The sequence below is a fragment of the Streptomyces sp. NPDC041068 genome, assembly GCF_040647455.1.
In the GTDB taxonomy this organism is placed as follows: Bacteria; Actinomycetota; Actinomycetes; order Streptomycetales; family Streptomycetaceae; genus Streptomyces.
The window spans coordinates 227,552-340,781 of record NZ_JBEZCG010000003.1 but is presented as its reverse complement, the minus strand read 5'-3'; the positions used below and the strand labels follow the sequence as shown (position 1 = coordinate 340,781).

The 113,230-nt window shown below is 71.0% G+C and carries 103 protein-coding genes and 1 pseudogene (2 of these 104 cut by a window edge); 42 read left to right on the top strand and 62 right to left on the bottom strand.

Annotation, left to right across the window (positions count from 1 at the left end; all coding sequences use genetic code 11):
- The 9 genes from AB0B50_RS08570 to infC all read right to left on the bottom strand — a co-directional run.
- Positions 1-954, bottom strand: partial view of a transcriptional regulator gene (locus tag AB0B50_RS08570; protein ID WP_362327667.1) — the 5' portion only. 396 nt of this gene lie to the left of the window's left edge; 954 of the gene's 1,350 nt are visible here — the first part of the coding sequence; the start codon lies at positions 952-954; its stop codon lies beyond the left edge, outside the window.
- A 294-nt stretch (positions 955-1,248) separates the two neighbouring features.
- Positions 1,249-2,238, bottom strand: coding sequence for a PP2C family protein-serine/threonine phosphatase (locus AB0B50_RS08565; protein WP_362328232.1), 990 nt, complete (start codon positions 2,236-2,238; stop codon positions 1,249-1,251).
- 387 nt (positions 2,239-2,625) lie between these two features.
- Positions 2,626-5,136, bottom strand: a complete 2,511-nt coding sequence (gene pheT / locus AB0B50_RS08560) for a phenylalanine--tRNA ligase subunit beta (RefSeq protein ID WP_362327664.1) — start codon at positions 5,134-5,136, stop codon at positions 2,626-2,628.
- Positions 5,136-6,266, bottom strand: coding sequence for a phenylalanine--tRNA ligase subunit alpha (pheS, locus tag AB0B50_RS08555; protein ID WP_362327661.1), 1,131 nt, complete (start codon positions 6,264-6,266; stop codon positions 5,136-5,138). Before pheS ends, pheT begins: the two co-directional genes overlap by 1 nt.
- Before the next feature lie 149 nt (positions 6,267-6,415).
- Positions 6,416-7,558, bottom strand: a complete 1,143-nt coding sequence (locus AB0B50_RS08550) for an ATP-binding protein (protein WP_362327658.1) — start codon at positions 7,556-7,558, stop codon at positions 6,416-6,418.
- A gap of 95 nt (positions 7,559-7,653) precedes the next feature.
- Entirely contained in the window at positions 7,654-8,499 is an 846-nt protein-coding gene (locus AB0B50_RS08545) for an RNA methyltransferase (protein WP_362327655.1), read from the bottom strand.
- Between the two features lie 173 nt (positions 8,500-8,672).
- Positions 8,673-9,059, bottom strand: coding sequence for a 50S ribosomal protein L20 (gene rplT / locus AB0B50_RS08540; protein WP_055699044.1), 387 nt, complete (start codon positions 9,057-9,059; stop codon positions 8,673-8,675).
- Positions 9,060-9,156: 97 nt separating this feature from the next.
- Positions 9,157-9,351, bottom strand: a complete 195-nt coding sequence (gene rpmI / locus AB0B50_RS08535) for a 50S ribosomal protein L35 (RefSeq protein WP_007829094.1) — start codon at positions 9,349-9,351, stop codon at positions 9,157-9,159.
- Between the two features lie 107 nt (positions 9,352-9,458).
- Positions 9,459-10,118 carry a translation initiation factor IF-3 gene (infC, locus tag AB0B50_RS08530; protein WP_362328230.1) on the bottom strand — a complete coding sequence of 220 codons (660 nt, stop codon included), beginning with the start codon at positions 10,116-10,118 and terminating at the stop codon, positions 9,459-9,461.
- A 393-nt stretch (positions 10,119-10,511) separates the two neighbouring features.
- On the opposite strand from infC, the gene AB0B50_RS08525 reads away from it, so the two are divergent.
- The gene (locus tag AB0B50_RS08525) at positions 10,512-10,889 is read left to right on the top strand and encodes a DUF1844 domain-containing protein (protein ID WP_362327651.1); all 378 of its coding nucleotides are present in this window, start codon (positions 10,512-10,514) and stop codon (positions 10,887-10,889) included.
- A 4-nt stretch (positions 10,890-10,893) separates the two neighbouring features.
- Here AB0B50_RS08525 and AB0B50_RS08520 read toward each other — a convergent pair whose 3' ends face one another.
- The 3 genes from AB0B50_RS08520 to AB0B50_RS08510 all read right to left on the bottom strand — a co-directional run bounded on the left by AB0B50_RS08520 (position 10,894) and on the right by AB0B50_RS08510 (position 14,726).
- Positions 10,894-11,628, bottom strand: a complete 735-nt coding sequence (locus tag AB0B50_RS08520) for an SseB family protein (RefSeq protein ID WP_362327648.1) — start codon at positions 11,626-11,628, stop codon at positions 10,894-10,896.
- 54 nt (positions 11,629-11,682) lie between these two features.
- The gene (gene mycP, locus AB0B50_RS08515; protein WP_362327645.1) at positions 11,683-12,861 is read right to left on the bottom strand and encodes a type VII secretion-associated serine protease mycosin; all 1,179 of its coding nucleotides are present in this window, start codon (positions 12,859-12,861) and stop codon (positions 11,683-11,685) included.
- 74 nt (positions 12,862-12,935) lie between these two features.
- Positions 12,936-14,726 (bottom strand): hypothetical protein, encoded by a 1,791-nt coding sequence (locus AB0B50_RS08510; RefSeq protein WP_362327642.1) that lies wholly within the window; start codon positions 14,724-14,726, stop codon positions 12,936-12,938.
- A gap of 195 nt (positions 14,727-14,921) precedes the next feature.
- Here AB0B50_RS08510 and AB0B50_RS08505 point away from each other — a divergent pair, with 195 nt between their 5' ends.
- Entirely contained in the window at positions 14,922-16,124 is a 1,203-nt protein-coding gene (locus tag AB0B50_RS08505; protein WP_362327639.1) for an amino acid deaminase/aldolase, read from the top strand.
- 13 nt (positions 16,125-16,137) lie between these two features.
- On the opposite strand, the gene AB0B50_RS08500 is transcribed toward AB0B50_RS08505, so the two are convergent.
- From AB0B50_RS08500 to AB0B50_RS08475, 6 genes are all read right to left on the bottom strand, one after another.
- Positions 16,138-17,094 (bottom strand): DUF2510 domain-containing protein, encoded by a 957-nt coding sequence (locus AB0B50_RS08500; protein ID WP_362327636.1) that lies wholly within the window; start codon positions 17,092-17,094, stop codon positions 16,138-16,140.
- A 47-nt stretch (positions 17,095-17,141) separates the two neighbouring features.
- The gene (locus AB0B50_RS08495; protein WP_362327633.1) at positions 17,142-18,443 is read right to left on the bottom strand and encodes a haloacid dehalogenase-like hydrolase; all 1,302 of its coding nucleotides are present in this window, start codon (positions 18,441-18,443) and stop codon (positions 17,142-17,144) included.
- A gap of 22 nt (positions 18,444-18,465) precedes the next feature.
- Positions 18,466-19,248, bottom strand: a complete 783-nt coding sequence (locus AB0B50_RS08490; protein ID WP_362327630.1) for a haloacid dehalogenase-like hydrolase — start codon at positions 19,246-19,248, stop codon at positions 18,466-18,468.
- Between the two features lie 636 nt (positions 19,249-19,884).
- Positions 19,885-20,667, bottom strand: coding sequence for a 3-oxoacyl-ACP reductase (locus AB0B50_RS08485; protein ID WP_362327627.1), 783 nt, complete (start codon positions 20,665-20,667; stop codon positions 19,885-19,887).
- A gap of 6 nt (positions 20,668-20,673) precedes the next feature.
- Positions 20,674-22,044, bottom strand: a complete 1,371-nt coding sequence (locus AB0B50_RS08480) for an aldehyde dehydrogenase family protein (protein ID WP_362327625.1) — start codon at positions 22,042-22,044, stop codon at positions 20,674-20,676.
- An 8-nt stretch (positions 22,045-22,052) separates the two neighbouring features.
- A complete protein-coding gene (locus tag AB0B50_RS08475; RefSeq protein WP_362327623.1) occupies positions 22,053-23,423 on the bottom strand; it encodes a glutamine synthetase family protein in 1,371 nt (456 codons plus the stop codon).
- 75 nt (positions 23,424-23,498) lie between these two features.
- Here AB0B50_RS08475 and AB0B50_RS08470 point away from each other — a divergent pair, with 75 nt between their 5' ends.
- From AB0B50_RS08470 to AB0B50_RS08460, 3 genes are all read left to right on the top strand, one after another.
- Entirely contained in the window at positions 23,499-24,248 is a 750-nt protein-coding gene (locus AB0B50_RS08470; protein ID WP_362327620.1) for an FCD domain-containing protein, read from the top strand.
- Positions 24,249-24,396: 148 nt separating this feature from the next.
- The gene (eat, locus tag AB0B50_RS08465; RefSeq protein WP_362327617.1) at positions 24,397-25,842 is read left to right on the top strand and encodes an ethanolamine permease; all 1,446 of its coding nucleotides are present in this window, start codon (positions 24,397-24,399) and stop codon (positions 25,840-25,842) included.
- Between the two features lie 23 nt (positions 25,843-25,865).
- On the top strand, positions 25,866-26,549 hold the full coding sequence (locus AB0B50_RS08460; protein ID WP_362327614.1) for a gamma-glutamyl-gamma-aminobutyrate hydrolase family protein: 684 nt from the start codon (positions 25,866-25,868) through the stop codon (positions 26,547-26,549).
- Here the strand turns inward: AB0B50_RS08460 and AB0B50_RS08455 are convergent.
- The 3 genes from AB0B50_RS08455 to AB0B50_RS08445 form a co-directional block, all read right to left on the bottom strand.
- Positions 26,518-27,483 (bottom strand): aminoglycoside phosphotransferase family protein, encoded by a 966-nt coding sequence (locus AB0B50_RS08455; RefSeq protein WP_362327611.1) that lies wholly within the window; start codon positions 27,481-27,483, stop codon positions 26,518-26,520. The two genes, AB0B50_RS08460 and AB0B50_RS08455, sit on opposite strands and share 32 nt — an antisense overlap.
- Positions 27,484-27,525: 42 nt before the next feature.
- On the bottom strand, positions 27,526-27,969 hold the full coding sequence (locus AB0B50_RS08450) for a DNA-binding protein (protein WP_362327608.1): 444 nt from the start codon (positions 27,967-27,969) through the stop codon (positions 27,526-27,528).
- Between the two features lie 98 nt (positions 27,970-28,067).
- Positions 28,068-29,030 (bottom strand): LysR family transcriptional regulator, encoded by a 963-nt coding sequence (locus tag AB0B50_RS08445; RefSeq protein WP_362328228.1) that lies wholly within the window; start codon positions 29,028-29,030, stop codon positions 28,068-28,070.
- Positions 29,031-29,106: 76 nt separating this feature from the next.
- On the opposite strand from AB0B50_RS08445, the gene AB0B50_RS08440 reads away from it, so the two are divergent.
- Positions 29,107-30,234, top strand: coding sequence for a TDT family transporter (locus AB0B50_RS08440; protein WP_362327605.1), 1,128 nt, complete (start codon positions 29,107-29,109; stop codon positions 30,232-30,234).
- On the opposite strand, the gene AB0B50_RS08435 is transcribed toward AB0B50_RS08440, so the two are convergent.
- The 5 genes from AB0B50_RS08435 to AB0B50_RS08415 all read right to left on the bottom strand — a co-directional run bounded on the left by AB0B50_RS08435 (position 30,203) and on the right by AB0B50_RS08415 (position 36,516).
- Positions 30,203-30,922 (bottom strand): helical backbone metal receptor, encoded by a 720-nt coding sequence (locus tag AB0B50_RS08435; RefSeq protein ID WP_362328226.1) that lies wholly within the window; start codon positions 30,920-30,922, stop codon positions 30,203-30,205. The genes AB0B50_RS08440 and AB0B50_RS08435 overlap by 32 nt on opposite strands.
- Positions 30,923-30,944: 22 nt before the next feature.
- Complete coding sequence (locus tag AB0B50_RS08430; RefSeq protein WP_362327602.1) at positions 30,945-31,520, bottom strand: cupin domain-containing protein; 576 nt, start codon at positions 31,518-31,520, stop codon at positions 30,945-30,947.
- A 105-nt stretch (positions 31,521-31,625) separates the two neighbouring features.
- Entirely contained in the window at positions 31,626-32,615 is a 990-nt protein-coding gene (locus AB0B50_RS08425) for a hypothetical protein (protein WP_362327599.1), read from the bottom strand.
- Between the two features lie 177 nt (positions 32,616-32,792).
- Positions 32,793-35,402, bottom strand: a complete 2,610-nt coding sequence (locus AB0B50_RS08420) for an ABC transporter permease/substrate binding protein (RefSeq protein WP_362327596.1) — start codon at positions 35,400-35,402, stop codon at positions 32,793-32,795.
- Entirely contained in the window at positions 35,395-36,516 is a 1,122-nt protein-coding gene (locus AB0B50_RS08415) for a glycine betaine/L-proline ABC transporter ATP-binding protein (protein WP_362327593.1), read from the bottom strand. Before AB0B50_RS08415 ends, AB0B50_RS08420 begins: the two co-directional genes overlap by 8 nt.
- A 276-nt stretch (positions 36,517-36,792) precedes the next feature.
- Here AB0B50_RS08415 and AB0B50_RS08410 point away from each other — a divergent pair, with 276 nt between their 5' ends.
- Positions 36,793-37,698: a 5'-3' exonuclease gene (locus AB0B50_RS08410; RefSeq protein WP_362327590.1), complete on the top strand. Its 906-nt coding sequence runs from the start codon at positions 36,793-36,795 to the stop codon at positions 37,696-37,698.
- A gap of 52 nt (positions 37,699-37,750) precedes the next feature.
- Positions 37,751-38,587 carry a siderophore-interacting protein gene (locus tag AB0B50_RS08405; RefSeq protein ID WP_362327587.1) on the top strand — a complete coding sequence of 279 codons (837 nt, stop codon included), beginning with the start codon at positions 37,751-37,753 and terminating at the stop codon, positions 38,585-38,587.
- Positions 38,588-38,724: 137 nt separating this feature from the next.
- Here the strand turns inward: AB0B50_RS08405 and AB0B50_RS08400 are convergent, their stop codons facing one another.
- Together AB0B50_RS08400 and AB0B50_RS08395 are read right to left on the bottom strand one after the other, a co-directional pair.
- Positions 38,725-39,192 (bottom strand): hypothetical protein, encoded by a 468-nt coding sequence (locus tag AB0B50_RS08400; RefSeq protein WP_362327584.1) that lies wholly within the window; start codon positions 39,190-39,192, stop codon positions 38,725-38,727.
- A 144-nt stretch (positions 39,193-39,336) separates the two neighbouring features.
- A complete protein-coding gene (locus AB0B50_RS08395) occupies positions 39,337-39,936 on the bottom strand; it encodes a GNAT family N-acetyltransferase (RefSeq protein ID WP_362327581.1) in 600 nt (199 codons plus the stop codon).
- A gap of 89 nt (positions 39,937-40,025) precedes the next feature.
- On the opposite strand from AB0B50_RS08395, the gene AB0B50_RS08390 reads away from it, so the two are divergent.
- Positions 40,026-40,970, top strand: a complete 945-nt coding sequence (locus AB0B50_RS08390) for an RluA family pseudouridine synthase (protein ID WP_362327578.1) — start codon at positions 40,026-40,028, stop codon at positions 40,968-40,970.
- 14 nt (positions 40,971-40,984) lie between these two features.
- Here the strand turns inward: AB0B50_RS08390 and AB0B50_RS08385 are convergent, their stop codons facing one another.
- The 5 genes from AB0B50_RS08385 to AB0B50_RS08365 form a co-directional block, all read right to left on the bottom strand.
- A complete protein-coding gene (locus AB0B50_RS08385) occupies positions 40,985-42,472 on the bottom strand; it encodes a cytochrome P450 (protein ID WP_362327576.1) in 1,488 nt (495 codons plus the stop codon).
- 123 nt (positions 42,473-42,595) lie between these two features.
- Positions 42,596-43,219 carry an ATP/GTP-binding protein gene (locus AB0B50_RS08380; protein WP_362327573.1) on the bottom strand — a complete coding sequence of 208 codons (624 nt, stop codon included), beginning with the start codon at positions 43,217-43,219 and terminating at the stop codon, positions 42,596-42,598.
- On the bottom strand, positions 43,200-43,613 hold the full coding sequence (locus AB0B50_RS08375; RefSeq protein WP_362327570.1) for a DUF742 domain-containing protein: 414 nt from the start codon (positions 43,611-43,613) through the stop codon (positions 43,200-43,202). Before AB0B50_RS08375 ends, AB0B50_RS08380 begins: the two co-directional genes overlap by 20 nt.
- Positions 43,610-44,017: a roadblock/LC7 domain-containing protein gene (locus AB0B50_RS08370; protein WP_362327567.1), complete on the bottom strand. Its 408-nt coding sequence runs from the start codon at positions 44,015-44,017 to the stop codon at positions 43,610-43,612. The genes AB0B50_RS08375 and AB0B50_RS08370 overlap by 4 nt, the downstream gene beginning before the upstream one ends.
- Positions 44,014-45,678, bottom strand: a complete 1,665-nt coding sequence (locus AB0B50_RS08365; RefSeq protein ID WP_362327564.1) for an ATP-binding protein — start codon at positions 45,676-45,678, stop codon at positions 44,014-44,016. Before AB0B50_RS08365 ends, AB0B50_RS08370 begins: the two co-directional genes overlap by 4 nt.
- A 546-nt stretch (positions 45,679-46,224) precedes the next feature.
- Here AB0B50_RS08365 and AB0B50_RS08360 point away from each other — a divergent pair.
- Positions 46,225-47,328 (top strand): LLM class flavin-dependent oxidoreductase, encoded by a 1,104-nt coding sequence (locus AB0B50_RS08360; RefSeq protein ID WP_362327562.1) that lies wholly within the window; start codon positions 46,225-46,227, stop codon positions 47,326-47,328.
- Positions 47,329-47,330: 2 nt separating this feature from the next.
- On the opposite strand, the gene AB0B50_RS08355 is transcribed toward AB0B50_RS08360, so the two are convergent.
- The 13 genes from AB0B50_RS08355 to AB0B50_RS08295 form a co-directional block, all read right to left on the bottom strand.
- Positions 47,331-48,398, bottom strand: coding sequence for an alpha/beta hydrolase (locus tag AB0B50_RS08355; protein ID WP_362327559.1), 1,068 nt, complete (start codon positions 48,396-48,398; stop codon positions 47,331-47,333).
- 113 nt (positions 48,399-48,511) lie between these two features.
- Positions 48,512-51,322 (bottom strand): DEAD/DEAH box helicase, encoded by a 2,811-nt coding sequence (locus tag AB0B50_RS08350; protein WP_362327556.1) that lies wholly within the window; start codon positions 51,320-51,322, stop codon positions 48,512-48,514.
- Between the two features lie 76 nt (positions 51,323-51,398).
- Positions 51,399-52,289, bottom strand: a complete 891-nt coding sequence (locus tag AB0B50_RS08345) for a diacylglycerol kinase (protein WP_362327553.1) — start codon at positions 52,287-52,289, stop codon at positions 51,399-51,401.
- A 17-nt stretch (positions 52,290-52,306) separates the two neighbouring features.
- Entirely contained in the window at positions 52,307-53,203 is an 897-nt protein-coding gene (gene tatC / locus AB0B50_RS08340; RefSeq protein ID WP_362328224.1) for a twin-arginine translocase subunit TatC, read from the bottom strand.
- 92 nt (positions 53,204-53,295) lie between these two features.
- The gene (tatA, locus tag AB0B50_RS08335) at positions 53,296-53,580 is read right to left on the bottom strand and encodes a Sec-independent protein translocase subunit TatA (RefSeq protein WP_362327550.1); all 285 of its coding nucleotides are present in this window, start codon (positions 53,578-53,580) and stop codon (positions 53,296-53,298) included.
- Between the two features lie 208 nt (positions 53,581-53,788).
- Complete coding sequence (locus AB0B50_RS08330) at positions 53,789-53,986, bottom strand: hypothetical protein (protein ID WP_362327547.1); 198 nt, start codon at positions 53,984-53,986, stop codon at positions 53,789-53,791.
- Positions 53,987-53,995: 9 nt separating this feature from the next.
- On the bottom strand, positions 53,996-54,256 hold the full coding sequence (locus AB0B50_RS08325) for a hypothetical protein (RefSeq protein ID WP_362328222.1): 261 nt from the start codon (positions 54,254-54,256) through the stop codon (positions 53,996-53,998).
- Between the two features lie 11 nt (positions 54,257-54,267).
- Positions 54,268-55,245, bottom strand: a complete 978-nt coding sequence (locus tag AB0B50_RS08320) for a WYL domain-containing protein (protein ID WP_362327544.1) — start codon at positions 55,243-55,245, stop codon at positions 54,268-54,270.
- A gap of 15 nt (positions 55,246-55,260) precedes the next feature.
- A complete protein-coding gene (locus AB0B50_RS08315) occupies positions 55,261-56,238 on the bottom strand; it encodes a WYL domain-containing protein (RefSeq protein ID WP_362327541.1) in 978 nt (325 codons plus the stop codon).
- Between the two features lie 142 nt (positions 56,239-56,380).
- Positions 56,381-56,755, bottom strand: a complete 375-nt coding sequence (locus AB0B50_RS08310) for an FKBP-type peptidyl-prolyl cis-trans isomerase (protein WP_362327538.1) — start codon at positions 56,753-56,755, stop codon at positions 56,381-56,383.
- A gap of 58 nt (positions 56,756-56,813) precedes the next feature.
- Positions 56,814-57,812 carry an FKBP-type peptidyl-prolyl cis-trans isomerase gene (locus AB0B50_RS08305; protein ID WP_362327535.1) on the bottom strand — a complete coding sequence of 333 codons (999 nt, stop codon included), beginning with the start codon at positions 57,810-57,812 and terminating at the stop codon, positions 56,814-56,816.
- Positions 57,813-57,961: 149 nt separating this feature from the next.
- Positions 57,962-59,323: a Pup--protein ligase gene (gene pafA, locus AB0B50_RS08300; RefSeq protein WP_150165878.1), complete on the bottom strand. Its 1,362-nt coding sequence runs from the start codon at positions 59,321-59,323 to the stop codon at positions 57,962-57,964.
- 9 nt (positions 59,324-59,332) lie between these two features.
- The gene (locus AB0B50_RS08295) at positions 59,333-60,592 is read right to left on the bottom strand and encodes an MFS transporter (RefSeq protein ID WP_362327532.1); all 1,260 of its coding nucleotides are present in this window, start codon (positions 60,590-60,592) and stop codon (positions 59,333-59,335) included.
- Between the two features lie 128 nt (positions 60,593-60,720).
- Between AB0B50_RS08295 and AB0B50_RS08290 the strand changes: the two genes are divergently transcribed.
- Positions 60,721-61,743 (top strand): LacI family DNA-binding transcriptional regulator, encoded by a 1,023-nt coding sequence (locus AB0B50_RS08290; protein ID WP_362327529.1) that lies wholly within the window; start codon positions 60,721-60,723, stop codon positions 61,741-61,743.
- Between the two features lie 74 nt (positions 61,744-61,817).
- Here AB0B50_RS08290 and prcA read toward each other — a convergent pair whose 3' ends face one another.
- From prcA to arc, 6 genes are all read right to left on the bottom strand, one after another.
- Positions 61,818-62,609: a proteasome subunit alpha gene (prcA, locus tag AB0B50_RS08285; RefSeq protein WP_362327526.1), complete on the bottom strand. Its 792-nt coding sequence runs from the start codon at positions 62,607-62,609 to the stop codon at positions 61,818-61,820.
- A 53-nt stretch (positions 62,610-62,662) separates the two neighbouring features.
- Entirely contained in the window at positions 62,663-63,508 is an 846-nt protein-coding gene (gene prcB, locus AB0B50_RS08280; protein ID WP_362327523.1) for a proteasome subunit beta, read from the bottom strand.
- Positions 63,460-64,041 (bottom strand): endonuclease VII domain-containing protein, encoded by a 582-nt coding sequence (locus tag AB0B50_RS08275; protein ID WP_362328220.1) that lies wholly within the window; start codon positions 64,039-64,041, stop codon positions 63,460-63,462. The genes prcB and AB0B50_RS08275 overlap by 49 nt, the downstream gene beginning before the upstream one ends.
- Positions 64,042-64,062: 21 nt before the next feature.
- A complete protein-coding gene (locus AB0B50_RS08270) occupies positions 64,063-64,281 on the bottom strand; it encodes a ubiquitin-like protein Pup (RefSeq protein ID WP_150165888.1) in 219 nt (72 codons plus the stop codon).
- A gap of 119 nt (positions 64,282-64,400) precedes the next feature.
- Positions 64,401-65,912 carry a depupylase/deamidase Dop gene (gene dop, locus AB0B50_RS08265; RefSeq protein ID WP_362327520.1) on the bottom strand — a complete coding sequence of 504 codons (1,512 nt, stop codon included), beginning with the start codon at positions 65,910-65,912 and terminating at the stop codon, positions 64,401-64,403.
- A gap of 213 nt (positions 65,913-66,125) precedes the next feature.
- On the bottom strand, positions 66,126-67,892 hold the full coding sequence (gene arc / locus AB0B50_RS08260) for a proteasome ATPase (protein WP_362327517.1): 1,767 nt from the start codon (positions 67,890-67,892) through the stop codon (positions 66,126-66,128).
- 255 nt (positions 67,893-68,147) lie between these two features.
- Between arc and AB0B50_RS08255 the strand changes: the two genes are divergently transcribed.
- Positions 68,148-68,462 (top strand): ferredoxin, encoded by a 315-nt coding sequence (locus tag AB0B50_RS08255; protein WP_362327514.1) that lies wholly within the window; start codon positions 68,148-68,150, stop codon positions 68,460-68,462.
- Positions 68,463-68,480: 18 nt separating this feature from the next.
- Here AB0B50_RS08255 and AB0B50_RS08250 read toward each other — a convergent pair whose 3' ends face one another.
- From AB0B50_RS08250 to AB0B50_RS08240, 3 genes are all read right to left on the bottom strand, one after another.
- The gene (locus AB0B50_RS08250) at positions 68,481-69,083 is read right to left on the bottom strand and encodes a hypothetical protein (protein WP_362327511.1); all 603 of its coding nucleotides are present in this window, start codon (positions 69,081-69,083) and stop codon (positions 68,481-68,483) included.
- Between the two features lie 216 nt (positions 69,084-69,299).
- Positions 69,300-70,202: a tRNA (adenine-N1)-methyltransferase gene (locus AB0B50_RS08245; RefSeq protein WP_362327508.1), complete on the bottom strand. Its 903-nt coding sequence runs from the start codon at positions 70,200-70,202 to the stop codon at positions 69,300-69,302.
- Positions 70,203-70,271: 69 nt separating this feature from the next.
- Positions 70,272-71,795, bottom strand: a complete 1,524-nt coding sequence (locus AB0B50_RS08240; RefSeq protein WP_362327505.1) for a site-2 protease family protein — start codon at positions 71,793-71,795, stop codon at positions 70,272-70,274.
- A gap of 129 nt (positions 71,796-71,924) precedes the next feature.
- On the opposite strand from AB0B50_RS08240, the gene AB0B50_RS08235 reads away from it, so the two are divergent.
- Together AB0B50_RS08235 and AB0B50_RS08230 are read left to right on the top strand one after the other, a co-directional pair.
- The gene (locus AB0B50_RS08235; RefSeq protein ID WP_362327502.1) at positions 71,925-72,806 is read left to right on the top strand and encodes a RecB family exonuclease; all 882 of its coding nucleotides are present in this window, start codon (positions 71,925-71,927) and stop codon (positions 72,804-72,806) included.
- 15 nt (positions 72,807-72,821) lie between these two features.
- Positions 72,822-73,493 (top strand): response regulator transcription factor, encoded by a 672-nt coding sequence (locus tag AB0B50_RS08230; RefSeq protein ID WP_030782872.1) that lies wholly within the window; start codon positions 72,822-72,824, stop codon positions 73,491-73,493.
- 79 nt (positions 73,494-73,572) lie between these two features.
- Here AB0B50_RS08230 and AB0B50_RS08225 read toward each other — a convergent pair whose 3' ends face one another.
- From AB0B50_RS08225 to metH, 4 genes are all read right to left on the bottom strand, one after another.
- Positions 73,573-75,156 carry an ABC transporter substrate-binding protein gene (locus AB0B50_RS08225; protein ID WP_362327499.1) on the bottom strand — a complete coding sequence of 528 codons (1,584 nt, stop codon included), beginning with the start codon at positions 75,154-75,156 and terminating at the stop codon, positions 73,573-73,575.
- A gap of 78 nt (positions 75,157-75,234) precedes the next feature.
- Complete coding sequence (locus AB0B50_RS08220) at positions 75,235-76,842, bottom strand: ABC transporter substrate-binding protein (protein WP_362327497.1); 1,608 nt, start codon at positions 76,840-76,842, stop codon at positions 75,235-75,237.
- A gap of 338 nt (positions 76,843-77,180) precedes the next feature.
- The gene (locus AB0B50_RS08215) at positions 77,181-77,876 is read right to left on the bottom strand and encodes an HAD family phosphatase (RefSeq protein WP_362327494.1); all 696 of its coding nucleotides are present in this window, start codon (positions 77,874-77,876) and stop codon (positions 77,181-77,183) included.
- 145 nt (positions 77,877-78,021) lie between these two features.
- A complete protein-coding gene (gene metH / locus AB0B50_RS08210) occupies positions 78,022-81,558 on the bottom strand; it encodes a methionine synthase (RefSeq protein WP_362327491.1) in 3,537 nt (1,178 codons plus the stop codon).
- A gap of 278 nt (positions 81,559-81,836) precedes the next feature.
- On the opposite strand from metH, the gene AB0B50_RS08205 reads away from it, so the two are divergent.
- From AB0B50_RS08205 to mtnB, 8 genes are all read left to right on the top strand, one after another.
- Positions 81,837-82,601: an IclR family transcriptional regulator gene (locus tag AB0B50_RS08205; protein ID WP_362327489.1), complete on the top strand. Its 765-nt coding sequence runs from the start codon at positions 81,837-81,839 to the stop codon at positions 82,599-82,601.
- A gap of 311 nt (positions 82,602-82,912) precedes the next feature.
- Complete coding sequence (locus tag AB0B50_RS08200; protein WP_362327486.1) at positions 82,913-83,704, top strand: MIP/aquaporin family protein; 792 nt, start codon at positions 82,913-82,915, stop codon at positions 83,702-83,704.
- Positions 83,705-83,773: 69 nt separating this feature from the next.
- Positions 83,774-85,318: a glycerol kinase GlpK gene (glpK, locus tag AB0B50_RS08195; RefSeq protein ID WP_362327483.1), complete on the top strand. Its 1,545-nt coding sequence runs from the start codon at positions 83,774-83,776 to the stop codon at positions 85,316-85,318.
- A 4-nt stretch (positions 85,319-85,322) separates the two neighbouring features.
- On the top strand, positions 85,323-86,933 hold the full coding sequence (locus tag AB0B50_RS08190) for a glycerol-3-phosphate dehydrogenase/oxidase (RefSeq protein WP_362327480.1): 1,611 nt from the start codon (positions 85,323-85,325) through the stop codon (positions 86,931-86,933).
- 150 nt (positions 86,934-87,083) lie between these two features.
- Positions 87,084-88,148 (top strand): LLM class flavin-dependent oxidoreductase, encoded by a 1,065-nt coding sequence (locus AB0B50_RS08185; protein WP_362327477.1) that lies wholly within the window; start codon positions 87,084-87,086, stop codon positions 88,146-88,148.
- Between the two features lie 58 nt (positions 88,149-88,206).
- Positions 88,207-88,800, top strand: coding sequence for a cupin (locus AB0B50_RS08180; protein ID WP_362327474.1), 594 nt, complete (start codon positions 88,207-88,209; stop codon positions 88,798-88,800).
- Entirely contained in the window at positions 88,797-89,531 is a 735-nt protein-coding gene (gene mtnC, locus AB0B50_RS08175) for an acireductone synthase (RefSeq protein ID WP_362327471.1), read from the top strand. The genes AB0B50_RS08180 and mtnC overlap by 4 nt, the downstream gene beginning before the upstream one ends.
- On the top strand, positions 89,528-90,181 hold the full coding sequence (gene mtnB / locus AB0B50_RS08170) for a methylthioribulose 1-phosphate dehydratase (RefSeq protein ID WP_362327468.1): 654 nt from the start codon (positions 89,528-89,530) through the stop codon (positions 90,179-90,181). Before mtnC ends, mtnB begins: the two co-directional genes overlap by 4 nt.
- A gap of 240 nt (positions 90,182-90,421) precedes the next feature.
- Here the strand turns inward: mtnB and mtnA are convergent, their stop codons facing one another.
- Positions 90,422-91,483, bottom strand: coding sequence for an S-methyl-5-thioribose-1-phosphate isomerase (gene mtnA / locus AB0B50_RS08165; protein ID WP_362327465.1), 1,062 nt, complete (start codon positions 91,481-91,483; stop codon positions 90,422-90,424).
- 349 nt (positions 91,484-91,832) lie between these two features.
- On the opposite strand from mtnA, the gene AB0B50_RS08160 reads away from it, so the two are divergent.
- The 8 genes and pseudogenes from AB0B50_RS08160 to AB0B50_RS08125 all read left to right on the top strand — a co-directional run bounded on the left by AB0B50_RS08160 (position 91,833) and on the right by AB0B50_RS08125 (position 100,435).
- Positions 91,833-92,891: a BMP family ABC transporter substrate-binding protein gene (locus AB0B50_RS08160; protein ID WP_362327462.1), complete on the top strand. Its 1,059-nt coding sequence runs from the start codon at positions 91,833-91,835 to the stop codon at positions 92,889-92,891.
- Positions 92,875-94,365 (top strand): annotated as a pseudogene (locus tag AB0B50_RS08155) (ABC transporter ATP-binding protein); the annotation flags it as partial. The gene AB0B50_RS08160 and the pseudogene AB0B50_RS08155, both read left to right, overlap by 17 nt.
- 463 nt (positions 94,366-94,828) lie before the next feature.
- Complete coding sequence (locus tag AB0B50_RS08150) at positions 94,829-95,902, top strand: ABC transporter permease (RefSeq protein ID WP_362327459.1); 1,074 nt, start codon at positions 94,829-94,831, stop codon at positions 95,900-95,902.
- Complete coding sequence (locus AB0B50_RS08145) at positions 95,902-96,840, top strand: ABC transporter permease (protein WP_362327456.1); 939 nt, start codon at positions 95,902-95,904, stop codon at positions 96,838-96,840. The genes AB0B50_RS08150 and AB0B50_RS08145 overlap by 1 nt, the downstream gene beginning before the upstream one ends.
- Positions 96,837-97,598, top strand: a complete 762-nt coding sequence (locus AB0B50_RS08140; RefSeq protein ID WP_362327453.1) for a nucleoside phosphorylase — start codon at positions 96,837-96,839, stop codon at positions 97,596-97,598. Before AB0B50_RS08145 ends, AB0B50_RS08140 begins: the two co-directional genes overlap by 4 nt.
- A gap of 80 nt (positions 97,599-97,678) precedes the next feature.
- Positions 97,679-99,034 (top strand): amidohydrolase, encoded by a 1,356-nt coding sequence (locus tag AB0B50_RS08135; protein ID WP_362327450.1) that lies wholly within the window; start codon positions 97,679-97,681, stop codon positions 99,032-99,034.
- Positions 99,031-99,660, top strand: coding sequence for a sulfite oxidase-like oxidoreductase (locus tag AB0B50_RS08130; RefSeq protein WP_362327447.1), 630 nt, complete (start codon positions 99,031-99,033; stop codon positions 99,658-99,660). The genes AB0B50_RS08135 and AB0B50_RS08130 overlap by 4 nt, the downstream gene beginning before the upstream one ends.
- Entirely contained in the window at positions 99,653-100,435 is a 783-nt protein-coding gene (locus tag AB0B50_RS08125; RefSeq protein WP_362327444.1) for a ferredoxin reductase, read from the top strand. The genes AB0B50_RS08130 and AB0B50_RS08125 overlap by 8 nt, the downstream gene beginning before the upstream one ends.
- A 32-nt stretch (positions 100,436-100,467) precedes the next feature.
- Here AB0B50_RS08125 and AB0B50_RS08120 read toward each other — a convergent pair whose 3' ends face one another.
- A complete protein-coding gene (locus AB0B50_RS08120; protein ID WP_362327441.1) occupies positions 100,468-101,877 on the bottom strand; it encodes an MFS transporter in 1,410 nt (469 codons plus the stop codon).
- Positions 101,878-102,135: 258 nt separating this feature from the next.
- Here AB0B50_RS08120 and AB0B50_RS08115 point away from each other — a divergent pair, with 258 nt between their 5' ends.
- The 11 genes from AB0B50_RS08115 (at position 102,136) to AB0B50_RS08065 (ending at position 112,314) form a co-directional block, all read left to right on the top strand.
- Complete coding sequence (locus AB0B50_RS08115; RefSeq protein ID WP_362327438.1) at positions 102,136-103,623, top strand: aldehyde dehydrogenase family protein; 1,488 nt, start codon at positions 102,136-102,138, stop codon at positions 103,621-103,623.
- Positions 103,624-103,667: 44 nt separating this feature from the next.
- Complete coding sequence (locus tag AB0B50_RS08110) at positions 103,668-104,573, top strand: VOC family protein (protein ID WP_362327435.1); 906 nt, start codon at positions 103,668-103,670, stop codon at positions 104,571-104,573.
- On the top strand, positions 104,570-105,367 hold the full coding sequence (locus AB0B50_RS08105) for an aspartate dehydrogenase domain-containing protein (protein WP_362327432.1): 798 nt from the start codon (positions 104,570-104,572) through the stop codon (positions 105,365-105,367). Before AB0B50_RS08110 ends, AB0B50_RS08105 begins: the two co-directional genes overlap by 4 nt.
- 101 nt (positions 105,368-105,468) lie before the next feature.
- On the top strand, positions 105,469-106,272 hold the full coding sequence (locus tag AB0B50_RS08100; RefSeq protein ID WP_362327430.1) for an alpha/beta fold hydrolase: 804 nt from the start codon (positions 105,469-105,471) through the stop codon (positions 106,270-106,272).
- Between the two features lie 46 nt (positions 106,273-106,318).
- Positions 106,319-106,840 (top strand): cupin domain-containing protein, encoded by a 522-nt coding sequence (locus tag AB0B50_RS08095; protein ID WP_362327429.1) that lies wholly within the window; start codon positions 106,319-106,321, stop codon positions 106,838-106,840.
- Entirely contained in the window at positions 106,833-107,582 is a 750-nt protein-coding gene (locus tag AB0B50_RS08090; protein ID WP_362327426.1) for an SDR family oxidoreductase, read from the top strand. Before AB0B50_RS08095 ends, AB0B50_RS08090 begins: the two co-directional genes overlap by 8 nt.
- Positions 107,583-107,626: 44 nt before the next feature.
- Positions 107,627-108,409, top strand: coding sequence for an SDR family oxidoreductase (locus AB0B50_RS08085; protein ID WP_362327423.1), 783 nt, complete (start codon positions 107,627-107,629; stop codon positions 108,407-108,409).
- A gap of 9 nt (positions 108,410-108,418) precedes the next feature.
- Positions 108,419-110,050 carry a thiamine pyrophosphate-binding protein gene (locus AB0B50_RS08080; protein WP_362327420.1) on the top strand — a complete coding sequence of 544 codons (1,632 nt, stop codon included), beginning with the start codon at positions 108,419-108,421 and terminating at the stop codon, positions 110,048-110,050.
- A gap of 13 nt (positions 110,051-110,063) precedes the next feature.
- Positions 110,064-111,053: a PDR/VanB family oxidoreductase gene (locus AB0B50_RS08075; protein WP_362327417.1), complete on the top strand. Its 990-nt coding sequence runs from the start codon at positions 110,064-110,066 to the stop codon at positions 111,051-111,053.
- Positions 111,054-111,074: 21 nt separating this feature from the next.
- Positions 111,075-111,299, top strand: coding sequence for a recombinase-like helix-turn-helix domain-containing protein (locus tag AB0B50_RS08070; protein ID WP_362327414.1), 225 nt, complete (start codon positions 111,075-111,077; stop codon positions 111,297-111,299).
- Position 111,300: 1 nt separating this feature from the next.
- Complete coding sequence (locus tag AB0B50_RS08065; protein WP_362327411.1) at positions 111,301-112,314, top strand: aromatic ring-hydroxylating dioxygenase subunit alpha; 1,014 nt, start codon at positions 111,301-111,303, stop codon at positions 112,312-112,314.
- Here the strand turns inward: AB0B50_RS08065 and AB0B50_RS08060 are convergent.
- Positions 112,296-112,835, bottom strand: a complete 540-nt coding sequence (locus AB0B50_RS08060; RefSeq protein ID WP_362327408.1) for a MarR family transcriptional regulator — start codon at positions 112,833-112,835, stop codon at positions 112,296-112,298. The two genes, AB0B50_RS08065 and AB0B50_RS08060, sit on opposite strands and share 19 nt — an antisense overlap.
- Positions 112,836-113,013: 178 nt before the next feature.
- Between AB0B50_RS08060 and AB0B50_RS08055 the strand changes: the two genes are divergently transcribed.
- Positions 113,014-113,230, top strand: the start of a protein-coding gene (locus AB0B50_RS08055; protein ID WP_362327405.1) for a FadR/GntR family transcriptional regulator. It continues 455 nt past the right edge of the window; 217 of the gene's 672 nt are visible here — the first part of the coding sequence; its start codon is at positions 113,014-113,016; its stop codon lies off the right edge, out of view.

The window sequence follows — 113,230 nt, the reverse complement described above, 5'->3', positions numbered from 1 at the left end:
CGCACGCCGGATGCAGGACAGTGCGCTCCTGCCGTCGCCCAGGTGTGCGTACGCCTTGGCCTGCATCGCGTACAGATCGGATGCGAGCGCGGGGGTGAGGTCACGGCCCGCGGCCCGCAGCGCCGCCTCGGCGAACGCCACCGCCTGGCGGTACTCCCGCATGAACAGCGACTGGTTGACCAGAAGCGCGATCACATACGCGCCGAGTCCCCTGTCCCCACTGGCCTTCGCCAGGCGCAGCGCCTGGTGGAAGTAGCGCTGGGCCAGGCCGTGCGCGTCGGAGTCATAGGCGCAGATCCCGGCGATGGCCACCAACCCGCCGGTGGAGCGGTGCAGTTGGCGGCCCATCTCGTCGGTGTAGCTGCCGCGCAGCAGGGGCGCGGCCTCGGCGTTGAGAAAGCCGACGATGCGGGTGCGGGTCGCGACGCCGCCGGTCTTGCGGTACATCTGCTCGTAGTGCGCGCGGGCCGCGCGCATCATCTCGATGTCGGCGGTGCTCACCGGGTGGCGTCCGCCGCGGGACACGTCGACGTCCTCGGGCGGATTCTCCCACTCCCAGACGGGCATCACGGCGGGCGTGCCGGTGACCGCGGGCGCGCCGAGGAGGTGCGGGCGCTGCTGTTCGTCCGAGCGCCACAGGGCGGTGGCCCGCTCCACGAAGCCGGAGAGCGTGGAGGCCGCCGAACCGACGCGGGCCGCGGGGACACCGGGCAGCCCGAGGCCGATGTCGTCGAGGGTGACGGGTCGCTGCAACCGGGCCGCGAGCACCTCGCAGATCAGATCGGGGACCTGCCCGCGCGGACGCTGGCCCTTCAACCAGCGGGATACGGCGGTGTGTTCGTAGCGCAGCGCGAGTCCTCTGGACCTTCCCGCCTGGTTCACGTGTGCGGCAAGTCCCGCGTGGGAGATGCCCGCTTCGTCGAGGATCGCGTCGAGCAGGGTGTTGGGCTGCATGGATGCCCTCCGGTGGCTCGGTGCTGCTCAGACTAGTGGAGGGCACTTCACACGGGGTGTGAACGGAGTGCTCGGATCCGGGGGGTGTGCGCTCTGCCGCGCACCGTGTGGGATCGCTTGACTGAGATGCCTCATCAGTTAAGGAGGCCGGCCGGGCCGCCGGCTCCCCCCTCGAACAGTGCGGCGGCCCTTTCTGGCGCCGTCCGTCCCGCCGTCTGCCCGACAACTCCATGGCGGGGCGGATGGCGCATGCCGCCTTCCCGATGACGCATTCCGCGGGCCCGGCCCCGGATCTCAGCTCATGGTGCGGGCGTGCCGCCCCGGTTCCGACTGCTGGACCGGGACCCTCTTGCGGTCGTTGCGCAGCGCTAGCAGCGCCGCGTCGTCCGACGGCAACCGGCCCGCGTGGCGCAGGAGTTGGGCGTAGAGCGCACGGATGAGCCCCTGCGGCGAGATCGGCTGCGAGCGCGCGGCCTCGGTGAGCGCCGCCTGCAGCGGGAAGAACGCCCCCGCGGCGTTCCGCGCGTCCTCCACCCCGTCCGTGTGCAACACCAGCGCCTGGCCAGGCAGCAGCTGCCCGCAGTGCAGCACGGACAGGTCGGCCGGGAGCGGGAAGGCACCGAGCGGCGGCAGCGGTTCGGCGTCGGTCAGGGGCCGGGCGCCCCCGCTCAGCAGATGGGGCCACGGGTGCCCGCAGTTGAGCGCGGAGATCTCGCCCTCCTGGCTGATCTCCAGGAGCAGGACGGTGACGAACTCCTCGGCGAGCGGACAGTCCGGCACCGCACCGCCGCCCGCGGGGTGCTCGGCGCGGGAGCGCTCCCGCAGATGTCGCCCGAGGGCCCGCTCCAACCTGCGCAGGACGTGCGGCAGTTCGGGCTCGTCGTGTGCGGCCTCGCGGAAGCTGCCGAGGACGGCGGCGACGGTCGCGATGGCTGCCAGGCCGTGCCCCCGGACGTCTCCCATGACGACACGGACGCCGTGGTCGGTGGCCGCCACCTCGTACAGATCGCCCCCGACGGAGGCACCACGCGAGGCGGAGAGCCGCCCCGCGGCGAGCGCGAGCCCTTCGACGCGGGGTGGCAGCGGCCTCAGCAGCACGTTCTGTGCGGCGCCCGCGACCTCGCGGATCTGCCGCAACTCCCGCAGCAGCGCCCGGCGTACATGCAATATGAGCCCGGTCCCCACGGCGAAGAAGACGGCGCTGCTGACGATCCGCGCCCCCATGCCGTCCTGCTGGGCGAGCGGGCAGGCCAGTTTGTACGTGATGGCGACGGCGCCCCACACGGTCGGCAGCCCCAGCGCCAGCGCGCGCCGGACCTTCTGGCGCTCCGCTCGGCGCTCGACGCGACGCCGCACACGGGGAAGGAGACGGGGAAAGACACGGGGCAGCCTCCGTGGAACTCGTCGTCGGGGACTCCTGCCGCGCACCCTTGCCCGGAGCATCGCCCGGCAGGGAGGCCCCGCCTTGATACGGATCATGCCGACGGCCCCCCTAAGGCCCTGTTCAGCGAGTGGCCGACCCCTACGGCCGGATTGATTCTGTCGACCGTGTGGCCCGACCGGGCCAGAGTGACGCCACTTGTCACTCAAACGAGTGAGGGGCTTATCCGGTGGTCCGGATAAGCCCCTCTTTGCGCCCCTTGTGCGCCTGTTCTCGACTACGGGCGGTGACTACGCTCCGCGCAGCACCGCGCCCGTGTGCTCGGCCGCCAGCGCGACGGCCGCGTCACGGGCCGCCGACGCCTCGTCGACGGTCAGCGTGCGGTCGGCCGCGCGGAAGCGCAGCGCGTACGCGAGGGACTTCTTGCCCTCACCGATCTGCTCGCCCTCGAAGACGTCGAACAGCCGGATGGACTCCAGGAGCTCACCCGCGCCACCGCGCAGGAAGTACTCGACCACCGCGGCGGGCACCTCGGAGTCGACCACGAGGGCGACGTCCTGGGTGGCCACCGGGAAGGTGGAGATCCGCGGCGCCTCGACCGCCCCGTCGCGCGCCGTCTCCAGGCGGTCCAGGTCCAGCTCCATCGCGCAGGTGCGCGCGGGCAGGCCCAGCGCCTTGACGACGCGCGGGTGCAGCTCGCCCGCGTGGCCGACGGTGACGATCTCGTCGCCGACGAGAACCTTCAGCTCGGCGCAGCGGCCGGGGTGCCACGGGCCGTACTGCCCCTGGTCGACGATCAGCTCGACGCCGACCTCGCGGGCGATGGTCCGCGCCGCCTCGACGGCGTCGGCCCAGTCGGCCGGGCGGCCCTTGCCCCACCAGCCGGCCTGCTCGCGGGCGCCCGTGAGGACGACGGCGGCGTGCCGGGGCTGGACGGGCAGCGCCTCGGTCAGGGAGGCGATCTCCTCGTCGGTGGGACGCCGGTCGACGGGCAGGCGCACCGCGACCTTCGACTCCTCACGCGGGTGGAACACGAGACCCGTCTCGAAGAGCGCCAGGTCGTGGCTGCCGCGGCCGTCGTTGCGACGGAGCGCGCCGAGCAGGCCCGGCAGCAGCGTCGTACGGAGCGCGGGCTCCTCGTCGGAGAGCGGGTTGACGAGCTTGACCACGCGGCGGTTGTCGTCGTCCTCGTCCAGACCCAGCTGGTCGAAGACGCCCTCCCCGATGAAGGGGTAGTTCGGCGCCTCGACGTAGCCGGCGCCGGCCAGGGCGCGCCCGATGCGGCGGTGGGTGCGCTGCCGCTCGGTCAGGCCGCGGCCCGCGGGGGGCTTGGGCAGCGTCGAGGGCAGGTTCTCGTACCCCTCGAGGCGGATGACCTCTTCGGCGAGGTCGTTCGGCTCGGCGAGGTCGGGGCGCCACGACGGGACGGTGACGGTCAGGTCGTCCTGACCGTAGACGTCGCAGCCGACCTGCTGGAGGCGGCGTACGACGGTCTCGCGGCCGTAGTCGACACCGGCGACCTTGTCCGGATGGTCGGCGGGCATCGTGATCGTGCGCGGCCCGGTCGGCGCGATGACCTCGGTGACGCCGGCCTCGGCGGTGCCGCCCGCGAGCAGGACGAGCAGGTCGACGGTGCGCTGCGCGGCGGCGGCCGCGGCCTGCGGGTCGACGCCGCGCTCGAAGCGCTTGGACGCCTCGGAGGGCAGCTTGTGGCGCCGGGCGGTGCGGGCGATGGAGATCGCGTCGAAGTGCGCGGCCTCGATGACGACGTCGGTGGTGCCGGCCCCGTCCTCGTGGTCCGCGATCTCGGTGTTGGCACCGCCCATGACGCCCGCGATGCCGATGGGGCCGCGGTCGTCGGTGATGACCAGGTCCTCGGCGTCCAGGACGCGCTTGGCACCGTCGAGGGTGGTGAACTTCTCGCCCTGCTCGGCCCGGCGCACGCCGATCGTGCCCTGGATGCGGGAGCGGTCGTAGGCGTGCAGGGGCTGGCCGAGCTCCATCATCACGTAGTTGGTGATGTCGACGGCGAGCGAGATCGGGCGCATGCCGACCTTCTGCAGACGGCGCTGCAGCCAGATCGGGGAGCGCGCCTCGGGCTGCAGGCCCGTGACGGTGCGCGCGGTGAAGCGGTCGCAGCCCAGCGGGTCGCTGATCTTGACCGGGTAGCCGAAGGAGTTCGGCGCGGGCACGTCGAGGAGCGCCGGGTCGCGCAGCGGCAGGCCGTACGCGATGGCGGTCTCGCGGGCGACGCCGCGCATCGAGAGGGCGTAGCCGCGGTCGGGCGTGACGGCGATGTCCAGGACCTCGTCGACGAGCTCCAGGAGCTCGATGGCGTCGGTGCCGGCCTCGTGCTCGGGCGGCAGGACGATGATGCCGCCGCTGCCGTCGTCGCCCATGCCGAGCTCGTCGCCGGAGCAGATCATGCCGTGCGAGGTCTTGCCGTACGTCTTGCGGGCGGCGATGGCGAAGTCACCGGGCAGGACGGCGCCGGGCAGGACCACGACGACCTTGTCGCCGACGGCGAAGTTCCGGGCGCCGCAGACGATCTCCTGCGGCTCGCCGGTGCCGTTGGCGGAGCCGACGTCGACGGTGCAGAAGCGGATGGGCTTCTTGAAGCCCTCCAGCTCCTCGATGGTGAGGACCTTGCCCACGACGAGCGGGCCCTTCAGGCCGGCGCCGAGCTGCTCGACGGTCTCGACCTCCAGGCCGACCTCGATCAGCTTGGCCTGCACGTCACGGCCGGTCTCGGTGGCGGGGAGGTCGACGTACTCCCGCAGCCAGGAAAGCGGGACCCGCATCAGATCTCCATCCCGAACGGCCGGGTGAACCGGATGTCACCCTCGACCATGTCTCGCATGTCTTCGACGTTGTGGCGGAACATCAGCATCCGTTCGATGCCGAACCCGAAGGCGAATCCGCTGTACTTCTGGGGGTCGACGCCGCAGGCGGTGAGCACCTTCGGGTTGACCATGCCGCAGCCGCCGAGCTCGATCCAGCCCTCGCTGCCGCAGGTGCGGCAGGGGCGGTCGGGGTTGCCCACGGACTCGCCGCGGCAGACGTAGCACACCATGTCCATCTCGGCGGACGGCTCGGTGAACGGGAAGTAATTGGGGCGCAGCCGGGTCTTCATGTCCGGGCCGAAGAGCGCCTGGACCATGTGGTCGAGCGTGCCCTTCAGATCGGCCATGGTCAGGCCCTCGTCGACGGCGAGCAGCTCGATCTGGTGGAAGACCGGGGTGTGCGTCGCGTCCAGCTCGTCCGTGCGGTACACGCGGCCGGGGCAGACGATGTAGACCGGCGGCTCACGGCGCTCGATGAGCGAGCGCGCCTGCACCGGGGAGGTGTGGGTGCGCAGCACGACACCGGACTCGTCGCCCTGCGCGCCCTCGGGGCCCTGGACGAAGAAGGTGTCCTGCATCTGCCGGGCCGGGTGGTCGGGCGTGAAGTTGAGGGCGTCGAAGTTGAACCACTCCGCCTCGACCTCGGGGCCCTCGGCGACCTCGTAGCCCATCGAGACGAACACGTCGGCGACGCGCTCCATCATCGTGGTCAGCGGGTGCCGGGCGCCGGCGGGCGTGCGGTCGTACGGCAGCGTGACGTCCACCGCCTCCTCGACCAGGACGCGGGCGTCACGCTCGGCCTCGAGCTCGGTCTGGCGGGCGGCCAGCGCCTTGCTCACGGCGCCGCGCGCCATGCCGACGCGCTTGCCCGCCTCGGCCTTGGCCTGCGGGGGCAGCGCGCCGATCTCGCGGTTGGCCAGCGCCAGCGGCGAGGTGCCGCCGGTGTGCGCGACCTTGGCCTCCTGGAGCTTGTCGAGGGAGTCTGCGGCCGCGAAGGCGGCGAGCGCCTCGTCCCGCATGCGCTCGATCTCTTCAGGTTTCAGTGCCTCGACCTCAACAGGGTCGTACGACTTGTTCGGTGCCGACATCTCTTCCCGTGCTTCCGATTGGCTGGCGGATGGGTCCCCGTCAACAACTCGGAGACAAGCTGTCCCAGGTGTGGGGACACAAAGTGCCAACGACCGAGTCTAACGGGGGTGCGGTGAACGAATGAGCCCGCGGGCTGCTCAGGGCGTGATCACTGGAGATACGCCGGAGCCCCCACGGGCAACGTAAATCGGAACTGGGCGCCGCCGCCGGGGGCCCGGCCGACGGTGATCGTCCCGCCGTGCGCCTCCACGATGCCCTTCACGATGTACAACCCCAGTCCCGTCCCGCCGCGTTTGCTGCCCCGCCAGAAGCGGGTGAAGACGCGGCCCATCGACTCCTCAGGAATACCGGGACCCTCGTCGCTCACGGTCACGGCGGTCTCGGCGCCGCCCCGCTCGCGCGGTGACGAGGAGGGGGCCACATCGATGGTGACGGTTCCCTCGCCGTGCCGCACGGCATTTTCCAGCAGATTGCTGAGTACCTGGTCGATCTTGTCGGGGTCCGCCCAGAGATCGGGCAGCGGCTGCTGGAGCCGTACGAGGAAGCGGTCCGCGTCCTGGCCCGCGGCGACGTGCGCCTGGATGTGCCGTCCGACGGCGGCGCCTATGTCGACGGGCTGTCGGCGCAGCTCCAGACGTCCGGAATCGATCCGGGAGATGTCGAGCAGCTCGGCGATCAGCCGTGTGACGCGGTTGGCGTCGGCGTCCACGGTCTCCAGCATCAGCTTCTTCTGGTCGTCCGTGAACCGCTCCCACTTGGCGAGCAGCGTCGCCGTGAAGCCCTTCACGGAGGTGAGGGGAGAGCGGAGCTCGTGGGCCACCGTGGCGATCAGCTCGGCGTGGCTGCGCTCGGTGCGGCGGCGGGCCTCGGTGTCGCGCAGCGAGACGACCACGCGGTGCACGGGACCGGTGCGGACGGTGCGTACGTAGCGTGCGGAGACGAGGACCTCGCGGCCGCCGGGCAGCAGCAGATTGCGTTCGGGCTGGCGCACGCGGGTGGCGAGGCCGCCGTAGGGATCGGTGAGCTGCCACCAGCGGCGGCCTTCGAGGTCCTCTAAGGGGAGCGCACGCTCCAGGGAGGCGCCGAGTGCCTCGGCCGCGGGGACCGCGGTGATCCGCACCGCCGCCGCGTTGAAGCAGATGACCCGGCCCGTCTCGTCCGCGACGACGAGCCCGTCCGGCAGTTCGTCCGGGTCGAGTCCGAGGTCGCCGAGTTCACCGGGACCGCAGCGGTCCGCGCGAGTACGGACGAAGTCCTGTACTCCCGGTGCTCTGCTCGTGCCGACGCTCATTCCCCGAACTCCACCCTCTCGGACCGGCGGTGGGGTACCTCCCTGCTCGAGCGAAGCCGAGAGCTTGGGGGAGGGCCCCCGAGCCCGTCACACTACTAGCTCGATGTGACGGAGCGGCACCCTCCGGCGGCACGCTGTGCACGGGCGGACGCATAGAGGCATACTGCCGCGGCCGTCGCGAGGTTGAGGCTCTCGGCTCTGCCGTGGATCGGAACGCGCACCACCGCGTCCGCGAGTGCGCGGGTCTCCTCCGGCAGTCCCCAGGCCTCGTTGCCGAAGATCCAGGCGCTGGGGGTGCCCATGGTGCCCTTGTCGAGCTCCGTGTCGAGGTCGTCCTCGCCCGCGCCGTCGGCGGCGAGGATGCGTACGCCCGCGCCCTTCAGCCCTCGCACGGCCTGCTCGACGGGGACGCCGACCGCGACCGGCAGATGGAAGTGCGAACCGACCGACGCCCGCACCGACTTGGGGTTGTAGAGGTCCACGGAGGCGTCCGTGAGGATCACCGCGTCGGCGCCCGCGGCGTCCGCGCAGCGCAGCACGGTCCCGGCGTTCCCGGGGTCACGGACGTGCGCGAGGACGGCGACGAGTTTCGGCCTCGCGGCGAGGATCTCCTCGAAGGGCACGTCCAGGAACCGGCAGACCCCGACGAGCCCCTGCGGGGTCACGGTCGTCGAGATGTCGGCGATGACGTCCTCGTCGGCGAGGTGCACCCGGGCACCCGCGGCACGGGCCTCCCCCACGATGTCGGCGTAGCGCTCGGCGGCGTCGACGGTGGCGAACAGTTCGACGAGCGTCTGCCCGTGCGCGGCGGCCTCCCGCACCGCCTGCGGCCCCTCGGCGAGAAACAGCCGCTCCTTCCCCCGAAAATTCCGCTTGGCAAGCCGCCGGGCGGCACTGACGCGGGGCGACTTCGGGGAGATCAACTCAGGGGCGGCAACCATAAAACTCACCTTAGGCAAAGCACCCCTGAAGGGGGCGCGGGGAACTGCGCGACAAGCCACGAGGGACCCGCGGACGGCAGCGAACAGAAGACGGCAGACGAGCCCCCGAACACACTCGGACCCGCAAGCCAGCCGGCCTGCGGGTCCGAAGTCACGCTCAGCTCAGCGCAGCGTTACGCGGCAGCCTTCGGGGCGTTGACATCCGACGGCAGCGCCTTCTGCGCGACCTCGACGAGCGCGGCGAACGCGTTCTCGTCGTTGACGGCCAGCTCCGCGAGGATCTTGCGGTCCACCTCGATGTTGGCGGCCTTCAGACCCTGGATGAAGCGGTTGTACGTGATGCCGTTGGCGCGGGCAGCGGCGTTGATGCGCTGGATCCACAGCTGACGGAAGTCGCCCTTGCGCTTCTTGCGGTCGTTGTAGTTGTAGACCAGGGAGTGGGTGACCTGCTCCTTGGCCTTGCGGTACAGGCGCGACCGCTGGCCGCGGTAGCCGCTGGCCTGCTCGAGGATCGCCCGACGCTTCTTGTGGGCGTTGACTGCCCGCTTGACGCGTGCCACTTTTTAACTCCTTGTAGCGGGGCCGTGGTTGGACTCACACGACCCGGTATCGATTGGGTCCCGGTCAGAGGTCAGGTGCCGTGTCCGGCACCCGAACTCACTTGCCGAGAAGCTTCTTGATCTTCTTGGCGTCGCCCGGGGCCATCTCGGCGTTGCCGGTGAGGCGACGCGTCAGACGGGACGACTTGTGCTCGAGCAGGTGGCGCTTGCCGGCGCGCTCACGGAGCACCTTGCCGGAGCCGGTGACCTTGAAGCGCTTGCTGGCACCGCTGTGCGACTTGTTCTTCGGCATAGCGCCGTTCTCTCCTCGTCAGTGGCGCTCCGATGCCCGGTCGTGAAACCGGGCATCCGGGAGCGTCATGGTGTGTCAGTTGGCATCCCTGGACTTGCGTCCGGGGATCAGGCCTCGGCGGGAGCCTCGGCCGGGGCCTCGGCGGGAGCCTCGGAAGGCTCCTCCTCGGAGGCGTTCTGCGAGCGGCCCGGGTTGGCCTTCGCGTCCGCCTTGCGAGCCGCCTGGGCCTCACGGGCCTCGGCCATCGCCTCGGTCTTCTTCTTGTGCGGACCGAGGACCATGATCATGTTTCGGCCGTCCTGCTTCGGGTTCGACTCGATGAACCCGAGGTCCTCGACGTCCGAAGCGAGACGCTGCAGCAGTCGGAAGCCCAGCTCGGGGCGGGACTGCTCGCGACCACGGAACATGATCGTGATCTTGACCTTGTCGCCCTGCTTGAGGAACCGGACGACGTGACCCTTCTTGGTGTCATAGTCGTGCGGGTCGATCTTCGGCCGGAGCTTCATCTCCTTGATGACCGTGTGCGCCTGGTTCTTGCGCGCCTCACGGGCCTTCATGGCCGACTCGTACTTGAACTTCCCGTAGTCCATGAGCTTGCACACGGGCGGACGGGCGTTCGCCGCGACCTCGACCAGGTCAAGGTCGTACTCCTGCGCAAGCTCCAGGGCCTTGGCAAGCGGAACAATCCCGACCTGCTCGCCGCTGGGACCGACAAGTCGCACCTCGGGAACGCGAATCCGGTCGTTGATGCGGGGCTCGGCGCTGATGGATCCTCCTCGGTAGCACCACGCGACCGTCTGGCGGACAGCCGCGTTACGTCTGTTTTCTGGACCAACCGCGCCGGAGCACAAAAAATGCCCCGACCGATCACAGGAAGGGGCTCCACGTACTACCGGAGCACCTCCGCGGTGATCGCGGGGCGCACATCATGCGGCCCGAAGCCTCGGGGGCTTCGGTCGCCTGACCGGTGACCCGCCGCTCCGGGGAGCGGCCAGGTGGGAGATCGGAGCCTCCACTTGTGGGCCGGATCCTTGCGTTGGCACGCGGGTCTCCAGCCGGTCGTTACACAAGGTTAGCAGCTCCCCGGGGGTGGAGCGAACCAGTGTGCACACCCGCTCCCGCGGCTCGGACCGTCCGGGGCGCGGCTTATCGTGTGGGACATGAGCGAGACGACCTCCACCCCCGAGTCCCCCGCCGGCGACTCCCCCGACTTCGACACCCTGACCCGTGACATCGCGGACGTCCCCGCGGTCGAGGTGATCACCACGGTGGCGGTCCACCTGATGAGCGCCGCCGCCGTGAACCTCGGCCTCGCCGAGGGAGGCGAGGGCCACAAGGACCTGGACGAGGCCCGCAAGCTGATCCACTCGCTGGCGGGACTGCTCGACGCGAGCGCCACCGAGGTCAGCTCCTTCCACGCGGCGCCGCTGCGTGACGGCCTGAAGTCGCTGCAGCTGGCGTTCCGCGAGGCGTCGCTGGTGGCGGACGAGCCGGGTCAGGGTCCGGGCGAGAAGTACACGGGCCCGGTCTTCGGCTGAGCCCTCACACCGTACGTACGTAGAGGGGCTCGCCCGGTGGCGTCGCCTCGGCCGGCAGGAGTGCCAGGTCGAGACCGCGCACCAGGCGGGCCCTCAGTGCTTCGTCGGCCGCGATCCGCCGCGCCACCCGCTGGGCGGCGTCGGCAGGGTCCGCGGCCGGGTCGAGGACCAGGGCGAGGGTGCCGTCCGAGCGGCCGGGGCCGAGGTGGGCGCGGACCACTGCGGGCTCGGCGGCGACGGCCGCGCGCACGGCGTCGGTGACCGCGGGGTCGGCGAGCGGGTCGGCGCTCACGCGGCCCTCGGCGAGGGCGAGCAGGGCGGATCGGCCCAGTTCATAGGGGACGGGGCCCGCGAGGTCGAGGACGATCGTGTCGGCCTGCTCGTGGGCGGCGGCCTGGAGCGCCTGGTGCAGCGGGACGGCGACGGGGCGGGCCGCCGGGTCCCACAGGGCGAGGGCCTCGATGGAGGTGAAGGCGGGCAGCGCCTTGCGGTCGCCTGCCTTCAGGGTGGGGACCGCCATGTCGCTGGTCTTCTCGCGGCGCAGTCCGTTCTCGTCCTCCTCGACCTCGCCGAGCACGGCGACGACGGGGACGAGGAGCCGGGCTCCGGCCAGGGCCGCCAGGACGGGACCGTGGGCCGTGCGGTCCTCCGACCAGGCCGCGAGCGCCGCGGCAAGGCGCGGGTCGGCGGTGCCGTCGTCGTCGGAGAAGCCCGGGTCGGGAATGTTCTTGTTCGCCATGTTCGCCACGGTGCGACCCTACAGAGGCGTACTCCCGTAAGGACGGGCCGGGCCCTACAGGGGCAGGTCGGGGCGTCTGCGGACCGGTCGGCCGCGCCACAGGTACACCGCGGCGGCGAGCATGGCGACACCGAGGCCGCCCGCGACGGGGCCGACCCAGCCCACGAAGCCACTGTCGGCTTGCTCCGGGTCCGGGCCCCGGCCGAAGTACTCCGCGCCGTACGCCGTCGTGCGCAGCTCGTCCGGCTCGAGCTTGCCCGCACGGGTGAGCGCGGCCGCCGGGTCGATGAGGCCGAAGCCCCGGGAGTCGTCGCGGCCGCCGGCCGGGACGTCGCGGGCGGTGCGCTCCAGGAGCTGCTTGATCTGCGCGGGCTTCAGGTCGGGGTGGGCGGCGCGGATCAGGGCGACGGCGCCGGAGACGAAGGCGGCGGCCGCGCTGGTGCCCCAGCCCTCGTAGTACTTGCGGTCGGGGTCGGCGATGACGATGTCGTCGCCGGGGGCTGCGACGGTGGCGTACCAGCGGCGGGTGGAGAAGGAGGCGCGGTTGCCGTTCTCGTCGACGGCGGTCGCCGCGATCACTCCGGGGTAGGCGGCCGGGTAGGAGACGTGGTCGCCGCGCTCGCCGCCGTTGCCCGCGGAGGCGACGACGGCGACGCCCTTCTTGAGGGCGTACTGCACGGCGGCGTCCTCGGCCGGTTCGGGGTGGGCGGACTTGGAGTCGTCGCCCAGGGAGAGGTTGATGACGTCCGCGCCGTTGTCGGCGGCCCAGCGGATGCCTTCGGCCAGGGCGTTGCCGCGGGTGTTGCGGGCCTTTCTGCGGGCGGGGTCGCCGTCCTCCAGGATCACGCGGACCGGCAGGATCTTGGCCTCGGGCGCGATGCCGAGCACGCCGTCGCCGCGGCCCTGGCCGTGTCCGTGGCCCGCGATGATGCCGGCCATGGCGGTGCCGTGCCGGGCCCAGGGGCGGTCGCCGCGCCGCGCCCCGAAGCCGACCATGTCCTCGCCTTCGAGGACGTTGCCCGCGAGGTCGGGGTGTTCGGCGTCTATGCCGGTGTCCAGGACGGCGACGGTGATGCCCTTGCCCTTGGTGGTCTGCCAGGCCTGGCTGGTGTGCATGGCGTCGAGGGCCCACTGCTGGGCGCGGATGCCGTCGTTGGCGTGCGCGGTGGTGGCCGGGATGAGCGCGAGCGAGGCGGCGAGCGCGGTGGCGACGAGCGGCTGACGGATCCTCATGACACCTTCCTTGCGGCCCTTCACGCCTCTTTCCCCCTCACGCCCTTCTTCTCCGCTCACGGCCTCTTCCCCGCTCACGCCTTCTTCCCCGCGGCCGCGATGGTCTTGCGCAGGCCGCGCTCGACGCGGTCGGCGATGCCCTTCGCCTCGTGGCCGAGGCCCGACTGGGCGGGCGCCGACGTGGTGTTGGTGCCCATGGCCTCGGTGGCGGGCTCGGGGTCCGTGACGGTGCGGCCGTCGGCGAACCCGGAGACCGCGTACGCGACGACGGGCGCGTCCGGGAGCACGGACACGGTCCAGGAGGCACGCTGTGCGTCGCCGAAGTCCTCGGCGGCGGTTCCCTTGGCGGCGTAGGGGCGGGGCATGAGGTCGGGGCGCCGGTCGAGCCCTTCCTCCGTGAAACGGTTCCGCAGTGCCTTCATCGCGTCGGCGTCAGCCTTGGTGAACAGCAGCCCCACGGTGGTGACATGGCTGCGGGTAGCGTCGGTGTACGTGGCGCGGAGCAGCCGCAGACAGCCCGCCGGCGCGAGGGCCTTCCGCAGCAGCGGGTCGAAGGCTGCCCGGCAGCCGCTGTCCGGGGCGACGGCGATACGGGTCCAGGAGCGGTCGGCGCCGCCGGGGCCCGCGCCCTCCCCCTTGAGGGTGGGCGGGAAGAGCCGGTCTACGGGGACGCTGTGCCAGAGCTCGCCTGTGACGGTGTACGCGCTGCGGGTGGTGTCGCCGGCCACGGACTCGCCGGTGAGCCAACTCCCGGTCACCGCGCCGCCGATGAGGCCGAGCCCGAGGACGACGCAGGCCGCGGCGGCGGCCGCGCGGGGTCGGGCCCAGCCACGGACGGGGCGCAGCCGGGTGGTGGAGTCGTCGTACATCGCGGGCCGCGCGAAGAACACGAAGGGCCGGCCGGCGCCGGGCCCCGGCGTCAGATCGACGGCACCGACCGCACGCCGCGCGGCAGTTGCACGGGCCGCCCCTTCGGCAGCGGGTACCGACGGCTCATCAACGACGGGCCGCAGCCGGGCGGTGGTCTCCTCGTCCGCGGCAGGCGGGGCAGAGGACTGCGGGGCGGCAGCGGGACGCCGGGGCGGGGCGGGGCGTGCCGGGGAATCGGCGGCACGGTCGGCGCTCGACTCCCCCTCCACGGCAGGCGGGGCGGAAGGCTGCGGCGGGACGACCGGCCGCGGGGCGCGGGGCGGCAGGGCATCCTTGCCGCCGCCGTCCACCTCCGGCTCCCCGCCCGCGGCGGGCGGGACGGGGGGCTGCGGCGGAACAACCGGGTGCGGAACAACCGCGCGCGGGGCGGCGGGCGTCGCGGCGGCGGTGGCGGTGGCGGTGGCGGTGGCGGTGGCGGTGGCGGTGGCGGTGGCGTCGGCCGTGGTCAGCCCCGCGTCGAAGGCAGGCTTCGGTGGGTCGTCGGGCAGACGGGCCGATGCGGGAGGCGGCGGAGGGGACTCCTCGGCGGTGTCGTGCTCCGCAGTGCCCTCCGCTGTGGCGCCGTGCTCCGCGGTGTTCTCCTCCACCCCGGCACCGTGCTCCGCGGCGTTCTCCTCCACCCCGGCGTCCTGCTCCGCCCTGGACCCCACGGACCGTTCCGTGCGGGCCTTTTCGAAGGGGGCCAGCAGGTCCTTTATGCGCGCGGCCGTTCCGTCGGGGGCGTCGTCCCTGTCGGCGGCCGTGCCCTCGGGGGCGTCGTCCGCCGCAGGCCGCGGGGCGCCGAGCACCCAGTCCTCGTCGACCGGCGGCGGGACATCGGGGAAGCGGGCGGAGGGCGCGGGCGGCGGCTCTTGTGACGGCGCCGGCGGGGCCGCGGGGCGGGGCGGCGTCGTGGGGCGCGGCGGGATGGGGCCGCGAGGCGCCTCCGTGCTCATGCTCCCCCGTTTCCTCGCGCTCGGACTGCCGGAGCGCTCGGCTCCGCATGGCGCGGTACGCGTCGCTCGGCCGGGCTCCGTGCGCGTCACTCTACGGGCAGACGCAGGTCGCGAGGGAACTCAGTCCGCACCCCCGGGCGATCTGCCCGGATCATCCCCCTACCCTCGGGTAATCGTGTCTGGCAGGCTTCGCCCATGACTGCCCTCGCCGCAGACCGGGCCCGCTACGACAGGGCCACCGCACACCTCGACGCCCCTGTCGCGATCGTCGATCTGGACGCCTTCGACGCCAATGCCGATGACCTGGTGCAGCGGGCCGGGGGCAAGCCGATCCGGGTCGCGAGCAAGTCCGTGCGCTGCCGTGCCCTGCTCGAACGGGTCCTGGCCCGCGACGGATTCGCCGGGATCATGTCGTTCACGCTCGCCGAGTCGATCTGGCTGGCCCGCTCCGGCTTCGAGGACGTGCTGCTCGCCTACCCCTCGGCGGACCGCGCCTCCTTCGCCGAGCTGACCGCCGACCCGAAGCTCGCGGCCGCCGTGACCGTGATGATCGACGACCCGGCCCAGCTGCGGCTCATCGACGAGGCGAGGAACGGCGGGACCGAAGAGGTGCGGGTCTGCCTGGAGTTGGACACCTCCTTCAAGGTGCTCGGCGGCAAGGTGCGGATCGGCGCGCTGCGTTCACCGCTGCACTCGCCCGTGCAGGTCGCCGCCCTGGCCCGCGCCATCGCCCGGCGGCCCGGCTTCCGGCTCGTGGGCGTCATGGCGTACGAAGGTCATGTCGCGGGGGTGGGCGACGCCGTCGAAGGGCATCCGGCGCGCTCGCGGGCGATCCGGATGATGCAGGCCGCGGCCCGCAAGGAGTTGGCCGCGCGCCGCGCGGAGACCATCGGCGCCGTGCGCGCGGTCGCGCCGCACCTGGAGTTCGTGAACGGCGGGGGCACCGGCAGCGTGCAGCACACCGCGGCGGAGCGCGCGGTGACGGAGATCGCCGCGGGGTCGGGGCTCTTCGTACCGAGGCTCTTCGACCATTACACGTCGTTCAGCGGACGCCCGGCGGCGCTCTTCGCGCAGCCCGTGGTGCGCCGGCCCGGCGTGGGGATCGTGACGGTGCTCGGCGGCGGCTATCCCGCGTCGGGCGTCGCGGGCGCCGACCGCTCGCCCGTGCCGTATCTCCCGCAGGGGCTGCGGTACGACCCGCAGGAGGGCGCGGGCGAGGTGCAGACCCCGCTGCACGGCCCCCCGGCGGACGACCTGCTGATCGGCGACAAGGTGTGGTTCCGGCACGCCAAGGCCGGGGAGTTGTGCGAGCGGTTCGAGACCCTGCAGCTGGTGGAGGGCGACAAGGTGACGGCGAGCGTCCCGACGTACCGGGGCGAGGGCCGGACGTTCCTGTGACCCTCGCGGCGCCTCAGGGCGTCGCCCCCACGTCGTTGCCCACGCCGCCGCCCGTCGCGCTGTCGTCGACCGAGCGGATGCCCTTGGTGATCTCGTCCATGACGGAGACCGGCGGCGCTCCGTCCCCCGCGCCGACGGCGAAGCGGACGATGATCATGGACTCCGAGCCGACGCTCGACGCGAAGGCGAGCGACTGGACGTAGCCGCCGTCGCCCTTGGCGGTGTGGACGCGCCAGCGCACGAAGTAGCCGCTGCGGCCCGCGACCGCCACCTGGCCTTCCTTGACCTTCTTGGTGCTGGTGATGCCGCCGTAGGGCTTGTTGTCCAGCTTGTCCTTGTCGTACGCCGCGTCGGCCGCGTCCTTGATGTCGGCGCGGGCGAGGGCCTTGGGGTCCGTCTCGTCCGTGCCCGTCGAGGTGCTCGACGTGACGGTGCCCTCGCGGCAGAGGCCGGAGTCGCCGGGGCAGTCGACAATGTCCGGGGTCTGGATGGTCGCGCCGCCGCCGATGGTGTCGTCGTCCTTCTCCCAGCCCTTGGGGACGGGGATCGTGATGCCGTTCAGGTCGTCGACGAGGGTGTTCGGGTCGGTGTCGGTCGGCGAGGGCGACGCCGACTTCTCCGTGGCGGACGGCGTCGGGCTCGTGGCGGCGGGAGTGGTCGGCGCGGGGCTGCCGCCCTCCGGGTCGCCGTCGTCCTCGCCGAGGACGACGGCGCCCGTGACGATCGCTCCGACGAGGACGGCCGCGGCGACGGTCAGCGCGATCACCTTCGCGCGGCCGCCGCCGCCCGCCGATGCCACCGGCATGACGGAGGTCGTGGCCTGAGGCGGCCCGAACCCCTGCTGTTCCGGGGCGACTTGGGCGTTCTCGGGCGCACGCCGGTGCTCGGTCCAGGCGGACCCGTCCCACCAGCGCTCGACGGAGGGCTGGTGGGGGTCCGGGTACCAGCCGGGCGGCGGCGACATGCTCATCCCGGCACTCTAGGACTTCGTCCGACGATCAGTACACCGAGTCCCGCTCAGTACGCCGAGTCCCGCTGGTCCGGCACCACCGTGCCGTCCTCCCGCAGCACCGGGCCCTTGCTCCCGTCGTGCTCGTTGTACGCGGCGGTCGAGCAGGGGTAGGTGCCGCTCTTCTGCGGCAGCGGCTCGATGAACATGGGGTTCACGACCCAGCGGCCGTCCGCGTTGTCGTACGCCCGGCACATGAACTCGCTCTTGTTGCGGTTCAGGACCAGGTGCGCGCCGGTGGCGTCGCCGACGAACGTCACGTCCGTGTCGGCGTCGCCGCCGCCGAGCGCGATGCGGTGCGCGAAGTCCTGCTTCTCCCAGGCCTTCTTGCCCTTGATCCCGAAGATCTCCTGGTTGATCCAGCAGCGCTTGCCGTCGATGTACGGGATGGCCTCGCCCTTGTTGACGGGGACACCGCCGCAGCCCTGGTTCCAGGTGGTGATGCGTCCCTTGCGGTCGAGGACCGAGCGGATGGCGACCGTGTGCTTGCGGTCGATGCCCACGCCCTTCGACCAGACTTCCGTCACCGGCTCCGAGCCCGCCGAGACGATGTAGACGTCGAACCCGGCCTTCTTGAGGGTGCGGATCAGGTCGCGCTGCTGGTCGTAGTAGCGGACGTACCCGGGGATCTTGTGCGTGCCGACGGTCTGCGTCGCGCCGACCGGGGCGGCGAGGGCCTCCTTGCGGGCCTTCGCGGCGTACGTCTCCAGTTCGCGGACGGTGTGCCCGGCGAAGAGCTGCGGCACCCAGGCGTACTGCGGGACGGTGTGCCGGTGGTCCCACGTGCCCGCGAAGGCGGCGGCGCCGCTCATCGTCTTCCCGTCCTCACGGACCTCGAAGATCTCGTCGGCGCAGGCGGTGTTGGTGGAGGTGGGCAGCGGCTTGCCGACGGGCACCTCGGTGCCGCACGCCTTCGTGAGCGCGCGGTCGGCCTCGTCGGTCATCCACTTGCTGGTGGACTTCCAGCTCTTGGGGCGCAGGATCTTGTCGTGCCGCAGCGCCCAGGCGATGGTCGCGTCGGTCACGTCGTTCTTGGTGATGGTGTTGTCCCAGTCGAACGCGGCGACCGGGCGCTTGCTCCTGCCGTGCCCCAGGTCCGGGTTCGCGCAGGTGCCGCGCTCGTCGATGGTCCGCTGGAGCTTGGCGCGGTTGTTGCCGTGCCACTCCAGCTTCGTCGAGAGCTGCGGGCAATGCCCACCGGACATCAGGGAGTTCGCGGGCGTGGCGGCGGCCGCGGGGAGAGCTGCCGGCACGGCCGCCAAGGTGGCGGCCGCGGCCAGGGTCAGCGCCAAAATGTTTCTGTTACGCATGTGAGTGGACCGTACATCAGTCCTACGAGGCTGACGATGCCGGAGACGCCCCGTACACCGTGTCCCTCTGATCGGGGATCACGGAGCCGTCCGTACGGCGCACCGGGCCCTCCCTGCCGTCCCGTTCGATGTAGCCGGTGGTGGCGCAGGGGTAGGAGTCGGTCTTCTTGCCCTTGGGCTCGATGAACATGGGATTGACCAGCCAGCGGCCGTCGCCGTTCTCGTAGGCGCGGCACATCAGTTCGTTCTTGTTGCGGTTCAGGACGAGGCGCAGACCGGTGGCGTCGCGCAGGAACGAGACGTCCGTGTCGGAGTCGCCCGCCGCGAACACCTGGCGCTTCGCCGCCGGTTGGACCTTCTCGGCCGCGGCGCCGCGCACGCCGAAGATCTCCTTGTTGATCCAGCAGCGCTTGCCGTCGATGTACGTGATCATCGAGTCGTCGCCGTCCCGCACGGTGCCGCAACCCTTGAGGCGGGCGGTGTGCTTGCCGTGCGCGGTGACGTTGCGGATACCGATGGTGTGCTTCGCGTCGATGCCCACGCCCCTGCCCCACACCTCGGCGATCGGTTCGGGCGACGCGGAGACGACGTACACGTCGAACCCGGCCTTCTTGAGGGTGCGGATCAGGTCGCGCTGCTGGTCGTAGTAGCGGACCCAGCCGGTCACCTCGTGGGTGCCGACCTTCTGCTCCGTGCCGATGGGCGCGGCGAGGTTCTCCTTGCGTGCCGCGGCCGCGAACTGCTTGACCTGGCGCGTCGACCAGCCGCGGGTGAGCTGGGCGAGCCAGGCGTACTGCGGCTCCATGCGGCGGTGGTCGAAGCCGCGAAGGCGGCCTTGCCCGAGGTCGTGGTGCCCTCGCTGTAGACGGAGAGGACCTCGTCGGCGCAGGCGGTGTCGCGGTGCGTGGGCAGGGTGGTGCCGGTGGCGGGGCAGGCGTGCGCCAGGGACTTGGCCGCCGGGGCGGTGAGGTAACGGCTCGTGGTGCGCCAGTCGCCCCGCTCGGGCGTGCGTATCCTGCCGTTGCGCAGCAGCCAGAACATGGTGGCGTCGCCGATGTCGTTCTTGATGACCGTGTTGTCCCAGTCGAAGGTGGCGACGGGCTTGGCGCCGCCCTTGTGGGCGCCCTCACCGCAGCGGCCGTACCGGTCCACCATGCGCTGGAGCCGCGCCTTGTTGTCGCCGTACCAGCCCTTCGACACGGTGAGGTCGGGGCAGGCCTTCGGCCGCGTGTGGGCGGCGGGCTGAGTGGCTTCCGCGGTGGCCTGGACGGTGACGAGACCGGCTCCGGCGACGGCGAGTACGGCGGTGGCCGCGGCGGCGCGGCGCTTGAAGTTCACGAACACGCTCCAGTATTTACGCAGGTCAGCCGGGCGTCGTGCGACGCCCGGCTGACGGGTGGGTGGCTGCTGGGTGAACTGCGGGGGAGCCGGTGGGCGGGGCCTACAGCGGGGTGACGTAGGCCCCGGTGAGACCGCCGTCCACGAGGAAGTCCGTGGCGTTCACGAACGAGGAGTCGTCGCTGGCGAGGAAGGCCACCGCGGCCGCCATCTCCTCGGCCTCGGCGAAGCGGCCCACGGGAATGTGCACGAGGCGGCGGGCCGCGCGCTCGGGGTCCTTGGCGAACAGCTCCTGCAGGAGCGGGGTGTTGACCGGTCCCGGGCAGAGCGCGTTGACGCGGATGCCCTCACGGGCGAACTGCACGCCCAGCTCGCGGGACATGGCGAGGACGCCGCCCTTGGACGCGGTGTAGGAGATCTGCGAGGTCGCCGCGCCCATCCGCGCCACGAACGAGGCGGTGTTGATGATCGAGCCCTTGCCCTGGCGCCGCATGTAGGGGATGGCGGCCTTGCAGCACAGGTACACGGAGGTGAGGTTGACCTCCTGGACGCGCTTCCAGGCCTCCAGACCCGTGTCCAGGATGGAGTCGTCGTCGGGCGGCGAGATGCCCGCGTTGTTGAAGGCGATGTCGACGGAGCCGTAGGTGTCGAAGGCCGTCTTGAAGAGCACCTCGACCTGCTCGGCGTCGGTCACGTCGACCTTCACGAAGATCCCGCCGACCTCGTCGGCGACGGCTTTGCCCGCACTATCGTCGATGTCGCCGCAGACGACGTGGGCGCCCTCGGAGGCGAGGCGGCGCGCGGTGGCGAGGCCGATGCCGCTGCCGGCTCCGGTGATGACGGCGGTACGGCCTACCAGGCGGCGGCAGATGGTCTGGTCGGTCATGGTTGCTCAGGCCTCCGTGCTGTCGGTGCGTTCCGTGCTGATGAAGACGTTCTTGGTTTCCGTGAAGGCAGTCAGGGCGTCGGGGCCGAGTTCGCGGCCGAGCCCGGACTGCTTGTAGCCCCCGAAGGGGGTCCAATAGCGCACGCTGGAGTGGGAGTTGACGGAAAGGTTCCCGGCCCGCACGGCCCCCGAGACGCGCAGCGCCCTGCCGACGTCCCGCGTCCAGATCGAGCCGGACAGGCCGTACTCGGTGGAGTTGGCGAGCCGGATCGCGTCGGCCTCGTCCTCGAAGGGGATGACGACGGCGACCGGGCCGAAGACCTCCTCGACGGCGACGGGCGCGTCCGGGGCGACGTCGGTGAGCAGCGTCGGCGGGAACCAGAAGCCGGGGCCCTCGGGCACCGCGCCGTGGATCCCGGAGCCCGAGGGGACGTACGAACGCACCCGTTCCAGCTGGGACTTGGAGATCAGCGGGCCCATCTGGGTCTTCTCGTCGGCCGGGTCCCCGACGACGTACGACTCGACGGCGGGCGCCAGGACCTCGACGAATCGGTCGTACGCGGAGCGCTGGACCAGGATGCGGGTGCGGGCGCAGCAGTCCTGGCCGGAGTTGTCGAGGAAGGAGCCGGGCGCGGCGAGCGCGGCGGCCTCCACGTCGGCGTCCGCGAAGACGATGTTCGGGCTCTTGCCGCCGAGTTCGAGGGTTACACGCTTCACGCGGTCGGCGCACTTGGCCATGATCTGCTTGCCCACGCCGGTGGAGCCCGTGAACACGATCTTGGCGACGCCGGGGTGCTCGACGAGGGCGTTGCCCGCCTCGGCCCCGGTGCCGGGCAGGACCTGGAAGAGGTGCTCGGGAAGGCCTGCCGCCAGGGCGAGTTCGGCCAGGCGCAGCGCGGTGAGCGGGGTCGTCTCCGCGGGCTTGAGGAGCACCGCGTTGCCGGCCGCGAGGGCGGGGGCGGTGCCCCAGGCCGCGATCGGCATCGGGAAGTTCCAGGGCGCGATGACGCCGACGACGCCGAGGGGTTCGAGGATCGTCACGTCCAGGCCGCCGGGCACGGGGATCTGACGGCCATTCAGGCGCTCCACTCCCCCGGCCGCGTAGTCGAGCAGGTCGCGGACGTTGCCCGCCTCCCAGCGGGCGTTGCCGATGACGTGCCCGGCCTCGCGGACCTCCAACAGGGCGAGCTCTTCGACGTGTTCGTCGACGGCGGTGGCGAAGCGACGCAGGAGGCGCGCGCGGTCGGCGGGGGCGGTGGCCGCCCACTTCTCCTGGGCCCTTGCGGCCCGGACGACGGCGGCGTCGACGTCTGCCGCGGTGGCGGCGGGGACGGACGCGACGACCTCTTCGGTCGCCGGGTTGAGTACCTGCAGCAAGTCGTTCCTCACATGCGTTCGAAGGAGCGGCGGAGCTCCCAGTCGGTCACCGCGGAGTCGAAGGCGTCCAGCTCGACCCGCGCCATGTTGCGGTAGTGCGCGACCACTTCGTCGCCGAAGGCGGCCTTGGCGATGGGGCTGTTCTCCCAGAGCTCGGCGGCCTCGCGCAGCGTGGTGGGCACATGCTCGTAGTCGCCGGTGTAGGCGTTTCCGGTGCACTCGTCGGGCAGTTCGAGCTTCTGCTCCATGCCGTACAGACCCGCGGCGATGAGCCCCGCGACCGCGAGGTGCGGGTTGACGTCGCCGCCGGGCAGCCGGTTCTCGAAGCGCAGGGAGCGGCCGTGGCCGACCACGCGCAGCGCGCAGGTGCGGTTGTCGTAGCCCCACGCGGCGGCGGTCGGCGCGAAGGAGCCGGGCTGAAAACGCTTGTAGGAGTTGATGTTGGGCGCGTACAGGAGGGAGAAGTCGCGCAGCGCCACCAGCTGGCCCGCGAGGAAGTGCCGCATGACGGGCGACATTCCGCCGGGGTCGTCCGAGGAACCGGCCATGGCGTTGTTGCCGTCGGCGTCCTGGAGCGAGAGGTGGATGTGACAGGAGTTGCCCTCGCGCTCGTTGAACTTGGCCATGAAGGTGAGCGAAACACCCTCCTGGGACGCGATCTCCTTGGCGCCGGTCTTGTAGATGGCGTGCTGGTCGCAGGTGACGAGGGCCTCGTCGTAGCGGAACACGATCTCGTGCTGGCCGGGGTTGCACTCCCCCTTGGCCGACTCGACGACGAGCCCGGCGGCCGCCATGTCGTTGCGGATGCGGCGCAGCAGCGGCTCGATCCGGCCGGTCCCGAGGACCGAGTAGTCGATGTTGTACTGGTTGGCGGGCGTGAGGTCCTTGTAACCCGCGTCCCAGGCCTGCTCGTAGGTGTCCTTGAAGACGATGAACTCGAGCTCCGTGCCGACGTGGGCCGTGAAGCCGAGCTCAGCGAGCCGGTCCAGCTGGCGGCGCAGGATCTGCCGGGGCGCGGCCACGACGGGCGAGGAGTCGTTCCACGCGAGGTCCGCGATCAGCATCGCGGTGCCCTCGTTCCAGGGGACCCGGCGCAGGGTGCTCAGGTCGGCGTGCATGGCGAAGTCGCCGTAACCGCGGTCCCAGGAGGACATCGCGTATCCGTCGACGGTGTTCATCTCCGTGTCGACGGCGAGGAGGTAGTTGCAGCCCTCCGTGCCGTGTTCGAGGACCTCGTCGAGGAAGAAGCGGGCGGCGAACCGCTTGCCCTGGAGCCGCCCTTGCATATCGGGGAAGGCCAGGACGACAGTGTCGATCTCGCCGCTCGCGACGAGGGAGCGGAGCTCCTCGACGGCGAGCGGGGGTGTGCGGTCTGCCACGGGAAAAGCCTCCTTGGGTCAGCCGGGAGCCATAAGGTATTGCGGAGAACCATTGCTTGGGAAGGGGGTACGGGCATGTCGCACACGGAAGAGGGCACGGCGCCCGCGTCCGAGGACGACGACCGGCTGACGCAGGTCCTTCGCCCGGTGCGGGCGGGCAACGGCTTCGAGGAGGCCCTGGAGCAGATCCTCCAGGTGGTCCGCCTCGGCCTGGTGCCCGGCGGCGAACGCCTGCCGTCGGAGCGGGAGTTGGCCGACCGCCTCGGCATCAGCCGGGTCACGCTGCGCGAGGTCCTGAAGGTGCTGCAGGACCAGGACCTCGTCGAGTCGCGCCGCGGGCGCTACGGCGGCACGTTCGTGCGGCCGCGCCCCGAGGCACCCGGCGAGGACGAGCTGCGGCGCAGGGTCGCGGACGTCGACGTGGAGGACGCGCTGCGCTTCCGCGAGGTCCTCGAGGTGGGGGCGGCCGGTCTGTGCGCGGCGCACGGCCTGAGCGACGAGCAGGCGGACCGGCTGCGCGCGGCGCTCGCGCAGACCCATGACGCCCCGCTTTCGGAGTACCGCAGGCTGGACACGCTGCTGCACCTCACGCTCGCCGAGCTGTGCGGGTCACCGACGCTCACGGCGCAGTACGCGGCGGTGCGGGCCACCGTCAACGACCTGCTCGACTGCATCCCCCTCCTGGTACGGAACCTGGAGCACTCCCAGCGCCAGCACACCGCGCTGGTCGAGGCCGTGCTCGACGGGGACGCGGACGGGGCGCGGGAGATGATGCGGGAGCACTGCGCGGGGACGGCGGCGCTGCTGCGGGGCTTTCTGACGTGAGCACGTGAGGCGCGATTAACCGCGGCGTAACGCAAGGGGCTTGATTTCTCCCACCCGGCACGACAAAGGTATGGATCCGTTCCATTGAGTCACCTCGGCTGAGTCCCCCAGCCGCCAAGCCCCAGCGCCGCCGCATAGGAGCCGTGCCATGACCGTGGAGTCCACCAAGCCGAGCGCCGCCGAACCGGCGGACGACTATCTGGAGCGCAGAACGCTCCGCCGGGGCAACGCGGGCTGGGTGCTGCTCACCGGCCTCGGCGTCGCCTATGTCGTCTCCGGCGACTACTCCGGCTGGAACTCGGGCCTCGCGGAAGGGGGGTTCGGCGGCCTCGGCATCGCGATGGCACTCATGGGCGTGATGTACGCGTGCATGGTCTTCTCGCTGGCCGAGCTGTCGTCCGTGCTGCCCACGGCGGGCGGCGGCTACGGCTTCGCGCGCCGGGCACTCGGCCCCTGGGGCGGCTTCCTGACCGGCACCGCGATCCTGATCGAGTACATCCTGGCGCCCGCCGCGATCTCCATCTTCATCGGCGACTACGTCGAGTCGCTCGGCCTGTTCGGCCTGACCTCGGGCTGGCCCGTCTATCTGGCCTGCTTCGTGATCTTCATCGGCATCCATCTGTGGGGCGTGGGCGAGGCGCTGCGCTTCAGCTTCGTCGTCACCGGCATCGCGGTGGCGGCCCTCCTCGTCTTCGCGGTCGGGGCGCTCATGGACTTCGACGCGTCCAAGCTCAACGACATCCCCGTGGACGCGGACGCCTTCGGCGCCAACTCCTGGCTCCCCCTTGGCCTGTTGGGCATCTGGGCGGCGTTCCCCTTCGGCATGTGGTTCTTCCTCGGCGTGGAGGGCGTGCCGCTGGCCGCCGAGGAGACCAAGGACCCGGCGCGCACACTGCCGCGCGCCATCCGCTGGTCGCTGTGCATCCTCGTCGTCCTGGCGCTGCTCACCTTCTTCGCCTCGGCGGGCGCGCGCGGCTCGGCGGCGATCCAGTCCTCCGGCAACCCGCTGGTCGAGGCGCTGCAGCCGGACGGCAAGGCGACGGGCCTGAGCCGCGTCATCAACTACGCGGGGCTCGCAGGCCTGGTGGCCTCCTTCTTCTCCCTCATCTACGCGGGCTCGCGCCAGCTCTTCGCGCTCTCCCGGGCCGGCTACCTCCCCCGTTTCCTCTCGCTCACCAGCAGCCGCAAGGCCCCCTACCTGGGCCTGCTCGTGCCGGGCGCGATCGGCTTCGCCCTCGCCGCGGCGACCGGGGACGGCGCCCGCATGCTGAACGTCGCGGTGTTCGGCGCCACCATCTCGTACGCGCTGATGTCGCTCTCGCACATCGTGCTGCGCCGCCGCGAACCGAACCTGGAGCGCCCCTACCGCACGCCCGGCGGCGTCCTGACGTCGTCCGTGGCGCTGGTCCTCGCGTGTGCCGCGCTGGTCGCGACGTTCCTGGTGGACGTGACGGCGGCGCTCATCGCGCTCGTGGTGTACGTGGTGGCCATCGCCTACTTCGGGATCTACAGCCGCAAGCACCTGGTGGCCCGCGCGCCGGAGGAGGAGTTCGCGGCGCTCGCCGCCGCGGAAGCAGAGTTGGAACGGAACTGATCACCACGGTGAGGGAGAACGCAGTGAGCACCAGGCCGCTGATCGGAGTCAGCACGTATCTGGAGTCGAAGGTGAGCTGGGGCGTGTGGGAGCTGCCCGCGGCCCTGCTGCCCGCCGGGTATCCACGGCTCGTGCGGGCGGCGGGCGGCATCGCCGCGATGCTGCCGCCGGACGACCCTTCGTACGCGGCGTCCGTCGTCGCCCGTCTCGACGCCGTGGTCGTCGCGGGCGGGCCCGATGTCGAGCCCGTGCGGTACGGAGCGGAGCGCGAAGAGCGGACCGGGCCGCCCGCACGGGAGCGGGACGCCTGGGAACTCGCCCTGATCGAGGCGGCGTTGGCGTCCGGCACACCGCTGCTCGGCATCTGCCGGGGCATGCAGCTGATGAACGTGGCGCTCGGCGGGACGCTGGTGCAGCACATGGAGGGCCACACGGGCGGGGTGGGCGCCTTCGGCACGCACACGGTGAAGCCGGTGCCCGGCACGCTGTACGCGAGCGTGGCCCCGGAGGAGACGGCCGTGCCGACCTACCACCACCAGGCGGTGGACCGGCTCGGCAAGGACCTCGTGGTCTGCGCACACGCGGCGGACGGCACCGTCGAGGCCGTCGAACTCCCCTCGCCCGCCTGGGCGTTGGGGGTTCAGTGGCACCCCGAGGTGGGCGAGGACACGCGCGTCATGGCAGCGCTGGTCCGAGCCGCTTCCTGAGCCAGTCCAGGGCGGCCGCGCCCTGGGCGCCCTGAAAGGCGCGCAGGGTCGGCAGCCCCGGCGGGTCGGGCCGCAGGGATCCCCGTACGAAGTACCCGGCGAGGGCGGCGAGCGTGACCGTCACGCCCCGCGGGTCGGCATCGCGGCCCACGGGGTGGGCGGTGAAGACGGCCTCCGGGTCGGGTCCGCCCTGCGCCCGCACGCACGGCAGCATGACCAGCAGGTCGAACCAGGGCGCGGCGCGCACGGCGTGCGGCCAGTCGACGAAGACGACGCGCTCCCCCGCTGTCAGCAGCATGTTGTCGGCGCGCAGATCGCCGTGGGCGAGGGTGTCACCCGCCGCGAACCGGGGCCAGGCGGCGGACAGTTCGGCGAGGGCGTGCAGATTGCGGCGGGCCCAGGGGTCGAGCCGCTCGTCGCTCTCGGCTCCCGCCTCGATCAGCTGCTCCCAGCCACGGAAGCTCTCCGCCTCCGCCTCGACGGCGGACGGGGCGGCGAAGGGCGCGGGCGTCAGGGCCCGCGCGAGCTCCGCCACGGCGCCGAGCACGCGCTCGAACTCGGCGGCACGCCAGGGCACTTCGGGCTGACGCCCCTCGACGTCCTCGAAGGCGAGGGCCACCCAGGTGCCGTCGTCGTAGGAGGCGAGGAGCCGGGGCGCGGGCACGGCCTCGGGCAGGGCCGCGGAGTTCCGGGCCTCGGCGCGGTGCAGGTCGGGGCTGCCGGGGTTCGCCTCGGAGCTGACGGCCTTGACGAAGGCGCGCCGCCCGTCGCCGAGCCGCACCCGGGCGGCGACGCCGGGCGAGAATCCGCCGCGCTGCGTCACCGCCTCGGTCACGGGCGCACCGAGCTCGGCCTCCAGTGCGCCGCGCACGTGCGCGGGGAGGTGCTGCCAGGAGGTGCGGACGCCGGTGGCCGGGGGTGCGGTGGGGATCATGCCCCATGGTGGACATCCGCCGCCCGTCCCCGCCAGGGATTTTCACTCCTCTCCGCTTCCCGTGCGGGAGACCAGCCGCTCGTACCGCTGCCGGGCCGCCTGCGGAGTGCCGAGGCCGAGGCCGAAGGCGACCTCCGGCCAGGTCATGCCGCGCCCGCGCGCCATCTGGAGGAGGCCGGTCTCCAGCTCGTCCAGCTCGCCGCGGACCAGCGGCAGGAGGGTCAGCGCCGCGGTGATGTCGGCATGGTCCACGTCCGGCTCGCCTTCGACGGGCTTGGCGGCGCCGCTCATCAGGAACGACACGAGCCGCACCGCTTCGTGCGGGGCGAGGACGGTGGGGTGCACCTGCCGCCCGCGCTGCTCGCCGTCGGCCGCGTGCCGCTCGGCGATGCGCATCAGGGCCGCGTACACACGCTGGGCGCGGGCCTGTTCGGGGTGCGGCGGGGCGAAGGGGTCGGGGGTCTGGGCCTGCTCGGGATTCGGCATGCGTCCAGCATGGAACGACACACGATCCATAGTCAACAGTTTGTTGTGAACACTTTGTTTGCACGTCGGATGCGGAGGCGCGGGGATACGGGCACGGCCTACGCCCCCCGCGCCCCCGTCCCACTCCGCGTCAACGCCAGCAGGTCCCGCCCCGGCCCCGCGGGCCGATGCCCCGTCGGCCAGACCGCCCGCAGCTCCCTGCGCAGCCGCACGTCCGCCAGGGGGATCTCCACCAGGCGCCGCGCAGCAAGCTCCTCGCCCACCGCGAGCTCGCTCAGGACCGAGGGGCCCGCGCCGCTGACCGCGGAGGCCTTCACCGCGGTCGTGGAGGACAGCTCGATCAGGGGGCGGGCGAGACCGCCGAGCGCCGCGTCGAGGACCTGCCGGGTGCCCGAGCCCTCCTCGCGCAGGATCAGTGGTGTCGCCGCCAACTCCTCGGCGGCGAGCGGCTTCCTGCGTCGCGCCCACGGATGTCCCGGCGCCGTCACGACGACCAGGCGGTCGTGCGCGATGACCACCTCGTCGAGCCCGCCCGGCACGGTGAGCCCTTCCACGAAGCCGAGGTCCGCCTCCCCCGCGAGGAGCCGGGACGCGACGGCCGCCGAGTTGCCCGCGAGCAGCGACACCGCCGTGTCAGGGCGCTGGGTCCGCAGGGCGATCAGCCAGCCCGGCAGCAGATACTCGGCGATCGTCATGCTCGCCGCCACCCGCAGCCGCGAGTCACGCCGGTCGCGCAGTGCCTGCGCCCCCGCGTCGAAGGCCTCGGCCGCCTCCACGATCCGCCCCGCCCAGTCGGTCACCAGGGCGCCCGCGTCCGTGAGGCGCGAGCCGCGGGGCGAGCGGTCGACGAGCGCGACGCCCAGCTGCCGCTCCATGGCACGCACCCTGCTGCTCGCCGCGGGCTGCGTGATGCCCAGCTCCCGCGCCGCCCGCCCGAGACTGCCGAGCCGGGCCACCGCGAGCAGCAGCTGCAGCGCCCCGAGGTCGGGTACGCGGTGGGCGAGCGGTGCCTCCGGGGGCACGGGGGACGTGGGAGGCGTGGCGGGCGTGGATGACGACATGCTCATAAGGCCAGCTTATGTGCCCATAGAAGAGTGCTCCCTGGCGGCGGCCGTCGCTCCGTACGACCGTGGACGCATGGTCACCACCGCGCACTCCGCCGCATCCGCCGGCACCGGCACCGCCGCCACCCGCAGCCGCGTCCCCGCGGTCCGTCACCTCGGACCGAACTGGTACGCCTCCGTCATGGGCACCGCCATCATCGCCAACGCGGGCGCCACCCTGCCGTACCAGTTCACCGGGCTGCGCACGGCCTGCACCGTGATCTGGGCGCTGTCCCTGGTGATGCTCGCCGTCGTCCTCACCGCCCGTGCCGCGCACTGGCTCCACCACCGCGACCAGGCCCGCGCCCACCTCCTCGACCCGACCGTGGCCCCCTTCTACGGCTGCCTGTCGATGGCGCTGCTCGCGGTCGGCGCCGGGACGCTGGTCGTCGGCAAGGACTGGATCGGCACGGGCGCGGCCGTCGCGGTCGACACCGTGCTGTTCACCGCGGGCACGTTCATCGGGCTCGCGGCCGCCGTCGCCATCCCGTACCTGATGGTGGTCCGCCACCGCATCGCCGCCGACCAGGCCTCACCCGTGTGGCTGCTGCCCGTGGTGGCCCCGATGGTCTCGGCGGCCGTCGGCCCCCTGCTCATCCCCCATCTGCCCGCGGGCCAGGCCCAGCAGACCATGTTGTACGCCTGTTTCGCGATGTTCGGCCTGAGCCTGCTCGCCACCCTGGTGATGCTGCCGGTGATCTTCGCCCGCCTGGTGACGGCGGGCCCGCTGCCCCTGGCGCTGACCCCCACCCTCTTCCTGGTCCTCGGCCCCCTCGGCCAGTCGACCACCGCCACCAACAAGTTCGCCGACTTCGCGCCCGGCGTCGTCCCCGCCCCGCTCGACGAGGGCTTCCTCGCCTTCGCCGTGCTCTACGGCGTGCCCGTGATGGGCTTCGCCCTGATGTGGCTGGCGCTCGCCGCGGCCATGGTGGTGCGCGCCCGCCGCCGCGGCATGGGCTTCGCGATGACCTGGTGGGCCTTCACCTTCCCCGTCGGCACCTGCGTCACCGGCGCCGAGGGCCTCGGCAAGCACACGGACCTCGCGGCCTTCGACTGGCTCGCGACCGGCCTCTTCACCCTCCTCGCGACCGCCTGGGCCGTGGCCTTCGTCCACACTCTCAGGGGCGTCATCACCGGCAGGCTGCTCGCAGCGCCGCGCTGAGGACCCTCGGGGCCTCGGTCAACGACGGGCCGTACCAGGTGAGATGACGGCCGCTGACGAGCGCGACCGGCGTGCGTGTCGGGAACGCCTCGGGGCCGTCGTCCCGCGTGAAGCGGTACGGCTCGTCGGGCAGGACCACCAGGTCCAGATCCGCCGCGCGCAGCTCCTCCAGGGGGATGCGGGGATAGCGCTCGGCATGGGTGGCGTACGCGTTGTCGATGCCCATCCGCGCCAGGAGGTCCCCCGCGAAGGTGTCGCGGCCCAGGACCATCCACGGCCGCCGCCAGATGGGCACCGCGGCCCGCAGCCGGATCGAGGGACAGGGCGGGTCCCACCACACCGCCTCGGCCTCCTCCAGCCACTTCGGGCGCCCCGCGCCGCACGCGGCGAGGACCCGCGTCAGCTCCCGGAAGGCCTGCTCCAGCGTCCGCACCTCGGTGACGAGGACATCGAGGCCCGCCGCGCGCAGCGCCGCGAGGTCGGGGGCGCGGTTCTCCTCCTCGTTGGCGATCACCAGGTCGGGGGCGAGGGAGACGACGCGGGGCACGTCGGGGTTCTTGGTGCCGCCCACCCGCACCACGTCGAGGTCCGCGGGGTGGCTGCACCAGTCGGTCGCCCCGACCAGCGCCCCCGGCACGGTGACGGCGACCGCCTCGGTCAGCGAGGGCACCAGTGAGACGACCCGCAGCGGGCCACGTACGCGCGACACCTCAGCGCCCCCTGTCGTCCACCGCCTCGATGTGGTCCCCCACGGCGACCACCAGGACCCGGGTGTCCGGCACGGTGGCCCGCCAGCGGTGCCGCACCCCGCCCGTCAGGAACAGGCTGTCACCGCGTCCCAGGCGGTAGGCCCGGCCCTCGGCCTCCATCTCGACGGCGCCCTCGACGACGTACATCAACTCGTCGTTGCGGTGCTGGAATTCGCGGCCCTCGTCATGGTCGCCGATGAACTCCAGGGCGTGCAGCTGGTGGTGGCCGCGGGTCAGTTCGCGCACGCGCGCGTCGGGCGTGGAGCCGTCCAGGTCCGTGTCGTCGGCGGCGCGCACCACCTCGACGGTGCGGGCCGGGTCGGCGGCGGCGAGGAGCTCCACGTCGGTGGTGCACAGCGCGTCGGCGACCCGCTGCAGGGAGCGCATGCTGGGCCGGGCGCGCTCGTTCTCGATCTGGCTGAGGAACGGCACCGACAGGCCGCTGCGCTCGGCGACGACGGCGAGGGTGAGCTCCAGCTGCCGGCGGCGCCGCCGCACGGCCGAGCCCACCCGGAGGGTCTCCTTGTGCTCGTCCATCGCCTCGGCTCCCTTCAGCGCATCGGCCCGCTCTCAACCCTGAGGGGTTTTCTGCACCCTACGCATGTTCGCCAAACGGTTTTGCCCCGTTGCCCTGACCGACGGCTACAGCTTGTGCCAGTAGAGCAGCTGCCCGGCCTCGCCGCGTGCCGAACCCTCACCCGGGACGAACAAGCTGACGAGCAGGGCGGGTTGGCCCTCGGGGTCGGTCAGCAGGGTGGCCGAGGGGTTGGCGAAGGCGCGGCTGCCGCCGTGCGTGCGGATGTCGAGGCGGTCCGCGCGGCCACTTGAGGGGTCGTACGCGTAGGTGCCCCAACTGCCGAAGTCGCCGCGCCTGCCCTGCCCCTCGATGAGCACCACGCGCTGCCCGCCGAGCTCGACGGGAGCCCGGTCGCCGATGTTGCCGCCGTTGCCCCAGGTGTGCACGGCCCGGTCCAGGCGCCGGTCCGGTTCGGCGTGCCAGTGGCGGAAGCCGGTGAGCGTGGCGCGCAGCTGGCGGTCGGTGTCGCAGCCCGCGCGGTAGTGCCCGGTGAGGTGGATCGTGGCGCCACGCACGGCGGTGATGCTCGGCGTGCCCTCGGCGCAGCGCGAGAGGGTCAGGGGCGCGTCGAAGGCCCGACGGGCGCGCCCGTCGAGGAGCGCCCCCAGATCCTCGTACGCGCGCACCGCGATGTGGTTGCGCGGGTCCTTCTCGTACGCGAGGACATAGCCGCCCCGGCCGTCGTGCGCGAGGGAGGCCTGGTGCGTGCCCGGACCGAAGTCGTGGCGGCGCGTCCAATGGCGCAGGTCGGTGGAGGTGGCGACGGCGGCATGGAAGCGGCCGTCGTCCAGAAGCGTGTGGTAGACGGCGAGGTAGGTGCCGTCCTGGGCCTGCTCGATCTGCGCGGCGTCCATGGTGCGGCCGGTGTGGTCCCGCGCGTCGTAGCGGTACCCGTCGGCGGCGGTGACGTCCTCGGCGAGCGCGGCCAGGCGCGCGGTGCCCGCGGATGCGGGTGCGGCGTCGGCCCGCGCCAGCTGCGCGACGAGCAGGGCCGCGGCCAGGGCCAGGACGGCGGCGACGGTGAAGAGCGCCGTCCTCGGCTGCCTTGCGGTCACGGGTGGGGTCTCACGTTCAGATGTGCGAAAGAGCGGGTGCCCCGTCGAGGTTAGGGACCGGGGCGGCCCGCCGGAACGGCGCGAGGGGTGGGCTTCGCCACAAGGCGAGGCCCACCCCTCGGGAGTGCTGACCGTGCACGGCTGCTTGACCGCGTACGGCCTCTCGACCGCGTACGGCTACTTCGCGGAGGTCATCTTCTCCTCGAAGCCCGGGTTCTTCTTCAACCAGGCGTCGACGGCCTTGGGCTCATTGTTCTTGCCCGCCTTGTTGATCTCGTTCTCCAGGCTCGCCAGCTCCTGCTCGCTCATCTTGAAGTTCTTGAGCCACTTCGTGAGCTGCGGGTACTGGTTCGGGAAGTCCTTGCTGGAGAGCGTGCGGATCGTGTCGCCCTTGCCGAAGCCGCCCTTGGGGTCCTTCAGCTTGGTGAGGTCGTACTCGTTGTACGCCCAGTGCGGCGACCAGAGCAGGACCGCGACCGACTCCTTCTTGGCGTACGCGGCCTTGAGCTCGGAGAGCATCGCGGGGGTCGAGCCCGCGGCGATCTCGTACTCGTCCTCGAGGCCGTAGCCGGGCAGGACCTTGTCCTTGAGCGCCTGCATGACGCCGGTGCCCGGCTCGATGCCGATGATCTTGCCCTTGAACTTGTCGCCCTTGCCCTTGAGGTCCTCGAGCGACTTCACGTCCTTGACGTAGGACGGGACGGCGACTTCGAGGGACGTCGGGCTGTACCAGGAGCCGAGGTCGTTGAGGTTCGCCTTGTTCTTGTCCCAGTACGTCTTCTGGGCGGTGGGCAGCCAGGCGTCCAGGTTGAGGTCGAGGTCGCCCTGCGCGAGACCGGTGTAGGCCGGGCCCACGTCGGCCGGCGTCAGCTCCATCTTGTAGCCGCGCTTCTCCAGGACGCGCTTCCACAGGTTGGTGACGGCGATGTTCTCGTCCCACGCGAAGTACGCGGCCTTCAGCGGGCGCTTGTTCTCGTCGCTGCCGGAGTTCTTCGGCAGCGGCGCGAGCTTGTCGACGACGCCCGGGTTCTTCTTCAGCCAGGTGCGCACGGCGTCCTGCTGCTGGCCCTTGCCGGCCTTGTTGATCTCGGCCTCAAGACTCGTGAGCTGCTTCTCGCTCATCTTGAAGTCCTTGAGCCACTTGCCGACCTCGGGGTTCTCCTTCGAGAAGCCCTTGCGCGCCAGCGTGTGCACGCCGTCGCCCTTGCCCCAGGCGCCCTTCGGGTCCTTGAGCTTCTTCAGCTCGAAGTCGCTGTACGCCCAGTGCGGCGACCACAGCGTGGTGACGATCGGCTCCTTCTTGGCGTACGCGGCCTTCAGCTCGGCCAGCATCGCCGGCGTCGAGCCGTCGACGACCTTGTACTCCTTGTCCAGGCCGTACTCGCCGAGGACCTTGTCCTTGAGCAGGCCCATCATTCCGGCGCTCGACTCGATGCCGGTGATCTTGCCCTTGAACAGGTCGGACTTGCCCTTGAGGTCCTCGAGGGAGTTGATGTCCTTCATGTAGGCGGGGACCGTCAGCTCGAGGGACGTCGGACCGAACCAGTCACCCAGGTCCTCGAGGTCCTTGCCGTACTTCTTCCAGTACGAGGCGTGCGTCGTCGGCAGCCAGGAGTCGGTCTGGAAGTCGATGTCGCCCTGCGCCAGCGAGGTGTACAGCGGGCCTGCCTCCAGCTGGCTGGTGGTCACCTTGAAGCCGCGCTGCTCCAGGATCTCCTTCCAGAGGAAGGTGGAGGCGACGCCCTCGTCCCAGGGGATGTAGCCGATCTTGACTTCCTTGCCCTGACCGACGTTCTCGGAGTCGGCCACGGACTCGGACTTGCTGCCGCCGAAGATGCCCATGCCGCCCGCGACGAGCGCGAGGACGACGACGCCGACCATCGCGACGACAGGCCGGGGGCGGTAGTTCCAGATGTTCAGGCCCTGCGCGGCCCGCAGCTTGGCGAGCGCGCGGCGGCCGAGCGGGGAGACCTGGCCGCCCAGGCCGCTGGTGACGCGGTCCAGGTAGATGGCGAGGATCACGATGGAGACGCCCGCCTCCGCGCCGAGACCGACGTCGAGCTGGCCGATGGCCGCGTTCACGTCGGCGCCGAGGCCCGGCGTTCCGACCATGCCGGTCAGGGCCGCCATGGAGAGACCGAGCATGATGACCTGGTTGACACCGGCCATGATCGTCGGCAGCGCGAGCGGCAGCTGGACGCGGAAGAGCGTGTTGCGGGGCGTGGTGCCGAACGCGTCGGCGGCCTCGACCAGCTCCTTGTCGACCTGGCGGATGCCGAGCTCGGTCATGCGCACGCCGGGGGCGAGCGCGAAGACGATCGTGGCGACGATGCCCGCGGGGGCGCCCATGCGGAAGAACAGCAGCGCCGGGATGAGGTAGATCATCGCGGGCAGCGTCTGCATGAAGTCCAGGACGGGGCGCACGACGCCGCTGACCGTCTTGGAACGGGCCGCCCATATGCCCACGGGCACGGCTATGACCAGTGCCACGAAGGTGGAGACGAGCACCAGGGACAGCGTCATCATCGCGTTGTCCCACAGCTCGAGGGACACGATGAAGGCGAAGCCCACGAAGGAGAGCACGCCGCCGAGCAGGCCGCGCAGCCAGAACGCGATGACGGCGAGGATGCCCGCCATCAGGAGCGGTTCGGGCGCGGAGAGGACGTCGTAGACGCCGTCCCACATGTTCTGGAAGATCGTCTTGATGAAATCGAACAGCCAGTCCATATGGGTTCTGAGCCATTCGACCGAGTCATTGACCCAGTCGCCGAAGGGAATCCTAGGCACCGCTGCTCACCTTGCCCACGCTCTTGCCGCCGTTGTCCTGCGCGGGTACGGAGGCGGGGGCCGCGTCCTGCGGTTCCGCCGCCGTCTCCGTCTTCATCGGCTCGCCGAGCACGGCGAGCAGACGCGCCCGCGGCACGACGCCGACGAGCTTGCCGTCGTCGTCGGTCACGGCCACGGCCACACCGCTGGTGGAGCAGGGCGTGAACAGCTCGATGATGGGGGTGTCCTCGTGGACGGTCGCGGGGGCGTCGGCCGGGGCGAAGTTCTTGTCGGGCTCGGCCATGATCGCGCCCGCGGTGAGCACCCGGGCCCGGTCGACGTCCTGCGTGAACGAGGCCACGTAGTCGTTGGCCGGGGTGACCAGGATGTCCTCGGAGGTGCCGATCTGGACGATCCGGCCATCGCGCATGACGGCGATCTGGTCGCCCAGGCGCATGGCCTCGTTCAGGTCGTGGGTGATGAAGACGATGGTCTTCTTCAGCCGCTTCTGGAGCACCAGGAGCTGGTCCTGCATGTCGCGGCGGATCAGCGGGTCGAGCGCGCTGAACGACTCGTCCATCAGGAGCAGGTCGGCGTCGGTGGCGAGCGCGCGGGCCAGGCCCACGCGCTGCTGCATGCCGCCGGACAGCTCGTCGGGCCAGGACTTCTCCCAGCCCTTGAGGCCCGCGAGCTCCAGCGCCTCGGTGGCGCGCTTCTCGCGCTCGGCGCGCGGGACGCCCTGCACCTCGAGGCCGTAACCGGCGTTCTCCAGAACGCTGCGGTGCGGGAAGAGGGCGAAGTGCTGGAAGACCATGCTGATCTTCTTGGAGCGCACCTCGCGCATCTCACGGGCGCTCAGCTCGGTCAGGTCCTGACCGTCGAAGCGGACGTGACCGGCCGTGGGCTCCGACAGTCCGTTGAGCATGCGCAGCAACGTGGACTTGCCGGATCCGGAGAGACCCATGACGACGAAGATCTGGCCCGGCTCGACCTCGAAGGAGGCGTCGATCACGGCAGCGGTGGTGCCGTCGGCGCGCAGCTCCTCTCGGTCGGCTCCGTGGCGGAGTTTCTCCACCGCGTCATCGGGTCGTCTGCCGAACACTTTGTACAAGTGCTCGGCCTGCAGCCTGGACACATACACCTCTCGGGTCGAACCAAGACGGCCCGCCTCCCCCGCCGGCGGGCCGTGGAGCGGCGTGGGGTTCTGCCCACTTGCCCGGTCGAAATGTTGAATCCTCGACCGGGTTCGCTCCGGATGCGCGCCTTCCCGCGCTTACACAGACCAAACCAAGGAGTGTTCCAGTTCACATTTGTTGCACTCTCGGCAAGGTGTGCCGCGATGCGCAACGGAGCCGCGCTGTCAGTGCGGTGCGGCATGATGCCCGGTGTGACTCAGCGAACACGACGGCTCATGCTTCTCGACACGGCCTCCCTCTACTTCCGGGCCTATTTCGGGGTCCCGGAATCCGTGAAGGCCCCGGACGGCACCCCGGTCAACGCCGTGCGCGGGCTGCTCGACTTCATCACCCGCCTCGTCCAGGACCACCGCCCGGACGACCTGGTCGCGTGCATGGACGCGGACTGGCGCCCGCACTGGCGGGTCGAGCTCATCCCCTCGTACAAGGCGCACCGCGTCGCCGAGGAGATCCCGCAGGGCGCGGACGCCGAGGAGATCCCGGACACGCTCTCCCCGCAGGTGCCGGTCATCGAGGACGTCCTCGACGCGCTCGGCATCGCACGCGTGGGCGTCGAGGCGTACGAGGCGGACGACGTGATCGGTACCTTCGCCGCCCGCGCCACAGGACCGGTCGACATCGTCACCGGCGACCGCGACCTCTATCAGCTGGTCGACGACAAGCGCGGCATCCGCGTCCTGTATCCCCTCAAGGGCGTCGGCACGCTCCAGACCACGGACGAGTCCTGGCTGCGCGAGAAGTACGGCGTGGACGGGCCCGGCTATGTCGACCTGGCGCTGCTGCGCGGCGATCCGAGCGACGGCCTGCCCGGCGTGCCCGGCATCGGCGAGAAGACGGCCGCGAAGCTCCTGGACGCCTTCGGGGATCTGGCCGGGATCATGGCCGCGGTCGACGACCCGAAGTCGAAGCTCACCCCGTCGCAGCGCAAGCGCCTGGACGAGGCCCGTGCGTACGTGGCGGTCGCGCCCAAGGTCGTACGGGTCGCGGGCGACGTACCCCTGCCCGAGGTCGACGTCGCGCTTCCCCACGAGCCGCGCGACCCTGCGACCCTCGACGACCTCGCGGCCCGCTGGGGCCTCGGCAGTTCGCTGCAGCGCCTGCTCTCCACTCTTCACGAGTGAGGTGTTAACTTAGGCAAGCCTAAGTATTTGTGGATCAGGGGAGGCCGTCGCCATGGCAGAACGTCCGGCACGCAAAGCACCGAAGGCCCACGTCGGGCAGGTCGTGCGCACGGAGCGGCTGACCCCGCACATGGTGCGCGTCGTCATCGGCGGCGAGGGCCTCGCCGATTTCACCGCGGGCGACTGCACCGATCACTACGTGAAACTGCTCTTCGGCGTCGAGGGCGTCAGCTACCCCGAGCCGTTCGACATGCAGCGCATCCGTGAGGAGTTCCCGCGCGAGCAGTGGCCGGTGACCCGGACCTACACGGTGCGCTGGTGGGACCCCGAGGCCCGCGAGCTGGCCCTCGACTTCGTGATCCACGGCGACGAGGGCCTCGCCGGGCCGTGGGCGCGCCGCGTCGAGCCGGGTGCCACGGTCCGCTTCCTCGGCCCCGGCGGTGCCTACGCCCCCGGCGCCGACGCCGACTGGCATCTCCTCGTCGGCGACGAGAGCGCCCTGCCGGCGATCGCGGCCGCGGCCGAGGCGCTGCCGCAGGGGGCCGTCGCCCGCGTCTTCATCGAGGTCGAGGGCCCCGAGGAGGAGCAGAAGATCGCCACGGACGCGGAGATCACCTGGCTGCACCGCGGCGACCGCCCCGTCGGCGAGCGACTGGTCGAGGCCGTGCGCGCCCTGGAGTTCCCCGCGGGCGACCTGCATGCCTTCGTACACGGCGAGGCAGGCTTCGTGAAGGAGCTGCGCCGCTACCTCCGCGTGGAACGCGACATCCCCCGCGAACGCCTCTCCATCTCCGGCTACTGGCGCCTCGGCCACAACGAGGACGGCTGGCAGGCCTCGAAGCGGGAGTGGAACGCCCAGGTGGAGGCGGAACAGGAGCAGGCCGCATAGGGAGACCCCCGGGAACCGCGCCCCCGGAAGGGGCGCGGGAACCGCGCGGCCGGCCACGACCGGCCCGCAGATCCCCACAAGCGATCATCCGGCACGGACCCGGCCACCGCCGGGCCCCAGCCCCACGGGAGCGGCGGTCACCCCCGGCACTTGTGCCAGGCGTTCCACTTGTTGTTCTTGTAGTTCGTGCACCACTTGACGCTGCCGACCCACACCGCCACCGTCCGCCCATTGGACGTGTCGTAGCCCGCCATGTTGTCCGCGCGGCCACCGTTCGGCATCTGCTTCCAGCCGCCGGACCGGGCCCAGATGTGCCAGATGGTCCGGTCCGGGGCGATCACGAACGTCTCGTCGTACCCGGCGCTGGAGTCCCAGTGGGCGTCCATGACACGGGTGCCGCACTTGTACTTGCCCGTGTGGTTCCACCGCTTGACGGAACAGGCCGCGGCGACCGCGGGACCGCCCGCCTTCACCGCTGTCTTCGCCGACGGCCGCTCCGCCGCGGACACGGACGCGGCGCTCGCGCTGCCGCCCGGCAGAACGGCGGCCGTGAGCCCGGCGAGGGCCGCGGCCGCCGCGAGCCCGGACTTGTGAACGGTACGCATACGGATTCCCCCTGGTACGACGGTGTTGCGGTCAGCACCCGACGGTAGGGGGAGCCGGTCGGGCGCTGCGTCCCACGCCGGGTTGAATCCTGGCTCAACCACCGAGGCAGCGACGGTAAACCGTGGGCGTAGCCGGGCCCGTTGTCATACCAGCGCGGTAGGGCCGTCCCCCTTGATCCGCGCGTGGAGATGCATGTCGTGCCAGCCGTCCTCGTGCGGCCCGGCGGACCGCTTCGTGCCCTCGGTGGCGAAGCCGTTCCTGAGGGCGACGCGGCAGGACGCCTCGTTGGCCGTGGAGTGGGTCAACTCCAGGCGGTGCAGGCCCACTTCGTCGAAGGCCCAGCCGGCGAGCGCGGTCAGGGCGCGTGACGCGACGCCGCGCCTGCGTGCCTCCGGCATGGTCCAGTAGGCGACTTCGGCCTGGCCGTCGGCGAGCACGACGGACTTCAGGGCGATCCGGCCCACCACCTCGTCCGAGCCGGCGGCGGCGATTGCCCAGTACGCGTTGTGCTCGTCGGCCCAGGACGCCCGCCACTCCTCGATCCAGCCGCGCGCCTCGCTCTCGGAGTCCGCCACGCGCGCGTGCCACCGCTGGAGCAGGGGGTCCTGGAACGCCTTGTACACGGCGCCCGCGTCGGCGAGGACCCAGGGGCGGATGACGAGGTCTCCGGGGACGGGGATCACCGGCTGCTCCCCACGGGCGAGAGTGCCGGGCGCGACTACGTCGGGGATCTTGGAAGGCATGGAGCCATCGTGGCAGCGAGCCGTCGTAGACGACACCGAATTCAGGGGCCGTCCACTCGCACCGCCCCGCCCCGTACGCTGGGCCCCTGATGAGACGCAAGCCCCGCATTCCCCCCGCCCCGCTCCCCCAGCGCGACGGCGTCGACCCCGTCCGGGTCAAGCTGCCGCACGACGGGGCATGGGCCACCGTCCGCGACCACCTGGTGGAGCGGCTCGCGGCCGGGCCCGGAGTCATCGACGCCATGCTGCGGGACGGCAGGATCGTCGGCGCGGACGGGGTGCCGGTGGCGCCGGACGCGCCGTTCGAGCCGGGGACCTTCGTGTGGTTCCACCGGGATCTGCCGCCTGAGGTTCCGGTGCCGTTCGCCCTCGACGTCGTCCACCGCGACGAGCACATCGTCGTCGTGGACAAGCCGCACTTCCTCGCGACCATGCCGCGCGGCAGCCATGTCACCCAGACCGCCCTCGCCCGGCTGCGCACCCAGCTCGGCATCCCGTCGCTCGGCGCCGCGCACCGCCTGGACCGGCTGACCGCGGGGCTGCTCCTGTTCACCGTGCGCCCCGAGGAACGCGGCGCCTACCAGACGCTGTTCCGCGACCGCCGGGTGCACAAGGAGTACGAGGCGGTGGCGCCGTACGACCCGGCCGTGCCGCTCCCCCGCACCGTACGCAGCCACATCGAGAAGGACCGCGGCGTCATCGCGGCGTACGAGGTCGAGGGCGCCGAACCGAACAGCGAGAGCGTGGTCGAGCTGATCGAGCACCGGGGCGGCCTCGGGCGCTACCGCCTCACCCCGCACACCGGCCGCACCCACCAACTCCGCGTCCACATGAACGCGTTGGGCCTGCCGATCCTCGGCGATCCGGTCTACCCGGTGGTGACCGGACCCGTGGCGCCGGACGACTTCCGGCGGCCCCTGCAACTCCTGGCGCGCGTCCTGGAGTTCACGGATCCGGTCACCGGCGCCCCGCACCGCTTCGCCAGCAGACGGACGCTGGGCGCCTGGACGGCGTACGACGCCTGGGATCAGTAGCCCTCAGTGGCCCCTCAGTACCCCCGCCACCAGGTGAGGAAGCGGCGCCAGGCCCCCTTGGGCCGCGCGGCATCGGACACCGCGCCCGGCGCGGGCGCGGCCGATGGCGCGCCGGTCGGGGCCTGGGCGGCAGCGGCGGCCTGCTGACGCGGCGGCGGCGAGGACACATGCCAGTCCCTGCGCGGCGCCGGCACCTGCGCGGAGGGCCTGGCCATCACGTCCTGCGGCGGCCTCGGCGCGAACTTCACCGGCAGCTCCACCAGGTGCCGCGACAGGATCGACGAGGTCCACCTCAGCTCCCGCTCGTCCACGTCCAGTTCGACATCCGGAAGCCGCATCAGAAGCGCGTCGACACCGGTGTCGGCGATGGCGCGGCCGATGTCCTGCCCGGGGCACTCGTGCGGTCCGCTGCCGAACGCGAGGTGCGAGCGGTTGCCCTGCATGTTGGCGGCGAGGTCGGGACGGACCACCGGGTCGACGTTGCCGGGCGCGATGCCGAAGATCAGGCCGTCGCCCGCCTTGATCCGCTGGCTGCCGAGCTGGGTGTCCTGCTTGGCGAAGTAGCCGACCAGGCCGCTGAAGGGCGGCTCGTCCCACAGGGACTGCTCGACCGCCTCGGGCACCGTCATCTGGCCGCCGCTGAGCTGGGCACGGAAGCGCGGGTCGGTGAGGACCATCCGCAGCACGTTGGCGATGAGGTTGGCGGTGGCCTCGTACGCGGCGATGAGCACCAGGCGCAGGTGCGCGCCGACCTCGTCGTCGGTGAGCCGGGCGGGGTGCGCGATGAGGTTGCTGGTGAAGTCCTCCTCGGGGTTGGCACGCCGCCGGGCCACGAGCCCCATCAGCACTTCCATGATGTACGCGTTGCTGGCGATGGCGGTCTCGGTGCCCTTGATCATGTCGCGGGCCGACTGCACCATGCGCTCGTTGTACTCCTCGGGCATGCCGAGGACGTGGCACATCACCATCATCGGCAGATGCTCGGCGAACTGGCTGACGAGGTCGGCGCGGCCGTCCTGGCAGATGTCGTTGAGCAGGTGGTTCGTATAGCGGTTGATGTAGCGGCGCACACCGCGGTGGTCGATGCCCGACATGGCGCCGGTGACGGCGCCGCGCAGCCGCTGGTGCTCGTCGCCCTCGGCGAACGTGGCCATCGGCTGCCAGGTGAAGACGGGTGCGAGCGGGTTGTCCGGGCCCGCGGTCCCGTCCTTCACGGCCCGCCAGATGCGCGAGTCACGGGTGTACTGCGAGGGGGTGCGGACCATGTGGAGGTTCTCGCTGTGGCCGAGCACCGCCCAGATCGGTACGTCGTTGTGGATCAGCACGGGTGCGACCGCGCCGTGCTCGGCGCGCAGTTTCTCGTACAGACCCGCGAGGTCGGTGTCCGCCTCCGGGCCGTAGAGGCGGCGCAGTCCGCCGGGGCCGAGGCCGTGGGCGGGGCAGCCGGGGGGCGGCGCGGTCTGGTCGTCGGTGCCGGGCCAGGAGGGGGAGGGAGTCGTCACGGTCGTCGCTCCGGGTTCGCGGAAGGGGGGGTTGCGGTGTACGGGATGCGGGTCGTCTCGGACGCGGGCCGCCGTCAGGTCGGACGCGGGCCGCCGTCAGGTCGGGCGCGGGCCACTGTCAGGTCAGACGCGGGCCGCTGTCAGGGAGTGGAGGTAGCGCATCAGGGTCATCAGGGTGTCCCTGCTCGACTCCCTGCGACGGGCGTCGCACGCCAAGATCGGCACTTCGGGCTCCAGGTCGAGCGCCTTGCGCAGGGTCTCGATCGGGTGATGGGGCGCGTCGGGGAAGTCGTTGACGGCGACGACGAACGGCACGCCGCGCTCCTCCAGGCGGCCGATCACGTCGAAGCTGACCTCGAGGCGGCGGGTGTCGATGAGCACGACCGCGCCGAGCGCGCCTTCGAAGAGGCCGTTCCACAGGAACCAGAAGCGTTCCTGGCCCGGGGTCCCGAAGAGGTAGAGGACCAGTTCCTCGGAGATGCTGATGCGACCGAAGTCCATGGCCACGGTGGTGGCCGTCTTGGACTCGGAGCCGTAGTTGTCGTCGACACCGATGCCCGCCTGGGTCATGGTCTCTTCGGTGGTCAGGGGGCGGATCTCGCTCACCGAGCCGACCATCGTGGTCTTGCCGACCCCGAACCCGCCCACGATCACTACCTTCACGGCGGCCGTGGCCGTGTGCGGCAGGACGTCCTCGCTGCGGGGGCCGGTGATCGTGTCCGTGTTCTTAGAGTTTCTGAAGTCCATGCATCACCGCTTCGAGAAGGGATCGGTCGGGGAGCGCGGAGCGGACGATGGGGGCGCGCGCTTGGACGAGCTCGGCCGCGAGTAACTCCGTCAGGACGACGGTCACGACACTGAACGGCAGCCCCAGATAGGCCGAGACCTCGGCGACGGAGAGCGGCGTCGTGCACAGCCGCAGCACCGCCGAGTGTTCCGGCTGGGTCATGGGGGACGCCTCGCCCTGCGCCACGATCAGGGTGACGAGGTCGAGCGGTGCCCGCTCGGAGCCCTCGCCCGTAAGGATGTACAGCCGCTCAGGATTCTCCGGACTGCGGCGCTCTCGCTGCGGAGGCAGTCCGTCCGGCGCTGGTACGTCGCCCTGTTTCGAGCCTTGGGGAGAGTCTTGCGGAGGAGTCATACGGCCTGCCCGTCACGCCGGGGCGGGCTGGTCAGATGGGCCCCGATGCGTACGACGAGATCGCGCATGCGGGTGCCGATGAGGCCCGCGTCGACGGTCTCGTCGGCGAGCACGGCGAGATAGGCGCCGGCACCCGCGGCCATCAAGTAGAAGTAGCCGCCGTCGATCTCGATGATGACCATCTTCATCCCGCCGTCGCTGTGCGGGATCTCCGTGGCCACGGCCGCGGCGAGGCTCTGCAGCCCCGCGCAGGCCGCGGCGATGCGGTCGGCCGCGTCGGGATCGCCGCCGTAGCGTGCGATGCGCAGGCCGTCGGCGGAGAGCACGACGATCTGGCGAGTCTGCGGAACCCCGTCGGCGAGCTCCTTCAGCATCCAGTCGAAATTGGCGCGTTGCTGGATCACTGCCAGTCCCTCTCGTCGGCGCTGCCGTGGTTGTTCTGGTTGGTTTCCTGCGGTCCGTGGGGCCCCTGGGAGCCCTGCGGGCCCTGTTGCCCCTGAGGTCCTTCCGGGGCCGACGGGTCGGGCTCGCCCGAGTCATCGCCCTTGACGCCCTTCATGAACGCCTCGATCCACAGGCCCGGTTCGACCGGGTCCTTCTTCGGGGCGGGCGCCGGGGGCGGTGCTGTCGCGGCCGCGTGGGCCTCGGCGATCCGCTGGGCCTCGGCCTCCTGGGCGTACCGCTGGGCGAGGGGGATCTTGACGCGGCTGCGGCGCTGCGGCAGGCCGTTGGGCGTCCACTCGGTGACCTCGGGGACGTCGTCCTCCATGGTCGCGGTGAGCGGCGAGCGGATCGGCGGTCCCGCGGTGACGACGCGGGGCTTCTTGCGGCGGATGTTGCGGGCCGGTTCCTCGATGGTGCGGCCGCTGTTGTCCACGCGGGGCACGGCGGAGGCGCCGATGCCGTGGGCGAGGCCGGGCGCGGGCCCGGTGGTGATCATGTCGCGCGGCACGATGAGCACGGCGCGGACGCCGCCGTAGGCGGACTGCCGCAGGGAGACCTGCATGTTGTACATCTGCGAGAGGCGGCCGACGACGGCCATGCCGAGCCGGGGCGTCTCACCGAGGTCGTTGAGGTCGATGCCGGCCTGGGCCTGCTCCAGCATGCGCTCGGCCCTGGCCCGCGCCTCCTCGCTGAGGCTGACGCCGCCGTCCTCGATCTCGACGGCGATGCCGGTCTGCACCTCCACCGCGGTGACATGCACCTTGGTCTGCGGGGGCGAGTACCGCGTGGCGTTGTCGAGGAGTTCGGCGCAGGCGTGGATGAGCGGTTCGACGGACGTGCCGTGGATCGCGACGTTGGCGATCGAGTGCAGTTCGACGCGCGGGTAGTCGAGGATCCGGGACATCGCGCCGCGCAACACGCTGAACAGCGGTACGGGCTTGGGCCATTGGCGTCCGGGGCGGGCGCCGCCGAGCACCGCGATGGAGTCGGCGAGACGGCCGATCAGCGCGGTGCCGTGGTCGATGCGCAGCAGGTCGTCGAAGACCTCGGGGTTGCGGCCGTGGAACTCCTCCATGTCGCGCAGCTCGGCGGCCTGTTGATGGACGATCGACTGGACGCGCCGCGCGATGTTGACGAAGGCGCGCTGCGCGGACTCACGCATCGCTTCCTCGCGGTCCAGGGTGTCGAGCACGGAACGGAGCAAGTCGCGCTGGGAGTCGGGGAGATCGCGGTACGCCTCGTCCTTGTCGACGACGTTGCGGACCACTTCGACGGGCGATTCGCCCTGACGCAACCGCCAGAGCGCGTCGGGCAGGATCTCCCGGCCCAGGCGCACCGTCTCTTCGTCATGCGACGCGATACGCCGCTCCAGGTAGGCGAGTTGCTGTCCGTACTGCGCGCGCTGCCCCCGGATGGTCCGGCCGCGCCGCGCCGCTTCTGCGCCGACGGCCATGACCATGAGGGTCGCGACGGCGCCGCACCAGCCGACCGCGACCCGGGCCGGATCCGTCACCGCGGCGACGGCGGCTCCGGTCGCCGCGGCCATCAGCATGGCGGGCAGCAACAGCACACGTGCGTAAGGGACTTCTCGGCCACCGGGAGGCGATTGAACACTCACCATGTATGCCCTCTGAACACTCGTCTTGGGGGAAGTGGGGTGTGGGGGAAACGGGGTGTGGGGGAAAGGGAGGACGGGGGAGGAACGGGAAAACGAACTATCGAAAGATTTGGGAACAAGCGCGCGAATCTATCGCAACTCGTTTCAACTCGCCGCGCTCCGGGCGAGCTTAGTCCGCCGGAATCATCGCCGAGTCATATTCGGCAACCCCCTGCAGAGCCCTTGCCGACAGGCATACACTCGCCCCATTTACACGCGTGGCGATCATTCGAACACATGGAGTGACGCTCTCGAACGGCCCTATCGGGACCGGGAATTGCCCGCTCAGGCCCGTGGTTGACGCTTCGTATGGACGCCTGTTCCACTGATCGCATGCCACCTCAGCTGCGGCTGGTCACTCGCGACCACATCGACTTCGGTCGAGTGTGGTCCGCCGCGTGTTGCCTCTGACGGCACCGCAGACCACTCCCTTTCGCTCCCTTTCCCTCCCTTCCTCTCCCTTCCTCTCCCTTTTCTCCACTTCACCGCGGCAAGAGATGAGGCTCCGCCATGCCCGTCGAGTTCCTCGGCATCGCAGCGACCAACGAAGGCTCCGAAGTGACCGCCCGCTCGGGCCCGTCCTTCGACAAGGACTACACGCTCCGGCTCGCCAGGGCCCATGAGGACCACGGCTGGGACCGGGTCCTGTTCGCCTACGGCTCCGGCTCTCCCGACCCCTCCCCCGCCGCCGCCTACATCGCGGCCCGCACCGAGAAGCTCCAGATCCTGGTCGCCCACCGCCCCAACGTCTCGTACCCGACGTTCGCCGCGAAGACCTTCGCGACGCTCGACCGGATCAGCGACGGCCGTCTCGCCGTCCACTTCATCACCGGCGGCAACGACCACGAGCAGCAGCGCGAGGGCGACTTCCTCACCAAGGACGAGCGGTACGCGCGCACCCGCGAGGCCATCCAGATCATCAAGAAGGCCTGGACCTCGCACGAGCCGTTCGACCACGAGGGCACGCACTACCGCTTCAACGACTTCGTCAGCGACACCTTCCCCGTCCAACAGCCGCATCCGCGCGTCTCGTTCGGGGGATCCTCACCCGCCGCATACGCCGCCGGGGGCGCCGAAGCGGACATCTACTGCCTGTGGGGCGAGCCCCTGGCGCAGACCGCGGAGCAGATCGAGTCGGTGAAGGCGGCGGCGAAGGCCGCGGGCCGCACGGACGTCCCGAAGATCCAGGTGGCGTTCCGCCCGATCATCGCGCCGACCGAGGAACTGGCCTGGGAGAAGGCGTACGCGACGCTGGACCGCATCAAGGCCCGCAAGGCCGGCGCCACGCTCTCCCGCCGCCCCCTCACGAACCCCGAGAACTCCGGCTCGCAGCGGCTGCTCGCCGTGGCCGCCTCCGGTGAGCGGCACGACCGCGCCCTGTGGACGCCGACCGCCGCGGAGACCGGCGGCGCGGGCAACTCCACGGCCCTCGTGGGCACTCCGGAGACGGTCGCCCAGGCCCTGCTCGACTACTACGACCTGGGCGTGGAGATCCTCTCCGCCCGCGGGTACGACCTCCTGGACGACGCGATCGACTTCGGCCGCCATGTGATCCCGATCGTCCGCGAGGAGGTCGCGAAGCGGGACGCCCAGCGGGCGGCCGCGGCCGCCTAGCCTCAGCGGAGGAAGCCGAGCACCTCCCGCTCGAAGCGCGCCCCGCGCTCCAGGTGCGGGAGGTGCCCCGTGCCGTCGAACTCCACGAGCCGCGCCCCGCGGATCGCCGTGGCCGCACGCCTGCCGAGGACCGGATAGTTCCCGAGCCTCGCCCGGTCCTCGGGGGCCGCGTACGTCTTGCCGATCGCGGTGCGGTCCTCCTGCCCGATGACGAGCAGCACGGGCAGCCGCGGCCGCGGCAGATCCGCCACCACCGGCTGGTGGTAGGCCATTTGATAGGTGAGCGCGGACGCCATGGCCCACCGCGGGTACTCACTGCTCAGGGTGATCCGGTGGCGGATCTCGACGTTGCGCTCGTAGGCCGCGCGCCAGCGCACCACGTACGCACGGTAGAAGGCGCGGATCGCGTCGAGGTCGGTGCCCGCCGGTTCGTCGGCGAAGAGCCGCCGCGTCGGCAGCACGGGCACAAACTCGCGGTAGCCCTCCAGGCCGACCGGGTTGGCGAGCACCAACTCCCTTGCCCGCCCCGGGTGTTCGAGGGCGAACCGGACGGCGAGCATGCCCCCCATGGAGTGACCTACGACATCGGCGCGTTCGACGCCCAGGTGGTCGAGAAGCGCGACCGTGTTCGCGGCCAGCAACTCGAACGAGTAATGACCGAGGGCGGGTTTCGACGACCGTCCGAAACCGATCTGATCCGGTACGACGACCCGGTGCCCGGCAGCGGCGAACGCCCGCGCGGTCGGCTCCCACGCCCCGCCGTCGAAGTTCTTGCCGTGCAGCAGCACGACCGTCCACCCCGTCGGCTCCCCGCGCGGCGCGATGCCGACGTATGCCATGTTCACGGTCTCGCCCTCGATCACGAGCCGCAGGAACCGCACGGGGAAGGGCGAGGGGTAGCCCTCCATGGCGATGCCGAGCGGTTCGTCATGGACGGGACCGGCCCCGGAACCGGGCTTGCCGTCCCACGCCGCGGCGGAGACCGCCGCGGCAGGGACAGCCGCGGCAGGAACCCCCGCCCCCGCCACGGCAACCGCTCCCGCGGCGAGCACTGTCCGACGCGTGGCCATCCGGCACCCCCTGCACCCTGAGACGACAATGCGCCCCTTGTGCACGGCAGTTGCCGAACAGCACGCGGCGGCACCGGTCGGCACGGGAGGCAATTCCCGTCAAGAACGCCCTGTCAGCCCACCGAGCTGTACGCCACGACGCCCCGCAGCAGCTGGTCGACGGCCTTGCGGGCGTTCTTGGAGACGGTGCTTCCCTCGCGCGGGGCGGCCGCCGCGATCTGGCCGAGGACGTCGATGACCTGCTTGCACCAGCGCACGAAGTCACCGGCCGGCATCTCCGCCTCGCGCAGCACCTCGTCGAGGCCCTTGTCGTTCGCCCACATGTACGCCGCCCAGGCGAAGCCCAGGTCGGGCTCGCGCTGCCCGACACCCTCCGCCTGGTTGATCTTGAACTCCTCCTCGAGACCATCGAGGCGGCCCCAGATCCGCACCATCTCGCCGAGCGCCGCCTTGGCCGCGCCGGACGGCAGCTTGGGCGCGAGCGCGTCGTCGCCGACACGCGACTCGTACACCAACGCGGAGACGCACGCGGCCAGTTCGGCCGGGCTCAGCCCCTCCCACACGCGGGCGCGCAGGCATTCGCTGGCGAGGAGGTCCAACTCGCCGTACAACCGGGCGAGCCGCTTGCCGTGCTCGGTGACCTCGTCGCCGCGCAGATAGTCGAGCTCGGTCAGGAGCGCGACGATGCGGTCGAAGGTGCGGGCGATGGTGTTCGTCCGCCCCTCGATGCGCCGCTCAAGCTGCGAGGTGTCGCGCTTGAGGCGGTAGTACCGCTCGGCCCAGCGGGCGTGGTCCTCGCGCTCGTCGCAGCCGTGGCAGGGGTGGGCCCGCAGTTCCGCGCGCAGCCGGGCGATGTGCTGGTCGTCGGCGGCCGCCGCACGGCCCTTGCGGTGCCGGTCGGGAACGATGTGCCCGGCCTTGGTGCGCAGCGCCGACGCCAGGTCGCGCCGTGACTGCGGCGAGCGGGCGTTGAAGGACTTCGGGATGCGCATCCGCTCCAGGGCCTCGACCGGCACCGGGAAGTCCATCGAGGCGAGCCGCTTGACCTGCCGCTCGGCGGTGAGCACCAGCGGCCGCGGCCCGTCCACGTGGTCGAAGCCGCGGTGGCCGTTGGCCCGCCCGGCGGGCAGCCCGGGGTCGAGGACGAGCGCGAGCCCGGCGTACTTCCCCGTGGGGACGTGGATGACGTCACCCGGCTTGAGCTTCTCCAGGGCGGCGGCAGCGGCGGCCCTGCGCTGGGCCGCGCCCTGCTTGGCGAGCTCGGTCTCGCGGTCCTTGAGCTCGCGGCGCAGGCGCGCGTACTCCTCGAAGTCGCCCAAGTGGCAGGTCATGGAGGCCTTGTAGCCCTCCAGGCCCTCCTCGTTCTTCTGCACCTGGCGGGAGATGCCGACGACCGACTTGTCGGCCTGGAACTGCGCGAAGGACGTCTCCAGGAGCTCGCGCGAACGGTGCCGCCCGAACTGCTCGACCAGGTTCACCGCCATGTTGTACGACGGCTTGAAGCTGGACCGGAGCGGGTACGTGCGCGTGCCCGCGAGTCCGGCCAGGTGCTCGGGGCTCATGGCGCGCTGCCACAGCACCACCGCGTGGCCCTCGACGTCGATGCCGCGTCGCCCCGCACGACCGGTCAACTGGGTGTACTCACCGGGGGTGATGTCGGCGTGCTGCTCGCCGTTCCACTTGACGAGCTTCTCCAACACCACGCTGCGCGCGGGCATGTTGATGCCGAGCGCGAGGGTCTCGGTGGCGAAGACGGCCTTGACGAGGCCGCGCACGAACAGCTCCTCGACGACCTCCTTGAAGGTGGGCAGCATGCCCGCGTGGTGCGCCGCGATGCCGCGCTCCAACCCCTCCAACCATTCGTAGTAACCGAGGACATGGAGGTCCTCGTTCGGAATGGAGGCCGTGCGCTCCTCGACGATCTCGCGGACCTTCGTCCGCGCCTCGTCGTCGTTGAGCCGAAGGCCCGCGTACAGACACTGCTGCACCGCGGCCTCGCAGCCCGCACGGCTGAAGATGAACGTGATGGCGGGCAGCAGCCCTTCGGAGTCGAGCCGCTCGATGACCTCGGGCCGGCCCGGCGTCCAGATCCGCGATCTCTGCCGCCGCTCCCGCTCGCGGTCGGCCTCGCGGATCATCTTGCCCTTGCGGCGGTCGCGCGGGTTGTACGAACGGCTGGCCTCCAGCCGCGCCATGCGCGTGAGGTCGGGGTTGACCGCCTTCTTGTGGCCCTCGCCCTCCTCGAAGAGGTCGTACATCCGACGCCCTGCGAGCACGTGCTGGAAGAGCGGCACGGGACGGTGCTCGGAGACGATCACCTCGGTGTCGCCGCGGACCGTGTCGAGCCAGTCGCCGAACTCCTCGGCGTTCGACACCGTCGCCGACAGGGAGACCAGTGTGACCGACTCCTGGAGGTGGATGATCACTTCCTCCCAGACGGCGCCGCGGAAGCGGTCGGAGAGGTAGTGCACCTCGTCCATGACCACATAGCCGAGGTTCAGGAGGGACTGCGAGCCCGAGTACAGCATGTTCCGCAGGACCTCGGTGGTCATGACGACCACCGGGGCCTCGGAGTTGACGCTGTTGTCGCCGGTGAGCAGGCCGACCTTGTCCGCGCCGTACCGCTTGGCGAGGTCGGCGTACTTCTGGTTGGAGAGCGCCTTGATCGGCGTGGTGTAGAAGCACTTCTTGCCCTGCAGCAGGGCGAGGTGGACGGCGAATTCGCCGACGATCGTCTTGCCCGAGCCCGTGGGGGCGGCCACGAGCACGCCCTTGCCCGCCTCGAGCGCCTGGCAGGCCTCGATCTGGAAGGGGTCGAGGCCGAATTCGTACATCTCGCGGAAGGACGCGAGTGCGGTGGCCTGCTCGACAGCGCGCTTGCGCGCCGCCGCGTACCGCTCGGCCGGTGAGAGGTCCTCTGTCATCGTGCTTTCGAGACTACCGGGGACCACTGACAACGGACGATCATTATCGGGAGCTCAGGGTGCCAGCCCCGCGAGCTCACGGCACCAGGACCCGCACCGCCCCCGCCACGCACTCGGCGGTCAGCGGCAGCGCGCCCAGCGGCTCCCCGTCCGCGTACCCGGTGACGCCGGGCGCGGCCAGCTCCACCTTGGCGGCCCGGTGCACGGTGACCTTGGGGTGGTCGAGATGGGTGCCCTTGTAGACCCGCGGGAACACCTTGAGCAGGGTCGTACGGCTGCAGTCCCCCACCACGGTGACGTCGAAGAGCCCGTCCCCCATGTCGGCACCGGCACAGATCTTCATGCCGCCGCCGTACGAGGTGCCGTTGCCGACCGCGACGAGCGTGGCCTCGACCTCGTGGACGTCGCCGTCGTCCAGCGTGATGCGGTACGGGACGGGCTTGAAGGCAGCGAGCTCCACGAGTATCGCCAGGTCGTACTTGAAGCGCCCCGTGGGCCACCGCATCCGGTTGCCCCGGTCGTTGACCCGTGAGTCGAAGCCGGAGGCGAGCACGGACCCGAACCAAGTGCCGCCGACCCGCCCCAGGTCGATGTCGCGCGTGCGCGCCCCCTTGAGCGCCTCGGCCACGATCTCCCCCGCGGCGGCGGGCCCGCGCACGGGAAGGCCGAGGGCCCGCGCGAAGTCGTTTCCTGTGCCCACCGCGATCACCCCGAGCGGGGTGCGCGTCCCGGCGACGGCCTGCAGCGCGAGGCTGGCCATACCGTCGCCGCCGACGGCTATCAGCGCCCCGGTGCCGCCCTCGACGGCCTCGCGGGCCCGCCGCAGCGCGTCCGGGGCGTCCTCACCGATGACCGTCCTGACGGAGAAGCCGCGGGCCCGCAACGCCGAAGCGGCCGGCTGCGCCGCATGGGCGCCCCGGCCGCGGCCCGCGGTGGGATTGACGAAGAGGGTGATCTCGCTTGTCACGGCCGGACCCTACAAGGTCAGGTCACGTCGTCGAAACCGTTTACGCGTTGATCGGAGCGTCCGGTGCCCGCCTGCTCGGGCAGCGCCCTGGGCGGCCGCACCGATTCGACGTCGCCGACGTCCTCGGGAGTGAGGTCGATGTCGGACGCCTCGTCGTCGTCGAGTTCGGCGTCGGGGTCGTTGCGCCTGCGCCGCTTGTCGTTCAGGAGCGAGAAGCCGACGGCGATGAAGTACAGGACGACGATCGGGCCCGCGAGGGCGATCATCCCGAACGGGTCGGTCGTGGGCGTCGCGACCGCGCCGAAGACGAACACGCCCATGACGACACCGCGCCACCAGCCCGCCATGCGCTTGCCGGTCACCATGCCCGTGAGGTTCAGCATGATCAGGAGCAGCGGCAGTTCGAAGGCCGCGCCGAAGACCAGGATCATCCGGACGGTGAAGTCGAGGATCTTGTCCATCGGCAGGATGTTCGCCGAGCCGTCAGGCGTGATCCCGAGGAGCACACGCATGCTGATCGGCATGATCACCCACGCGAGCCAGGCACCGCCCGCGAACAGCGGCACGGCGGCGGCCACGAAGGCGTAGGTGTACTTGCGCTCGCTCTTGTGCAGGCCGGGCGCGATGAACGCCCACAGCTGGTACAGCCAGATCGGGCTGGCGATGATGACGCCCGCCATGACGCTGACCTTGACCGTGGTGGTGAACGGCGACAGCAGGTCGGTGTAGGCGACGACCGCGCACTCGCCGCCCTTGCTCTCCAGACCGCCGTCGGGGCAGCGCGGCACCGGAGAAGCGAGGAACTTCATCAGCTTCTCGCTGTAGAAGGCGGCCACGATCGCCACGACCGTGATCGCCGCCATGCCCTTCGCGAGCCGGTTGCGGAGCTCGCGCAGGTGCTCCGCGAGGGGCATCCGCCCCTCGGGGTCCTTCTCCTTCTTGCGGGCAGACTTGAGCAACCCACGTCCTCATCTCGTGCGGCAGGCCGACCGTCGCCGGCCTTGGATCAGCGCTGCGTCGTACGGTCGGTCGGCTCGGTGACCGGGCGCGAGCTGGTCACGTCGCCGGGGGCAGCCTGGATCGTGCGCTTCTGGACGGCCGGGTCGCTCGGCGGGTCGGCCGGGGCGGCGGCGTCGTCCTTGCTCTCGGACTTCATGGCCTTGGCCTCGCTCTTGAGGATGCGGGCCGACTTGCCCAGCGAGCGCGCCATGTCGGGCAGCTTCTTGGCACCGAACAGCAGGACGATGATGACGAGGATGAGAATGATCTCGGTGGGGCCGAGCCTACCCATAGCTGTATACCTTCTTCACCGAGGCGACAGGAGTCTGGTTTGCACGCAGACCGGACATACATCCGACCTCCGCGCTGTCAGCGATCGTAACCCCCCGGGGTAAACGCTCGGCAATCCCCGCGCATACTCCGAGTGCGGCCCCCGCCTCGATTCCGGGCCGTGTTCGCAGCGTACCCGCCCCCCTCTGCGAGTTGACAGGTCACGGAGGCTAAAGAGCCTCCCGCCCCGCACGGGCAACACCGGCCGCCGCCTTCTCGAGGTCCTCCGCCGCACGGTTGATCTGCCGTGTGGTCTCGGTCACTTGGCGGCTCAGGCGCTGTGCCTCCACGAAGACCTTGATCGCCAGTACGCCGAGGACGGCGAGACCCAAGAAGCCCGCCGCGATCGCGAGCATCGCCCAGAACATGCGCCGAGCCTAGACGGTCGAGTGCAGGCGCAGCGTCCGCACCCCACCACCGGTGAGGAGTTCGACGATGCGCTCGCCCGCGGGCTTGCGCACCGCGGCTCCGCACTCGGGGCAGGTGAAGGAGTAGAAGGTGGTGCGCGCGCTGGCACCGATCGCAAGCCGCAGCGCGCCCGCGGAGAGCTCGAAGCGGGCGCGGCAGTCGGGGCAGGCGGCGGTGAAGAGGACGGGTGCGGGCCGCGGCTGCGACGGCACCCCCGGCAATCCGGGCACGATGGGTGTGCTCAACGCCCTTGCTCCTGCCTGTCGTAGTCCCTCTCGTACGCCGCGAGGGCCTCCTGTGCCGCCTGCCGCGCACTGTCCGCGAGCTGGGCCGGGGAGACGATCCGCCCGTCCCTGCCGAGCCGCAGCGCGAGACGGCGCAGCGAGGCGGGGTCGGGGGTGCGCAGTGTGATCCGCAGGCCGCCGTCGGGCAGTTCCTCGGCGCTGTCGTGCGGGTAGTACTCGGCGACCCAGCGGCCGCCGGGGCCGACCTCGACGACGACCTCGGGGTCCTCGGCAGCGGGCTGCACAAGGCCTTCGGACAGGTCGCGCAGCTCGACCTCGGGCGGCGCGGACGGCTCGTCCAGGATCTTGATCTCGGCGACGCGGTCGAGTCGGAAGGTGCGGCGCGCCTCGGAGCGGCGGCACCAGGCCTCCACGTACGTGTGGCCGACGCTCACCAGGCGGATGGGGTCGATCTCGCGCTCGGTGACCTCGTCGCGGGCGGGCGAGTAGTAGCGGATCCAGAGCCTGCGCCGCTCGGAGATGGCCCGGTCGACGTCGGCGAAGACGCCGCCCTCGGACTCGAAGGTCACCGAGAGGCGTGCGCTGGCGCCCGCCGCCTCGCCGGCCGCGGTCTCCAGCTTCGCGGTGGCGCGCAGCAGCGCGAGCCGGTCGCTCTCGCGCAGGCCGGGCAGCGTGGCCACCGCGCGGGCGGCCACGAGCAGCGCGGTCGCCTCGTCGGCGGCGAGCCGCAGGGGTGCCGCCACGTCGTCCGGGTTGTGCCACCAGATGCGGTCGCCGTCGGTGTCGATGTCGAGCAGGTCGCCGCCGCGGAAGCTGGTCCCGCACAGGGGCAGCACGTCGAGGTCGGAGATCAGCTCGTCCGGGGTGATCCCGAAGGCACGGGCGACGTCCTCCACGTGGGCGCCGGGGCGCTCGCGCAGATAGGTCACCAGCGACAGCATCCGCCGCGTCTGGTCGATGGCGTTCGAGGCCATACTCGTCCGTCCCCCTCAGCCCTTGGCCACGGCGCGCAGCCGGTCCACCACGTCGGCCCGCAGCTCCGCGGGCTCCAGGACCACCACGTCGGGCCCGAACTCCACCAGCCAGGCATCCAGCCCATGGCCGTACGGAATCTCCAACTCGTCCCAGCCGTCGCCCAGTTCCCGCACCGACGCGGCCTTGGCGCGCAGCGGGTAACCGGCGCCCGCGCGCAGCCGGATCAGGGCGGTGCGGTCGGCGATCTCCCCCGCCCAGCTCGCGACGGTCTCACGGACCGTGACGACGTCGGGGACGTCGGCGGTGTACTTGCCCGCGCGGGCGCGGACCTTGCCGGTGATCCGCGAGAGCCTGAAGACGCGCTCGGCTCGCCGGTCGCGGTCCCAGCCCGCGAGGTACCAGTGGCCGCGCCAGCACTCCAGCGCCCAGGGCTCCACATGGCGCTGCTCGGGGCGGGCCGCGGTGGCCTTGCGGTAGTCGAAGACGACGGGGCGGCGGTCGCGGCAGGCGAGCATCAGCGGCTCGAAGGACGCCTCGTGCGCGGGGATGCGCGGCTCCAGGGCGCCGTGCGCCTCGTACGGGTCGACGTCCTCGGGCAGTCCCGCGGCGCGCAGCTTCTGCAGGGCACCGCTGGCGGCTCCCGCGAGGCGGGCCTGCTGCCAGACCTTGGCGGCCAGGCCGAGGGCCGCGGCCTCCTCGGCGTCGATCGTGATGGGCGGCAGGCGGTTGCTGTCGCGCCGGGCGAGATAGCCGACCTCGCCGTCGAGGTTCTCCACGGTCTCGATGACCAGACCGAGTTCGCGCAGGTCGTCCTTGTCGCGCTCGAACATCCGGTTGAAGGAGTCGTCCGACCCCGCCGCCCGGCCCCCCGGCCCGAAGGCCTCGACATAAGCCTCGATGGAATCGCGGAGCTCACGCTTGCTGAGCGGCCGCCGGGTCCCGAGCAGGCACAGCGCCAGATTCATCAGCCGCTCGGCCTTGGCAATGGCCATCGACGCCCTTTCTCGGCCTTACAACACACAGTGCTTCCGACCGATGACCGTACCGCCCCGGGGTGTCGTGGCAAAAGCCGAGGGCCCATGCCAGACAGGCATGGACCCTCGATGACCAGGTCCGGTCGGCGCGATGCGCGTCTCAGACCGAGATCAGGTCACAGACGAAGATCAGCGTCTCGCCCGGGGCGATGCGGCCGCCGCCGGCGCCGCGGTCGCCGTACGCGAGGTGGGCCGGGATGGTCAGCTCGCGCCGGCCACCGACCTTCATGCCCTGCACGCCCTGGTCCCAGCCGGAGATGACCTGGCCGGCGCCCAGCTGGAACTCCAGCGGGTTGCCGCGGTTCCAGCTCGCGTCGAACTCCTCGCCGGAGCTGAAGGCGACGCCCACGTAGTGGACCTTGACGAAGTCGCCCGCCTTGGCGACGGCGCCGTCACCCTCCCAGATGTCCTTGATCTGCAGATCGGTCGGCGGCTCGCCGACGGGGAAGTCGACCTCGGGCTTGTCGATGCTCACGAAAATGCTCCTGCTTGATACGAAAGGTCAGCTCGGACAGTCTTACATCCCCGGAAGGTCAGGCCTTCGCGAGGATGTCCACGGTGAAGACCAGCGTGGAGTCCTTCTTGATGGAGCTGCCCTGCGGGGGCTGGTCGCCGTACCCCAGCTCCGGCGGGATGACGATGAGGACGCGGCTGCCGACCTTCTTGCCGGTCAGACCCTGCGCCCAACCCTTGACGACCTGCGCCAGCTGGAACTGGGCGAGCTGGCCGCTCTTGTACGAGGAGTCGAACTCCTTGCCGTCCGCCCAGAGCACGCCCTTGTACTGGCACAGGAGGCCGTCGGTCTCCTTCACCTCGTCGCCGTCGCCCTCGAGGATGTAGCTCGCGACGAGCTTCTTGGGGGCGTCGGTCTTGGGGACGTCGATGGAGGGGGCCTTGCCGTCCGTGTTCGTGCCGACCTTGGGCAGGTCCTTGTTGGACTGCGCGACCTCCTTGCCCTTGGCCGAGCTCTTGGCGTTGAAGGTGTCGACGATGTCGACGACGAACACCAGGGTGTCCGAGCCCTTGATGCCCGCCTGCTTGTTGCCCTCCTCGCCGTACCCCATCTTCGGGGGGATGGCGAGCTCCACGCGGCTGTCGATCTTCTTGCCGACCAGGGCCTGGTCCCAGCCGGGGATGACCTGGCCGACGCCGATCGGGAAGACCGTGGGGTTGCCGCGGTCGTAGGAGTTGTCGAAGACCTTGGCCGTCGCCCAGATCTGGCCGAGGTAATTGGCCTGCAGGTAGTCGCCCTTGACGACCTCCTTGCCCTTGCCCTCGATCAGGGTCTTGACCGCGAGGTCGGAGGACGGCTTGCCCGGACCTTTGGCGACGGTCGGCTTCTCGCCGAACTTCGTGCCCTTCGTGATCTCGGGCAGCGGCCCGTCCACGATCTTCGCCGTCGGCGGGGCCGACGTCGCGTTGGTCGGGCTGTCGGTGGGCTTGGACTTGGCCTTGTCGGCCTTGTCGTCACCACAGCCTGCGAGCGTCAGCAGGCCGGCCGGGACGGCAAGGAGCAGGGAACGTCGGCGCACGGTGGGGGCCTCGTATCGGTCGATCTTGTGGGTTGGCGTGCGCGCAACTCTACGGCGTGAGAAGGGCGCCGTACGAGGAACGTACGGCGCCCGCGTTGCGTTCCCGCAACGTCACTCCGATCCCACCGGCCCCATGAGAGCCATCCGGGTCACATTCCGGCGATGAGCTTCTCCACCCGGTCGTCCACGGACCGGAAGGGGTCCTTGCACAACACGGTGCGCTGCGCCTGGTCGTTGAGCTTGAGGTGCACCCAGTCGACCGTGAAGTCGCGGCGCTGCTCCTGGGCCCGCCGGATGAAGTCGCCGCGCAGCCGCGCGCGGGTGGTCTGCGGCGGCACCGACTTGCCCTCGAAGATCTTCAAGTCGTTGCAGATACGGGCGGCTTGACCCTTCTTCTCCAGGAGGTAGTAGAGCCCTCGGCGACGGTGGATGTCGTGGTACGCGAGGTCTATCTGGGCGACCCGCGGGTGCGACATGGTCATGTTGTTCTTGGCGCGGTACCGCTCGATGAGCTTGTACTTCATGACCCAGTCGATCTCGGTGCCGATGCGGTCGAGGTCCTCGGCCTCGATCGCGTCCAGCGTGCGGCCCCAGAGCTCAAGGACCTGCTCGACGGTGCCGGTGCGGATGCCCCGGCGGTCGACGAAGTCCACCGCCTTCTCGTAGTACTCGCGCTGCACTTCGAGGGCCGAGGCCTCGCGGCCACTGGCCAGGCGCACCTTGCGGCGGCCCGTGATGTCGTGGCTGACCTCACGGATCGCCCGGATCGGGTTCTCCAGGGTGAGGTCGCGCATGACCGTGCCCGCCTCGATCATGCGGAGCACGAGGTCGGTGGCGCCGACCTTGAGGAGCATGGTCGTCTCGGACATGTTCGAGTCGCCGACGATGACGTGGAGCCTGCGGTAGCGCTCGGCGTCCGCGTGCGGTTCGTCGCGGGTGTTGATGATCGGCCGGGAGCGGGTGGTCGCGGAGGACACCCCTTCCCAGATGTGCTCGGCACGCTGGCTCACGCAGTAGACGGCGCCGCGCGGTGTCTGCAGCACCTTGCCCGCCCCGCACAGCAGCTGCCGGGTGACGAGGAACGGAATGAGGATGTCCGCGAGCCGGGAGAACTCTCCATGACGGGCCACCAGATAGTTCTCGTGGCACCCGTAGGAGTTTCCCGCCGAGTCGGTGTTGTTCTTGAAGAGATAGACGTCGCCCGCGATTCCCTCCTCGTGCAGGCGGCGTTCGGCGTCGACGAGCAGGCCTTCCAGAATGCGCTCGCCTGCTTTGTCGTGGGTGACCAGCTCGGTCACGTTGTCACACTCGGGTGTCGCGTATTCCGGATGTGATCCCACGTCGAGATACAGACGGGCGCCGTTCCGCAGAAAGACGTTGCTGCTGCGGCCCCATGACACAACACGGCGGAAGAGGTAGCGCGCCACCTCGTCAGGCGACAGCCGGCGCTGTCCCCTGAACGTGCACGTGACGCCGTACTCGTTCTCCAGCCCGAAAATGCGGCGGTCCATGACTGAACATTACGCCTGATGCCCGGCACTGAAACCGGGTTCGACAGCACCGTTTCGATCATTTTCCGATGAACCCGCAACGACTTCGGATTCCCCGACCGGTACCAGTACCCCCGCGGTGGCCAGCAGAACCAGGAGAGCGAGGACACCCGCAAGCCCCGGCACCACGAACCCCCACGCCGTGCCGCCCCACTCGACGACGGGCCCCGCGGCGGCAGTTCCCAGGGACGCCCCGACCGTGAAGGTCGTCACGAGCCACGAGAACGCCTCGGTGACGGTGCCCCGCGGCGCGTGCCGGTCCACGACGATGAACGCGCACGCGAGCGCCGGCGCCAGGAACACACCGGCCAGCGCCGTGAGCGCCGTCATGGCGAGCGCCCCCGGAGTGAGCGTCAACGGCCAGTAGCAGAGGGCGAGGAGCGCCACCAGGACGGTCAGCCGCCGCTCCGGTACGCCGCTCCACCGCCGCGCCCCGTACACCGCGCCGCCCACCAGCGCGCCGAAGCCGAGCGCCGCCATCATCCAGCCGTAGACCGCGTCGCCGCCGTGCACGTCCGCGTACGACACCCCGGCGACGGTGATGGAGCCGAGCGCCATGCCGATGAAGAGGAACGCGCCGAGGAGAGCGAGGAGTCCGGGCGCGCGCAGGGCCCCGAGCCAGTGCGCCTCGCGCGGGGCCGAGCGCCAGGCGCGCGAGGGCCGGGACACCACCACGGACAGGGCGCCGAGCACTCCGACGGCGTTGACGACGAGCAGCGCAGCCTGCTCCGACCACAGGGCCACGCAGCCCGTGATGAGCAACGGCCCCACGGTGAAGATGACTTCCTGAGCGATGGCGTCCATGGCGTACGCCGTGTGGACCTGTTCCTCCTTGCCGAGGACGCTCGGCCACAGCGCCCGCAGACCGCCTTCGAGAGGCGGCGTGAACAGCCCGGCGACGGCTACGGACACATGGGCGAGGGCGAGCCGGTCGGGCCCCGTGAAGGCGAAGACCACCATGCCGAGGGCGGAGAGCAGCGCGGCGGGCAGCTGCACGCGCGGCTGGCCGTGCAGGTCGACGAGGCGGCCGAGCAGCGGCTGGCCCACGGCGTTGGCCACGCCGTACACCGCGGCGAGCGCCCCTGCCAGGCTGTAGCTGCCGCCCTCGGCCCGGATGAACAGCACGATCGCGATCGCGGCCGTGGCGTTGGGCAACCGGCCCACCAGCGTGCCGACGAGCAGCCGCGCCGCGTAGCGCGTCCGGAGGATCTCCGCATATCCCGCAGCCATGCTCTCCCGCCCTCCCCCCGCACGCCGAGCCCGGGGTTTTACGTATAACGTCCGGCGTCATACGTACCATGAGCGCTGTCCGCGGGTCCACCGCCAAACCGAGCGCGGGCACGAAACGGGAGGTGTCAGTGGCCGGGCCACAGCTGGAATCCGGGGGCGCGCGCCCCACGAGCCGCGATGTCGCACGCGCGGCCGGGGTCTCGCAGGCCACCGTCTCCCTCGTACTCGGCGACAAATGGCGCGGCCGCGTCGCCGCACCCACCGCCGAGCGCGTACGGACCGCCGCACGGGAACTGGGCTACCGCCCCAACCTCGCGGCCCGGAACCTACGCCTGGGCAGAACCAGGACAGCACTGCTCGTCGTCCCCGAACTCACCAACGAGTTCTTCGCACACGTCTACACCGGAGCCGCCCGCGTCGCCGCCCGGCACGGCTTCGGCGTGGTCATCTACCCCTCCCCCGACGGCGTCGGCCCCGCCCGCGACCCCTTCGCCTCCGCACGCGCCTCACTGGACGGCGTACTCGCCTCCTCCATGGCCTCCGACGCACTGGCCACCATCCGCGGCGACGACCTACCGCTGGTGATGCTCGACAGCGACCCCGCGGGCAGCCTCGGCGCGGCCACCGTCAACCTCGATCTCGCCGACGGCATGCGCCAGGTGACGGAACACCTGCTCGCCCTCGGCCACCGCGACTTCCTCCACCTCGCCGCGGACGTGGACTCCTGGACCTTCGACGTGCGCGCCGACGCCCTCGCACGGGCACTGCGCGGCACGGACACGGCCGTACGCCGCGTAGCAGCACCCCTGAACGTCGAGGGCGCCCGCATCGTCGCAGAAGCCGCCCTGTCCACTCCCGGCCCACGCCCCACCGCGGTCGTCTGCGACGACGACTTCCTCTCCGCCGGCGTCTGCAAGGCGGCCCGACGGCTCGGCCTGCGCGTCCCCGAGGACGTCTCGGTGACCGGCTTCGACGACCTGATCCTCGCCACCGCCGTCGAACCGGAGCTCACGACGGTACGGCTGCCCGCCGAGCGCTTCGGGGAGCGCGGCATGGAGACACTGATCGACGTCCTCGCGGGCCGCGAGCCCGACGCCACCCCGCTCCCGGTGGAGCTGGTGGTCCGCGGCTCGACGGGCCCCGCCCGCTGACCCCGGACACACAAGTGCGCCCTGTGTTCCGGCCGGACAGCCGGAACACAGGGCGCACCCCGTGAAGAAGAGAACTACTCGACGTCGCCACCGGACTCCGGCGCGGCACCGGAGTCCTCACCCGCCCCGGCGTCGTCGGACACGGCAGCGGCCTCGGCCGACGCACCACCCTCCTCCAGCAGACGGGACAGCTGACGCCCCACGATCCGCTTGAACTTCCGCTGCTGCGGCCGCGTCCGGTCCAGGACCGCCACCTCAAGACGCTCGGCGGGGATCTCCCGCTCGCTGCCGTTGGTGTCGCGGGACAGCGCGCGCACCGCCAGCTTGAGAGCCTCCGCCAGCGTCATGCTGTCGTTGTGATGCTGGTCGAGATAGGTGCTGATCTGCTCGGCATTGCCGCCGACGGCCAGCGAACCGTGCTCGTCGACGATGGAACCGTCGTGCGGAAGGCGGTAGATCTGGTCGCCCTCGCGCGTGGCGCCCACCTCGGCGACCACGAGTTCCACCTCGTACGGCTTCTCGGCCGCGCTGGAGAAGATCGTGCCGAGTGTCTGGGCGTAGACGTTCGCCAGGCCACGGGCCGTCACGTCGTCACGGTCGTAGGTGTATCCGCGAAGGTCCGCGTACCGGACGCCGCCGATGCGGAGGTTCTCGTACTCGTTGTACTTACCGGCGGCCGCGAAGCCGATCCGGTCATAGATCTCGCTGAACTTGTGCAGCGCGCGGGACGGGTTCTCGCCGACGAACACAATGCCGTCGGCATACTGCAGCACGACCAGGCTGCGGCCACGAGCGATGCCCTTGCGGGCGTACTCCGCCCGGTCGGCCATCTGCTGCTGGGGGGATACATAGAACGGCGTCGACACCGGATCCGTCCCTTTCTGTCAAAAAACTTCAGTCAGTGGCGAATTCGGAGCGATCAGAGCAGCGCGGCCCGCGGACCGTCGGGCTGCTCCATCCGCTTCTCCAGGATCGAGCGCGCGATCGCGGACGACTCCTCGTCCGTCAGCCGTCGGAACCCCTCGTCGGAGATCACGGTGACGATGGGATAGATCCGACGCCCGACGTCCGGACCACCCGTCGCCGAGTCGTCGTCGGCGGCGTCGTACAGCGCCTGGACGGCCAGCGTCGTCGCCTGATCCTCGGTCAGACCGTCGTGGTAGAGCTTCTTCATCGCACCACGCGCGAAGACCGAACCCGAACCGGTCGCCGCGAAGCCGTGCTCCTCGGAACGCCCGCCCGTGACGTCGTACGAGAAGATGCGCCCCTTCTCGCGGTCCACGTCATAGCCCGCGAAGAGCGGCACGACGGCAAGGCCCTGCATGGCCATGCCGAGGTTGCTGCGGATCATCGTCGAGAGACGGTTGGCCTTGCCCTCCAGGGAGAGCGTGGCGCCCTCGACCTTCTCGAAGTGCTCCAGCTCCAGTTGGAAGAGCTTGACCATCTCCACGGCGAGACCGGCGGTGCCGGCGACGCCGACCGCGGAGTACTCGTCCGCGGGGAAGACCTTCTCCATGTCGCGCGAGGCGATCACATTGCCCATCGTCGCTCGCCGGTCACCGGCGAGCACCACGCCACCGGGGAACGTCACGGCCAGAATGGTCGTGCCGTGCGGGGCCTCGAACACGCCCTGCGTGGGGGGCAGTTGCCGGTTCCCGGGCAGCATCTCGGGCTGGTGCCCGGACAGGAAGTCCATGAAGGACGACGACCCAGGCGTCAGGAAGGCAGCTGGTAGACGCCCGGTGCTACGAGTGTTGGCTTCCACGGGTTTCCTTCCAGGTAGGCAGCGGCTCGGTGCATTGCGTCCGTGTCTTCTTTCAACAAGCCGAGGCCGGAGTTGCAGTTGAAGCACAGTACGCCACGGACCTTACCCGTCTCATGACAGTGATCCACATGTACCGCCGGGGCGGCCAAGCAGATGCAGCAGACGCCCTTTTGAGAGGCGATCATCTCGTCGCGCTCGGCTTCGGTCATGCCGTACTTGCGCATCAGGTGACCGGTCCGATCCAAGGCCCCCTTGCACGCTTTGCAGCGCGCCGACAGCCCGTCGGAAGCCTTTGCATTGCGGGGCCACTCGCGGTGAGCCTTCACCTCGCCACAACCACGGCAACGCTTGTAACCATCAGGCACAGCAGGGGTCTTGAGCTCACGACGCTCTTGCCGCTTCTTCTGGTCCCGCTGCTGCTGGTACGCGCGGGCGCAGGACTTGCAGTAGTCCTGCAACCCGTCACGATTTCCGCTGTGCCGCGAGAAGCCGTCGCACGCGACCAGCTCCTTACAACGGCAGCACCGCTTCATCTGAGCGTTCACATCCGCGGACTACTGTCCACCCTTCTGAACGAAGGACCTCACGAAATCCTCTGCGTTCTCCTCGAGCACATCATCGATTTCGTCGAGCACAGAGTCCACGTCGTCGCTCAGCTTCTCCTGGCGTTCCTTGAGGTCCTCCGAAGCCTGCGCGTCCTGCGTCTGCTCCTCGGTCTCCTCGGTGGGACGCGTCGCCTTCTGCTGCCCGCCGCCGGTGTCCTTGGTCGCCATCTACCTCACCCCGCTCGGTTAGACGTTCTTGATCAGACCCTACAAGCGAGGTCTGACATCGGCCCCTTGCTTCCTCAACGTCCGGGGACCACCTCGATGATTCCCAGCCGCCGGGTCTTTCAGCCCCCGGACAGCACCCGCACCAGGTCTTCCGCGGTGCGGCAGCGGTCCAGAAGTTCCTTGACGTGGTTCCTCGTGCCGCGCAGGGGCTCCAGCGTGGGCACCCGTTGCAGAGAGTCACGGCCCGGGAGGTCGAAGATGACCGAGTCCCAGGACGCCGCGGCCACGTCGTCCGCGTACTGCTCCAGGCAGCGGCCGCGGAAGTACGCGCGTGTGTCCTCCGGCGGCTTGGACCTGGCCCTCTCGACGTCCTCCTCGTCCAGGAGGCGCTTCATCTTGCCCCGCGCCACCAAGCGGTTGTACAGGCCCTTCTCGGCCCGTACGTCGGCGTACTGGAGGTCGACCAGGTGGAGCCGCGCGGCGTCCCAGTCGAGGCTGTCGCGGCGGCGGTAGCCCTCCATGAGCTCCCGCTTGGCGACCCAGTCGAGCTCTCCGGAGAGGCTCATCGGATCGCTCTCCAGCCGGCCGAGGACGTCCTCCCAGCGGGCGAGCACGTCCTTGGTCTGCTCGTCCGCGTCCGCGCCGTACCGCTCCTCGACGTACTTGCGGGCCAGCTCGAAGTACTCCATCTGGAGCTGGACCGCGGTCAGTGAGCGGCCGCTGCGGAGCGTGACGAGATGCTTGAGCGTCGGGTCGTGCGACACCTGGTGCAGCGTGCGCACCGGCTGGTCCACGGCGAGGTCCACCGCGATGAAGCCGTCCTCGATCATGGCGAGGACCAGCGACGTCGTGCCGAGCTTCAGGTAGGTCGAGATCTCGGAGAGGTTGGCGTCGCCGATGATGACGTGCAGCCTGCGGTACTTCTCGGCGTCCGAGTGCGGCTCGTCGCGGGTGTTGATGATGGGCCGCTTGAGCGTCGTCTCCAGGCCGACCTCGACCTCGAAGTAGTCGGCGCGCTGGCTGAGCTGGAAGCCGTGCTCGTGGCCGTCCTGGCCGATGCCGACGCGCCCGGCGCCGGTGACGACCTGCCGGGAGACGAAGAACGGCGTCAGGTGCCGCACGATGTCCGAGAAGGGGGTCTCCCGCTTCATCAGGTAGTTCTCGTGCGTGCCGTACGAGGCGCCCTTGTTGTCGGTGTTGTTCTTGTAGAGGTGGATCGGCTGGGCGCCGGGGAGCTGTGCCGCGCGCTCGGCGGCCTCCGCCATGATGCGCTCGCCGGCCTTGTCCCACAGGACCGCGTCCCGGGGGTTGGTGATCTCCGGTGAGCTGTACTCGGGGTGCGCGTGGTCGACGTACAGCCGCGCGCCGTTGGTGAGGATCACATTGGCGAGGCCGATGTCCTCGTCGGTCAGCTGGCTGGCGTCGGCGGCCTCGCGGGCGAGGTCGAAACCCCGCGCGTCCCGCAGCGGGTTCTCCTCCTCGAAGTCCCAGCGGGCGCGTCGCGCCCGGTGCATCGCCGCGGCATAGGCGTTGACGATCTGGGACGAGGTGAGCATGGCATTGGCGTTGGGGTGGCCGGGGACGGAGATGCCGTACTCCGTCTCGATGCCCATTACTCGCCGTACGGTCATGCGGCCCTCCTTGCCCGGCGGCGCTCCCGTTCGGGAACGGCGCTCAAGTACCGCTGGTTCTCCGGTGCGTGTGCGGTGCCCGTCCCCGCACTGCGCGACTCGGCGGTACCGAAGAGCCTAGAACGCCTTTGCGCTGGTGGGGAGATCATTGCCTTCATTGAAAAACAGACGGCTGCGGGTACCCGTGAAGGACACCCGCAGCCGCCCTGTGTTCTACAGGTATTGACCGGTGTTGGCCACCGTGTCGATGGAGCGTCCGGTGTCCGCGCCCTGCTTTCCGGTGACGAGGGTACGGATGTACACGATCCGTTCGCCCTTCTTGCCGGAGATCCTGGCCCAGTCGTCCGGGTTGGTGGTGTTGGGCAGGTCCTCGTTCTCCTTGAACTCGTCGACGCAAGCCTGCAGGAGGTGAGAGACCCGAAGGCCCTTCTGGTTCGCTTCGAGGAAGGCCTTGATGGCCATCTTCTTGGCGCGGCCGACGATGTTTTCGATCATTGCGCCGGAGTTGAAGTCCTTGAAATACAGGACTTCCTTGTCGCCGTTGGCGTATGTCACTTCGAGGAAGCGGTTCTCCTCGGACTCCGCGTACATCTGCTCGACGACCGACTGGATCATGCCGTGCACGGTGGCGCGCCGGTCGGCGCTGTGCTCGGCGAGGTCGTCGGCGTGCAGCGGGAGCCGCTCGGTGAGGTACTTGGCGAAGATGTCCTTCGCCGCCTCGGCGTCCGGGCGCTCGATCTTGATCTTGACGTCGAGCCGTCCTGGCCGCAGGATCGCGGGGTCGATCATGTCCTCGCGGTTGGAGGCGCCGATCACGACCACGTTCTCCAGGCCTTCCACGCCGTCGATCTCGGCGAGCAGCTGCGGGACGATGGTGTTCTCCACGTCCGAGCTGACACCGGAACCACGGGTGCGGAAGAGCGACTCCATCTCGTCGAAGAAGACGATGACGGGGGTGCCCTGGCTGGCCTTCTCACGGGCACGCTGGAAGACCAGGCGGATCTGTCGCTCGGTCTCGCCGACGTACTTGTTGAGGAGCTCGGGGCCCTTGATGTTGAGGAAGTAGCTCTTCCCCGCGGCCTGTCCGGTCACCTCGGCGACCTTCTTGGCAAGGGAGTTGGCGACGGCCTTCGCGATCAGCGTCTTGCCGCAGCCGGGGGGCCCGTACAACAGCACGCCCTTGGGCGGCCGCAGTTCGTGCTCCTTGAAGAGGTCCGGGTAGAGATAGGGCAGTTCGACCGCGTCGCGGATGAGCTCGATCTGGTTGCCCAGGCCGCCGATCTGGTCGTAGCCGATGTCGGGGACTTCTTCGAGGACGAGCTCTTCGACCTCGCTCTTGGGAACGACTTCGTAGACGTAGCCGGATCGGGGTTCGAGCAGCAGGGCGTCGCCGGGGCGGATGGTGACGTCCAGCAGCGGCTCGGCGAGCCGCACCACCCGTTCCTCGTCGGTGTGCCCGAGCACCAGGGCGCGTTCGCCGTCCTCGAGGATCTCCTTGAGGGTGACGATGTCCCCGACGCGCTCGAACTCCATGGCCTCGACCACGTTGAGCGCTTCGTTGAGCATCACTTCCTGGCCGCGCCTGAGCTCTTCGAGCTCCACGCTGGGGCTGACGTTCACCCGGAGTTTGCGGCCGCCTGTGAAGATGTCGGCGGTGCCGTCCTCGTTCGCCACGAGGAAGACTCCGAAGCCGGCCGGTGGCTGTGCGAGCCGGTCGACTTCCTCCTTGAGGGCCACGATCTGGTCGCGGGCCTCACGGAGCGTGTTGGCGAGCCGTTCGTTCTGCGCGGACACGCCGGCCAGGTTGGTCTGCAGCTCGACGATCCGCTCTTCGAGAATCCTCGTATGACGCGGAGAGTCGGCGAGCTTGCGTCGCAGGACGGCGATTTCCTGCTCGAGATAGGCAACCTGACCGGCAGGGTCTTCAGACCCTCGCCCCGGCCGGATGCCGCGGTTGATGTCGTCGTCGTGGGCTGCCACGGTCCTCACCTCCTCCAAGGGGAGCTGGACGCTTCCAGACCCTACCTGGGTGGGTGTCGATTGAAACCCCTAGATCACAAAGACGATGGGGGCGTGTCCGATCTTCACCCTTGCGCTTCTCCCTCACGCCAGGTGAATACCCACCCAACAACATCGGAAAGCGGGCGGTTGTATCGTCGAAGCGTTCAACACCCGTCAGGGCTGGCCCGACTTACTGCAAAGTCGGGCTGCTCGGCGCAGCAACCGGCAGGAGAGATGACCGTGCGGCACGAGGCCGAGACCGGCAGTGAGGGCCACGATCTGCTGGAGGTCTGGATCGACCAGGACCTCTGTACCGGAGACGGCATCTGTGCGCAGTACGCGCCCGAGGTCTTCGAGCTGGACATCGACGGTCTGGCCTATGTGAAGAGCGGGGACGACGAGCTCCTGCAGGCACCGGGGGCCACAACGCCCGTGCCGCTGCCGCTTCTCAACGACGTCGTGGACTCCGCGAAGGAGTGTCCGGGCGACTGCATTCATGTGCGCCGTGTTTCCGACAGGGTCGAGGTCTACGGTCCCGACGCGGAGTGACCCCGACCCGTCCCGGGGTCAGACGCTGCGGGCCTCGGCGGGCTTGTCCTCGCCGTGCACCGTCCTTTCGAACGCGCCGTCCTTCCATCGCCAGCCGGCCGAGCTGTGAAGGTCGGGGCAGCAGCGGGGGACGTCCAGCGAGGAGTAGCTGAGCAGGGTCGCGGAGACCGCGCCGTCACGCACGGCGAAGTCGCTCACGTTCACCCGCTCCTTGGGGTCGACGAGCGTCGCGACCACGCGGGGCTTGCCCGCCGAGGTCCGGGTGATGACGTAGACCCCGTCGGGCGGGGTGCCCGAGCCGGCCTGGCAGTGGACGACGGCCACGGTCTCGGCCCTGCCGTCGCCGTCGAGGTCGCCGGAGGCCTTCTTCTTCACGACGGGTTTCACGGTGCCGCAGTCGAGCGGGAAGTCGACGGACGCGGGGTCGGGCGCGGGGGTCGGCGCGGGGGCTCCCGCGGCGGCTCTGGAGTGCGGCTTGGCGTCGGTCTGGGCGGCGGTCGCGGAGTCGGGCTGCAAGAAGGCGGAGCCCGCGACGACGGCGGCCAGGGCGGCCGCGGTGGCCAGCCAGTGGATGGGGCGTGCGGTGGTGTGTGCCAGTTCCGGGACGGCGGGGTGCTGCACGAGAGAAGTGTCTCCTGTGAGGGCTGTGCCGGTGGGGGAGGTGGCCAGCATCGTGCCATACGTCACAGTGAGGTGGAACACCGGGGTCCGGTGGGTCTCTTGATTCTTCTGGTACGCCGCTGGTGCCCCGTCAACGAAACGGCGCCGCCGCCGAGTTCCCTGGTCGGTCAGGGAACTCGGCGGCGGCGCCTGCTTTTTGGGGTGCCCGCGCGCGCGTCAGCGCGGCGAGCCGCCGTCGGCGTTCGGGCCGGAGTAGTCCTCGCCGTACGCGCCCTTGGCGGGGCGGCGGCGGCGCATCGGGGGCTCCACGCCGTCCGCGAGGCGGCGGGCGGTGAGCAGGAAGCCGGTGTGGCCGATCATACGGTGGTCCGGGCGGACCGCGAGGCCCTCGATGTGCCAGTTGCGGATCATCGACTCCCAGGCCGTCGGCTCGTTGAAGCCGCCGATCTCACGGATGGACTCGACGGTCCTCGCGAGCTGGGTGGTGGTCGCCACGTAGCAGCACAGGATGCCGCCGGGGACGAGCGCCTTGGAGACGGCCTCCAGGCACTCCCAGGGGGCGAGCATGTCGAGGATGACGCGGTCGACGTCGGTGTCGCTCAGGTTGTCCTGGAGGTCGCCGACGGTGAGCTGCCAGGCGGGGTGCGGGCCGCCGAAGTAGCGCTCCACGTTCTGCTGGGCGATCTCGGCGAAGTCCTCGCGGCGCTCGTACGAGTGCAGCATTCCCTGGTCGCCGATGGCGCGCAGCAGGAAGCTGCTGAGCGAGCCGGAGCCCACGCCCGCCTCCACGACGCGTGCGCCGGGGAAGATGTCGGCGAAGGCCAGGATCTGCCCCGCGTCCTTGGGGTAGACCACGGCGGCGCCGCGGGGCATGGACAGGACGTAGTCGGGGAGCAGGGGTCGCAGCGCCAGGTAGGCGACGTTTCCCGTGGTACGGACAACACTGCCCTCGGGAGCGCCGATCAGCTCGTCGTGCGGGAAGGAACCCTTGTGGGTGTGGAAGTTCTTCCCGGCCTCGAGCGTGAACGTGTAGTGGCGTCCCTTGGGGTCGGTGAGCTGGACCTGGTCCCCGACCTTGAAGGGCCCGCGACGGCGGGCGGCACCGGTCGGTTCGGACATGTGACCAGCCTACCGGCCGCGGCGGGAGCCGCAGACCACGGCTTCGGCCACACCGCGCCAGGCGCTGCGCTAGGAGGGCCTGGCCATGGCCTTGACGAAGGCGCGCTCCACGTCCGCGGCGGACAGCACTCCGTAGATCTCGCCGGACTCCTCGACGACCAGGTATTCCGTGGCGGGTGTGGCCCGCAGGGTGTCGAGCAGTTCCTCCCCCGCGAGCTCGGCGGAGACCCGCATGCCCTCGGTGATGTCCTGGGCGAGGCCGTCGACCGTGACCCAGGGGCGGCGGTGCTGGGGCACGGAGACGATCGCCGCCTCGCGGACGACGGCCATCGGGTCGCCGTCGGGGTCGACGACGACGAGGGCGCGGGCCCCGGCTTCGTTGGCCCTGCGCAGCGCCTCGGAGAGCGGGGTGTCGGACTCGACGGGGACGGCGCGGCGGGTCAGGGTGCGGGCGCGCAGCTCCGGGAGGTGCTCGCGCAGGCGGGCCATGCGCAGACTGTTGCCGGCGCCGGTCCAGATGATCGCGGCGAGGATCGCGGCGAGCAGGGCGTCGGTGACGGTGTCCATGCCGCCGATGTCCTGGGGTTCGCCGCCGAGGGCGCCGGACTGGTTCAGGAGCGGCAGGCCGATCAGGACGGAGATGGCGAGGGCGCGGCCCACCCAGGCGGCGGCGACGGTGCCGCTCATGGGCTTGCCGGTGATCTTCCAGACGACGGCGCGCAGCATGCGGCCGCCGTCCAGGGGCAGGCCGGGCAGGAGGTTGAAGGCGGCGACGATGAGGTTGGAGATCATCAGGCCCGCGAGCAGGACGCCGGGCACCGTGCCGGGCTCGACGGCGCGCATCCCGGCGTAGAACACCCCGGCGAGGACGAGGGAGAGGAGCGGTCCGACGAAGGCGAGGACGAACTCGCGGCCGGGGGTCTCCGACTCCTTTTCGATCTCGGATACGCCACCGAAGAACTGCAGCTGGATGCGGCGGACCGGCAGCTTGAAGCGGAGGGCCGCGACGGTGTGGGCGAGCTCATGGACGAGTACGGAGGCGTAGAAGGCCACCGCGAAGAAGAGCGAGACGAGATAGCGGGCGCCGCCGAGCTCGGGCAGGACGCGGTCGAGCTGGCCGCCGAAGACCCAGGTGATGAGGGCGGCGACGAGGAACCAGCTGGGCGCCACGTAGACGGGCACGCCGAAGGGCCTGCCCATGAGGAGGCCGCCGCCGGGGTTCTTCTGCGTCTTGGGTGGCAGGGGGGCGCCCGGATCGCCTCCGCCCGCAGGGCCGTGGTCGGCGCGGGCGCGCGCGGGCTCGGTGGGCCGCTCCTTGCGCGCCGCCTTGGTGAGGTCGGGGCGCGGCGGCGCGTCGGGCGGGGTGTCCTGCCCGCCGCGCGGCTCGGCCGGGTGCGTGGTGGTGTCGCCGCTCAGCGGCCGTGCCGCCTCGTCGGCCGGGCGCTCCGGCTCCGGTGCCGCATCGACCGGGCGCGTGGGCTCCGGTGCCGTGTCGACCGGGCGCGTGGGCTCCGGGGAGCCGTCCGCGTCGCTCGGCCGCCGGTCGTCGGCGCCGTCGGACTGCGGCCTGCCGCTCCCGCCGCTTTCGTCCACGATGTCCCCTCGTTCGAAGCGTCCCTCGCCCCGGTATGGCGCGATTACACGCACGATCATGCAGGGCGAGAGGGTCTGTCGTCGATGGTATGCGCCCGTTGTCAGTGACGGGTCGTAGGGTCTGTCCTCATGGAAACCAGCACCGACGGTGCCGTGGCGGCCACGCGCCCGGCGTCCTTGTCGCCCTCGCGCGCGGGCGACTTCATGCAGTGCCCGCTGCTGTACCGGTTCCGGGTGATCGACAAGCTGCCGGAGAAGCCGAGCGAGGCGGCCACGCGCGGCACGTTGGTGCACGCGGTATTGGAGCGTCTTTTCGACTCCCCCGCCAGTGAGCGGACCGCGCCGCGCGCCAAGTCGCTGATCCCCGGCCAGTGGGACCGACTGCGTGAGGCCAAGCCCGAGCTGACCGAGCTGTTCGCCGACGATCCCGAGGGCGAGCGCATGGCGCGCTGGCTGGCGGACGCGGAGAAGCTGGTCGAGCGCTGGTTCACCCTGGAGGACCCCACGCGCCTGGAGCCCGCGGAGCGCGAGCTGTTCGTGCAGGCCGAGCTGGAGTCGGGCCTGAAGCTGCGCGGGATCATCGACCGGGTGGACGTGGCGCCTTCGGGCGAGGTCCGCATCGTCGACTACAAGACGGGCAAGGCCCCGCGTCCGGAGTACGCGGAGGGCGCGCTGTTCCAGATGAAGTTCTACGCCCTGGTGGTGTGGCGGCTCAAGGGTGTCGTCCCGCGCCGTCTGCAGCTCGTCTATCTCGGCAGCGGTGACGTGATCACGTATGACCCGGTCGTGGCCGATCTGGAGCGGGTGGAGCGCAAGCTGCTCGCGCTCTGGGAGGCGATCGAGCTGGCCACCGAGACGGGTGACTGGCGGCCGCGCCCGACCAAGTTGTGCGGTTGGTGCGACCATCAGGCGGTTTGTCCGGAGTTCGGTGGGACTCCCCCGCCGTATCCGCTTCCGGTCAGGGCGCCCGAGTCCGTGGAGGGCGAGCAGGGCAGAATGGCCCCGGGCTAGCTGAAGGAGAGACACGTGGCGATCCGCGTCCTACTGGTCGACGACCAGCCGCTGTTGCGCACCGGGTTCCGGATGATTCTGGAGGCCGAGCAGGACATCGCGGTCGTCGGCGAGGCCGGAGACGGCCTGCAGGCTCTCGACCAGGTGCGGGCGCTGCAGCCCGACGTGGTCCTGATGGACATCCGCATGCCGCGGATGGACGGCGTCGAGGCGACCCGGCAGATCACCGGACCCGGCCGGGACGGCCCGGCGAAGGTCCTGGTGCTCACCACCTTCGACCTCGACGAGTACGTGGTGGAGGCGCTGCGCGCCGGTGCCAGCGGCTTCCTCCTCAAGGACGCCCCGGCGAACGAACTGGTGCAGGCGATCCGCGTGGTCGCCGCGGGCGAGGCGATGCTCGCGCCGAGCATCACGCGCCGGCTGCTCGACAAGTACTCCGCGCATCTCCCGTCCGGCGACGAGCCGGTGCCGGACACCCTGCACACGCTCACCGACCGCGAGGTCGAGGTGCTCAAGCTGGTGGCCCGCGGCCTGTCGAACGCCGAGATCGCGGCGGACCTCTTCGTGAGCGAGACGACCGTGAAGACCCACGTCGGCCATGTGCTCACCAAGCTGGGCCTGCGCGACCGGGTCCAGGCCGCGGTGTACGCGTACGAGAGCGGTCTGGTGCGTCCCGGCGCGCAGTAGTCCGCGGCAGCGGCGACGCGGAACGACGACGGTGGCCGTCCCCGAGGGGCGGCCACCGTCGTTCTTCCGGCGTCGCGGGTCAGCCCTTGCTGATCTCCCAGAAGCGGAAGACCGTCGACGCGTCCAGGCAGGACTCCAGGCCGTAGACGCTGTCGCGGACGACCGCGTACTGCTTGGCCTGCCAGACCGGCAGGATCGGCAGCTGGTCGGCCACGATGTCCTGCAGTTCGGCGTACTGCTTGTCGGTCTTGGTGCGGTCGCTCTCGGTGGCGGTGCCGGGGATGATCTTCCCGGTGATGGCGCTGTTCTCGAAGTGGTTGCCGAGGACGTTGCCCTTGCCGAAGAACGGCTGCGTGAAGTTGTCCGGGTCCGGGTAGTCGGGCACCCAGCCCTTGACGTAGACGCCGTACTTGCCGGCCGCGATGTCCTTCTCGTACTGCTCGAACTCGACGGACTTCACGTCGGCCTCGAAGAGACCGGAGTCGTTGAGCTGCTTGGCGATGGCCTTCAGCTCCTGGTCGGTGGCCGGGCCGTAGCGCGAGGGGGTCGACCAGAGCGTGAGCTTCGCCTTGCCGTCGATGCCGGCGCCGCGCAGTGCGGACGCCGCCTTCGCGCGCTGCGGGCGGGCGCCGTAGGTGTCGAAGAACGCGGTGTTGTGGCCGCCGATGCCCGCGGGGACGATCGAGTACAGCGGCGTGGCCGTGTCCTGGTAGACCTCCTTGACCAGCGCGTCGCGGTCCAGGAGGTAGGCGATGGCCTTGCGCACGCCGAGCTTGCCCGCCACCGGGTCCTTCATGTTGAAGACCAGGTGCTGCACCTCGGCGCTGGTGCCCTCGACGATGTCGACGTCCTGGCCCTCCTTGGAGGTGTCCCGCTCGATGTCCGCGATGTCCGCGGCGGCGAGGCCTCGGTAGGCCAGGTCCACGTCACCGGCCATGAGCGCCTTCTTCAGGCCCTTCTGGTCGCCGTGGAAGAACTTGATGGCCACGCCTTCGTTCTTGACCTCGGCCGTGCCCTTGTAACCGGAGTTGACCGAGAAGACCGCCTGGTCCTTGTTGAACGAGTCGAGCTTGTACGGTCCCGAGCCGACGGCCTTGCCGTCCTCGCGCAGCCCGTTCATGTCGTACTCGCGGTGGTCCACGATCGAGCCCGCGCCCGAGGCGATCTTGCTGGGGAAGGTCGCGTCGGGGTACTTCAGCTGGAAGACGACGGTCTTGGCGTCCGGCGTCCGCACCCGGTCGAGCATCGGGAACATCAGCGCGGGACCGGCGTCGTCCTTGATCTTCCGCATGCGGTCGAAGGAGAACTTGACGTCCTTCGAGGTGAGCGCGTTGCCATTGCTGAACTTCAGCCCGTCACGCAGCTCGCACTTGAAGACCTTCGCCTCCGTGTCCGTGAAGCCGCACGACTTGGCGGCCTCCGGCTCCGGCTCCGTGCCGCCCTTGGGGAAGCTCAGGAGGGACTGGAAGACGTTGTTGAACAGGAGCCAGGACCCGGGGTCGTAGCCGGACGCGGGGTCGGTGGCGAGGACGTCGTCGGACATCCCCATCACGACCGCGTCGCCCGTGTCCCCCGCACCGCCCGACTCCGTGCCGCAGCCGGTCAGCAGGGCGGCGGCGAGCCCTCCCGTGAGGGGAAGAGCCAGCCACTGGTTACGTTTCACGTACGTGCCTTTGGTGTTGTGGTCGTTCGGTGGAACCGAGGGGGGCGGAGGTCGGCCAACCCCCCTCGTCACGGAAGGTCAGCCGCTCACACCGCGGCCGAGCTCCCACAGCTGAAGGTTCGACGAGGAGTTGAGGGTCCACTCGACACCCGTGATGTCGTCGCGCGCGGCGATGTACTGCTTGCCCTGCCACAGCGGGAGCACCGGGACGTCATCGGCGACGATGTCCTGGATCTTGCGGATGCTCTTGGACGCGGCGAGCCGGTCGGCCTCACGGCGCGAGGTCGGGATCAACTGGTCGTTGATGGTGCGGTTCACGTACGGCGAGCCGAGGAAGTTGTCCTTGTCGAGGAACGGCGCGAGGAAGTTGTCGGCGTCGGGGAAGTCGGGGAACCAGCCCATGCCGTAGACCGCGTACTTGCCGTCGCGCTCGGCGGCGCGGAAGGTGCTCCACGGCACGCCCTTGATCGACACGTCGAACAGGCCGGAGTCGTTGAGCTGCTTCTGCAGCACCTCGAACTCCTTCTTGGTGGCCGGGCCGTAGTGGTCGGTGGTGTAGTGCAGCGTCAGCTTCACCGGCGTGGTGATGTTCGCCTTGCTCAGCAGGGAGCGGGCCTTGTCGGTGCTCGGGTTGCCGTACTTGTTGAAGAACGAGTTGGCGTGCCCGGTGATGGTGGTCGGCACCAGCGAGTAGAGCTCGTCGGCCGTCGAGCCGTACACCGCGGAGGCCAGCGCGCCGCGGTCGACGATCTGCGCCATGGCCTGGCGCACCGCCTTGTTCTTGACCGCGGGGGCCTCGGTGTTGAAGGCGAGGTAACGGATCTCCAGGCCCTGCATCTCGACCAGGTCGATCTTCTTGTCCGAGGAGGCGTCGAACTCCTTGACCTGCTCGGGCGACATGGTGCGCGTCATCAGGTCGATGTCGCCGTCCTTGAGCGCCGTGCCCATGGCGTCCGCGTCCGTGAAGTTGCGCAGCTCGACCTTGTCGCTCTGCGGCTTGAACTCACCCTTGTACTTGGGGTTCTTGGTGAACGTCGTCTTGACGACGCGGTTGTTCTCGATCTCGTGCTTGGCCGTGTAGGGACCCGAGCCGTCCACGGCGAAGCCGTCGCGCAGCTTGTTCTTGCTGTAGTGGTCCTTGCTGACGATGCCCGCGGTGGGCGTCGCCAGCTTGTACGGGAACGTCGCGTCCGGCGTCTTGAGGTGGAAGACGACGTCGCGGTCGCCCTGGACCTCGATCTCGTCGATGTTGGAGACCAGACCGTCCGAACCGCTGGGGTCCTTGATCTTGATGTCGCGGACCCGCTCGATGGAGAACTTCACGTCGGCGGCCGTCAGCGGCTTGCCGTCGGAGAACGTCAGGCCCTTGCGCAGGGTGCAGGCGTAGCGCTCGTTGCCCGTGTCGGTGAAGCCGCACCGCTGGGCGGCCTCGGGCTGCGGCTCGCCGTCGCCGCGCGGCATGGCCATCAGCGTCTGGATGGTCTGGCGCAGCACGTTCCAGGAGCCGGCGTCGTAGGCGTACGCCGGGTCGAAGGGCGCCGGCACCTCCTTCGAGATGGCGAACGTGTCCGTGGTGCCGACCGCGATCGCGTCGTCGCCGTCTCCGCTGCCCGAGCCACCGCATGCGGCGAGCGCGGGGGCGAGCAGACCTATGACAGCCGGCAGCACCAAAGTCTTGCGGTTCATGCTCGACGTTCTCCAGAGCTCTTGAATCCCGTGAATCCCGCAACGCGGGGTGAGGGTTGGTGGGGCACGGGGGGTGGGGCGATGTTCTCGCGACGAGATTAGTCCGCACCAGTTGGCTGCCGGAGAGGGACTGAGCGGGTCATCAATCACGCTGCGAAACCGGGCGTGGACACACCGATAACCCGACACCGGAAGGATTCGTGCACGCTTCCATCAATCGGGACACAACGCCACGCCACCCGGGGCCCCAAGAGGGGTCACTGCACACACCGACCCCACTGTCGACCCCCGGCGGAGTGGGAAACGTCACACCTTCGATCGGGTCGGGGATGGAACTGTCAGAGCGTCATCAGGCCTTGCAGGAAAGGAAGGTTGACGTGCTCCAGGGAGGGCACGACGGTGCGGCCTTCGGCGGCGGGGATGGGCGCGACCGACGGGACTGCCACCACCCGGCACCCGGCGGCCTCCGCCGCGGCGACACCGGTCGCGGTGTCCTCGATGACGGCGCATCTTGCGGGCTCGACGCCGAGGCCCCTGGCCGCGAGGAGGTAGGGGTCGGGGTGGGGCTTGGTGCGGGACACCTCGTCCCCGGCGACGGTGAGTTCGAAGTGGTGGGCGCCGATCGAGCCGAGGACGCGGTCGATGATGCGCCGGTGCGACGCGGACACGAGCGCCATCGGCATGCTGTGCGCGCGGAGTTCGGCGAGCAGGGCCTCGGCGCCCGGCATCAGGGGCAGGGAGCGGCTGATGCGGTCCTCGAAGCCGTCGTTGAGCAGCACGGTCAGCTCGGGCAGCGTGATGTCGGCGCCGGTGGCCTCGATGAGGAAGCCCGCGCTGCGCGTCATGGGCCCGCCGACGACCACGTCGCGCCATGCCTCGTCGAGGGCGTGGCCGAGGGTCGCGAAGACCTCGACCTCGGCGTCCCACCAGAAGCCCTCGGTGTCGACGAGCGTGCCGTCCATGTCCAGGAGGACGCCCTGAAGGGCGGACCCTTCGGCCGTACGTGTACCGAGCGCGGGGACCGTACTGGTCATCCGACACACCTCCATGAGGGACGAGAAGGCCGGTTCCCCGAGGGGAACCGGCCTGAGCTGGACCGACCAGTGTACGACTCGTCCCAGGAACGCGCGCTTCGGTTAAACGCGGCCTCAGCGGGCGTCGGCGTACCTGGCCGCGCCCTCAGCGGGCGTTGAAGTACTTCGCCTCCGGGTGGTGGATCACGATCGCGTCCGTGGACTGCTCCGGGTGGAGCTGGAACTCCTCGGAGAGCTGGACGCCGATCCGCTCCGGCTGGAGCAGTTCGGCGATCTTCGCGCGGTCCTCCAGGTCGGGGCAGGCGCCGTAGCCGAGCGAGAAGCGGGCGCCGCGGTACTTCAGGGCGAACATGTCCTCGACGTCGGAGGGGTCCTCGCCGCCGAAGCCGAGCTCGGCGCGCACGCGCGCGTGCCAGTACTCGGCGAGCGCCTCGGCCAACTGCACGGACAGGCCGTGCAGTTCGAGGTAGTCGCGGTAGGAGTCGGCGGCGAACAGCTCGGCGGTGGCCTCACCGATCTTCGAGCCGACGGTGACGACCTGCAGGCCGACGACATCGGTCTCGCCGGACTCCTCCGGGCGGAAGAAGTCCGCCAGGCACAGGCGGCGGCCGCGGCGCTGGCGCGGGAAGGAGAACCGGGTGCGCTCCGAGCCGTCGTCGTTCAGGATGATCAGGTCGTCGCCCTTGGACACGCAGGGGAAGTAGCCGTGCACGACGGCGGCTTCGAGCATGTTCTTGGTGTGCAGCTCGTCCAGCCAGCCGCGCAGGCGCGGGCGGCCCTCGGTCTCGACGAGTTCCTCGTACGAGGGTCCGTCGCCGGTGCGCGCCTGCTTGAGGCCCCACTGGCCCTTGAAGAGCGCGCCCTCGTCGAGCCAGGAGGCGTACTCCTTGAGCTGGATGCCCTTGACGACGCGGGTGCCCCAGAACGGCGGCGTGGGGACGGGGTTGTCGACGGAGACGTCCGAACGGGCGGGTCCCTCGTCCTCGTTGACCTCGAGGACGGCGGCGGAGGCCTTGCTCGGGACGCGGCGCTGCTTGAGCTCGGGCAGGGTCGCGCCGGGCACGCCGCGCTTGACCGCGATGAGGGCGTCCATCAGGCGCAGGCCCTCGAACGCGTCGCGGGCGTAGCGCACTTCGCCCTCGTAGATCTCGTGGAGGTCCTGTTCGACGTACGCACGGGTCAGGGCCGCGCCGCCGAGGATCACCGGGAAGTCGGCCGCCATCTTGCGCTGGTTGAGCTCCTCCAGGTTCTCCTTCATGATCACGGTGGACTTGACCAGGAGGCCCGACATGCCGATGACGTCGGCCTTGTGCTCCTCGGCGGCGTCCAGGATCGCGGCCACGGGCTGCTTGATGCCGAGGTTGACCACGTTGTAGCCGTTGTTGGACAGGATGATGTCGACGAGGTTCTTGCCGATGTCGTGCACGTCGCCGCGGACGGTGGCCAGGACGATGGTGCCCTTGCCCTCGGCGTCGGACTTCTCCATGTGCGGCTCCAGGTGAGCCACCGCGGTCTTCATGACCTCGGCGGACTGGAGCACGAACGGCAGCTGCATCTGGCCTGAGCCGAAGAGCTCACCGACTACCTTCATGCCCTCCAGGAGGGTGTTGTTGACGATGTCGAGGGCGGGCGTGTCCGTCAGGGCCTCGTCGAGGTCGGCCTCCAGGCCGTTCTTCTCGCCGTCGATGATGCGGCGCTGCAGGCGCTCGTCGAGCGGCAGGGCTAGGAGTTCCTCGGCCTTGCCCGCCTTCATCGACTTGGTGGAGACGCCCTCGAAGAGCTCCATGAGCTTCTGCAGGGGGTCGTAGCCCTCTTCCCTGCGGTCGTAGATGAGGTCGCGGGCGACCTTCACCTGCTCGTCGTCGAAGCGCGCGATCGGCAGGATCTTGGAGGCGTGCACGATCGCCGAGTCGAGGCCCGCCTTGACGCACTCGTCCAGGAAGACGGAGTTGAGCAGGACGCGGGCGGCCGGGTTGAGGCCGAAGGAGATGTTGGAGAGACCGAGGGTGGTCTGCACGTCGGGGCGGCGGCGCTTGAGCTCGCGGATCGCCTCGATGGTGGCGATGCCGTCGCCCCGGGACTCCTCCTGGCCGGTGCAGATGGTGAAGGTCAGGGTGTCGATGAGGATGTCCGACTCGTGGATGCCCCAGTTGCCGGTGAGGTCCTCGATGAGGCGCTCGGCGATGGCGACCTTGTTCTCGGCGGTGCGGGCCTGGCCCTCCTCGTCGATGGTCAGGGCGATGAGGGCCGCGCCGTGCTCCTTGGCGAGCGCGGTGACCTTCGTGAACCGCGACTCGGGGCCGTCGCCGTCCTCGTAGTTGACGGAGTTGATGACGGCGCGGCCGCCCAGCTTCTCCAATCCGGCCTGGAGCACGGGGAGTTCGGTGGAGTCCAGGACGATGGGCAGGGTGGAGGCGGTGGCGAAGCGGCCCGCGAGCTCCTCCATGTCCTTGACGCCGTCGCGGCCCACGTAGTCGACGCAGAGGTCGAGCATGTGCGCGCCCTCGCGGATCTGGTCGCGCGCCATCTCCACGCAGTCGTCCCAGCGGCCCTCCAGCATGGCCTCGCGGAACTTCTTCGAGCCGTTGGCGTTGGTGCGCTCGCCGATCGCCATGTACGAGGTGTCCTGGCGGAACGGCACGGTCTGGTAGAGCGAGGCGGCGCCGGGCTCGGGCCGCGGGTCGCGGGCGGGCGCCTGGAGGCCGCGCACCCGCTCGACGACCTGGCGCAGGTGCTCGGGCGTGGTGCCGCAGCAGCCGCCGACCAGGGAGAGGCCGTACTCGCGTACGAAGGTCTCCTGGGCGTCGGCCAGTTCGGGCGCCGTCAGGGGGTAGTGCGCGCCGTCCTTGCCGAGGACCGGCAGGCCCGCGTTGGGCATGCAGGAGAGCGGGATGCGCGAGTGGCGTGCGAGGTAGCGCAGGTGCTCGCTCATCTCGGCCGGCCCTGTGGCGCAGTTCAGGCCGATCATGTCGATGCCGAGCGGCTCCAGGGCGGTGAGCGCGGCGCCGATCTCGGAGCCGAGGAGCATCGTGCCGGTGGTCTCGACGGTGACCGAGCAGATCAGGGGGAGGTTCGCGCCGGTGGCGTCCAGGGCACGGCGGGCGCCGAGGATCGCGGCCTTGGTCTGCAGGAGGTCCTGGGTGGTCTCCACCAGGAGGGCGTCGGCGCCGCCGGCGATCATGCCTTCGGCGTTGGTCTGGTAGGCGTCGCGCAGGACGGTGTACGGGGCGTGGCCGAGGGTCGGCAGCTTGGTGCCGGGGCCCATCGAGCCGAGGACCCAGCGCTGCTGCCCGGTGGAGACGGTGAACTCGTCGGCGACCTCGCGGGCGATGCGGACACCGGCCTCGGAGAGCTCGAAGTTCCGCTCGGGGATGTCGTACTCGCTCAGGGCGGCGAAGTTCGCGCCGAAGGTGTTGGTCTCCACGCAGTCGACGCCGACGGCGAAGTACTCCTCGTGCACGGAGCGCACGATGTCGGGGCGGGTGACGTTGAGGATTTCGTTGCAGCCCTCGAGGTTCTGGAAGTCCTCGAGGGACGGGTCCTGCGCCTGGAGCATCGTGCCCATCGCGCCGTCGGCCACCACCACGCGGGTGGCGAGGGCCTCGCGGAGGGCGTCGGCTCGGGTCCTGCTCTCGGACGAAACGGGCGTGGACTGCGACGACGGGGTTGGCGACGAGGCCATGAAAGAGCTCCCAAGAGTGCGACGGCTGTCGGCTTTGCGCCTTCTGTTGGAGGGCGCACTCGGCCAGGGTAGCCGGGACCAAGGTCCTGTTGTGAAGGAGTCCACGGGGCGGACGCCCGGTGAATGCCTGACTCGAACAGGTGCTTGACAGGGGGAACCCGCGGGAAACGACGGCAACACGGGCCGTCCGCGCATTAGCGAGAGGTCGACAACGACCGATAGTGTTCAGCATTGTCGAACGTCGAATGTGGTGCGAGGGAACGGAGGTCGGGGCTGCGATGGCACGCAACATCCAGTCGCTCGAAAGGGCCGCGGCGATGCTGCGGCTGCTCGCGGGCGGCGAGCGACGGCTCGGCCTCTCGGAGATCGCCTCCGCCCTCGACCTCGCCAAGGGGACGGCGCACGGCATCCTGCGCACCCTCCAGGCCGAGGGCTTCGTGGAGCAGGACTCCGCCTCGGGCCGCTACCAGCTGGGCGCCGAACTCCTTCGCCTCGGCAACAGCTATCTGGACGTGCACGAGTTGCGGGCCCGCGCCCTGGTGTGGACCGACGACCTGGCCCGCTCCAGCGGCGAGAGCGTGCACCTGGGGGTCCTGCACCAGCAGGGCGTGCTCATCGTCCACCACGTCTTCCGGCCCGACGACAGCCGCCAGGTCCTGGAGGTCGGCGCGATGCAGCCGCTGCACTCCACGGCGCTCGGCAAGGTCCTCTCCGCCTACGACCCGGTCGCGCACAACGAAGCCGTCGAGGCCGAGCGCAAGTCCTTCACCACGCGCACCGTGACCGACCCGGACGACTTCGAGGGCGTACTCGATCTGACCCGCGCGCGCGGGTACGCGGCCGACGTCGAGGAGACCTGGGAGGGCATCGCCTCGGTGGCCGCCCCCATCCACGACCGGCGGCGCATGCCGGTCGGCGCGGTCGGCATCACCGGCGCCGTGGAGCGCGTCTGCCGGGACGGGGAGCTGCGGCCCGAGCTGATCGCCGCCGTGCGCGACTGCGCCCGCGCCGTCTCCAGGGATCTGGGCGCCGGGCGGTTCTGACCTCCAGCGCCGCCGTCTCCACATGCAGGGGACACCTATGTGCGCGACCATCGTTGAACGCGTCCGCCCTCACGGAAACCGATAGGGCGGAACGATCAATAACGATCGTGTTTTCAATAACAGAACTCTTGACGAGCCAGTAACACCGGGGTGAGACTCGCGTCCATCGGTCGGCATTGTCGAACACCTACCGGCATTACGCGCTAGAGTGTGGCAAGGCCAAGGGCCGGCAACGACCTCACCTGAGGTCGCGGACCACCGGAGGGACCCGGGGTTCGCCTTCCCCTGGACGAAGGACAAAGGAGTCGCGGGTGTCCAGCTCCGACATCTTCATCGGCGAGACCATCGGTACCGCCGTGCTCATCCTGCTGGGCGGTGGCGTGTGTGCCGCCGTCACGCTCAAGCGCTCAAAGGCCAAGGACGCCGGCTGGCTCGCGATCACCTTCGGGTGGGGCTTCGCCGTACTGACCGGCGCCTATCTCGCGGGTGGCGTCTCCGGCGCCCATCTGAACCCGGCGGTCACGCTCGGCCTCGCGATCGAGGGCGGCACCAAGTGGAGCGATGTTCCGCTCTACCTGGCCTCGCAGCTGCTCGGCGCGATGATCGGCGCCTTCCTGGTGTGGGTCACCTACATGGGCCAGTTCAAGGCCCACCTGACCGACCCCGAGATCCTCGCGGCGCAGCCGATGGACGAGGGCATGGTCGACCAGAAGGCCGCCCCCTCGGCGGGCCCGGTGCTCGGCATCTTCTCGACCGGCCCGGAGATCCGGAACTACGCCCAGAACGTCATCACCGAGGTCATCGCCACGGTGGTCCTGGTCCTCGCCATCCTCACGCAGGGTCTCAACGACGGCGGCAACGGCCTCGGCGTCCTCGGCGCCCTGATCACCGCCCTCGTGGTGGTCGGCATAGGCCTCTCCCTCGGTGGCCCCACGGGCTACGCGATCAACCCCGTCCGCGACCTCGGCCCGCGCATCATCCACTCCGTGCTCCCGCTGCCGAACAAGGGCAGCTCGGACTGGTCGTACGCCTGGGTTCCGATCGTCGGTCCCCTGATCGGCGGCGCCATCGCCGGCGGTCTGTACAACGTCGCGTTCAAGTAGACCCGCGACAGCGACCGATGACCGCCACAGACGCCTGAGACCACCGAGCAAGAACTTCTGGAGCACACCGTGACCGACGCACACACCGCAGGCCCCTTCATCGCGGCCATCGACCAGGGCACCACCTCGAGCCGCTGCATCGTCTTCGACAAGGACGGCCGGATCGTCTCCGTCGACCAGAAGGAGCACGAGCAGATCTTCCCGAAGCCGGGCTGGGTCGAGCACGACGCCATCGAGATCTGGACCAACGTCCAGGAGGTCGTCGCCGGAGCCATCTCCAAGGCCGGCATCACCCGTGACGACATCAAGGCGATCGGCATCACCAACCAGCGCGAGACCACGCTGCTGTGGGACAAGAACACCGGCAAGCCGGTGTACAACGCCATCGTCTGGCAGGACACCCGCACCGACGCGCTCTGCAAGGAGCTCGGGCGCAACGTCGGCCAGGACCGCTTCCGCCGCGAGACCGGCCTCCCGCTGGCCTCCTACTTCGCCGGGCCCAAGGCCCGCTGGCTGCTCGACAACATCGAGGGCCTGCAGGAGCGCGCCGAGGCCGGCGACATCCTCTTCGGCACCATGGACTCCTGGGTCATCTGGAACCTGACGGGCGGTGTCAACGGCGGCAAGCACGTCACCGACGTCACCAACGCCTCGCGCACGATGCTGATGAACCTGCACGAGATGGCGTGGGACGAGCGCATCTGCCACTCCATCGGCGTGCCCACGCAGATGCTCCCCGAGATCCGCTCCTCCGCCGAGGTCTACGGCGAGGTCTCCGGCGGCCCGCTCGGCGACCTGCTCGGCGGCGTCCCCGTCGCCTCCGCGCTCGGCGACCAGCAGGCGGCCCTCTTCGGCCAGACCTGCTTCGACGAGGGCGAGGCCAAGTCCACGTACGGCACCGGCACCTTCATGCTGATGAACACCGGTGACAAGGCCATCAACTCCTACTCGGGCCTGCTGACCACGGTCGGCTACCGGATCGGCGACCAGAAGCCGGTCTACGCCCTCGAGGGTTCCATCGCCGTCACCGGTTCGCTGGTGCAGTGGATGCGCGACCAGATGGGCCTGATCAACTCCGCCGCCGAGATCGAGACGCTCGCGTCGTCGGTCGAGGACAACGGCGGCGCCTACTTCGTGCCGGCCTTCTCCGGTCTGTTCGCCCCGTACTGGCGCTCCGACGCCCGCGGTGTGATCGCCGGTCTGACCCGGTACGTCACCAAGGCGCACATCGCGCGCGCCGTCCTGGAGGCCACGGCCTGGCAGACCCGTGAGATCACCGACGCCATGACGAAGGACTCCGGCGTCGAGCTCGCGGCCCTCAAGGTCGACGGCGGCATGACCTCCAACAACCTGCTGATGCAGACCCTCTCGGACTTCCTCGACGCGCCCGTGGTGCGCCCGATGGTGGCCGAGACGACCTGCCTCGGCGCCGCCTACGCCGCCGGTCTCGCCGTCGGCTTCTGGTCCTCCACCGACGAGCTGCGCGCCAACTGGCGCCGGGCCGCGGAGTGGACCCCCCACATGGACGCGGACACCCGCGACCGTGAGTACAAGAGCTGGCTCAAGGCCGTCGAGCGGTCCATGGGTTGGCTCGACGAGAGTGGCGAGGAGTAAGACAATGACCACCCTGCAGAGCGTCCCTGCCCTCGGGACGCATCCGGCTGCCGGTTCCAACCCGAGCCGCGCCGAGACCCGGGAGCAGCTTTCCAAGGCGACGTACGACCTCCTGGTGATCGGCGGCGGGATCCTGGGCATCTCCACCGCCTGGCATGCCGCGCAGTCGGGACTGCGGGTGGCCCTGGTGGACGCCGGTGACTTCGCCGGCGCCACCTCCTCCGCCTCCTCCAAGCTCCTCCACGGCGGCCTGCGCTACCTGCAGACCGGCGCGGTGAAGCTGGTCGCGGAGAACCACTTCGAGCGTCGCGCGGTGTCCCGTCAGGTGGCCCCCCACCTGGCGAACCCGCTCACCTTCTACCTGCCCGTCTACAAGGGCGGCCCGCACGGCGCGGCCAAGCTGGGCGCCGGCGTCTTCGCGTACAGCGCACTGTCCGCGTTCGGCGACGGCGTCGGCCACCTGCTCTCGCCGGCCAAGGCCGCGCAGGACGTGCCGGAGCTGCGTACGGACAACCTGAAGGCCGTCGCGGTCTACGGCGACGACCAGATGAACGACGCCCGCATGGCCCTGATGACGGTCCGCGCGGCCGTCGAGGCCGGTGCCGCCGTCCTCAACCACGCCGAGGTCACGGGCCTGCGCTTCACCAAGGGCCGGGTCACGGGCGCGGAGCTCAAGGACCGCATGGACGGCACCGAGTTCGGCGTCAACGCCCGCCTGGTGCTGAACGCGACCGGCCCCTGGGTCGACCACCTGCGCAAGATGGAGAACCCGGACGCGGCGCCCTCCATCCGCCTCTCCAAGGGTGCGCACCTGGTCCTCAAGCGCACCGCCCCCTGGAAGGCCGCGCTCGCGACCCCGATCGACAAGTACCGCATCACCTTCGCCCTGCCGTGGGAGGACATGCTCCTGCTCGGCACCACGGACGAGGAGTTCGAGGGCGACCCGGCGGACGTGCGCGTCACCGAGTCCGACACCGCGCAGATCCTGGACGAGGCCGCGTTCTCCATCCGCGACCAGCAGCTGTCGCGCGATCTGATCACGTACTCCTTCGCGGGTCTGCGCGTGCTGCCCGGCGGCCCCGGCGACACCTCCAAGGCCAAGCGCGAGACGGTCGTCACCGAGGGCACCGGCGGCATGCTGTCGGTGGCGGGCGGCAAGTGGACCACCTTCCGCCACATCGGCCGTACGGTGATGAAAAAGCTGGAGTCGCTTCCGGGCCACCCGCTCGGCGACGACTACGAGCCGATCTCCGAGCTGCCGAAGAAGCTGCCGCTGCCCGGCATCGCCAACCCGCGCGCCGTCGCCCACCGCCTCCTGGTGGACGGCCCGGCGCCCGGCCCGCGCATGGCCGCCGACACCGCCAAGCACCTGGCGACGCACTACGGCTCGCTCTCCTTCGACATCGCCCGCCTGGCGAACGAGAACCCGGAGCTCGCCGAGCGCGTCCACCCGGACGCCCCGGAGATCTGGGCCCAGGTCGTCTACGCGCGCGACAACGAGTGGGCCGAGACGGCGGACGACGTGCTGCGCCGCCGTACGACGCTGACGATCCGCGGTCTTGCCACGGACGACGTCCGCAGCAAGGTCGAGGACCTGCTGGGCAAGAAGGCCTGACGGTCGGCTTCTTGGGAGTGGTTTCTTGAGAGTGGCTTCCTGAGAGCTGAGTAAGGGGCGGTCGCAATGGCGACCGCCCCTTACTCATGCCCTTCACCGGTGCCATGCAGCTGCCACAGTGCCGCAATGTTCGGCGCGCAGTGTTGAATCATGAAGTTTCAGGTGCTCTCCCTCATCTCCCACTCCCCGCACCCGCTGACCGGTGAACTCCCCTCCCCCGCCGACCGGTTCGAGGAGGTCCTCGACGTCGGCGTGGCCGCGGAGGAGCTCGGTTACGACGCGTACGCCGTGGGTGAGCGGCACGCGGGCGCGTTCCTGTCGTCGGGGCCGACGGTCGTGCTCGGCGCCCTGGCCGCACGCACCACCCGCATCAGGCTCCTCACCGGAGTCACCGTCGTCGCGATCCTCGACCCCGTGCGGGTCGCCGAGGACTACGCGACGCTCGACCAGATCTCGCGCGGCCGCGTCGAACTCGTCGTCGGCAAGGGCGCGGAGGCCGGGCACTTCGACCTCTTCGGGCTCGACGAGGCGCGCCAGTGGGACCTGCAGCGCGAGAAGTACGAGCTGCTGCGCAGGCTGTGGACCGAGGAGAACGTCGACTGGCAGGGCGAGTTCAGGCCGTCCCTGAAGAACGTGACGACGGTCCCGCGCCCCTATGCCGGGGCGCCGCGGATCTGGCACGGCTCGGCGACCTCCCTCAACTCCCCCGAACTCGCGGCCGAGCACGGCGACCCGCTGTTCACGGCCAACGCCATCCAGCCGCGCTCGGCGTACGCCTCGCTCATCGGTCACTACCGTGAGCGGTTCGAGGCGCACGGACACGATCCGGCGGACGCGCGGGTGGCCGCGGGCTCGGGCGGGCTGCTCATCGCGGACACCGCCGAGCAGGCCGTCGCCCGCTACAAGGAGCTGTACGAGGCGAAGATCGCCCAGTCCTTCCGGCCCGACCTGGAGGGCAGAACGGGCTACAACACACCGTTCCGCACCATCGAGGACGCCGTCGCGGACGGGCCCCAACTCATCGGATCCCCGCAGCAGATCATCGACAAGATCCTCGGCTGGCACGAGGTGTACGGGCACGACCTGCAGTCGGTCTCCGTGGACGGCTTCGGGCTCTCGCGCGGCGAGCAGATCGAGACGCTGCAGCGGTTCGCACAGGAGGTCGCGCCGGTGGTGCGGCGGGCGGCCCCGTCCACGCTGTGGGACACCCTGTGACGCGTCCGCACCCCGGACTACGATCCGACGCACACCCTTGACCTGCACTGGAGTGACCATGACTCTCCTGACGACCTGGCCGGAGGCCGGCCCCGAGACCGTCGTGCGCCGCACTTCGGACGCGGCCGAGATCGCCGCGGCGCTCGCCCCGATAGGCGTGCGGTACGAACAGTGGCCGGTGCGCGAGGACGTTCCGGCCGACGCGGACAGCGACACGGTCTTCGCCGCGTACCGCACGGAGATCGACAAGCTCAACGCCGAGGAGGGCTTCCGCACGGTCGACGTCGTGGCGCTGCACCCGCCGGCCGACGGCGCCGACCCCGAGTGGCCCGCGAAGGCCGCGGCGGCCCGTCAGAAGTTCCTGGCCGAGCACACGCACGACGACGATGACGAGGTGCGGTTCTTCGTCGCGGGCGCCGGGATCTTCTACCTGCACGTGGGCGGCGAAGTGCACGCCGTCTACTGCGAGAAGGGCGATCTGCTGGGTGTGCCGCGCGGCACCACGCACTGGTTCGACATGGGCACGTCGCCCGCCTTCACGGCGATCCGCTTCTTCCACGAGGAGGACGGCTGGATCGGCAACTTCACCGGCAGCCCGATCGCGGAGCGGTTCCCCGACTTCGACGCGATTCACGCGGGGTACGCGGCGTGACGGCTCTCGACCCGTACGACTACGCCGTGGACGCCGTGGTGCTCGACATCGAGGGCACCACGAGCGCCACCGGGTTCGTGGTGGACGTGCTGTACCCGTACGCGCGCGAGCGGTTCGGTGAGCTGCTCGCCTCGCGGGGCGGTGAGGCGGAGGTGGCGCGGGCCGTCGCCCAGGTGCGCGAGGAGATCGGCGAGCCCGATGCCGACGCGGCGCGGGTCGAGGAGGTCCTCGGCGCGTGGGTGGACGCCGACCGCAAGGCGACGCCTTTGAAGACGCTGCAGGGCATCCTCTGGGCGAAGGGCTTCGCACGCGGCGAGCTCGTCTCGCACTTCTACCCCGATGTGATCGAGGTCCTGCGGCGCTGGCACGCGGACGGGGTGCGGCTGTACGTCTACTCGTCCGGCTCGGTGGCGGCGCAGCGGGCGTGGTTCGCGCACTCCGCGGAGGGCGATCTGCTGGGCCTCGTCGGTGGGTTGTACGACACGGAGAACGCCGGGCCCAAGCAGGAGGCGGACTCCTACCGGAAGATCGCCTCGTCCGTGGGCGTCGCCCCGGAGCGGCTCCTGTTCCTGTCCGACCGGCCGGGTGAACTGGACGCGGCGCGGGCCGCGGGCTGGCGGGCGGTCGGGGTGCGACGGGCGGGAGAGCCCTACTTCGACGCCTCGTTCGGTGACCATCCGCAGGTCTCGGACTTCTCCGGGATCTCCCTAGCCGCCAGGAGCAGTTCATGACCGAGACCGCCGCCGACGTTTCCGCTGTTTCTGGTGTTTCTGGTGTTTCTGGTGTTTCCGCCGCGGACCTGGAGGAGGCAGGGCGCGTGCTGGCCGCGGAGGCCGCGCGGTTCGCCTCGTTCGGGTGGATGCGGGGGACGTCCGGGAATCTGTCCCTGGTGCTCTCGCGGGATCCGGTGCGGATCGCGGTGACCGCGAGCGGGCGGGACAAGGGTGAACTGACGGCGTCCGACGTGGTGTTGACGGATGGGGAAGGCGCGGCGGTCGGGCCGGGGCGGCCGTCGGCGGAGGCCGCGTTGCATGCGCGTGTGGTGCGGTTGACCGGGGCGGGGGCCGTGGTGCATGTCCACACGGTGGCATCGGTGGTCATGGGGCAGCGCGCCCCCGAGGGGATCCCCTTCGAAGGCCTCGAAATGCTGAAGGGGCTCGGTCATCCGACGCACGAAGTGTCGGTGACACTTCCGGTGATCGCGAACAGTCAGGACATGGGCGTGCTCGGGGATCGGCTTGAGGCGGCGATGGAGCCGGGGATGCCGGCGGTGGTCGTGGCGGGGCACGGGATCTATGTCTGGGGCGCGGATCCGCGTGCGGCGCGGCATCGGGCGGAAGTAGTGGAGTGGCTGCTGGAGTTGGCGGCGGCTCGGGGCTGAGGGCTGCCTCCGGCGGTTCTTTCCCCGACCCCGCCCCTTCCCGAAACTGGGGCTCCGCCCCAGACCCAGCTCCTCAAACGCCGGAGGGGCTGAAAGACAAGAGCGCCGGACGGGCTGGATTTTTCAGCCCGTCCGGCGTTTGAGGACGAGCGCGGAGCGCGATCGACCGAGCCCCGGGCGGCGGAGCCGCAACGTTCGGGAAGGGGCGGGGTCGGGGAAGGAACCGCCGGAGGCAAGACCTCAGCCCAGTTCCGCGCCCGGCAGCTCCCCCGCCGACACCTCCAGCACGCCCCGCTCCGTGACCAGCGCCGTCACCAAGGAGCCCGGGGTCACGTCGAAGGCGGGGTTGTGGCCGCGGGATTCCGGTGGGGCGGTTCGTACTCCGGACCACTCCAACACCTCCTCCTCGCCCCGCAGTTCGATGTGGATCCCGTCGCCCGACGCCGTCCCGAGGTCCACCGTCGTCGTCGGTGCCGCCACCATGAAGGGGATGCCCGCGTACGCGCAGGCCAGCGCGACGCCGACCGTGCCGACCTTGTTCGCCGTGTCGCCGTTCGCCGCGATGCGGTCCGCGCCGACGATCGCCGCGTCGACCTCGCCCCGCAGGATCGTGCCCGCCGCCGCCCCGTCCGCCTGGACGTAGTGCGGGATGCCCTCCTGGGCGAGCTCCCAGGCCGTCAGACGGGCGCCCTGGAGGAGCGGCCGGGTCTCGTCGGCGTACACCGTCTCCAGGCCTCCCCTGGCGTGCAGTTCGCGGATGACGCCGAGCGCCGTGCCCCAGCCCGCCGTGGCGAGCGCGCCCGTGTTGCAGTGGGTCAGGATCCGCAGCGGGCGATCCGACCCCGCGGCCACGCGCTTGAGGAGCCAGTCCGCGCCGTACGCGCCCATCGCGTGGTTGGCCGCCAGGTCCTCCTCGACGATCGCGTGCGCCTCGGCGAGGACCGCCGCCGCCCCCTCGCCGATCAGGGGCTTCACGCGGTCCACGCACACCATGAGGTTCACCGCGGTGGGCCTGGCCTCCCGTACGCGTGCGACCTCGGCGTCCAGGCGCGCGCGGCCCCAGCCCTCGCGCTCGGCCTGTGCCATGGCGAGCGCGACGCCGTACGCGCCGGCCGCGCCGATCGCGGGGGCGCCGCGGACGACGAGGCGCACGATCGCGTCGATCAGGCCGTCGACGGTCGTGACCTCTAGGCGTTCCAGGGCGTGCGGGAGCACCGTCTGGTCGATGAGGGACAGCGACGGCGGCGTGCCGTCCTCCGCGGCCGCCGTCCACGTCACGGCGCGCAGGTCCTGGCTGCTCATGTGCTCAACTCCGAATGAAGTGGGGGGCGATTCCGGCCATGGGAGGAGGGGTGCCGTCACCGTACCCGACATGCTCGAACCACATTTCGAGACGTTCGTGCGGCTGTCCGAAATCCGGTGTTACCCTCACCGCCACCCAGGACCGATCGATCCGATCCACGGTGCGAGGAGGACAGCCATGACCGCGAACATCACCGCGAAAGCGAACGCGACGCGCTGCCCCGCCGTGTCCTGCGGCCGCCGAATGTGCCGTTGTCGCCGCTGCTGTCGCTGAGCGACGCTTTTCAGCACGTACGACTCTCCTGTCACCGTCTGGGCAGCTCCCAGGCACCTCCACGAAGGCGATCCCATGTCCCTGCGTACGCGTACGTCCCTGAGACTCACCGCCGCGACCGTCGGCGCCGTCCTGCTGGCCACCGGCTGCAACGCCGCCGCGAAGGACGGGGATTCGGACAAGGGCGGGAAGGGGAAGACGTTCACGCTGATCACGCCCGACCCCGTCGCCCAGAACGAGTTCCTCAAGCTGTCCGTCAGCGGGGTGAAGGCGGCGGCAAAGGCCCGGGGCGGCTCGCAGAAGGTCTACCAGAGCAGCGACAACGACTCCCGGCAGCAGAACGTCGCCTCGGCCGTGGACTCCGCGCCCGACGTCGTCGCCCTGGTCGGCTTCGAGTTCGCGGACATCGTTGCGCAGCAGGCGGAGGCCCACCCGAAGCAGCAGTTCCTGCTCGTCGACGCGTGCACCGAGAAGACGTACAAGAACGTCACGTGTGCCGTGTTCCGCGAGCACGAGGCCGTCTTCCTCGCGGGCGCCGAGGCCGGGCTGCTGACCGAGAGCAAGAAGGTCGGGGCCGTCGACGCGCTCGACACCCCGCAGTTCCGGCGGTACAGCGAGCCCTTCGAGGCGGGCGCGCAGAAGGTGCGGCCGGGGGTGAAGGCCCGGACGCTGTTCGTGGGCGGGCAGTCGCCGTTCAACGACGCGGCGCGCGCCAAGGACCAGGCGGCGACGCTCGGTTCGGGCGGCGCCGACCAGGTGATGGCGGCCGCGGCGGGCGGCAACACGGGCGTCTTCCAGGCGGCGAAGTCCGCGAACGGCAAGGGGTTCCAGGCGTACGGAGTGGACGCCAACCAGTGCCTCGGTGCCCCCGGGGTCGTCGTCGACAACGTACTCAAGAAGACCGATGTCGCCGTGGAGAAGGGCATCGCGCAGATCCTCGACGGCAAGGGCGGCACCACGGTGTCGTACGGCCTCAAGGAGGGCGGCATGTCGCTGACCGGTCTGGAGCCGAAGGTCGCCGACTCCAAGTGCCTGATCGCGAAGCCCGCCAACAAGGACGTGCTCGCGCGCGTCGAGAAGCTGCGTGACGACATCGTCGCCGGGAAGCTGACCGTCGATGACCCCGCCGCCTGAGGTGGCGGGCGAGGCTCCCGCCGTCGAACTGCTGGGCATCACCAAGGAGTTCCCCGGCACGCTCGCCAACGACCGGGTCGACCTGACCGTGCGGCGCGGCGAGGTCCACGCCCTGATGGGTGAGAACGGCGCGGGCAAGTCGACGCTGATGTCCGTGCTGTACGGGCTGCAGCGGCCGGACGCCGGGCGGATCCTGCTCGACGGGCGCGAGGTGTCCTTCGCGAATCCGAGCGAGGCGATCGCCGCGGGGCTCGGGATGGTGCACCAGAGCTTCAAGCTGTTCCCGTCGTTCACGGTCGCCGAGAACGTCGTGTACGCCGCCGAGCCGCGCCGTTTCGGCCTGACCGACCGGGCGGAGGCGGTGCGCAGGGTGGCCGCGCTCTCGGCGGAGCACGGGCTCGCCGTCGATCCGGCGGCGAAGGTCGGCGATCTGCCGGTGGGCGTGCGCCAGCGCGTGGAGATCCTCAAGCTCCTCCATCGGGGCGCCCGTACGCTCATCCTCGACGAGCCGACGGCGGTGCTGACGCCCACGGAGGCGGACGCGCTCTTCGGCGTGCTGCGCTCCCTCGCCGACGAGGGCCGCACGGTGCTCCTCGTCACGCACAAGCTGCGCGAAGTCATGGAGGGCAGCGACGCGGTGACGGTACTGCGGGACGGGCGGGTCGCGGCGCGCATGCGGACCGCCGACACGAGCGCGGACGGCATCGCGGCGGCCATGACGGGCCGTTCGGTGGAGCTGGACCGCATCCACCCGGCGGGCTCGCCCGGCGGTGAGGTCCTGTCGGTCGCCGGGCTCGCGGCGGACGGGGTGCGCGACGTGTCGCTCACGGTCCGCGCCGGGGAGATCGTCGGCATCGCGGGCGTGGCGGGCAACGGGCAGTCCCAACTGGTCGAGGCCGTCGCGGGGTTGCGCCCTGTGACCGCGGGCCGGGTCACACTGACGGGTCAGGACATCACGGACGCGACGGCCGCGGAACGCCGTGCGGCGGGCCTCGCGTACGTCCCCGAGGACCGCGCGACGGTCGGCACGGCACCGGCGGCGACGATCGCCGAGAACCTCGCCATGGGCCACCACCGGGGCCACGGTCTGCTCCGCCCCGGCTGGCTGCGCGAGCACGCACGCGTCCTGATCGAACGCTTCGGGATCAAGGCGACGTCGTCCGGCCATACGGCGGGTTCCCTCTCCGGCGGCAATCTGCAGAAACTCGTCATCGGGCGCGAACTGGCCCATGAATCCCCGCTGTTGATCGTCGAGCAGCCCACGCGCGGCGTGGACATCGGCGCCGTCCAGACGATCCACGACCAACTGATCGCCCACCGCGACGCGGGCCACGCGATCCTCCTGGTCTCCGCCGAACTCAGCGAGATCCGCGGCCTCTCGGACCGGGTCCTGGTGATGTACGAGGGGCAGATCGCCGCCGAGTTCCCCCGCGAGGAGGCGGACGAGCGCAGCCTGGGGCTCGCGATGGCGGGGGCGGTGCCGCTGCCCTCGGCGGGCGGCCTGGGCGAAGCGACTTCGGGGGCAGGGACCGCCGAGCAGCCTCGGCCCGCCGCGCACCAGGGGCCTGGGCGGACGGCGCACGAAACATCCGGAGCCGCGACGGCCGGGGCACCCGCGCATTCGGCACCGGAGCATTCGGCACCCGAGCAGACCGGAGCCACGGCGGTCCTGAGCGGGCCCTTCGCGTCCGGGAAGCCCGCGCCCCTCACGCCCGAGGCCGCCGAGACCGCCGAGACCGCCGAGACCGCCGAGACCGCCGAGACCGCCGAGACCACCATGACCGCCATGACCGAGGCCACCGAGGCCGGGGCGCCCGCGTCCCCCGCGCCCGAGGTGACCGGCGGCGCCGGGAGCGGGGCGCCCGCTCCCGGTGGTGGCTCCGGCCCACCCGCCCAGCGGGCTCCCCGCTCCGAGTCCGGCAAGGAGGCCTCCTGACATGGCCGTTGAGCGTGTGTCCGGAGAGGGCTCGCCCGTCGGGCGGGTGCTTCGGTCGTCCGCCCTGCATTCCGTCGTCGCCGCCGTGCTCGTCGGGGCGCTCTTCCTCGTCGGGACCGGGGCCGAGCCGCTCGGCGCGTACGGGTCCGTCGTCAGCGGTGCGCTCGGGCCCGACGGGATCGGGGCCACGCTGACCACAGGGACCAGCATCCTCGGGCTCGCCGTCGCGCTTGCGATACCGATGCGTGCGGGGCTCCTGAACCTCGGCGGGGACGGGCAGTCGGTGCTCGGCGGGATCGCCGCCGCGGCCACCGGGCTCTACGCCCCGCTGCCCGCGCCGCTCGCCGTGCTCGCCGCGCTGCTCGCCGGGATGCTGGCGGGCGCCGTCTACGCCGCGGCGGCCGCCGTGTGCCAGAACCGGTTCGGCGTACCGCTGTTGGTGAGCAGCCTGCTGCTGAGCTACCCGGCGATGTCCTTCGCCTCCTACCTCGCGCGCTTCCCGCTCAAGGAGGAGGGCTCCAGCCTGCCGCAGACCCGGCGCCTTCCGGACGGCGTGGAGCTGCCCGCCTTCGGTTCGTCCACCGTCACGGTGGGGCTCGTGCTCGTCGTGGTCGCCGCGGGCGTCTTCGTGTTCGCGGACGCCCGTACCGCCACCGGCTACGAGATCCGCATGACGGGGCTCAATCCGCGCTTCGCCGCGTACGCGGGGGTGGAAGGGCCCCGGCTCACGCTGCGGCTGATGGCCTTGTCGGGGGCCGTGGCAGGGCTCGTCGGGGCGATCGGCGTACTCAGCTTCCCCTATCGCTTCATCGACGGGTCGCTGACCGCGGGCGGGCACACCTGGACGGGGCTCACCGCCGCGCTCCTCGCCTCGGCGGCGCCGATCGGCACGGCCGTCGCCGCCCTGTTCTTCGCCGCGCTCGAAGTCGGCGGGCTCGCCATGGAGCGGGCCACGGAGGTGCCGCGCGAGCTGACGCAGGTGCTCCAGGCCGTCGTCATCGTCTTCCTGGCCGCGCGCCTCAGGTTCACCCGGCGGCGCGCCAAGAAGGCCGCAAGCCCCAAGGAGGACCTGTGATGTCCGTCGACTCCGCCCTGTTCCACTCCGCGCTCCTCGCGCTCACCCCGATCCTGCTCGCCGCGCTCGGCGGCGCGATCTGCGAGCGCGCGGGCGTGTTCAACATCGGGCTCGAAGGCATGATGCTGATCGGCTGCTTCGCCGCGGTCGCGGGCAGCTGGTTCACCGGCAGCGCCTGGCTCGGCGTGGCCCTGGCCGCCCTCGCGTCGGCGGCGTACGCGATGATCCTCGCCGTGGGCACCATCAGTCTGCGCGGTGACGCGGTCGTCCTCGGCGTCGCGCTGAACCTTCTCGCGGTCGGCCTGACCGGCTTTCTGCTGCGGACCGCCTTCGGCGTCCAGGGCACCTTCTCCGACCCGGAGTTGGCGGGCCTCGACGGCATCGGCCTCGGCTTCCTCGGCCCCGTCCTGTCCGGGCACTCCGCCCTGGTGTACGCCTCCTGGGCGGCCGTGGCCGTCGCGGCCGTGTTCCTCGCGCGCCACCCCTGGGGTCTGCGTCTGCGCGGGGTCGGCGAGGCGCCGGACGCCGCGGCGACGCTCGGCGTGAGCCCGGCGAAGTACCAGTACCTGGCGGTGCTCACCAGCGGACTGCTCTGCGGGCTCGCCGGCGCCCAACTCGCCCTCGGCAACGTCACCTTGTTCTCGGAGAACATGACGGCGGGGCGCGGCTGGATCGCCGTGGTCGCGGTCATGCTGGGCCGCGCGCTGCCGGTCGGCGTGCTGCTCGCCGCGCTGCTCTTCGGTATCGCGGAGGCGGTCGGCTTCCGGCTGCAGGGCAACGGCCTGCCGCAGCAGGCGACCGACGCCGCCCCCTATGTGGTGACCCTGGTCGCCCTCTTCCTGTCCACGGCGCGCCGCACGTCCACGGCCCGCGGCGGATCCACGGCGCGCGGCAAGCGCCGAAAGCGCCCCAAGTCTCTGGTAGGAGCCTCTTCATGACGTCCTCGATCGACGCGCTGCCCATCACCCGCGTCCCCCGCACCGGCCTGCCCGCGCACGCGGTCGTCGTCGGCGACCCGGGCCGCGCGGCCGCCGTCGCCGACCTCCTGTCGGACGCGAAGGAGGTGTCGTACCACCGCGAGTACCGCACCTTCACCGGCACCTGGCAGGGCACCGAGGTCGTCGTCGCCTCGCACGGCGTCGGCGCCCCGGGCGCGATCCTCCTCTTCCAGGAGCTCGCCGAGGCGGGCGTCACCACGATCCTGCGGCTCGGCACGGCGGGCGCGATCCGCTCCGGCATCCGCGACGGCGACCTGGTCATCGCGGACGCGGCGGTGCGCGACGACGGTGTGACCCAGCAGCTGATCCCCGCCGAGTACCCGGCGTTCTCCGCGCCGGAGGCGGTCATCGCCCTGCAGCGCGCGGCGCGGGCTGCCGGCGCCCCGCACCACCGGGGCGTGGTGTGGACGCGGGCCGCGTTCCAGCCGGGCTTCCTGCCGCTGCCCGGCGATGCGTACACACGGGCCGGGATCGCCGCCATCGAGATGGAGCTCTCGGCGCTGTACGTCTTCGCATCGACGCACGGCCTGACGGCGGGCGGCGCCCTCGTCGTGGACGGCGCGAACGCGGACGAGCTGGTCGACAGGGAGGCCACCGGAGGCTACGACCCGCACCGCGACGTGGTCGCCGAAGGGGTCGACCGGGGCGCCCGGATAACCTTGGACGCGCTGCGCCTGCTGGCCTCGGCCGAGCACTGAACGAGGGCAGAGCTGAACGACGGCAGTCGCGGGCGCGGCGACCGCCCGCGACCACGTGGAACCACGGAGAAACGGAACCGATGCACGCCACTGACCTGCCGGCCCAGGACCGGGGCGGCCCCACGGACCTCCTTGTGCACGGCGGCGACGTCCTGACCGTCGACGACGCGGGCACCGTCGTGCCGGACGGCGCCGTGGCCGTCCGCGCCGGACGCATCGTCGAGGTGGGCCCCGCCGACCGGCTGCGCACCGCGTACGAGGCGGCCGAGGAGATCGACGCCCGCGGCTGCCTCGTCCTGCCCGGCCTGATCAACACGCACACGCACCTCGCGATGAACCTGATGCGCGGCATCGCCGACGACGTCACGCTGCAGGGCTTCCTGGAGCGGGTGATCCCGCGCGAGGCCGAGATCCTCTCTCCGGAGACGGTGGCCGCCGCGATGCGGGGCGCCGTCGCCGAGTCCGTGCGCGGCGGCGTGACCACCGCGCTCGACATGTTCTGGTTCCACGAGGCGGCCGAGGACGTGGCCCGCGAGGCGGGCTGGCGCCTGCTGACCGGGCCGACGTTCATGGACGTGCCGGGCCCGCCGGACGGCAGGCCCTACACCGAGCGCCTCGACTGGGCGGCCGAGCACCTCAAGGCGTACACCCCGGCGCCCGGCACCCGTCCGGTCGTCTGCGCGCACTCCGCGTACACCCTGAACCCCGCGCAGCTCACCGAGATCGCCGCGCTCGCCCGCGAGCACGGCGCGCTCCTGCACGTCCACGCCTCCGAGAACGCCGCCGAGGTCGCGAACGTGACCGAGCAGCACGGCATGCGCCCCGTCGAGCTGCTCGAATCGCTCGGCGTGCTCGGCCCCGACACGCTGCTCGCGCACGCCGTCGACCTCACGGACGCCGAGATCGCGGCCATCGCCCGTACGGGTACGAAGGTCGCGCACTGCCCGGTGTCGAACCTGAAGCTGGGCTGCGGCATCGCGCGCGTGCCCGAGCTCCTGGACGCGGGCGTCACGGTCGGCCTCGGCACGGACGGCGCGGTGTCCTCCAACACCCTCGACCTGCTCGGCGCGGTCAGGATCGCCGCGCTGGTGCACAAGGCGGGGGGCGACCCCACCGCGGTCGGCGCCGAGCAGGCCGTGCGGATGGCGACCGTCGAGTCGGCGCGGGCGCTCGGCCTCGGCGACCAGCTGGGCTCGCTGGAGGCGGGCAAGCGTGCGGACCTGATCGTCGTCGACCGGGACCGGCCGCACCTGCTGCCCCGCCACGACCCGTGGTCGACGCTGGCCTACGCCGCCGCCGCTTCGGACGTCCGCGACACGGTCGTCGACGGGCGCGTCCTGATGCGCGACCGCGCACTGCGCACGCTCGACGAGGCGGTGGCGCTGCGGGACCTGGCGTCCGCGGCGGCCGCGCGCCCGGAGACGAGCGTCGTATGAGCCGGGGCTCCGCTTTCGAACCCACCCGCGCTTTCACGGGCCGCGCCCGCGCCGCGGACCGCGATCCGCGGCTGCCTCCGGGACAGTACGACGCACGGGACGGCTGGCCCGTCCTTTCCGCCGAGGTGACGCCTCAACTGGCCGCCGCCGACTGGACGTTCCGGGTGGACGGGCTCGTCGCGACGCCGCGCACCTGGACCTGGGACGAGGCGCACGCGCTGCCCGCGTCCGAGTACCGGGGCGACATCCACTGCGTGACGAGCTGGTCCAAGTTCGGGGTGCGCTTCGGCGGGGTGAGCCTGGACTCCTTCCTGGCCGCCGCGGGCCCGCTCCGCGAGGCCACGCACGTCGTCGCGTACTCCCACACCGGCTACACCACGAACCTGCCGCTCGCCGATGTGAGCGGCGGCAGGGCGTGGATCGTCTGGGAGTACGGCGACGGGCCGCTGCCCGCCGAGCACGGCGGCCCCGCCCGGCTGATCGTCCCCCACCTGTACTTCTGGAAGAGCGCCAAGTGGGTCGCCGGGCTGCGGCTCCTCGACCACGACGAGCCCGGCTTCTGGGAGCAGAACGGCTACCACCACCGGGGCGACCCGTGGGCGGAGGAGCGCTACTCCGGTGACTGACACCTCGTACCCGAACAACGGCTTCTCGTACCCGAACAACGGCTTCGTGCCGCCGACCCGCTTCGCCGTGCCGGGACGCATCGCGGTGAGCAACCGCGCCGCCGCCACCTGGCAGCGCGCGACGGTCCTCGAGATCCGCAGGGAGACGCCGGCCGCGAGCACCTTCCGCCTCAAGGTGCCCGAGTGGCAGGGGCATCTGCCGGGCCAGCACCTGATGCTGCGGCTCACCGCCGAGGACGGCTACGTCGCCCAGCGGCACTACTCCATCGCCTCGGCGCCCGACGGCAGCGGCGAGATCGAGCTGACCCTCGACCACGTGCCGGGCGGCGAGGTGTCCGGGCATCTGCACGGCGTGGCCCGCGTCGGCGACGTGGTCGAGGTGCGGGGGCCGCTGTCCGGCTTCTTCGCCTGGCCCGGCGACCGGCCCGCGCTGCTGCTCGGGGCGGGCTCCGGCGTGGTGCCGCTGATGTCGATGATCCGCCACCACCGCGCCGCGGGGCTCGACGTGCCGCTGCGCCTGGTCGTCTCGGCGCGCACGGCACAGGACCTGATCTACGCGGACGAGTACGGCGACGAGACCAGCATCGTCCTGACCCGCTCCGAAGGCCGCCTGAACGCCGGCCACCTGGCGCCCTTCCTGGGTGCGGAAGGACAGCCGGACGGCGGCTGGGAGGCGTACATCTGCGGCTCCAACGGTTTCGCCGAGCACGCCTCGCGGCTTCTGGTGGGCGGTGGCCAGCCGGTGGACCGGATCAGGATCGAACGCTTCGGCTGACCGCCACACCCCTGCGAGGCGGGGCAGGCGCCTTACGGGGAGACCTCCTCCAGGCGCCGCCCCGCCGTCTCCTCCGCGCCGAGCGCCGCGACGGCGGCGCCCACGACGGCCACCGCGCCGAGCATCACGAACACGGTCGAGACGCTGCCGCCCGTGTAGACCGCGCCCACCACGATCGGGCCGAGGATGACGCCGAGCCGGTTCATGGCCCCGCCCACACTGGAGCCGAGCGCCCGCATACGGGTCGGGAAGAGCTCAGGCGTGTACAGGTACAGGCAGATGTTGGAGCCGAAGAAGAAGACCGCGGCGAGCGACGTCCAGACGAGCACCTCGACCGGGGTGCGGGCGCCGAGGAACGCGAGTACGAGCAGCATGGCCGCGGCCCCGCCGAGACAGCCGGTGATGACGCGCCTGCGCCCGGCCCGGTCGACGGTGAGCGCGGCGACGAGACAGCCGAGCAGACCGGCGCAGGACGTGACGGTGGAGTAGAGGAGCGCGTCCGAGAGGGATAGGTCGTAGCGGTTCTGGTAGATCGTCGGCAGCCAGGACGTGATGCCGTAGTTGACGAAGTAGCCGGTGAACCAGAGGACGCCGATGACCAGGGTGCGGCGGCGGTAGCGGCCGGTGAACAGGCCGCGCGGTCCGCTCGCGGACGCCTCGGGCGCTCCGGAGGGCTCGCCGACGGGCGGGGCCTCGGCGACGGGCGGCAGCGGCTTCCCGGTGATCCGCTCGACCTCGGTCTCGATGCCGGTCATCACGGCGGCGGCCTCCTCCGTCCTGCCGTGGTCGGCGAGCCAACGCGGCGACTCGGGGACCTTGCGCTGTACGAGGATGCAGAGCACGCCGGGCAGCGCGGCGATGGCGTACATCCAGCGCCAGCCGAGGAGCGGCACCACCCAGGCCGCGACGAGCGCGCCGACGGTGAGGCCCGCGGGGAAGACGAGTTCGTAGAGGAGCACGAAACGGCCGCGCTTGTGGCTGCGGGTGATCTCGGCGATGAAGGTCGCCGCCACCGGGACCTCGCCACCGATGGCCAGGCCCTGGACGAAGCGCAGCCCCATGAAGAGGTCCGGCGAGGGGGACGCGGCGAGGGCGAGGTTGGCGACGCTGGAGACCGCCACGCACAGCGCGATGACCTTGACGCGGCCGATGCGGTCGGCGAGCCGCCCGGAGAGCAGGGCACCGACCAGCATGCCGATCGAGCCGACGGTGAGCAGGAGCGTCGCCCGGGAGGTGGACAGATGCCACTCGTCGCGCAGTTCGGGCAGGGCGTAGGCGATGAGGAGCTGGTCGAAGGCCTCGAAGAAGGTGACGGCGCCCACGATGAGCCGGACGGTGACGTGCCAGCGGCACAGGGGGAGCCGTTCGAAGCGGGCGGCGATGTGGGCCCGGGAGGCCAGGAGGGTGTGATCCGGCGGTGTGTCTGAAGCGTTGAGCGTCATGCAGGTACTCCGCGGCGGTGAGGGGGAGCGACAGCGCGGCCCGGTACCCGGCGCCGGGAACGAGTTAGCGCAAAGTTTTTAAGCGCTTAAGTTGTACCGTCCGCAGGCGGGAAGCCGTCAAGAGCTTGAACACGGAAAGAATGAACGACCGGGTCTTGCGCCCAAGATATTTAAGCCCTTAGATTTCTAGCGCTTAGTCACAACGGCCTCGCGCCGCCTCTCCAGGTCAACTCCCCCGCTCCGCAAGGAGGGCCCCGCATGCCCCGAACACCCGCAGACGAAGCGCTCATCGCGGGCGAGTGGCGGCGCGGCGCGGGTGCCCCCGCGCACACCGTCGACCCGGCCACGGGCCACGTGCTCGCCACCGTGCACGCGGTCACCGTCGAGGAGGTCGCCGAGGCGGCCGAAGGTGCGGCCCGCGCCGCCGCGGACCCGCGCTGGCGGAACCTGCTGCCGCATCGGCGGGCCCAACTCCTGCACCGCGTCGCCGCGTTGATCGAGGAGAACGCCGAGCACCTGGCCGCGCTGCAGACCGCCGACACCGGCAAGGTGCTCGCCGAGACCCGCGCCCTGGTGGCCAGCGCCGCGGGGACCTTCCGCTACACGGCCGCCGCCCTGGAGACCGCCGAGGAGGCGATCACACCCTCGCGCGGCGCCTACGTCACGATGAGCGTGTACGAGCCGATCGGCGTCGTCGGCGCGATCAACCCCTGGAACTCCCCCGTCGCCAGCGACGCGCAGAAGCTCGCCCCCGCACTCGCGGGCGGCAACGCGGTGCTGCTCAAGCCGGCCGACTGGACCCCGCTCGTCTCGCTCGCGCTCGGCCGCCTGATCAGCGGCTCCCTTGACGAACTCGGCCTGCCCGCAGGCCTGTTGTCGGTCCTGCCCGGACGCGGCGGCGGCGTCGGCGACGCGATCGTGCGCCACCCGCTCGTCGGCAAGGTCACCTTCACCGGGGGCACCACGACGGGGCGCACCCTCGCGCACGCCGCCGCCGAGAAGCTCATGCCCCTCTCGCTGGAGCTGGGCGGCAAGTCGCCGACGGTCGTGCTCGCCGACGCCGACGTCGAACAGGCCCTGGCCGGGGTGATGTTCGGGGTGTTCTCCTCCAGCGGGCAGTCCTGCATCGCGGGATCGAGACTCTTCGTCGCGCGCGAGCTGTACGACGACTTCGTCGGTGAACTGGTCGAGCGGGTGGGGAAGTTGCGGGTCGGTCCCGGTACCGACCCGGCGACGCAGGTGGCGCCGCTCGTGCACCACAAGCACCGGGACTCCGTCGCCGCGTACGTGGATCTCGCCCGCGCGGAGGGCGCGCGGGTGCTCTGCGGCGGAGCCGTGCCCGAGGGCGAGCGGTACGCCGACGGCGCGTACTACCTGCCGACGGTGCTCGACGGAGTGCCGAACACCGCCCGCGTCTGCCGGGAGGAGATCTTCGGCCCGGTCCTCGTGGCGCTGCCGTTCGACGACGAGGACGACCTGGTCGCGCAGGCCAACGACTCGGTGTACGGCCTGGCCTGCGGCATCTGGACCCGCGACCACCGGGCCGCGTGGCAGCTCGGCCGCCGGATCGAGGCGGGCACCGTCTGGATCAACACGTACAAGCAGTTCAGCATCTCCACCCCCTTCGGCGGCATGAAGGACAGCGGTCTCGGCCGGGAGAAGGGCCGCGACGGCATCCGCTCCTACCAGCGCCAGAAGTCCCTGTACTGGGGCACCGCCGAGACGCCGCTGCCCTGGGCCGGCTGACCCGCCCCGGCCCCGGCCCGACCTCCCCGACCCCCGGAGTACCGATGTCCCATCCCCCGATCGCCCGGCTGCGCGCCCTGCGCTCCGTCGAACTGCTCACCCCCTCCTTCGCCCGGGCCACCGACTTCTACGAGGATGCCTGGGGCCTGGAGGTCGTCGAGGCCGAGCACAGCGCGAGCTGGCTGCGCGGCACCGGCGAGGAGCACCACGCCCTCCAGCTCACCCGCTCGGAGCGGACCGGCCTCGGCAGGATCTCCTTCGCCGTGGGCACTCCCGCGGAGATCGACGAGGCGGCGCGGCGCCTTCAGGCGCGCGGCATCACCCCGCTCTCGGGCCCTGGCCCTCTCGACCAGGTGGGCGGCGGCTACGGCCTGCGCTTCGCCGACCACGAGGGCCGCCTCGTCGAACTCTCCGCCGACACCTGGGCGGTGGCCCCGCGCAGCCGCGACTGCGCGGTGCCGGTCGGCGTCACGCACGCCGTCCTCAACACCCCCGACATCGACGCCGCGGTCGCCTTCTACCGCGACGTGCTCGGCCTGCGCGTCTCGGACTGGTCCGAGCACCAGATGGCGTTCCTGCGCTGCAACGCCGACCACCACTGCATCGCGTTCAACCAGGCCGAGTGGGTCTCCCTCAACCACGTGGCGTACGAGATGAGTTCGATCGACCACTTCATGCGGGGCCTGGGACGCCTCCGCCACCACGGGATCGTCCCGAAGTGGGGTCCTGGGCGGCACGGGCCCGGCAACAACACCTTCTCCTACTTCACCGATCCGACGGGACTCGTGTGCGAGTACACGTCCGAGGTCGCGCAGGTGGTCGAGGACCGCTGGATCGCCAAGGTGTGGCGCCGCGTCCCCGAGCTGTCCGACCTGTGGGGCACGGCGGGCCCGCCGTCGAAGGAGATCCGCTGCCACATGGCCGGTTCGCCGGAAGGAGCGCGCGCGTGAACCGCACCCTGAAGGTGGGACTCGTCGGCTGGGGCGCCATCGGGCGCGTCGTCGGCACGGCCCTTGCCCAACAGAAGATATCCGGCGCCGAGTTGACGTGCGTCGTCGACAACCGCCCGCTGGGCGAGGCCGCGCCCGCGCCGCAGGTCTCCTTCGAGGAGGCCCTCGAAGCCTGCGACCTGATCGTGGAGGCGGCGGGACAGGGCGTCGTACGCGAGTGGGGCGAGCGCGTCCTGGCCTCCGGGACCGATCTGCTCGTGGCCTCGACCGGCGCCCTCACCGACGAGGAGTTGACCAAGCGGCTCCTCGCGGCAGGGCCCGGCCGGGTCTACTTCACGGGCGGCGCGGTCGGCGGGCTCGACCTGCTGCAGGCGGTGCGCTCGCTCGGCCCGCTCGACGAGGTGCGTCTGACGACCACCAAGCTGCCGTCGACCCTCGAACAGCCTTGGATGGACGAGGAGTTGCTCGGCCGGATGCGGTCGGCCACCGGCCCCGTCGAGGTCATGTCAGGGACCGCGCGCGAGGTCCCGGTGAAGTTCCCCAAGTCGACGAACGTCGCGGCGTCGGTCGCGCTCGCCGTCGGCGACCTGGACGCCGTGCGGGTCCGTGTCGTCGCCGACCCGGGCGCGCACCGCACGCGGCACGTCGTCGAGGCGTCCGGCGCGCACGGCGCGTACCGCTTCGAGGTGGCCCATCTGCCGGACCCGGGCAACCCGGCGACCAGCCAGGTCGTGCCGTACGCGGTGCTGCGCTCGCTGGCGGCGCTGGCCGGGCGGACGGGGCAGATCCTGTGACCACCGGCCCTGTGACCGCCGACCCTGTGACCACCGGCCCTGTGACCGCCGACCCTGTGACCACCGGCCCTGTGACCGCCGACCCTGTGACCACCGGTCCCGTGACCACCGACCCTGTGACCACCGGTCCCGTGACCACCGCCGTCCATGTGGAGGAGGCCGGGTCCCACGGGCCGCTGCTGCTGTGCCTGCACGGCATCGGCTCCTCGTCCACCGCCTTCGCGCCGCAGTTGGCCGAGCTGTCCGCGCACGCCCGGGTCATCGCCTGGGACGCGCCCGGCTACGCCAAGTCCCCCGACCCCGACGGCCCGTTGGACCTGGACGGGTTCGCGGACGCGGCGGCCGACGTGATCCGCTCCTACGGTGCGTCCGCGCACGTGCTCGGCGTCTCGTGGGGCGGCGTGATCGCCCAGCGGCTCGCCGTCCGGCACCCCGGCCTCGTCGACTCACTGATCGTCGCGGACTCCAGCGTGGGATCGGGGACCGACCCGGAGAAGGCCGCCGGGATGCGGCAGCGCGCCGCCGAGCTCGCCGAGGCGGGGCCCCGGGCGTTCGCCGAGCGGCGCGGACCCCGGCTCGTCTCGCCCGACGCGCCGCCGGAACTCGTCGAGCGGGTCGTCGACACCATGGCGGCCGCGGTGCGCCTGCCCGGCTACGGCTACGCCGCCGAGTCGATGGCCGCGGCCGATCTGCGCCCGGAGATCCCGGCGATCACCGCGCCCGTCCTCGTCCTCTGCGGCGACCGGGACCGGGTCACCGGCGTCGAGGCCTCGCAGGTCATCGCCGGGTCCCTGCACAAGACCGCCTACGTGATCGTCAAGGACGCCGGTCACCTGGCCAACCAGGAACAGCCCGAGCGGTTCAACGCCTGGGTCCTGTCCCACCTGCACATCGTCACCTCCTGAAGCACCCACCACCTCCTGAACCACCCGTTCACGAAGGGCCCACACCATGCCTCTGACCACCACCGCCTACGACAACGGCGGCGACCTCGCCCAGTACACCGACTCCCTCATCGCCACCAAGGAGTCCCGCGTCGCCGACTTCGACACCCTCTCCTTCCAGGAGAAGGCGGGCCCGCAGTACCGCCGCGGCCAGATCCGCTACGTCGGCTCCGGCGCCACCGGCAACCACGAGGGGGACAGCCGGATCATCCCGTCCGGCGGCTTCACCTTCTCCAACATGCTCCTGCCGCCCGGCGCCGAGGGCCCCGCCCACACCCACCACGACGTGGAGGAGGCCTTCTTCGTCCTGGAGGGCGAGGTCCGGGTCGGCGTGCACCGCGGCCCCGACGAGGTCGAGTACCGCACGCTCGGCTACCGCGACATGATCGTCGTGCCGGCCGGGGTGACCCGCTCCCTGAAGAACGAGGGCGACACCGACGCCCTGTTCTGCGTCGTCATCGGCACGCAGAAGCCGCAGGTGCCGTCGTACCCCGAGTACTCGCCGATGCACGGCGTCACCCGTGACTGAAACGGCCGATCCGCGCACGGTCGTCGTGACCGGGGCGGGCCGTGGCCTGGGACTCGCCATGGCCCGCCGGGCGGGCGCCGACGGCTTCCGGGTCGTCGTCGCCGAGCTGGACGCCGAACGCGGCACGCAGGCGGCGCGGGAGCTGCGGGCGCGGGGATACGACGCCCACTTCGCACGCTGCGATGTCGCCGACCCCGCATCGGTCGACGAACTGTCCACCTCCGTCCGGGACTTGGGGCCGCTGTACGGCCTCGTCAACAACGCGGCGCTCGCCAACGGCGTCGGCGGCAAGGAGTTCCAGGACATCGACGTCGCGGCGTGGGACCGGCTGATGACGGTCAACGCGCGCGGCCCCTGGCTCGTCGCGAAGGCCCTGCACCCGCTGTTCGGCCCGACCGGACGCATCGTCAACATCGCCTCGGACGCCGCCTTGTACGGCTCCCCGCGACTCGCCCACTACATCGCGTCCAAGGGCGCCGTCACCGCCCTCACCCGGGCCATGGCGCGGGAGCTCGGCGAGCGCGGCATCACCGTCAACGCGCTCGCGCCCGGCCTCACCGAGTGCGAGGCGACCGAGGCGGTGCCCGCCGAACGGCACGGCCTGTACCGGGCCAACCGGGCCATCTCGCGCCCGCAGCGGCCCGACGACCTGGTCGGGCTCGCCTCCTTCCTCCTGTCCGAGGAATCCCGCTACCTCACCGGACAAGTGATCGCCGTCAACGGCGGCTTCACCATGCACTGAACCCCACCGAACCCCATGAACTGAACCCACGGGAGAACACCGTCATGGATCTGGGCCTCGCCGACCGGACCTATCTGGTCACCGGCGGCAGCTCGGGCGTCGGCCTGGCCACGGTCCGCGCCCTGCTCGACGAGGGCGCGAACGTCGCCACCTGCGGGCGCGACGCCGACCGCCTCCAGCGCATCGGTGCGCACGAGCGCCTCTTCACCGCGCCGTGCGACGTACGGGACGCGGCCGCCGTACGGGAGTTCACGCGCCGCGCGGCCGAGGAGTTCGGCGGCGACGGCGTCATCGACGGACTCGTCAACAACGCGGGGCAGTCCCGCATGAAGGGCTTCGCCGACTCGGACGCCGAGGACTGGCGCGACGAGCTGGAGCTGAAGTTCGCGGGCGTCCTGCATCCCCTGCACGCGGCCCTGCCCGGACTGCGTGAGTCGGCCGCCGCGTCCGTCGTGAACGTCAACGCGGTCCTCGCCAAGCAGCCCGAACCGCGCCTGATCACCACCAGCGCCGCCCGCGCGGGCATCCTCAACCTCTCCGCTTCGCTCGCCCGGGAGCTCGCCCCCGACGGCATCCGAGTCAACTCGGTCTGCCTCGGACTCATCGACACCGGGCAGTGGACGCGTCGGCACGCCGCCGCGGCCTGTGGCCTCTCGTACGACGACTGGCAGGCGGAGCTCGCCGCCGACCGGGGCGTCGCGCTCGGGCGGCTCGGGCGGGCCGACGAGGTGGCGTACGCGATCCTCGCGCTGCTCTCGCCGCGCGCCTCCTACATCACAGGAACCAGCATCGACGTCTGCGGCGGAGTCGGCCGCGGCATCCTCTGAGGAGCCCTCATGCGTTACGACAACGGAGGCGATCTCCTCGTCGCCGTCCTGCGCGAACTCGGCATCGACACGGTCTTCGGGATCGTCAGCGTGCACAACCTGCCGCTCGTCGAGGCCGTCGACCGCGAGCTGCGCTTCGTGCCCGTGCGACACGAAGCGACGGCGGTGAACGCCGCCGACGCCCACGGCAGGGCCCGCGGCTCCCTGGGCTGCGCGCTCACCTCGACCGGCACCGGCGCGGGCAACGCCGCCGGATCGCTGATCGAGGCGCTGAGCGCGGGCACCTCCGTGCTGCACGTCACCGGGCAGGTGGAGAGCCGCTACCTCGGCAGCGGGCGCGGCTTCATCCACGAGACCAAGGACCAGCTCGGCATGTTGAGGGCGGTCTCGGCGTACGCGGCCACCGTGCCGTCCGCCACGGAGGCGGGCCGGGTCCTTCGCGGGGCGGCCCGCGCCGCGCTCGCCTCGCCGGGCGGCCCCGCCAGCGTGGAGTGGCCCGTCGACCTGCAGTACGCGGCGCAGAGCGATGCCGACATCGACCTGCCCGAGCCGATCTTCACGGCTCCGCTGGGCGGTGAACTGGCCGCAGCGGGCGAGGCGTTGGCCTCCGCACGGCGTCCGCTGATCTGGGCGGGCGGGGGCGCCGCGCGGGCGGGCGCCGAGCTCGCCGAGCTGCTCGACGCCACCGGCGCCGGGCTGCTCACCTCCAACTCGGGGCGCGGCGCGGTGCCCGAGGACGACCCGCGGGTCATCGGGAACTTCGCCACCACCCCGGCGGGCCGCGCGCTCCTCGCGGACGCCGATCTGCTCGTGAGCGTCGGCACGCACTTCCGCTCCAACGAAACCGCCGACTACGGCCTCGAACTGCCCGCCGCCCACGTGCAGATCGACGCCGACCCGGCGGCGCTCGGCCGCGCGTACCCGGCCGCGCACACCCTGTGCGGCGACGCGGCCGACGTGCTCACGGCGCTCCTTCCCCACGCCCGCCGCGCCACGGCCGAGTCGGGCTGGAGCCGGCGCGTCACCGACGTACGCGAGGAGGTCCGGGCGAACCTGCGCGACGCGATCGGCCCACAGGCCGCGATCTGCGAGGCGATCCGGACCGCGCTCCCCCGCGAGGCGGTCGTCGCCCGCGACGTGACCATCGCGTCCAGCAGCTGGGGCAACCGACTCCTGGAGATGTACGACCCGCGCGACAACGTCTTCCCGCGCGGCGGCGGCATCGGGCAGGGCCTCGGCATGGGCATCGGCGCGGCGCTCGCCCGGCCCGGCGCGCCCACCGTGGTCCTCGCGGGCGACGGCGGGCTCGCGGTGCACCTCGGCGAGCTGCTCACCCTCGCCCAGGAGCGGCCGCGCCTGACCCTGGTCGTCTTCAACGACGGCGGCTACGGCGTGCTCCGCAACATGCAGGACCGCTACGGCGAGCGCCGCGCGGGCGTGGACCTCGCCACGCCGGACTTCGAACTCCTCGCGCGGGCCTGTGGGTTGGCCTACGCCAGGATCGCCGCCGAGGAGGACGCACACCCGGTGATCGGCCACGCCGTCGCCTCCGAAGGGCCGACGCTCGTCGAGGTCGACCTCGCGGCGCTCGGCCCGATGAAGAGTCCGTTCACCCCGCCCGTGAAGATCCCCGCCGCGTAGGGAGGCCGCAGCCATGACCTCACAAGAGACCTCTTCGGAGCAAGGGACCTCTTCGGAGCAAGGGACCTGTGCGGACCTGCGGGTGCGCCGGATGACGTGGGAGGCCGAGGGAGTGCTCTCCGTCGAGCTCGCCCATCCCGACGGCAAGCCGCTGCCCGCCTGGGAGCCCGGCGCGCACCTCGACGTCCATGTGGGCGGGCAGGTGCGGCAGTACAGCCTGTGCTCGGACCCGCGGTCCACCGCCGCGTACCGCATCGGTGTACTCAACGAGCCGTCCTCGCGCGGAGGTTCGCGGTACGTGCACACAGAGCTGCGCCCCGGGCAGACCGTCACGGTGTCCGGGCCGCGCAACCACTTCGCCCTGGAGGACGCTTCTTCGTACGTGTTCATCGCGGGCGGCATCGGGATCACACCGATCCTCGCGATGGCCCGCGAGGCGGCGCGGCGCGGGGTGCCCTGGCGGCTCGTGTACGGCGGACGCACCCGTGACTCGATGGCCTTCACCGACGAACTGGCTTCCCTGGGCGGCTCGTTGACCCTCGTACCGCAGGACGAGCGCGGGCACATCGACCTGGCCGACGCGCTCGGCGGTGACGCGGGGCTGCCTAAGGGCGCGCTCGTGTACTGCTGCGGGCCCGAGCCGCTGCTCGCCGCCGTGGAGGAGCTGTGCCCGGCCGAGCGGCTGCGCGTGGAGCGGTTCGCGGCGCCCGCCACCGCGCCCGCCGGTGACGACACGGCCTTCGAGGTGGAGTGCCGCCGCTCCGGGGTGACGCTCTCCGTCGGCGCGGACACCTCCGTCCTCGCGACCGCCGAGGCCGCGGGGCTCGACGTGAACAGCTCCTGCAGGGACGGCATCTGCGGCTCCTGCGAGACCCGTGTGCTCGACGGCACGCCCGACCACCGCGACTTCCTGCTCAGCGAGGCGGAGCGGACCGCGAACGCCTCGATGATGATCTGCGTCTCGCGCTGCGCCTCGGGCCGCCGTCTCGTCCTCGACCTGTGAATCCCCCTCCTGGAGGCAGTAGTGACCACCACCTGGCCGTACCTGGACGTCCACCAGTCCCGTACGCACGAGCCGACCCCGTACGAGTACAAGCTGGCCGCGACCCTCGAAGAGATCTTCACCAAGGAGGGTCACGAACTCGCGGACGTCATCGGCGGGTTGAACGCCCGTCAGGTCCACGCGCCCGACGGCGCCCCCTGGACCGAGGAGTCCTTCCGCGCCGAGATGAACCGACTGGGAGCCTGAGATGACGCTGTCCGTGCACGACTCCGCCGACCACATCTACGCCACGGGGCTGCGCAACCAGTGGCATCCGGTCGTCCCCTCCTCCTTCGTCGCCCCCGGCGCGATGCGCAGGGTCACCGCGCTCGGCGAGCAGTGGCTGCTCTTCCGCCGCTCCGACGGCACCCTGTCGATGCTCGCCGACCGCTGTCCGCACCGCGGCGCGCCCCTCTCGCTCGGTAAGCACCTGGGCGACCGGGTGGCGTGCTGGTACCACGGCGTGGAGGTCGAGACCGACGGCACCGTCTCGTCCGTGCCGGGCCTGCCGGGCTGCAACCTGGAGGGCAAGAAGCTCGTCACGTCGCTGCCCGTGCGCGAGGTCGGCGGCGCGGTCCTCGCCTACTTCGGCGACGAGCAACACCCCGAACCGGCCGAACTGACGCTGCCCGAGCCCCTCACCGACCCCGATGTCGACGCGATCCTCTGTTACGCCGAGTGGAACGGCCCGTGGCGGTTCGCGGTGGAGAATCTCCTCGACCCGATGCACGGGGCGTTCCTGCATCACGAGTCGCACACGATGTACGACGGCGACACCACCGCCAAGTTCCGCATCCGCGAGACGGACCGCGGCTACTTCTTCGAGAAGACCGACCAGCGGGGCGTCAACTTCGACTGGGTGGAGCTGTGCCGCACCGGCGTGGACTGGGTCGACCTGACCATTCCCTACCCGCCGTCGGCCGGGCCCGGCGGCCCGTTCGGGATCGTCGGCATGGTCTGCCCGGTCGACGAGAGGCGCACCGGCGTCTTCTTCTGGCGCTACCGCCGCGTCCAGGGCTGGCAGCGCGACACCTGGCGCTTCCTCTACAAGACGCTCATCGAGGAGCGCCACTGGCAGGTCCTCGAACAGGACAGGGAGATCCTGGAGGCCATGCCGGCCGACGCCGACCAGCGCGAGAACCTCTACCAGCACGACCTCGGCGTGGTGCGGCTTCGCCGCATGTACCGCGCGGAAGCCGAGGCTCAGTCGTCCGCTTCCTGAGGCTCGTCGGCCTGAGTGATGGACCACTCCAGCTTGGACATCAGACGGGCCAGCTGACGCCGCTCGGCGGGGGAGAGCCCGCCGAGCATCCGGCGTTCGTTGTCGAGATGCTCCGCGAACACCTCGTCGATCTTGGCGAGCCCCGCGTCCGTGAGCCGTGAGTAGACGACGCGTCGGTCCTCGGCGTCGCGTTCGCGCACGATCAGGCCGTCCTTCTCCAGGCGGTCGATGCGCAGCGTCACGCCGGCCGACGAGACCAGGCCCGAGTCGGCGAGCTGGCCCGCCGTGAGGCGGTAGGGCGCCCCGGCCCTGCGCAGCGCGGTCAGCACGTCGAAGCCGGCGACCGCGAGGCCGTGCCGCTCGATCGCGGAGGTGAGCCGGGTGTTGTACCGGATGAAGGTGCGGTGCAGCCGGGCCAGGACCTCCAGGGGCGAGGTGTCGAGGTCGGGCCGCTCGCGCGCCCAGTCCTCGATGATCGACGCCACCGCGTCCGGCTGGTGTGCCGCCTTCTTCCCGGCCATGTGCCGCCCGCCCTCCTTGGACCGCCCGGCGGTGCGCCGGGATCCGTGGGGAAATCTTAGCCCTCAAAGAAATGGGCCAATCCCCGTACTCCCCTGCGCGACGGCCGCGCGAGGGGCAATAATCGCCTGATACATCCGATGTCTTTATGACCCTTTTGACACTTGAGGCGAGGTCCCCATGGCTGTCACCGACGAGGCCATCGAGAAGATCAAGGGCATGATCGTCTCAGGCGCGCTGCGCCCCGGCGACCGGCTGCCCAAGGAGAGCGAACTCGCCGCCGAACTGGGTCTTTCGCGCAACTCCCTGCGCGAGGCGGTGCGCGCGCTCTCCCTGATCCGCATCCTCGACGTACGCCAGGGCGACGGCACGTACGTGACCAGCCTGGACCCCCAAC

Coding starts and splice junctions, on each gene's coding strand:
- AB0B50_RS08330 (WP_362327547.1), bottom strand. CDS start 53,986: ATGTTCTGGGCGATGCTCGCGATCGCGGCGGGCTTCTTGGGTCTCGCC.
- AB0B50_RS08395 (WP_362327581.1), bottom strand. CDS start 39,936: ATGCCTTCCAAGATCCCCGACGTAGTCGCGCCCGGCACTCTCGCCCGT.
- AB0B50_RS08450 (WP_362327608.1), bottom strand. CDS start 27,969: ATGCCGAATCCCGAGCAGGCCCAGACCCCCGACCCCTTCGCCCCGCCG.
- AB0B50_RS08455 (WP_362327611.1), bottom strand. CDS start 27,483: ATGATCCCCACCGCACCCCCGGCCACCGGCGTCCGCACCTCCTGGCAG.
- AB0B50_RS08255 (WP_362327514.1), top strand. CDS start 68,148: ATGACCGTGCGGCACGAGGCCGAGACCGGCAGTGAGGGCCACGATCTG.
- AB0B50_RS08245 (WP_362327508.1), bottom strand. CDS start 70,202: ATGTCCGAACCGACCGGTGCCGCCCGCCGTCGCGGGCCCTTCAAGGTC.
- AB0B50_RS08545 (WP_362327655.1), bottom strand. CDS start 8,499: ATGGTTGCCGCCCCTGAGTTGATCTCCCCGAAGTCGCCCCGCGTCAGT.
- AB0B50_RS08220 (WP_362327497.1), bottom strand. CDS start 76,842: ATGAACCGCAAGACTTTGGTGCTGCCGGCTGTCATAGGTCTGCTCGCC.
- AB0B50_RS08145 (WP_362327456.1), top strand. CDS start 95,902: ATGTCCGTCGACTCCGCCCTGTTCCACTCCGCGCTCCTCGCGCTCACC.
- AB0B50_RS08375 (WP_362327570.1), bottom strand. CDS start 43,613: ATGACTCCTCCGCAAGACTCTCCCCAAGGCTCGAAACAGGGCGACGTA.
- AB0B50_RS08350 (WP_362327556.1), bottom strand. CDS start 51,322: ATGACAGAGGACCTCTCACCGGCCGAGCGGTACGCGGCGGCGCGCAAG.
- AB0B50_RS08190 (WP_362327480.1), top strand. CDS start 85,323: ATGACCACCCTGCAGAGCGTCCCTGCCCTCGGGACGCATCCGGCTGCC.
- AB0B50_RS08360 (WP_362327562.1), top strand. CDS start 46,225: ATGCCCGTCGAGTTCCTCGGCATCGCAGCGACCAACGAAGGCTCCGAA.
- pafA (WP_150165878.1), bottom strand. CDS start 59,323: ATGGACCGCCGCATTTTCGGGCTGGAGAACGAGTACGGCGTCACGTGC.
- AB0B50_RS08160 (WP_362327462.1), top strand. CDS start 91,833: ATGTCCCTGCGTACGCGTACGTCCCTGAGACTCACCGCCGCGACCGTC.
- AB0B50_RS08505 (WP_362327639.1), top strand. CDS start 14,922: ATGACTGCCCTCGCCGCAGACCGGGCCCGCTACGACAGGGCCACCGCA.
- AB0B50_RS08270 (WP_150165888.1), bottom strand. CDS start 64,281: ATGGCGACCAAGGACACCGGCGGCGGGCAGCAGAAGGCGACGCGTCCC.
- AB0B50_RS08080 (WP_362327420.1), top strand. CDS start 108,419: ATGCGTTACGACAACGGAGGCGATCTCCTCGTCGCCGTCCTGCGCGAA.
- AB0B50_RS08510 (WP_362327642.1), bottom strand. CDS start 14,726: ATGAGCACGGAGGCGCCTCGCGGCCCCATCCCGCCGCGCCCCACGACG.
- AB0B50_RS08085 (WP_362327423.1), top strand. CDS start 107,627: ATGGATCTGGGCCTCGCCGACCGGACCTATCTGGTCACCGGCGGCAGC.
- tatA (WP_362327550.1), bottom strand. CDS start 53,580: ATGGGTAGGCTCGGCCCCACCGAGATCATTCTCATCCTCGTCATCATC.
- AB0B50_RS08215 (WP_362327494.1), bottom strand. CDS start 77,876: ATGACCAGTACGGTCCCCGCGCTCGGTACACGTACGGCCGAAGGGTCC.
- AB0B50_RS08060 (WP_362327408.1), bottom strand. CDS start 112,835: ATGGCCGGGAAGAAGGCGGCACACCAGCCGGACGCGGTGGCGTCGATC.
- metH (WP_362327491.1), bottom strand. CDS start 81,558: ATGGCCTCGTCGCCAACCCCGTCGTCGCAGTCCACGCCCGTTTCGTCC.
- AB0B50_RS08405 (WP_362327587.1), top strand. CDS start 37,751: ATGGCAGAACGTCCGGCACGCAAAGCACCGAAGGCCCACGTCGGGCAG.
- AB0B50_RS08185 (WP_362327477.1), top strand. CDS start 87,084: ATGAAGTTTCAGGTGCTCTCCCTCATCTCCCACTCCCCGCACCCGCTG.
- AB0B50_RS08180 (WP_362327474.1), top strand. CDS start 88,207: ATGACTCTCCTGACGACCTGGCCGGAGGCCGGCCCCGAGACCGTCGTG.
- AB0B50_RS08520 (WP_362327648.1), bottom strand. CDS start 11,628: ATGGCGAACAAGAACATTCCCGACCCGGGCTTCTCCGACGACGACGGC.
- AB0B50_RS08095 (WP_362327429.1), top strand. CDS start 106,319: ATGCCTCTGACCACCACCGCCTACGACAACGGCGGCGACCTCGCCCAG.
- mycP (WP_362327645.1), bottom strand. CDS start 12,861: ATGAGGATCCGTCAGCCGCTCGTCGCCACCGCGCTCGCCGCCTCGCTC.
- AB0B50_RS08525 (WP_362327651.1), top strand. CDS start 10,512: ATGAGCGAGACGACCTCCACCCCCGAGTCCCCCGCCGGCGACTCCCCC.
- AB0B50_RS08150 (WP_362327459.1), top strand. CDS start 94,829: ATGGCCGTTGAGCGTGTGTCCGGAGAGGGCTCGCCCGTCGGGCGGGTG.
- mtnA (WP_362327465.1), bottom strand. CDS start 91,483: ATGAGCAGCCAGGACCTGCGCGCCGTGACGTGGACGGCGGCCGCGGAG.
- AB0B50_RS08320 (WP_362327544.1), bottom strand. CDS start 55,245: ATGGCCTCGAACGCCATCGACCAGACGCGGCGGATGCTGTCGCTGGTG.
- AB0B50_RS08430 (WP_362327602.1), bottom strand. CDS start 31,520: ATGGACGAGCACAAGGAGACCCTCCGGGTGGGCTCGGCCGTGCGGCGG.
- mtnB (WP_362327468.1), top strand. CDS start 89,528: ATGACCGAGACCGCCGCCGACGTTTCCGCTGTTTCTGGTGTTTCTGGT.
- pheS (WP_362327661.1), bottom strand. CDS start 6,266: ATGTCGGCACCGAACAAGTCGTACGACCCTGTTGAGGTCGAGGCACTG.
- AB0B50_RS08135 (WP_362327450.1), top strand. CDS start 97,679: ATGCACGCCACTGACCTGCCGGCCCAGGACCGGGGCGGCCCCACGGAC.
- AB0B50_RS08485 (WP_362327627.1), bottom strand. CDS start 20,667: ATGACCGACCAGACCATCTGCCGCCGCCTGGTAGGCCGTACCGCCGTC.
- AB0B50_RS08495 (WP_362327633.1), bottom strand. CDS start 18,443: ATGCGTAACAGAAACATTTTGGCGCTGACCCTGGCCGCGGCCGCCACC.
- AB0B50_RS08550 (WP_362327658.1), bottom strand. CDS start 7,558: ATGAGCGTCGGCACGAGCAGAGCACCGGGAGTACAGGACTTCGTCCGT.
- AB0B50_RS08365 (WP_362327564.1), bottom strand. CDS start 45,678: ATGGTGAGTGTTCAATCGCCTCCCGGTGGCCGAGAAGTCCCTTACGCA.
- AB0B50_RS08235 (WP_362327502.1), top strand. CDS start 71,925: ATGGAAACCAGCACCGACGGTGCCGTGGCGGCCACGCGCCCGGCGTCC.
- AB0B50_RS08470 (WP_362327620.1), top strand. CDS start 23,499: ATGTCGCACACGGAAGAGGGCACGGCGCCCGCGTCCGAGGACGACGAC.
- AB0B50_RS08400 (WP_362327584.1), bottom strand. CDS start 39,192: ATGCGTACCGTTCACAAGTCCGGGCTCGCGGCGGCCGCGGCCCTCGCC.
- AB0B50_RS08440 (WP_362327605.1), top strand. CDS start 29,107: ATGGTCACCACCGCGCACTCCGCCGCATCCGCCGGCACCGGCACCGCC.
- AB0B50_RS08500 (WP_362327636.1), bottom strand. CDS start 17,094: ATGAGCATGTCGCCGCCGCCCGGCTGGTACCCGGACCCCCACCAGCCC.
- AB0B50_RS08410 (WP_362327590.1), top strand. CDS start 36,793: ATGCTTCTCGACACGGCCTCCCTCTACTTCCGGGCCTATTTCGGGGTC.
- pheT (WP_362327664.1), bottom strand. CDS start 5,136: ATGCGGGTCCCGCTTTCCTGGCTGCGGGAGTACGTCGACCTCCCCGCC.
- AB0B50_RS08380 (WP_362327573.1), bottom strand. CDS start 43,219: ATGGACTTCAGAAACTCTAAGAACACGGACACGATCACCGGCCCCCGC.
- rpmI (WP_007829094.1), bottom strand. CDS start 9,351: ATGCCGAAGAACAAGTCGCACAGCGGTGCCAGCAAGCGCTTCAAGGTC.
- AB0B50_RS08275 (WP_362328220.1), bottom strand. CDS start 64,041: ATGAAGCGGTGCTGCCGTTGTAAGGAGCTGGTCGCGTGCGACGGCTTC.
- AB0B50_RS08130 (WP_362327447.1), top strand. CDS start 99,031: ATGAGCCGGGGCTCCGCTTTCGAACCCACCCGCGCTTTCACGGGCCGC.
- AB0B50_RS08355 (WP_362327559.1), bottom strand. CDS start 48,398: ATGGCCACGCGTCGGACAGTGCTCGCCGCGGGAGCGGTTGCCGTGGCG.
- AB0B50_RS08115 (WP_362327438.1), top strand. CDS start 102,136: ATGCCCCGAACACCCGCAGACGAAGCGCTCATCGCGGGCGAGTGGCGG.
- AB0B50_RS08140 (WP_362327453.1), top strand. CDS start 96,837: ATGACGTCCTCGATCGACGCGCTGCCCATCACCCGCGTCCCCCGCACC.
- tatC (WP_362328224.1), bottom strand. CDS start 53,203: ATGCCCCTCGCGGAGCACCTGCGCGAGCTCCGCAACCGGCTCGCGAAG.
- AB0B50_RS08315 (WP_362327541.1), bottom strand. CDS start 56,238: ATGGCCATTGCCAAGGCCGAGCGGCTGATGAATCTGGCGCTGTGCCTG.
- AB0B50_RS08445 (WP_362328228.1), bottom strand. CDS start 29,030: ATGTCGTCATCCACGCCCGCCACGCCTCCCACGTCCCCCGTGCCCCCG.
- AB0B50_RS08110 (WP_362327435.1), top strand. CDS start 103,668: ATGTCCCATCCCCCGATCGCCCGGCTGCGCGCCCTGCGCTCCGTCGAA.
- AB0B50_RS08295 (WP_362327532.1), bottom strand. CDS start 60,592: ATGGCTGCGGGATATGCGGAGATCCTCCGGACGCGCTACGCGGCGCGG.
- AB0B50_RS08120 (WP_362327441.1), bottom strand. CDS start 101,877: ATGACGCTCAACGCTTCAGACACACCGCCGGATCACACCCTCCTGGCC.
- AB0B50_RS08075 (WP_362327417.1), top strand. CDS start 110,064: ATGACCTCACAAGAGACCTCTTCGGAGCAAGGGACCTCTTCGGAGCAA.
- eat (WP_362327617.1), top strand. CDS start 24,397: ATGACCGTGGAGTCCACCAAGCCGAGCGCCGCCGAACCGGCGGACGAC.
- AB0B50_RS08390 (WP_362327578.1), top strand. CDS start 40,026: ATGAGACGCAAGCCCCGCATTCCCCCCGCCCCGCTCCCCCAGCGCGAC.
- AB0B50_RS08490 (WP_362327630.1), bottom strand. CDS start 19,248: ATGGAGCCGCAGTACGCCTGGCTCGCCCAGCTCACCCGCGGCTGGTCG.
- AB0B50_RS08205 (WP_362327489.1), top strand. CDS start 81,837: ATGGCACGCAACATCCAGTCGCTCGAAAGGGCCGCGGCGATGCTGCGG.
- AB0B50_RS08065 (WP_362327411.1), top strand. CDS start 111,301: ATGACGCTGTCCGTGCACGACTCCGCCGACCACATCTACGCCACGGGG.
- dop (WP_362327520.1), bottom strand. CDS start 65,912: ATGACCGTACGGCGAGTAATGGGCATCGAGACGGAGTACGGCATCTCC.